Origin of the sequence: Blastomonas sp. CCH9-A1 (assembly GCF_001557175.1) — a bacterium.
Lineage (GTDB): Bacteria > Pseudomonadota > Alphaproteobacteria > Sphingomonadales > Sphingomonadaceae > Blastomonas > Blastomonas delafieldii_A.
The window spans coordinates 1-109,775 of the sequence record NZ_LSHM01000057.1; the positions used below are offsets into that span (position 1 = coordinate 1).

General features: G+C 63.9%; 119 protein-coding genes, 1 tRNA gene and 1 riboswitch (1 of these 121 running past the window's edge). Of the genes, 63 read left to right on the plus strand and 57 right to left on the minus strand.

Annotated elements, in window-relative coordinates; all coding sequences use genetic code 11:
* Positions 1–123: 123 nt before the first annotated feature.
* On the minus strand, positions 124–780 hold the full coding sequence (locus tag AX725_RS14870; protein ID WP_066043808.1) for a response regulator: 657 nt from the start codon (positions 778–780) through the stop codon (positions 124–126).
* A 53-nt stretch (positions 781–833) separates the two neighbouring features.
* Positions 834–2,714 (minus strand): sensor histidine kinase, encoded by a 1,881-nt coding sequence (locus AX725_RS14875; RefSeq protein ID WP_066117059.1) that lies wholly within the window; start codon positions 2,712–2,714, stop codon positions 834–836.
* Positions 2,715–2,882: 168 nt separating this feature from the next.
* Here AX725_RS14875 and AX725_RS14880 point away from each other — a divergent pair, with 168 nt between their 5' ends.
* From AX725_RS14880 to AX725_RS14910, 7 genes are all read left to right on the plus strand, one after another.
* Positions 2,883–3,266, plus strand: coding sequence for a lysozyme inhibitor LprI family protein (locus AX725_RS14880; protein ID WP_156439003.1), 384 nt, complete (start codon positions 2,883–2,885; stop codon positions 3,264–3,266).
* A gap of 10 nt (positions 3,267–3,276) precedes the next feature.
* Positions 3,277–4,299 (plus strand): DUF4424 family protein, encoded by a 1,023-nt coding sequence (locus AX725_RS14885; protein ID WP_066043818.1) that lies wholly within the window; start codon positions 3,277–3,279, stop codon positions 4,297–4,299.
* Positions 4,300–4,405: 106 nt separating this feature from the next.
* Entirely contained in the window at positions 4,406–4,723 is a 318-nt protein-coding gene (locus tag AX725_RS14890; protein ID WP_066043822.1) for a hypothetical protein, read from the plus strand.
* Positions 4,724–4,741: 18 nt separating this feature from the next.
* A complete protein-coding gene (locus AX725_RS14895; protein ID WP_066043827.1) occupies positions 4,742–5,620 on the plus strand; it encodes a hypothetical protein in 879 nt (292 codons plus the stop codon).
* A gap of 122 nt (positions 5,621–5,742) precedes the next feature.
* Entirely contained in the window at positions 5,743–6,144 is a 402-nt protein-coding gene (locus AX725_RS14900) for a copper resistance protein CopC (protein WP_066043830.1), read from the plus strand.
* Positions 6,144–6,584 carry a copper resistance CopC family protein gene (locus tag AX725_RS14905; RefSeq protein WP_066114823.1) on the plus strand — a complete coding sequence of 147 codons (441 nt, stop codon included), beginning with the start codon at positions 6,144–6,146 and terminating at the stop codon, positions 6,582–6,584. Before AX725_RS14900 ends, AX725_RS14905 begins: the two co-directional genes overlap by 1 nt.
* Positions 6,581–6,976: a lysozyme inhibitor LprI family protein gene (locus AX725_RS14910; protein ID WP_066043838.1), complete on the plus strand. Its 396-nt coding sequence runs from the start codon at positions 6,581–6,583 to the stop codon at positions 6,974–6,976. Before AX725_RS14905 ends, AX725_RS14910 begins: the two co-directional genes overlap by 4 nt.
* A 460-nt stretch (positions 6,977–7,436) precedes the next feature.
* On the opposite strand, the gene AX725_RS14915 is transcribed toward AX725_RS14910, so the two are convergent.
* Together AX725_RS14915 and AX725_RS14920 are read right to left on the minus strand one after the other, a co-directional pair.
* Positions 7,437–8,822, minus strand: a complete 1,386-nt coding sequence (locus AX725_RS14915; protein WP_066043843.1) for an MFS transporter — start codon at positions 8,820–8,822, stop codon at positions 7,437–7,439.
* On the minus strand, positions 8,819–9,583 hold the full coding sequence (locus AX725_RS14920) for a hypothetical protein (protein ID WP_066114821.1): 765 nt from the start codon (positions 9,581–9,583) through the stop codon (positions 8,819–8,821). The genes AX725_RS14915 and AX725_RS14920 overlap by 4 nt, the downstream gene beginning before the upstream one ends.
* A gap of 243 nt (positions 9,584–9,826) precedes the next feature.
* On the opposite strand from AX725_RS14920, the gene AX725_RS14925 reads away from it, so the two are divergent.
* The 3 genes from AX725_RS14925 (at position 9,827) to AX725_RS14935 (ending at position 13,155) form a co-directional block, all read left to right on the plus strand.
* Complete coding sequence (locus AX725_RS14925; protein WP_066043852.1) at positions 9,827–10,210, plus strand: hypothetical protein; 384 nt, start codon at positions 9,827–9,829, stop codon at positions 10,208–10,210.
* A 35-nt stretch (positions 10,211–10,245) separates the two neighbouring features.
* The gene (locus AX725_RS14930; RefSeq protein ID WP_066043855.1) at positions 10,246–12,099 is read left to right on the plus strand and encodes a M23 family metallopeptidase; all 1,854 of its coding nucleotides are present in this window, start codon (positions 10,246–10,248) and stop codon (positions 12,097–12,099) included.
* Positions 12,100–12,237: 138 nt separating this feature from the next.
* Positions 12,238–13,155: a hypothetical protein gene (locus AX725_RS14935; RefSeq protein ID WP_066043858.1), complete on the plus strand. Its 918-nt coding sequence runs from the start codon at positions 12,238–12,240 to the stop codon at positions 13,153–13,155.
* 50 nt (positions 13,156–13,205) lie between these two features.
* On the opposite strand, the gene AX725_RS21800 is transcribed toward AX725_RS14935, so the two are convergent.
* The gene (locus AX725_RS21800; RefSeq protein ID WP_502685921.1) at positions 13,206–13,739 is read right to left on the minus strand and encodes an Arm DNA-binding domain-containing protein; all 534 of its coding nucleotides are present in this window, start codon (positions 13,737–13,739) and stop codon (positions 13,206–13,208) included.
* Between the two features lie 122 nt (positions 13,740–13,861).
* Between AX725_RS21800 and AX725_RS14940 the strand changes: the two genes are divergently transcribed.
* The 14 genes from AX725_RS14940 (at position 13,862) to AX725_RS15000 (ending at position 20,390) form a co-directional block, all read left to right on the plus strand.
* Complete coding sequence (locus tag AX725_RS14940) at positions 13,862–15,085, plus strand: tyrosine-type recombinase/integrase (RefSeq protein WP_066043861.1); 1,224 nt, start codon at positions 13,862–13,864, stop codon at positions 15,083–15,085.
* A 74-nt stretch (positions 15,086–15,159) separates the two neighbouring features.
* On the plus strand, positions 15,160–15,438 hold the full coding sequence (locus AX725_RS20995; RefSeq protein ID WP_067513290.1) for a hypothetical protein: 279 nt from the start codon (positions 15,160–15,162) through the stop codon (positions 15,436–15,438).
* Positions 15,431–15,685, plus strand: a complete 255-nt coding sequence (locus AX725_RS14945) for a hypothetical protein (RefSeq protein ID WP_066043862.1) — start codon at positions 15,431–15,433, stop codon at positions 15,683–15,685. Before AX725_RS20995 ends, AX725_RS14945 begins: the two co-directional genes overlap by 8 nt.
* On the plus strand, positions 15,682–15,909 hold the full coding sequence (locus AX725_RS14950; RefSeq protein ID WP_066043865.1) for a hypothetical protein: 228 nt from the start codon (positions 15,682–15,684) through the stop codon (positions 15,907–15,909). The genes AX725_RS14945 and AX725_RS14950 overlap by 4 nt, the downstream gene beginning before the upstream one ends.
* 13 nt (positions 15,910–15,922) lie before the next feature.
* Positions 15,923–16,660, plus strand: coding sequence for a hypothetical protein (locus AX725_RS14955; protein WP_156439005.1), 738 nt, complete (start codon positions 15,923–15,925; stop codon positions 16,658–16,660).
* A gap of 105 nt (positions 16,661–16,765) precedes the next feature.
* Positions 16,766–16,945, plus strand: coding sequence for an excisionase family DNA-binding protein (locus AX725_RS14960; RefSeq protein ID WP_066043870.1), 180 nt, complete (start codon positions 16,766–16,768; stop codon positions 16,943–16,945).
* Positions 16,946–16,947: 2 nt separating this feature from the next.
* Positions 16,948–17,169, plus strand: a complete 222-nt coding sequence (locus AX725_RS14965; RefSeq protein ID WP_066114817.1) for a hypothetical protein — start codon at positions 16,948–16,950, stop codon at positions 17,167–17,169.
* Positions 17,166–17,381, plus strand: coding sequence for a hypothetical protein (locus AX725_RS21000; protein WP_066117413.1), 216 nt, complete (start codon positions 17,166–17,168; stop codon positions 17,379–17,381). Before AX725_RS14965 ends, AX725_RS21000 begins: the two co-directional genes overlap by 4 nt.
* 1 nt (position 17,382) lies before the next feature.
* Positions 17,383–18,252 (plus strand): helix-turn-helix domain-containing protein, encoded by an 870-nt coding sequence (locus AX725_RS21005; protein ID WP_156439064.1) that lies wholly within the window; start codon positions 17,383–17,385, stop codon positions 18,250–18,252.
* Positions 18,253–18,265: 13 nt separating this feature from the next.
* Entirely contained in the window at positions 18,266–18,571 is a 306-nt protein-coding gene (locus tag AX725_RS14980) for a hypothetical protein (RefSeq protein ID WP_060979093.1), read from the plus strand.
* 16 nt (positions 18,572–18,587) lie between these two features.
* Entirely contained in the window at positions 18,588–19,088 is a 501-nt protein-coding gene (locus tag AX725_RS14985; RefSeq protein WP_060979094.1) for a hypothetical protein, read from the plus strand.
* Positions 19,089–19,114: 26 nt separating this feature from the next.
* Positions 19,115–19,783 (plus strand): hypothetical protein, encoded by a 669-nt coding sequence (locus AX725_RS14990; protein ID WP_060979095.1) that lies wholly within the window; start codon positions 19,115–19,117, stop codon positions 19,781–19,783.
* Between the two features lie 143 nt (positions 19,784–19,926).
* Positions 19,927–20,154 carry a hypothetical protein gene (locus tag AX725_RS14995; RefSeq protein WP_060979096.1) on the plus strand — a complete coding sequence of 76 codons (228 nt, stop codon included), beginning with the start codon at positions 19,927–19,929 and terminating at the stop codon, positions 20,152–20,154.
* Positions 20,151–20,390, plus strand: coding sequence for a hypothetical protein (locus tag AX725_RS15000; protein ID WP_060979097.1), 240 nt, complete (start codon positions 20,151–20,153; stop codon positions 20,388–20,390). The genes AX725_RS14995 and AX725_RS15000 overlap by 4 nt, the downstream gene beginning before the upstream one ends.
* Here the strand turns inward: AX725_RS15000 and AX725_RS15005 are convergent.
* The 5 genes from AX725_RS15005 to AX725_RS15025 all read right to left on the minus strand — a co-directional run bounded on the left by AX725_RS15005 (position 20,387) and on the right by AX725_RS15025 (position 25,229).
* Complete coding sequence (locus AX725_RS15005) at positions 20,387–23,545, minus strand: phage tail length tape measure family protein (RefSeq protein WP_060979098.1); 3,159 nt, start codon at positions 23,543–23,545, stop codon at positions 20,387–20,389. The two genes, AX725_RS15000 and AX725_RS15005, sit on opposite strands and share 4 nt — an antisense overlap.
* Complete coding sequence (locus AX725_RS15010) at positions 23,542–23,856, minus strand: hypothetical protein (RefSeq protein ID WP_060979099.1); 315 nt, start codon at positions 23,854–23,856, stop codon at positions 23,542–23,544. Before AX725_RS15010 ends, AX725_RS15005 begins: the two co-directional genes overlap by 4 nt.
* Before the next feature lie 18 nt (positions 23,857–23,874).
* On the minus strand, positions 23,875–24,108 hold the full coding sequence (locus AX725_RS15015; protein ID WP_060979100.1) for a hypothetical protein: 234 nt from the start codon (positions 24,106–24,108) through the stop codon (positions 23,875–23,877).
* A 325-nt stretch (positions 24,109–24,433) separates the two neighbouring features.
* Entirely contained in the window at positions 24,434–24,832 is a 399-nt protein-coding gene (locus AX725_RS15020) for a hypothetical protein (protein ID WP_060979101.1), read from the minus strand.
* A gap of 307 nt (positions 24,833–25,139) precedes the next feature.
* Positions 25,140–25,229: transfer RNA gene (locus AX725_RS15025), tRNA-Ser, on the minus strand.
* 204 nt (positions 25,230–25,433) lie between these two features.
* Here AX725_RS15025 and AX725_RS15030 point away from each other — a divergent pair.
* From AX725_RS15030 to mazG, 10 genes are read left to right on the plus strand one after another with little or no spacing between them, the layout of a single operon-like run.
* Complete coding sequence (locus AX725_RS15030) at positions 25,434–26,531, plus strand: lytic murein transglycosylase (protein ID WP_082730667.1); 1,098 nt, start codon at positions 25,434–25,436, stop codon at positions 26,529–26,531.
* A 25-nt stretch (positions 26,532–26,556) separates the two neighbouring features.
* A complete protein-coding gene (locus tag AX725_RS15035) occupies positions 26,557–27,684 on the plus strand; it encodes a septal ring lytic transglycosylase RlpA family protein (protein WP_067513690.1) in 1,128 nt (375 codons plus the stop codon).
* Positions 27,685–27,741: 57 nt separating this feature from the next.
* Positions 27,742–28,887 carry a D-alanyl-D-alanine carboxypeptidase family protein gene (locus tag AX725_RS15040; protein ID WP_060979102.1) on the plus strand — a complete coding sequence of 382 codons (1,146 nt, stop codon included), beginning with the start codon at positions 27,742–27,744 and terminating at the stop codon, positions 28,885–28,887.
* A 6-nt stretch (positions 28,888–28,893) separates the two neighbouring features.
* Complete coding sequence (gene tmk, locus AX725_RS15045) at positions 28,894–29,520, plus strand: dTMP kinase (protein WP_060979103.1); 627 nt, start codon at positions 28,894–28,896, stop codon at positions 29,518–29,520.
* Between the two features lie 4 nt (positions 29,521–29,524).
* On the plus strand, positions 29,525–30,535 hold the full coding sequence (locus AX725_RS15050) for a DNA polymerase III delta subunit-related protein (RefSeq protein WP_060979104.1): 1,011 nt from the start codon (positions 29,525–29,527) through the stop codon (positions 30,533–30,535).
* Positions 30,536–30,582: 47 nt separating this feature from the next.
* Positions 30,583–32,145, plus strand: coding sequence for a methionine--tRNA ligase (gene metG / locus AX725_RS15055; RefSeq protein ID WP_060979105.1), 1,563 nt, complete (start codon positions 30,583–30,585; stop codon positions 32,143–32,145).
* Positions 32,145–32,924 carry a TatD family hydrolase gene (locus AX725_RS15060; RefSeq protein WP_060979106.1) on the plus strand — a complete coding sequence of 260 codons (780 nt, stop codon included), beginning with the start codon at positions 32,145–32,147 and terminating at the stop codon, positions 32,922–32,924. The genes metG and AX725_RS15060 overlap by 1 nt, the downstream gene beginning before the upstream one ends.
* Positions 32,921–33,700: an MBL fold metallo-hydrolase gene (locus AX725_RS15065; RefSeq protein ID WP_060979107.1), complete on the plus strand. Its 780-nt coding sequence runs from the start codon at positions 32,921–32,923 to the stop codon at positions 33,698–33,700. The genes AX725_RS15060 and AX725_RS15065 overlap by 4 nt, the downstream gene beginning before the upstream one ends.
* Positions 33,697–34,311, plus strand: coding sequence for a retropepsin-like aspartic protease family protein (locus AX725_RS15070; protein WP_060979108.1), 615 nt, complete (start codon positions 33,697–33,699; stop codon positions 34,309–34,311). The genes AX725_RS15065 and AX725_RS15070 overlap by 4 nt, the downstream gene beginning before the upstream one ends.
* A gap of 44 nt (positions 34,312–34,355) precedes the next feature.
* On the plus strand, positions 34,356–35,150 hold the full coding sequence (gene mazG / locus AX725_RS15075; protein WP_060979133.1) for a nucleoside triphosphate pyrophosphohydrolase: 795 nt from the start codon (positions 34,356–34,358) through the stop codon (positions 35,148–35,150).
* On the opposite strand, the gene hflX is transcribed toward mazG, so the two are convergent.
* The 7 genes from hflX to dusB form a co-directional block, all read right to left on the minus strand.
* Complete coding sequence (gene hflX, locus AX725_RS15080) at positions 35,145–36,452, minus strand: GTPase HflX (RefSeq protein ID WP_060979109.1); 1,308 nt, start codon at positions 36,450–36,452, stop codon at positions 35,145–35,147. The two genes, mazG and hflX, sit on opposite strands and share 6 nt — an antisense overlap.
* Positions 36,453–36,491: 39 nt before the next feature.
* Positions 36,492–37,022 carry an RNA chaperone Hfq gene (gene hfq, locus AX725_RS15085; RefSeq protein ID WP_269454097.1) on the minus strand — a complete coding sequence of 177 codons (531 nt, stop codon included), beginning with the start codon at positions 37,020–37,022 and terminating at the stop codon, positions 36,492–36,494.
* Positions 37,023–37,153: 131 nt separating this feature from the next.
* Positions 37,154–38,518: a nitrogen assimilation response regulator NtrX gene (gene ntrX / locus AX725_RS15090; RefSeq protein WP_060979110.1), complete on the minus strand. Its 1,365-nt coding sequence runs from the start codon at positions 38,516–38,518 to the stop codon at positions 37,154–37,156.
* 2 nt (positions 38,519–38,520) lie between these two features.
* Positions 38,521–40,782, minus strand: coding sequence for a sensor histidine kinase (locus AX725_RS15095; RefSeq protein ID WP_230962447.1), 2,262 nt, complete (start codon positions 40,780–40,782; stop codon positions 38,521–38,523).
* Positions 40,783–40,929: 147 nt separating this feature from the next.
* A complete protein-coding gene (locus AX725_RS15100; protein WP_060979112.1) occupies positions 40,930–42,345 on the minus strand; it encodes a sigma-54-dependent transcriptional regulator in 1,416 nt (471 codons plus the stop codon).
* 5 nt (positions 42,346–42,350) lie between these two features.
* Positions 42,351–43,436 (minus strand): two-component system sensor histidine kinase NtrB, encoded by a 1,086-nt coding sequence (locus AX725_RS15105; RefSeq protein ID WP_060979113.1) that lies wholly within the window; start codon positions 43,434–43,436, stop codon positions 42,351–42,353.
* Positions 43,436–44,443 carry a tRNA dihydrouridine synthase DusB gene (dusB, locus tag AX725_RS15110; protein WP_060979114.1) on the minus strand — a complete coding sequence of 336 codons (1,008 nt, stop codon included), beginning with the start codon at positions 44,441–44,443 and terminating at the stop codon, positions 43,436–43,438. Before dusB ends, AX725_RS15105 begins: the two co-directional genes overlap by 1 nt.
* An 87-nt stretch (positions 44,444–44,530) precedes the next feature.
* Here dusB and AX725_RS15115 point away from each other — a divergent pair, with 87 nt between their 5' ends.
* Genes AX725_RS15115 through AX725_RS15125 form a run of 3 tightly spaced genes read left to right on the plus strand, consistent with a single transcriptional unit; the run spans position 44,531 to position 46,796 of the window.
* Positions 44,531–45,745, plus strand: a complete 1,215-nt coding sequence (locus AX725_RS15115; RefSeq protein ID WP_060979115.1) for a bifunctional 2-C-methyl-D-erythritol 4-phosphate cytidylyltransferase/2-C-methyl-D-erythritol 2,4-cyclodiphosphate synthase — start codon at positions 44,531–44,533, stop codon at positions 45,743–45,745.
* Positions 45,742–46,296, plus strand: a complete 555-nt coding sequence (locus tag AX725_RS15120; RefSeq protein ID WP_060979116.1) for a hypothetical protein — start codon at positions 45,742–45,744, stop codon at positions 46,294–46,296. The genes AX725_RS15115 and AX725_RS15120 overlap by 4 nt, the downstream gene beginning before the upstream one ends.
* Entirely contained in the window at positions 46,293–46,796 is a 504-nt protein-coding gene (locus tag AX725_RS15125; protein ID WP_060979117.1) for a CinA family protein, read from the plus strand. Before AX725_RS15120 ends, AX725_RS15125 begins: the two co-directional genes overlap by 4 nt.
* On the opposite strand, the gene AX725_RS15130 is transcribed toward AX725_RS15125, so the two are convergent.
* Positions 46,754–47,218, minus strand: coding sequence for a type II toxin-antitoxin system RatA family toxin (locus AX725_RS15130; RefSeq protein ID WP_060979118.1), 465 nt, complete (start codon positions 47,216–47,218; stop codon positions 46,754–46,756). The two genes, AX725_RS15125 and AX725_RS15130, sit on opposite strands and share 43 nt — an antisense overlap.
* Before the next feature lie 7 nt (positions 47,219–47,225).
* Positions 47,226–48,167 carry a lipoyl synthase gene (gene lipA / locus AX725_RS15135; protein WP_060979119.1) on the minus strand — a complete coding sequence of 314 codons (942 nt, stop codon included), beginning with the start codon at positions 48,165–48,167 and terminating at the stop codon, positions 47,226–47,228.
* Positions 48,168–48,261: 94 nt separating this feature from the next.
* On the opposite strand from lipA, the gene AX725_RS15140 reads away from it, so the two are divergent.
* Positions 48,262–48,882 (plus strand): pyridoxamine 5'-phosphate oxidase family protein, encoded by a 621-nt coding sequence (locus AX725_RS15140; protein ID WP_060979120.1) that lies wholly within the window; start codon positions 48,262–48,264, stop codon positions 48,880–48,882.
* Positions 48,883–48,920: 38 nt separating this feature from the next.
* Positions 48,921–49,679, plus strand: coding sequence for an NYN domain-containing protein (locus tag AX725_RS15145; protein ID WP_060979121.1), 759 nt, complete (start codon positions 48,921–48,923; stop codon positions 49,677–49,679).
* 3 nt (positions 49,680–49,682) lie between these two features.
* On the opposite strand, the gene guaA is transcribed toward AX725_RS15145, so the two are convergent.
* The 3 genes from guaA to AX725_RS15160 all read right to left on the minus strand — a co-directional run bounded on the left by guaA (position 49,683) and on the right by AX725_RS15160 (position 53,474).
* Complete coding sequence (guaA, locus tag AX725_RS15150) at positions 49,683–51,248, minus strand: glutamine-hydrolyzing GMP synthase (RefSeq protein WP_060979122.1); 1,566 nt, start codon at positions 51,246–51,248, stop codon at positions 49,683–49,685.
* A 33-nt stretch (positions 51,249–51,281) separates the two neighbouring features.
* Positions 51,282–52,841, minus strand: a complete 1,560-nt coding sequence (locus AX725_RS15155; RefSeq protein WP_060979123.1) for a class I adenylate-forming enzyme family protein — start codon at positions 52,839–52,841, stop codon at positions 51,282–51,284.
* Between the two features lie 102 nt (positions 52,842–52,943).
* Positions 52,944–53,474 (minus strand): hypothetical protein, encoded by a 531-nt coding sequence (locus AX725_RS15160; protein WP_060979124.1) that lies wholly within the window; start codon positions 53,472–53,474, stop codon positions 52,944–52,946.
* 153 nt (positions 53,475–53,627) lie between these two features.
* Here AX725_RS15160 and gyrB point away from each other — a divergent pair, with 153 nt between their 5' ends.
* Both gyrB and AX725_RS15170 read left to right on the plus strand, forming a co-directional pair.
* A complete protein-coding gene (gyrB, locus tag AX725_RS15165; protein ID WP_060979134.1) occupies positions 53,628–56,141 on the plus strand; it encodes a DNA topoisomerase (ATP-hydrolyzing) subunit B in 2,514 nt (837 codons plus the stop codon).
* 16 nt (positions 56,142–56,157) lie between these two features.
* On the plus strand, positions 56,158–56,625 hold the full coding sequence (locus AX725_RS15170; protein WP_060979125.1) for an NUDIX domain-containing protein: 468 nt from the start codon (positions 56,158–56,160) through the stop codon (positions 56,623–56,625).
* Here the strand turns inward: AX725_RS15170 and dinB are convergent, their stop codons facing one another.
* On the minus strand, positions 56,626–57,726 hold the full coding sequence (gene dinB, locus AX725_RS15175; protein WP_060979126.1) for a DNA polymerase IV: 1,101 nt from the start codon (positions 57,724–57,726) through the stop codon (positions 56,626–56,628).
* Between the two features lie 91 nt (positions 57,727–57,817).
* Here dinB and AX725_RS15180 point away from each other — a divergent pair, with 91 nt between their 5' ends.
* Positions 57,818–59,071, plus strand: coding sequence for a multidrug effflux MFS transporter (locus AX725_RS15180; protein ID WP_066114828.1), 1,254 nt, complete (start codon positions 57,818–57,820; stop codon positions 59,069–59,071).
* A 60-nt stretch (positions 59,072–59,131) separates the two neighbouring features.
* On the opposite strand, the gene AX725_RS15185 is transcribed toward AX725_RS15180, so the two are convergent.
* The 9 genes from AX725_RS15185 to hisB all read right to left on the minus strand — a co-directional run bounded on the left by AX725_RS15185 (position 59,132) and on the right by hisB (position 66,307).
* Positions 59,132–60,679, minus strand: a complete 1,548-nt coding sequence (locus AX725_RS15185) for an amino acid permease (RefSeq protein WP_060979127.1) — start codon at positions 60,677–60,679, stop codon at positions 59,132–59,134.
* Positions 60,680–60,819: 140 nt separating this feature from the next.
* Entirely contained in the window at positions 60,820–62,373 is a 1,554-nt protein-coding gene (locus tag AX725_RS15190; RefSeq protein ID WP_067513445.1) for a pentapeptide repeat-containing protein, read from the minus strand.
* A 67-nt stretch (positions 62,374–62,440) separates the two neighbouring features.
* A complete protein-coding gene (locus AX725_RS15195) occupies positions 62,441–62,821 on the minus strand; it encodes a histidine triad nucleotide-binding protein (protein ID WP_060979136.1) in 381 nt (126 codons plus the stop codon).
* A 5-nt stretch (positions 62,822–62,826) separates the two neighbouring features.
* Positions 62,827–63,150 (minus strand): phosphoribosyl-ATP diphosphatase, encoded by a 324-nt coding sequence (locus AX725_RS15200; protein ID WP_060979129.1) that lies wholly within the window; start codon positions 63,148–63,150, stop codon positions 62,827–62,829.
* Between the two features lie 43 nt (positions 63,151–63,193).
* Positions 63,194–63,454, minus strand: a complete 261-nt coding sequence (locus tag AX725_RS15205; RefSeq protein WP_060979130.1) for a hypothetical protein — start codon at positions 63,452–63,454, stop codon at positions 63,194–63,196.
* A 151-nt stretch (positions 63,455–63,605) separates the two neighbouring features.
* Positions 63,606–64,373 carry an imidazole glycerol phosphate synthase subunit HisF gene (gene hisF, locus AX725_RS15210; protein ID WP_060976969.1) on the minus strand — a complete coding sequence of 256 codons (768 nt, stop codon included), beginning with the start codon at positions 64,371–64,373 and terminating at the stop codon, positions 63,606–63,608.
* Positions 64,370–65,098: a 1-(5-phosphoribosyl)-5-[(5-phosphoribosylamino)methylideneamino]imidazole-4-carboxamide isomerase gene (hisA, locus tag AX725_RS15215; protein WP_060976981.1), complete on the minus strand. Its 729-nt coding sequence runs from the start codon at positions 65,096–65,098 to the stop codon at positions 64,370–64,372. The genes hisF and hisA overlap by 4 nt, the downstream gene beginning before the upstream one ends.
* 2 nt (positions 65,099–65,100) lie before the next feature.
* Entirely contained in the window at positions 65,101–65,721 is a 621-nt protein-coding gene (gene hisH / locus AX725_RS15220; RefSeq protein WP_066114812.1) for an imidazole glycerol phosphate synthase subunit HisH, read from the minus strand.
* Positions 65,714–66,307 carry an imidazoleglycerol-phosphate dehydratase HisB gene (hisB, locus tag AX725_RS15225; RefSeq protein WP_060976967.1) on the minus strand — a complete coding sequence of 198 codons (594 nt, stop codon included), beginning with the start codon at positions 66,305–66,307 and terminating at the stop codon, positions 65,714–65,716. The genes hisH and hisB overlap by 8 nt, the downstream gene beginning before the upstream one ends.
* Positions 66,308–66,426: 119 nt before the next feature.
* Here hisB and AX725_RS15230 point away from each other — a divergent pair, with 119 nt between their 5' ends.
* From AX725_RS15230 to gmk, 4 genes are all read left to right on the plus strand, one after another.
* A complete protein-coding gene (locus AX725_RS15230; protein ID WP_060976966.1) occupies positions 66,427–66,900 on the plus strand; it encodes an SspB family protein in 474 nt (157 codons plus the stop codon).
* A gap of 34 nt (positions 66,901–66,934) precedes the next feature.
* Positions 66,935–68,332, plus strand: a complete 1,398-nt coding sequence (fumC, locus tag AX725_RS15235) for a class II fumarate hydratase (RefSeq protein ID WP_231725737.1) — start codon at positions 66,935–66,937, stop codon at positions 68,330–68,332.
* 69 nt (positions 68,333–68,401) lie between these two features.
* A complete protein-coding gene (locus AX725_RS15240; RefSeq protein WP_060976965.1) occupies positions 68,402–68,785 on the plus strand; it encodes a hypothetical protein in 384 nt (127 codons plus the stop codon).
* 61 nt (positions 68,786–68,846) lie between these two features.
* A complete protein-coding gene (gene gmk / locus AX725_RS15245; RefSeq protein ID WP_060976964.1) occupies positions 68,847–69,503 on the plus strand; it encodes a guanylate kinase in 657 nt (218 codons plus the stop codon).
* A gap of 6 nt (positions 69,504–69,509) precedes the next feature.
* On the opposite strand, the gene AX725_RS15250 is transcribed toward gmk, so the two are convergent.
* The 5 genes from AX725_RS15250 to AX725_RS15270 all read right to left on the minus strand — a co-directional run bounded on the left by AX725_RS15250 (position 69,510) and on the right by AX725_RS15270 (position 74,818).
* Positions 69,510–70,205, minus strand: a complete 696-nt coding sequence (locus AX725_RS15250; protein ID WP_066043501.1) for a DUF4197 domain-containing protein — start codon at positions 70,203–70,205, stop codon at positions 69,510–69,512.
* A 95-nt stretch (positions 70,206–70,300) separates the two neighbouring features.
* Positions 70,301–71,101, minus strand: a complete 801-nt coding sequence (locus AX725_RS15255; RefSeq protein WP_060976962.1) for an SDR family oxidoreductase — start codon at positions 71,099–71,101, stop codon at positions 70,301–70,303.
* A gap of 2 nt (positions 71,102–71,103) precedes the next feature.
* A complete protein-coding gene (locus AX725_RS15260) occupies positions 71,104–72,246 on the minus strand; it encodes an acyl-CoA dehydrogenase family protein (RefSeq protein WP_060976961.1) in 1,143 nt (380 codons plus the stop codon).
* 111 nt (positions 72,247–72,357) lie between these two features.
* Positions 72,358–73,494: an acyl-CoA dehydrogenase family protein gene (locus AX725_RS15265; RefSeq protein WP_060976960.1), complete on the minus strand. Its 1,137-nt coding sequence runs from the start codon at positions 73,492–73,494 to the stop codon at positions 72,358–72,360.
* A gap of 142 nt (positions 73,495–73,636) precedes the next feature.
* On the minus strand, positions 73,637–74,818 hold the full coding sequence (locus AX725_RS15270) for an acyl-CoA dehydrogenase family protein (RefSeq protein WP_060976979.1): 1,182 nt from the start codon (positions 74,816–74,818) through the stop codon (positions 73,637–73,639).
* 313 nt (positions 74,819–75,131) lie between these two features.
* Here AX725_RS15270 and AX725_RS15275 point away from each other — a divergent pair, with 313 nt between their 5' ends.
* The 8 genes from AX725_RS15275 to AX725_RS15310 all read left to right on the plus strand — a co-directional run bounded on the left by AX725_RS15275 (position 75,132) and on the right by AX725_RS15310 (position 85,133).
* Positions 75,132–76,565, plus strand: coding sequence for an MFS transporter (locus tag AX725_RS15275; protein ID WP_066114810.1), 1,434 nt, complete (start codon positions 75,132–75,134; stop codon positions 76,563–76,565).
* Positions 76,566–76,591: 26 nt separating this feature from the next.
* The gene (locus AX725_RS15280) at positions 76,592–77,881 is read left to right on the plus strand and encodes an acyl-CoA dehydrogenase family protein (RefSeq protein WP_060976958.1); all 1,290 of its coding nucleotides are present in this window, start codon (positions 76,592–76,594) and stop codon (positions 77,879–77,881) included.
* Positions 77,882–78,052: 171 nt separating this feature from the next.
* Positions 78,053–79,135 (plus strand): Zn-dependent alcohol dehydrogenase, encoded by a 1,083-nt coding sequence (locus tag AX725_RS15285; RefSeq protein ID WP_060976957.1) that lies wholly within the window; start codon positions 78,053–78,055, stop codon positions 79,133–79,135.
* Between the two features lie 21 nt (positions 79,136–79,156).
* Positions 79,157–80,230 (plus strand): phosphotransferase family protein, encoded by a 1,074-nt coding sequence (locus AX725_RS15290; RefSeq protein ID WP_060976956.1) that lies wholly within the window; start codon positions 79,157–79,159, stop codon positions 80,228–80,230.
* The gene (locus AX725_RS15295) at positions 80,227–81,009 is read left to right on the plus strand and encodes an SDR family NAD(P)-dependent oxidoreductase (protein ID WP_060976955.1); all 783 of its coding nucleotides are present in this window, start codon (positions 80,227–80,229) and stop codon (positions 81,007–81,009) included. The genes AX725_RS15290 and AX725_RS15295 overlap by 4 nt, the downstream gene beginning before the upstream one ends.
* Positions 81,010–81,040: 31 nt before the next feature.
* On the plus strand, positions 81,041–81,832 hold the full coding sequence (locus AX725_RS15300; RefSeq protein WP_060976954.1) for an SDR family NAD(P)-dependent oxidoreductase: 792 nt from the start codon (positions 81,041–81,043) through the stop codon (positions 81,830–81,832).
* Between the two features lie 34 nt (positions 81,833–81,866).
* Entirely contained in the window at positions 81,867–83,087 is a 1,221-nt protein-coding gene (locus AX725_RS15305) for a serine hydrolase domain-containing protein (RefSeq protein WP_060976953.1), read from the plus strand.
* An 18-nt stretch (positions 83,088–83,105) separates the two neighbouring features.
* Positions 83,106–85,133, plus strand: a complete 2,028-nt coding sequence (locus tag AX725_RS15310) for a 3-hydroxyacyl-CoA dehydrogenase NAD-binding domain-containing protein (RefSeq protein WP_060976952.1) — start codon at positions 83,106–83,108, stop codon at positions 85,131–85,133.
* A gap of 81 nt (positions 85,134–85,214) precedes the next feature.
* Here AX725_RS15310 and AX725_RS15315 read toward each other — a convergent pair whose 3' ends face one another.
* The 12 genes from AX725_RS15315 to AX725_RS15370 all read right to left on the minus strand — a co-directional run bounded on the left by AX725_RS15315 (position 85,215) and on the right by AX725_RS15370 (position 94,200).
* On the minus strand, positions 85,215–85,934 hold the full coding sequence (locus tag AX725_RS15315) for a tetratricopeptide repeat protein (RefSeq protein ID WP_067513447.1): 720 nt from the start codon (positions 85,932–85,934) through the stop codon (positions 85,215–85,217).
* Between the two features lie 138 nt (positions 85,935–86,072).
* Positions 86,073–86,768, minus strand: coding sequence for an ATP12 family chaperone protein (locus AX725_RS15320; protein ID WP_060976950.1), 696 nt, complete (start codon positions 86,766–86,768; stop codon positions 86,073–86,075).
* 10 nt (positions 86,769–86,778) lie between these two features.
* Positions 86,779–87,000 carry a hypothetical protein gene (locus tag AX725_RS15325; RefSeq protein ID WP_060976949.1) on the minus strand — a complete coding sequence of 74 codons (222 nt, stop codon included), beginning with the start codon at positions 86,998–87,000 and terminating at the stop codon, positions 86,779–86,781.
* The gene (locus tag AX725_RS15330; protein ID WP_060976948.1) at positions 86,997–87,665 is read right to left on the minus strand and encodes an HAD-IA family hydrolase; all 669 of its coding nucleotides are present in this window, start codon (positions 87,663–87,665) and stop codon (positions 86,997–86,999) included. The genes AX725_RS15325 and AX725_RS15330 overlap by 4 nt, the downstream gene beginning before the upstream one ends.
* The gene (locus AX725_RS15335; RefSeq protein ID WP_081097128.1) at positions 87,662–88,969 is read right to left on the minus strand and encodes an RluA family pseudouridine synthase; all 1,308 of its coding nucleotides are present in this window, start codon (positions 88,967–88,969) and stop codon (positions 87,662–87,664) included. The genes AX725_RS15330 and AX725_RS15335 overlap by 4 nt, the downstream gene beginning before the upstream one ends.
* Positions 88,966–89,358, minus strand: coding sequence for a fluoride efflux transporter CrcB (crcB, locus tag AX725_RS15340; RefSeq protein WP_060976947.1), 393 nt, complete (start codon positions 89,356–89,358; stop codon positions 88,966–88,968). Before crcB ends, AX725_RS15335 begins: the two co-directional genes overlap by 4 nt.
* A 62-nt stretch (positions 89,359–89,420) precedes the next feature.
* Positions 89,421–89,636: a hypothetical protein gene (locus AX725_RS15345; protein ID WP_060976946.1), complete on the minus strand. Its 216-nt coding sequence runs from the start codon at positions 89,634–89,636 to the stop codon at positions 89,421–89,423.
* Between the two features lie 62 nt (positions 89,637–89,698).
* Positions 89,699–91,570, minus strand: coding sequence for a signal peptide peptidase SppA (gene sppA, locus AX725_RS15350; protein WP_060976945.1), 1,872 nt, complete (start codon positions 91,568–91,570; stop codon positions 89,699–89,701).
* A gap of 126 nt (positions 91,571–91,696) precedes the next feature.
* Positions 91,697–92,173 carry a DoxX family protein gene (locus tag AX725_RS15355; RefSeq protein WP_060976944.1) on the minus strand — a complete coding sequence of 159 codons (477 nt, stop codon included), beginning with the start codon at positions 92,171–92,173 and terminating at the stop codon, positions 91,697–91,699.
* A gap of 74 nt (positions 92,174–92,247) precedes the next feature.
* Positions 92,248–92,985, minus strand: a complete 738-nt coding sequence (locus tag AX725_RS15360; RefSeq protein ID WP_060976943.1) for an HvfC/BufC family peptide modification chaperone — start codon at positions 92,983–92,985, stop codon at positions 92,248–92,250.
* A 5-nt stretch (positions 92,986–92,990) separates the two neighbouring features.
* The gene (bufB, locus tag AX725_RS15365; RefSeq protein ID WP_066114808.1) at positions 92,991–93,839 is read right to left on the minus strand and encodes an MNIO family bufferin maturase; all 849 of its coding nucleotides are present in this window, start codon (positions 93,837–93,839) and stop codon (positions 92,991–92,993) included.
* Between the two features lie 73 nt (positions 93,840–93,912).
* Entirely contained in the window at positions 93,913–94,200 is a 288-nt protein-coding gene (locus AX725_RS15370; RefSeq protein WP_060976941.1) for a BufA1 family periplasmic bufferin-type metallophore, read from the minus strand.
* Between the two features lie 288 nt (positions 94,201–94,488).
* Here AX725_RS15370 and groES point away from each other — a divergent pair, with 288 nt between their 5' ends.
* Positions 94,489–94,776: a co-chaperone GroES gene (gene groES / locus AX725_RS15375; RefSeq protein WP_031317559.1), complete on the plus strand. Its 288-nt coding sequence runs from the start codon at positions 94,489–94,491 to the stop codon at positions 94,774–94,776.
* Positions 94,777–94,828: 52 nt separating this feature from the next.
* Complete coding sequence (gene groL, locus AX725_RS15380) at positions 94,829–96,481, plus strand: chaperonin GroEL (protein ID WP_060976940.1); 1,653 nt, start codon at positions 94,829–94,831, stop codon at positions 96,479–96,481.
* A 74-nt stretch (positions 96,482–96,555) separates the two neighbouring features.
* Here groL and AX725_RS15385 read toward each other — a convergent pair whose 3' ends face one another.
* Positions 96,556–97,236 (minus strand): DJ-1/PfpI family protein, encoded by a 681-nt coding sequence (locus AX725_RS15385; protein WP_060976939.1) that lies wholly within the window; start codon positions 97,234–97,236, stop codon positions 96,556–96,558.
* Between the two features lie 20 nt (positions 97,237–97,256).
* A riboswitch (ZMP/ZTP riboswitch) is annotated at positions 97,257–97,339 on the minus strand.
* A gap of 70 nt (positions 97,340–97,409) precedes the next feature.
* On the opposite strand from AX725_RS15385, the gene AX725_RS15390 reads away from it, so the two are divergent.
* The gene (locus tag AX725_RS15390; protein WP_060976938.1) at positions 97,410–97,976 is read left to right on the plus strand and encodes a Uma2 family endonuclease; all 567 of its coding nucleotides are present in this window, start codon (positions 97,410–97,412) and stop codon (positions 97,974–97,976) included.
* Positions 97,977–98,040: 64 nt separating this feature from the next.
* Entirely contained in the window at positions 98,041–99,108 is a 1,068-nt protein-coding gene (locus tag AX725_RS15395) for an MBL fold metallo-hydrolase (protein WP_060976937.1), read from the plus strand.
* Positions 99,109–99,123: 15 nt separating this feature from the next.
* Here AX725_RS15395 and AX725_RS15400 read toward each other — a convergent pair whose 3' ends face one another.
* On the minus strand, positions 99,124–99,408 hold the full coding sequence (locus AX725_RS15400) for a hypothetical protein (protein WP_060976936.1): 285 nt from the start codon (positions 99,406–99,408) through the stop codon (positions 99,124–99,126).
* 120 nt (positions 99,409–99,528) lie between these two features.
* On the opposite strand from AX725_RS15400, the gene polA reads away from it, so the two are divergent.
* Positions 99,529–102,333, plus strand: a complete 2,805-nt coding sequence (gene polA, locus AX725_RS15405; RefSeq protein ID WP_060976977.1) for a DNA polymerase I — start codon at positions 99,529–99,531, stop codon at positions 102,331–102,333.
* Complete coding sequence (locus tag AX725_RS15410) at positions 102,333–103,676, plus strand: cation:proton antiporter (RefSeq protein ID WP_082730704.1); 1,344 nt, start codon at positions 102,333–102,335, stop codon at positions 103,674–103,676. Before polA ends, AX725_RS15410 begins: the two co-directional genes overlap by 1 nt.
* A gap of 6 nt (positions 103,677–103,682) precedes the next feature.
* Here the strand turns inward: AX725_RS15410 and AX725_RS15415 are convergent, their stop codons facing one another.
* On the minus strand, positions 103,683–104,573 hold the full coding sequence (locus AX725_RS15415; protein WP_060976935.1) for a prephenate dehydratase: 891 nt from the start codon (positions 104,571–104,573) through the stop codon (positions 103,683–103,685).
* Between the two features lie 237 nt (positions 104,574–104,810).
* On the opposite strand from AX725_RS15415, the gene AX725_RS15420 reads away from it, so the two are divergent.
* On the plus strand, positions 104,811–105,464 hold the full coding sequence (locus tag AX725_RS15420) for a c-type cytochrome (RefSeq protein WP_060976975.1): 654 nt from the start codon (positions 104,811–104,813) through the stop codon (positions 105,462–105,464).
* 59 nt (positions 105,465–105,523) lie between these two features.
* On the opposite strand, the gene AX725_RS15425 is transcribed toward AX725_RS15420, so the two are convergent.
* Entirely contained in the window at positions 105,524–105,982 is a 459-nt protein-coding gene (locus tag AX725_RS15425) for a DUF2721 domain-containing protein (RefSeq protein WP_060976974.1), read from the minus strand.
* Between the two features lie 260 nt (positions 105,983–106,242).
* Between AX725_RS15425 and AX725_RS15430 the strand changes: the two genes are divergently transcribed.
* On the plus strand, positions 106,243–106,677 hold the full coding sequence (locus AX725_RS15430; RefSeq protein ID WP_060976934.1) for a PaaI family thioesterase: 435 nt from the start codon (positions 106,243–106,245) through the stop codon (positions 106,675–106,677).
* A gap of 3 nt (positions 106,678–106,680) precedes the next feature.
* Positions 106,681–107,109 carry a PaaI family thioesterase gene (locus AX725_RS15435; protein WP_099046457.1) on the plus strand — a complete coding sequence of 143 codons (429 nt, stop codon included), beginning with the start codon at positions 106,681–106,683 and terminating at the stop codon, positions 107,107–107,109.
* On the opposite strand, the gene AX725_RS15440 is transcribed toward AX725_RS15435, so the two are convergent.
* The 4 genes in view from AX725_RS15440 to argH are tightly spaced (at most 16 nt apart) and all read right to left on the minus strand, a layout consistent with a single transcriptional unit that may run on beyond the window.
* On the minus strand, positions 107,072–107,854 hold the full coding sequence (locus AX725_RS15440) for a precorrin-2 dehydrogenase/sirohydrochlorin ferrochelatase family protein (RefSeq protein WP_060976933.1): 783 nt from the start codon (positions 107,852–107,854) through the stop codon (positions 107,072–107,074). The genes AX725_RS15435 and AX725_RS15440 overlap by 38 nt on opposite strands.
* Positions 107,851–109,107 (minus strand): diaminopimelate decarboxylase, encoded by a 1,257-nt coding sequence (gene lysA / locus AX725_RS15445; protein WP_060976932.1) that lies wholly within the window; start codon positions 109,105–109,107, stop codon positions 107,851–107,853. Before lysA ends, AX725_RS15440 begins: the two co-directional genes overlap by 4 nt.
* 16 nt (positions 109,108–109,123) lie before the next feature.
* Positions 109,124–109,378, minus strand: coding sequence for a hypothetical protein (locus AX725_RS15450; protein ID WP_060976972.1), 255 nt, complete (start codon positions 109,376–109,378; stop codon positions 109,124–109,126).
* Positions 109,378–109,775, minus strand: the end of a protein-coding gene (argH, locus tag AX725_RS15455) for an argininosuccinate lyase (protein WP_060976931.1). Its footprint extends 979 nt past the window's final position; only the last 398 of its 1,377 coding nucleotides appear in the window; the start codon falls outside the window, past its right edge; its stop codon occupies positions 109,378–109,380. The genes AX725_RS15450 and argH overlap by 1 nt, the downstream gene beginning before the upstream one ends.

A 109,775-nucleotide genomic window follows, 5' to 3' on the forward strand; every position in this document is an offset into this window, starting at 1 on the left:
CGTCAGGCTCATAACCTGAAGGTCGCAGGTTCAAATCCTGCTCCCGCAACCAATAATCAATGCCTCGCAAAAGCCCGCCCTTCCGGCGGGTTTTTTGCTTTTGAAGGGCCGCTGCTGCCGCGTTCAGACCTGGCCCGATCGAAATGCTTCCCGAATGGCTTCGCTGCGCGAGTTCACCTCGAGCTTGCGATAGATCGACTTTACATGCGTTCCGACCGTATGCGGCGAAATGCCCAGCGTTCTGGCGGCCTGCTTGTAGCTTTCCCCTCTGGCAAAGGCCTGAAGCAATTCGGTTTCGCGTTGCGAGAGCCGACTTTCCGTTGCAACGATGCCGATCGGCTCCGGATCTGCGCGCAGGAAGCCAAGCAGATAGATCGCAGCTGCAGGACTGACGGGGGCCCCGCCTTCGAGCGTCGCTGCAATCCCGTCGAGGATGACCTGCGGACTGCTGTCCTTGAGCAGATAGCCGTCCGCGCCCGCCATAATAGCTTTTACTACTGTTTCGCGATCGCCAAAGGTGCTGATTATCAGCGCCTTGGCCCCCGCGTGCTGCTTGATCTTCGGCACCAGATCATAACCCAGCCCGTCGGGCAGCCCGATGTCGAGCAGGAACAGATCGGGTGACTGGTCGATCAAGGCATCCGCACTGGCGATGTCCGGCGCCATGCCAAGGATCTGAAAGCCTGGCTCCATCGCGATGATGCCCTGGAAATACTGGCGCACCATCGGGTCGTCCTCGACGATGGCGATCCTTGCGGAGGGGCGTTCGGTCTCGGTCATGGGGTCTTATTGCCCGAAATCGAAGCGATGCGAAGATACCATGCTATGGGATGTCATTCCGCCGCCTGGGCCAGGCGAAGCGGGAGCGTGAGGGTGATGCGCGTGCCCGTGCCGTTCGTTCCGGGCTCCACCATGACCTCGCCCTGCACCGATGCGGCACGCAAGCGCATGTTGGTGAGGCCGCGTCCCGCCTGACCCCGGGTGGTGATGCCTTTGCCATCGTCTTCAATCTGCAGCACCAGCCGGCCGTCCGATACGACCGCATTCACTGCGATACGGCTGCATTCGGCATGCTTGAGCGCGTTGGTGACTGCCTCTTGCAGCACGCGGAAAATCTGCAGAACATCGCGCGGTCCGAAATCGGACAGCGTTGCGATGGCGGGGTCTTCCTGCCAGTCGAAAGCGATGCCGGTGGTCTCGATCCGGGGCTGTACCCGCGCCTTGAAGGTTGCGAGGGCCGCGCTCAGCGACTCCCCGACCGAATCCATCGAATCCACCATCAGCCGCATCTCGTCGATCACAGATTGCAGACCTTCGGCGACGACCGCTGGTTCGGCGATGCCGACGCGCGCGGAGAGCATGATCGACATCAGCTGGCTGCCGAGGCCATCATGCAGATCGCGCATGATGCGGCTGCGTTCGCCCTGCACGGCAGCTTCCGCCTCGCGCTGGCGCAACAGCGCTGCGGTTGCCTCCAGCTCGGCTTCCTTGCTGGCGATCCGGGCATCCAGCAGCGCATTGGCATGTTCGAGCCGGCGCGAGAGCATCCGCGCGCGGCGGACGATTCCCAGCAGCAGCAGCACCGCGAGCGCCAGAATGCCCAAGGGCGCGATATTGAGTGACAGCGGGCTGATCTGCAAACTGCCGATCAGGTCCGAGATGCTGATCGCGGGTATGAGCATGACAACGGCGGCATCGGGGATCAACGCTCGTCCTTCGACCCTGACTCCGCGCACCACACAGGACAGGATGGCGATATTGGCAAACAGCACCACCAGCAATTCGTTGAGGTTGCGGATGGCGAGCGGCATGCCATCGGTCGTGATCGCGGCCGCGAGGTTGATGAAGGCGAAGATCGCTGAACAGGTGACGAGCGCCCGGTCATAGCGTGGTCCGCCAGGGAACCAGCGGTCGGCCAGCGCAACCAGGCCGGCGAAAGTTGCCAGCAGCGTCATCTGCCCGGCTGCGCCATATATCGGCTCGCTCGAGGGCGTGAGGATATCGACCTGCCACAGACCACCCAGCGCCATGCCGGCAAAAGCCAGGGCGGCGGCATGGGCTTCCTGGCGATAGGGCGAGCGGGCTGCTGCCATGAGACAGGACGCGGCCCCGAAAAGCCCGACCACCATCAACCCCACCGAAGGGAACAGGCTTTGCAGCCTCCACTGGCGAATCGCGATATCGATCGCGCCGGGAGGTGCGGCAATGATCGACCCCAGAAACGCACGGCAGCATTCGCGGCGAACCTCGACCGCGATGCTGTTGCGGCCCGGCTTGAGAAAACCTGGCGGCACGACCCATTTGCCGCCCAGCCTTCCCGCGCGCCAGGCCGGCGAATCTGCCATCGGAATGGCCTGACCGTTGACCCAGAGACTCGCCCAGCGATTGTAGCGCGGCACGAACACGACGAGGCCCTGTTCGGGCTGGTCGATCAATGGACGCGCAACAAAGCGGGTAACGCGGCCCTGGCCCAGATAGTAATTCGGTCGGCCTTCGACCCTGCTGCGCTTGCCATCGTTCTCGACCATCAGGATATCGGTAAGCCGGTTCTGTTCGAAGACCGGATCGATGACCGGTGGCCGTATCAGCAGCGCCAGGCCCCAGAACAGAATCTGGACGAAGGCGATCGCCGCGATCAGCCGAATGCCATATCCCCGCGCTCTATCGCTTGTCCGCAGCCCGGCAACGCTTATCGACATACCATCCATCTGCATGATTTCGCCCTGCCGCAAAGCCAGGCGGCTGAAAAGAGGGCAAAACCGCCGGACTGACCAGATATGGCACCATGAATGCGCGACTGCTTTTCCTGGTGCGCGGCATTACCCTCATCGCGCAGACGCGAGCGAGTATCGAGGATGATGAACATGCATGGATTTTCAAAAATGCGGATGGCCTTGCTGGCTCTGCCGGCGCTAGCGCTGGTGGGCACCGCCCAGGCGCAGGTCAGGGCCATCCCGCCGCGCAAGGTGGCACCCAGTTTCGATTGCGCCAAGGCCCGAGCAGGGACCATCGATCTGGTGATCTGCCAGGATCGCGAGCTATCGATCCTCGACCGCACGATGGGGCTGGATTACGAGCGCGCCAAGTTGCAGACACCGCCTGTGGAGAAGAGCAAGCTTTTGCGCGAGCAGCGCGAATTCATCGCCAACCGCAATCTGTGCATGAAGCGCAAGGCGGACCGCCAGCCGTGCATCGCCTTTGCCTATGAATCGCGCATTGAGCGGCTTGGCGAATGGATCGACCGTTCTGCCTGGCTGGGCGAATGAGGAGGAAGACATGAAACGCGCAACCCTGTCGGCGATGACGCTGGCGGTGCTGGCTCCGCTGCCCGCGGCGGCCAACGATACCCAGGCCAATGTCACCATGGGCGGGCTGATCTTCGAACCCAATGATCAGGTCAGCATGGACAGCGAGGACCTGTTTCTGTCGCTCGATCGGGTGCGTGTCCGCTACACCTATACAAATCATGGCGACAAGCCCGTCACGCTGCTGGTGGCGTTTCCGCTGCCCGATGTGCCGCTGGAAGGCGCTGATCCCGAATGGGTCGAAGCTGCCTATCCCGATCTTGACCTCATCGACATGAAGACGCTGGTCAATGGCAAGCCAGCTGGCCTGATGCGCATCGATATCGCCAAGGTGAACGGCAAGGATGTCGACAAGCGGCTGAAGGAACTCGGTTGGCCGGCGGTGCACTGGAAGGACCCGGACTTCGCCGCGCGGCTCAATGCGCTGTCTGCTGACGACAAGTCGGCGCTGGTGGCTGAAGGACTGCTCACCACCGAATTCGTGACCGAGGGCGATGTGCGACCGGCCTGGACCGTGTCGACCAGCTTCGTGCGCACCCAGACATTCCCGCCCGGCGTCCCGATCACGGTGGAGCATAGCTATTCGCCGATGCAGGGCGGCACTGTCGGCAGCGCCCTCGGACGCGATTCGCGCGATAGTGGACGGCTTCACCCGGACAGCGAATATGTCTCCAAATATTGCGTCGATGACGCGTTCCTGCGCGGTTTCGATCGCAAGCGCTATCTGCCTTCGGGCAAGGAGAACGAGCTTGTCTTCCCGATCGAGAACTGGATCGGATACGCGCTTGCTCCGGGAGCGAACTGGAAAGGGCCGATCAAGCGGTTCCGTCTGACGGTCGACAAGGGCGAGCCTGATCGCCTGGTCAGCCTGTGCATGGACGGGATCAAAAAGGTGAGTCCGACGCGGTTCGAGGTGATCAAGACCGATTACGAGCCGACTCGCGATCTCGATCTGCTGTTCGTAACCTTTGCGCCAATCGAAGGCGGACAATAGCTCGATCGCATCCCATGATATGGGAGCCATCATCCATGGGATGCCGCGTCGCAGCGGCCGCCTCTATCCCTGTTGCCAGTGAAATGCACGGCAACAGGAGTAGACGATGCCCAAGTCCCAGAACCGCAAGAAACTGCTGGTCAGCGCAGGTCTGTCGCTCGCCAATCTGGCGCTGATCGGCACCATGGCGGTCGCGGCGATCAATATGCCCGCGCAGGCGCAGGGCCAGAATCGCGAGACGGTGGTAAAGCCCACCCGCGCCGTTGCCTGCCCCTCGGGCTGGCGCACGCCTGATGGCGATACTGCGCTGTGCGAACCGATGGGAAGCCTTGCTCCCAAGATCTACGCCAAGAAGGAGAGCGAGACCTGCGCCTCGGGCTATTACGAGGTCTATCGCCTGTGGTGCTCCACCAAGAAGCCTTGATCGCAGGAGCGCACACGCATGTTTCGCAAGACATTCGCTGCGACCAGCGCGGTCGCACTCGCAACCTCGGGCATCTTCAGCCCCGCGCCGCTGATGGCGCAAACGGGGCCGGCGCAGATCGGCACCGCATTCAATGGCAGCTGCCCTGGCGGCTATTCCAGGGGTTCGACGATGGGCAAGAGCGCCGATCTCTGCTATGCTGACAACAGCAAGCCGCCCATGGTGCACAAGAAGGGCAGTGTCAGCGATGCTTGCCCAAGCGGGATGCGTCCCGAGAGCGTCAGCAGCTATTGGTGCACCAATGCGCCCGAGGCTCGCGGCTGGTCGGCTGAAGCGAACCTTTCCAAAGCCTCACGGCTGACCAAGCCTTCGCCCGATGTGCGCTGCCCCACGGGCTGGGCATCGGCCAAGGACCTCAAGACCTGCTACACCACGCTCGACAGCCCGCCTGCGACGCGGCTGAGCAAGGGCAAGCCCTGCGCCGCGAACGAGATGGACGAATGGGGCGTGTGGTGCACCGGCGACATTTCGGGCGTTACCTATGCTCATGCCGACGGCCATGGCACCAAGGATTTCAACGAAGTGTACCTGTATCGCCAGCTCAACGGCGGTGACTGGGAATCGATGAAATGCTGCCTCTCGCCCGCAGCCGAGGCCTATTATGCCGCCAATGGCAAGGGCGCGAAGCCGCAGGCCGCGAGCATGGACGGCCCCGGCGACTACACTTCCGCCGCCGATGACGAGGCGCGCGCCCGAGCGATCATGGGTGGCTCGGCCAGCCCGTGCGGTTCGGCTGCCGGAGCGGCGGCGGGCGGTGCGGTCGCAGGCCAGGGCGGCGCGGTGCTCGGCTCGCTGCTCGGCGGGCTCGGCAAGAAGAAGAAAAAGGCCGGCTGCTGACCAGCAGTTCCGACCCAAGGCCCACGGCCTCCCGCGTTTATGCGACCCGTCGCGGGAGGCTGCACCCCAGGGTGTGCGGGGCGATGCTTCGCACACCCACCCCTTTCAACTGGAGAATTGCCATGATCAAGGCGCGAAGCATTTTCACCGCCGCCATGCTGGCCTGCGCAATGCCTTTTGCCGTTCCGGCGGCTGCGCAGCCCGCACCCGAGCTGGTTTTCGCCTTGCCCATGAAGGACGGGATGGAAACCGAGCCCGTGTCGCAGGTGCAGCTCACCTTCAATACCGACGTGATCGTCAGCCATGTCGATGTCGAGACGCCGGATGGCACCAAGCTGGTGCTGTTCGATGTCGTGGCCAACAATGGCGAAGGTCAGACCGGCATGGTGTTCAGCTATGACCTGCCGGTGCCGATCGTCGTGCCGGGCCAGTATTTCATAAACTACGTCGCCGAAGTGAACCGCTCGGACGGCACGATGGACACCGTATCCGCCTTTTCCTCCTTCACGATCCTGGAACCGTAATGCATGCTGTTCTGACCTGGGCCGTCCTGGCTGCGGCGCTGGCGAGCGCAGCTCCAGCCTATGCTGCCGATAACCGGAATGCCCGCGCGATGCTGGTCGCGTCGACACCGGCCAATGACAGCGTGCTGGACGCCGTCCCGCAGCAGATCGAGATGACATTTGCCGAACCCGCAGAGGTGCTCAGCGTCACGTTGCGTCTTCCCGACGACAGCGAAGTGAGCGCCGAGCCCGACGATACCTCCAGATCCGGCAAGGCCAGGCAGTTCCGCTTCCGTGTTCCCGAGATGCCCAATTTGCCGGGGAACTACAGCATTTCCTATCTGCTGGTGTCGAAGAGTTTCAAATCGCTCAACGGCTTCATCCACTTCCGCATACCGGGACTGCAAGAGCCGAAAAATCCCGCACAACCAGAGCAAAGCACGGAAGAGGCGACAGAATGAAATTCCTTGGAATCCAGAAACTTGCGCCTGCCTTCGTCTTGGGCGCTGCAGCCGTTGTAGCGTCGTCATTCGCCGCGCACGCCGAGGTCCCCGAGAAAATCACGTCGCCGAGCTTCAGCTGCGCCAAGGCCAAGCCCGGCACGATCGACAAGGTGATCTGCGCAAGCGGCGAGCTTTCCACCCTCGATCGCGAAATGGCGCAAAGCTACGAGCGTGCCAAGGCCGCGATCCCGCGAGCGGTATGGACCGAGTTCCTCGCCGAACAGCGCGCCTTCATCGCCAGCCGCAACCAGTGCATGGGCGGCAAGGAAAAGCGGCACGCCTGCATCGCCTTTGCCTATGAGGCGCGCATCCTGCGGCTGGAGGAGTGGATCGACGGATCGGCCTATTGATGGCATTTCCTGCATCGGGTCCATCCCGGCTCAGAGGGCGCAGCGTTTCCCTGATCGAGACAACCTAGTTTCCCGACGATGCGCCCCTCATTCGATCGGTTTGAGCTTTGCGATTGGTAGGATTTGGCAGAAGCGGTCCCCCACTTTCGCCGCTAAGAACGTCTGAAGCTGGGTCGGCAGCTGCCGTTGGCGACGGCTAGATCGGGGAGCCCTTTCTTGCCGGTCCTTACTCGGCATCCGTCATTCGGTGACAGAAATCATTCACATTTTTGGACTCAAACACACTCTAAATCACATGGCTAGCCGATTTTGGGGGACGCAATTGGGGGTAAATTTGGAAGCAACTCTAAAAAAGCTCATTAAATTAATTGCTTAAGGGCCTTTCGAGGTCCAGTAAGCGACTCCAACATCCACACACGACACGGAAACAAACCACAGCTTGCCGCCAGTCCAAGGTGCATCACGATCGCGGTGCGCGCTTGCCGGGCTGGCGTATATGTCCCCTCCGTTTGCGTAGTATCGTCACAAGCCTTGCGTGGTTTTTCGCGTCGAGGGGGTAAGTGCCGATGATGATGTACGCAACCGCGATGAAGGCTGCAGGCACAAGGGTCATGATGGCCTTGAGATATCCTGTCGTCGCGGGGGTCTGCTCCACATTGGGCTGATACCCGATCATATCGAGCAGCAGTCCGGCCATCGCTACAGCGACCCCATAGGCGGTCTTCTGCGCGAAGCTCATGATGCCAAAGGTTGGCGCTTCGATGCGTGTGCGACTTCGGACCTCGCCATATTCCACTGTATCGGGCAAGGCCGACCAGAAGCTCAGATAACCGGCCGCCGCACCTATGGCGGAAACCGTCACGAGCGCGACCACCACCCATACCGTCTCGAATGGATTGATGAAGAGCAGCAGGGAACCCGTGATCGAACACAGTGCACCGGTTCGCCATACAAACCGTTTCGACGTGCGGATGGTCAGCAAGGCCCACAAGGGCGCAGATACCAGGATCGTGAGCGAATTGGCGGCAAAGGCAAGACCCACGGCCGCCTCGTTCCCGAGCGTGTACTTGAAGTAGTAGACGAGCGTCTTGCTGCTGATGACGCCGCCTAGAGTAGCGCACATGGTGGCGGCTAGCACGATCAGGAACGGCCTGTTGCGGCGCAGCACTTTGAAAGTCTCGCGCAACGACACGCGCGCCGTCACTTCGGGTGGCCTTGTCTCTCTCACGAAACAGCCGACTCCCAGCAGGAAAGGCAGCGAAAGCCAGCCGTAAATGGCTGCTGTCAGAAAGAACCCCCTGGCCTCATCGCCCGCGCCCAGTAGCGGCACCAGTTTCAACGTCGAATAACCGACGATGGCGCTGCCGATGGTGGCGAGCGAGATGCGCCAGGCGGACAAGGCGCTGCGCTCGAGCGAGGAGTCCGTGATGCTCGATGCCAGCGCGCTGTAAGGGATGTTGGCGATCGTGTAGGCCGTGCGGAACAGGACCTGCATGGCGAGCGCATAGGCAATCAGCGCGGTGCCTTGCAGACCTGGGGCATGGAAGAGCAGCATCAGCGACAAGCACAAGGGTATCGCGCCGCCAATGATGAAAGGCCGGTAGCTGCCCCACCGCGTGCGGGTTCGCTGGGCAATGAGGCCCATCAGCGGATCGGTGACGGCATCCCACAGCATGGCAGCCAGAAACACGAGGCCTGCGGCACTCGCCGAAATCCCGAGGACATCGGTGTAATAGTACAAGATGTAGAGACTGACCGTGGTCCAATAGAAATTGAAGCCAAGATCGCCGCTGCCATAAAGCGCCGCACGCCAACGCCGCGCGCTGTCCGGTTCACCTGTGGTCATCCGGCGAAAACCAGCTCGACACCGGAATCATCCACAAGATCGAGCTGCGCCGCGAACGGGTGCAGGCTCGCGATCCGGAACTCGGCCGCGCTGGGTCCGAAGAATGTCTTGAATTCGATGGGAAGCCGCGCGGAACTTGGTTTGGCTACCTGCACAGCGCCGTTCTCGTGTACGAGGATTATCTCCGACGACCGCGAGATGATCGAACCGAACGGTCGCCAAAGGCCGTCTGCGTTGGACTTGCGGCGATAGGCGATGTGATAGGCGCGTGGCCAGCGACGATGCTCGTCGTCAAGTCCGCCCAGTCGGAAGGTGACATAGGAATTGATCACCGCTTGCGCATCGTGTTCGAATTCCTGGGCCGACCATCCCTTGCCGTAATGCTGCTGCGCCAGCTGATTGTCGGGCCAGTGCTGCGCCGGACGCATCAGCCGGGTGAGCGAGCGGAAGCCGCCGACGTTTAGGCCGGCCAGCATTATCGCCTGCCGGAAGCGCCCGAAGTGCCGGGCAAAGCTGCTACGCTCGAAGTCGATCAGTGCGATCGGATCGGCATCCAGCGCGCCAAAGAATGCGAAGAAGGCATTCTCGTTCTTGGGCATGCCATCAGCGAGCCATTTGTAGACTGTCTTCACGCTGCGCGATTGCAGACCCGGCTCCCCCCCGTTCTGGCGCGCGGCCCATTCCTCGACGAAATTCTCGATCCCGCCGAACTGCTCCTTGAACAGCAGGCGCACCTGACCCGTATCGACAAAAAATCGCAACTCAGCCCCCTTGCTTGCAGAAACCACTTCTTCACGAGTTAGGTTTGCTCTGCAACATGCCGCTTTCTCGGTTTTTTCGACAAAATTGAGAAAAGCGCCTTCAAGCCCAAGTTATACCTGTTTCGCCGAGTCTTTCCAGACCGGCGTCGGAGGGTGGACTGCCAGTGCTTTGGCTTTTTCATAAAGCGGACTGTGTCGCGCGTTCGCCCTCAACTGCGAAACAATAGTGAAGGGGATCATCGCGTGGACCAGATCAAGAAATATGTCGCCGCCGGGCCGTCTTTTGTCATTCTCTACCTGCTGCTGATGTTCCCGACCTACGTGCTGCCCTATTTCGGTTCGAACTCGGCCGTGGTGAATGCGGGCCTTGCCGCTGCCGATGCGGCTGCGGGCGGCGGTAACGGGTTCAATATCCTGATGTTCGCGCATCTGGCCTGCCTCGGCGGCATGGTGCTGATCACCTGGTTGCGCGGCGCGGTGGTCGGCAAAAGCTGGCTGGTGACGTTTCCGGTTCTGGCAGCCGTGTTCGACATGGTGCCGGGTCTCAACTGGATTCCGCTGATCCCCACCGCCATGCACCTGTCGGCGATCATCGTCGGCGTATCCTCGCAACCCGTTACCGATTGAGGTTGCGGTCCGCTTTCGTGGGGCAGGAGATACCGATGCTGCGCAAGATTTACCCGTTGGCGTTGCTCGGCGGCGGCGTCGTCATCGCTGCTGCTCCGGGTGCGGCCCAGAGCGACCAGTTGCTGCAAGCCACGGACATCGTTCCGAACGGCCGGATCGGGGTCTATGCGCACGGCACCTATCCTTCCGAAGGCGACCGCACCCATGCCGGTGTCGACATCCCCGCCCCATGCAAGACCTCCGGGGTGCTTGCTTGGCGCGAGGGTGTCGTCATCGATCTGATCGACAGCAAGAAAGACCGGAATTTCAAGAGTCTCGGGTTCATGCTGATCATCGATCACGGGATTGTGAACCAGCTCGGCAAGCGGACGTTCTCGTCCTATTTCCACCTCAACGAGGCTCCGCAGCGTTCGGACGGCCGACCGCTGGCGATCAACGACAAGGTGGCCAAGGCCGAGCAGATCGGCCGGGTCGGAGAGACCGGGGCCGCGCAAGGTTGCCACCTGCATTTCGAACTGCGCCACTTTTCCAGCCGCTTCAGCCCTGACTGGCTGAACATCTACGGTCCGGGCGACCGACGGTCGTCGACGGAGTTTCTGCGCGACTGGACCGATCCCTATCTCAAGATCGTTGCGCCCCGTCAGGCGGGCGGCACTGGTCGGGCAGGCCCGCTGGTCAGCGTCCGCGTCACTTCGGCCGCGCGCGAACGCAACAAGCCGACAGCAACCGAATCCACGATTCTGCGGACCCTGCCGGCGGGCACGATCATCGAGGGCGCGTGGGTGCCCGGCACCGATGGCAAGAGCCGCTGGCTGCAGACAGCGACCGGCGGGTTTGTCTGGGACGGCAATCTTGCATCCGAGCTGGCGGCCCCGCCGCCGACGGTTGCCGCAGTGCCGGCAAGAGAGGGCTTTCTGCGCGATCACGATCTGTCGGGAACGCCCGTGAAGGGCAGCCTGCGGTTCGCAGAGCCGCTCAGACTGCTTGCTGATACCACGACGTGCAGCAAGGAGCAGAATGCGGTGGTCAAAAAGCTGTCCCGGCCGCGGGCCCGCTGCCTGGGCGCGGTCATCGCTCCGGGGCATGATGCCATCGTGGCGGAAAACTGGCTGATTTCAGAAGACCGGCCCGGCCTGTACCAATTGATCTGGAAGGGTGTCGCGGTGGGCGACATTGCTGCGGTCAGCGGCGGGGCGATGTCTGCCTTCGAGGATCTGTCCGGCAATCTCGTGATTGTGTCGTCAGAGGCTCGCGACCGAGCCAAGTCGGCCACTCTGCCTTATGTCCTCTACCGGATCGAGGGCGGGCGGCTTGTGGCGAAGACCTCGCAAGGGTTCGCCAAGGGTGATAGCCTGCCCGACCGCAACCGGCGCGACTTCATCGCCGCAGCCGAAACGGCCCGCCTCGCGCGTGTCGCCGAGGAACAGCGCCGCGAAGCCGCGCGCAATGCAGCTGCCGCCAGCGCCGCGCAAGCCCCGCCGCAACAGGCAGCGGGAAGCGTCAAGAGCAACAATCCCAACTGTCAGTTCGCCCGCTGGTCCGGTGTTATCGACAATATCGGCGACATGTTCCTGTGCGACGAGGCCCGCGCGATCGACTTCTTCGCACGCGGCGCACAGGTGCGGTTCAAGCCATCCAGCATCGCCTTCAACAACGGCAAGTACATTGCCACGATGCGCATGACCGCATCGGATGTGCAGCGATCGAATGAACGGATGCAGCGCAACTTCAACTGGGGCGACTGGATGAACGTGACCCAGAACATTGCCTCGCCCACCACGATCATCTGCCGTTTCGCCGGCCCGACAATCCGCAGCGGCGAACAGCGCGTCGTCAGCGCCACGCTGGAAAGCTACAGCAAGGGGCAAGTGGTGCTCAATTGTTCGTGACCCTGCGCCAACCCTTGATCATATCCGAGGCAGTTCATCATGCGCCGATACAGACTTGCTCGTCATGTTGCGCCCACGTCCCTCGGCCTACTGGTCTTAGGCTGCAATGCTCCCGGCCCTCCGGTCGACGATGTGCAGATGGCGGTCGAGGCGTCGGTGCCCGATTATTCGGTGTCGGATATTTCCTGCAAGAACTTCGAGGCCCAAAGCCAGGCTGGGATGGGCCGTACAAGCTGCGCCGGCAATCTGGCGCTGAGAGCTGATCTTTTCGAGGAACTCGACTTCGATCAGATCGCCGCCCAGCTTGCCGGAGCGGGCATTCCGCAGGAGGGCACGGGCTTCTTCTTCAACCGTCATCGCACCAGGGTGATAGGCAAGGTCGCCGAGGCTGGTTCGCCGACCCCCTTCACAGCAGAATGTTCTTTCCGCGAACAGGTCGATGACTGGCGGGTGGAGTGTCGGCCCGAATTCGCTCCTGTTCGCGGTCGCCAGATCGCGTTCTTCGATCAGCCCTACGTGATCGACGGTTCGCCCGAGCATGGCCGGTTCCTCAAGGATGCCAAGGCTGACTTCGATGACTGGAACAATGAATATCTGGCGCTCAGCAGGCAGATCGAGGCCTTTTTCACGAAGGGGAACGTCATCGTTGCCTACAAGACGTGGAAGACCCCCAACCCTGTCTTCCAGGCCCCGCTCACGGAAAGTTTTGCATGGCAGGGCAAGCCCGGCTTTCTCGGTCATGCAGCAAACTTCTCGTTCCAGCTGAAATACAAGGTCCTCCAGCCCGCGTTCATGGAAACAGGGGGCAGACAATCCTTTTGCGGCCATCGCAAAGGCACCCCGCCGGATGATTTGCTGGTCACCGGCGTGATCTACACCCGCCGGGAAAGCGAAGCGGCGACGAAAGGACGTTTCGGGGCCCGGCTGCAGATCGCCGATCGCGGTTCGGGCAACAGCTTTTCAAGCTGCAACAATTTCGAATGGAACGGGGAAATCTGGCAGTATCGCTGGATACTCGGCAAGCTGGATATGGAGCTCAAGTCCGTTAAACCCTGACAGCGTCGACGGGACTGATCCGCTCGTCGGAGGCGCCGCTTGCCAGGCGATTAGCAAGCGCCATTGGGGAGAATGCCGACCGTCCTCGCCAACTGGTGCAGCGCGGGCGGCGAAACCGGCTCGCATTTCGCGCCGGGTGATGTCTTGCGCGAAATGTGGCGACAATGGGCATAAAACTTACCCCGCAGGCAAACTTCGTTCAATGCACGTGTCCGGCCCTCGTCCCTCTCGGAATCACGAGGCGCACGTCCCCTCGCGTGGGACAAATGCCGGTATTTGAGACGCCAACTCTTCCCGCCTTTTGGTGTTACAAACAGATAGAGCCCGCCTGAATCAGACAGCTTGTAGGACCGGTCTCTAGCGGCTGCAGCTAGCGCGGCATTGTCTGTCAGCATCAATACCCTAAACGCTCTGAGTCGACACCAATCTACCCCCGAAAGCTGATGGCAAAGGACGGATGGATAGGGACGGTGCCGGTCGATAATCGACGACAAATCGCTAAAAAAACAATGATTAAAGGAAGGCGGCGGACGATCGCAAAACACGATATGGCGGAAGAGGTGTCCGCAAAACTCTGCCATCATGGGCGATCAGAAGCCCCACCATAACCGGGGATATCGGCGCATCATCTGCTAGTTCCCATCACTTTCCATCTTGTCGCGTCCCTCAAAATCAGACATGATGAGGGACGAATTGAGGGAACGTGATGGCCAGTCTCACCGCATTGCAGGTCAAGAATGCCAAGCCAGGCCGCCACGCGGACGGCAAGGGGCTCTATCTCTTGGTGCGCGATACCGGGTCCCGTTCCTGGCTGCTGCGCGTCATGGTCGATGGCCGCCGCCGCGACTATGGACTTGGCAGCGCTGCGGACCTCTCCCTTGCCGATGCCCGAGACAAGGCCGCCGAATGGCGCGCGATCGCCAAGACCGGCCGCGACCCGTCGATGGTGAAGCGGGCAGAGGAACGAGCCAAGGCTCGAGAGGAAGCGAAGGCCAGCCGGACATTCAAGGATGCCGCCGCCGATTTCATGACTGCGCACGGGCCGTCATGGAAGAACGCCAAGCACAAGGGGCAATGGGAATACACCCTGCGCGAATTTGCCTATCCCAAGATCGGCAATGAGCCGGTGAACGATATCGACGCGCCTATGATCGTTGATGCCCTGATGCCCATCTGGCTTAAGCTGCCAGAGACTGCGCGCCGGGTGCGCCAGCGCATCGGGGCAGTGCTCGACTATGCCCACGCCCGGAACTGGCGCGACCGGGAGGCCCCCATGCGGGCAGTGTTGAAGGCGCTGCCAAAGCAGACCGCGCAAAAGCAGCATTTCGCCGCCGTGCCCTATGCCGACGCCCCCGGCGTTGTCGCCCAGCTGCGCGCGGCTGAGCATACGATTGGCCGCGCTGCGCTTGAATTCGCCATCCTGACCGCTGCCAGATCGGGTGAGGTGCGCGGCGCGACATGGAATGAGGTCGACCTCGAGGCGCTGACCTGGACCATCCCCGCCGAACGCATGAAGGCCCGCAAGGCGCATATCGTGCCGCTGACCCCGCGCGCCGTCGAAGTGCTGCAGTCGGTCAAAGCGATGGCAGGCAAGCCGGATGCCCTGATCTTTCCCGGCCTGCGCAATAAGCCGCTGAGCGACATGACCATGGGCAAGGTGCAGCGCGGCCTTGCACCGGGCACCACGGTTCACGGCTGGCGATCATGCTTCCGAGATTGGGTGGCGGAAACCACCAATTTCAGTGGCGAGCTTGCCGAAATGGCGCTGGCGCATACCGTCGCATCCAAGGTCGAAAAGGCATACCGTCGCGGGAACTTGCTCGAGCGGCGCCGGGAATTGATGAACGCATGGGCGGCCTATCTGGCTGGCCAGTCTGCCGCAGTTGTCAGCATGGATGACGCGCGGCGCGCAAAGGAATCCGCTGCATAGGCGGGTAATTTGGCCCCGCGCGGTTGTCGGACTGCGCGAGGCCGTCACCCAGGCACGAGAAAGGACCTGCCCAGATGACTGCCATCACAATTGCCCCGCGTGACATTGAGTTGCAAGCCGGGAGCCTGGACTCCCTGTATTTCAGGATTGAATGCCTGAGGGCGCTGTTCGATCAGGCCCAGGAATCAGCAGCCGCTATGGTCGATATGGACGAAGGCGATCGGCACAATGCCGCCGAGCGCATCCGCGGGATATGCGAAGCTGGCGATCAGCTGGTCGACCATTACTCGACCTGCCTTGCCGAGATCCGCGACGAACTCAAAGCGGTGGCGGGAGGCAAGGCAAATGGCTGACACGAACCCGCACTATGAAGCCGCTGGCATGGTTCGCCGCCTTGGCGACCTGTTCAATTCGATCGAGCGTCATTGTGACGCCATCCTTGACCAGAGCCAGCCCGACCCGGACGAAACGCGCCAGCTGGTCTATCTGGTCGCCGGCTTGGCCTTCCTTGGCAACATGAACGCTGATTCCGTGGCTGATGGCATTGAGGCGCTTATCCCGTCGAATATCGCCCCTCTGGCTATCGGGGGAGCGAAATGATCGACGTCGCCACCTCCAACGAACTCGACGATGCCCTGCGGCACATCGACCACGTGTTCAACGCGATCAGTCTGCTAGGTGAAGCCGAAACGACACCGCCGCGCACGATATCCGGTCTTGCCGATGTTGGCGGGGCTCTCGCCAAGGCCGCGCTGGAGCGGCTGCGCGCTGTCGAAACCCGGCCGGGCGAAACTGAATATACTTTGCAACGCGTCGCGGGCTGAGGGCTGAGAGGGAGTGTCTAACAGCGGTCATCGAAGGCGCGACGCCTATGTCCCGCTGCCCCAGCTTGGTGAAGGGCTGATGGCAGCGGGCATGCATCCAGATGAAGCGAACGCGCTTGTGCTCGAGGCGCTGCGCAGCGGGCAGCTATTGGCAGAGGGATGCCGGGAACACCGGTTCGATGACCAGCCGGCAGGCGGGCCCCTTGGTGACCGGGAGCAAATTCGTCGGTCTTGGTGGCGTGGCTTCAAAGCGGATGAATTCGGCAGGACAGGGGGATTTTCTGCCGCGAACCATGCTGTCGGCTATCACATAGAGGCACCCTCACCCGAGCTATTGGACGCCATGGTCAAGGCGGGGCTTACCGATCGCGTGAACGACCCGCTTACCGGCGCGCGATACCGGCGAACCTGGACGGCCTATCATGCCATTCGCGTTGAATCTGAGGTCGCATACCAGCTGATCGAGGCACGCAAGCCCGCATCTGCCGCAACACCGCAAAGGCGGCCAGCGGGACGGGAGCCACGCGTATCCGTTCATGGGCTGGTCGAGTACATGCAGGCAGTTGAACGCGAATTGCCCGGCTGTCACGGCCAACTCGCAACGGCCTGCGAGATCGTCGCGCACCGGGCAATCTGCGACGGCTCAGTGACGATCGATGACCGCGCTGCGACTGCTACAGCCGATGATTTGTTGCGGGTGAAAGAGCATCTGCGCAGCAAATACCGCAGGCGACCAAACCCGCAAGCCTAGCTTTTCTGCGCCTGGCCAATTGCCTGCCCGATTGGCCAATTGGCCAGTTTGCCCCCATGTTGCTGCCCCCCGTATCCATAAGCCTCCAAGCCAATCGGAGGTCACATGGAACACCAGCCCCTCACCATTACCATTCGCCGGGCGACCGAATATTCGGGCCTGTCGGTCCCGACCATTGAACGCCGGATTGCTTCGGGCGAACTGGAATCGATCAAGGTCGGCCGCCGCCGCCTGATCAAGATGGCCAGCCTGCGCAAGATGCTTGGCGTCGATCAGGCCGCCTGATCATGACCGCCGCCACCACCACCCCCGAGCCCCCGAAAGGCACCGTCCGCCTATGGCTTGATCGATGGGGCGATTACATCTGCCAGGTCGACCCGCACCCGACTGGCGAGCGCCTGGACCGCGTTTTCTGGCGCTATGAGGATGCCCGGGACTATGGCCGCATGCTCGCGAGCTCGAACGGCTGGCAGCTGGTCGATGAAGTGGCGAAGGCCGCCGCAGCATGACCGACCCGCTCGACCCTGCACCCGATCAACACTTGGCCGTTCGCCGCAGCGGCAAAGGTTGGAACGTCGACCTCATCACACCCGGCGTTGCCCATCGCACGCTGCGTGTCAGCCTGGCGCGATGCGCAACGCGCGTCCGGGCGATCGAGGCCGGGGAGCGCATGGCCGCCATCTTGGACCGGCCGCTACGGGTCAGAAAGGCCAGACTGTGACATGGGCCGCAGCAGATCCAAACCGAAAGCACCGTGCCGGGCTGACACCCGCGGCGGCCAATGGGCAGGATTGCCTTGGGTTGTCATCGATAGCCCAGCCTATCAGGCTCTCTCGCTCTATGCCCGTGCCGTCCTGGTCGAGATCGTCCGCCGCATGGACGGATTCAACAATGGCAAGATCGCAATCAGCCAGCGGGAAATCGCTGCCCGCTTGGGCACGTCGAATTTCCGCGCGATCGGCAAAGCGATTGCCGAACTGATGCAGCACGGCTTTCTCTTGGTCAGCGCAGAGGGCGAATGGGCGCAGCGCAAGGCCCGCGAATACCGGCTGACGTTCGTGTCTACCCAGAAGGGGCACCTCATCATCCCGGCTACCAATGACTATCTGCATTGGGCCCCGACGCAAAAATCTGGCGCTGACGACGTGTCAGCAGAGACGGGCAAATCTGCTGACGACGTGTCAGCAAGGCCACCGTTCGCTGCTGACGACGTGTCAGCAAGAATTGCGAGGCACCAACGGAAAACTGCCATTTCTGCAAAATCGTCTGCTGACGACGTGTCATCACTTATAGGTAAGCCATACCCCCCGTCTGGAAATGGGGGTGAACCGACATGGACCGATATCCGCAATGGCGGTCGGTCACCTGCACCCGGTGATGACCTCATCAACCAGACCGAACGGGCCGAATTGCGGTCGCTGGTCATCGATTATCTGGACCGGACCCAAAGTTACGCCCGCGATATTGCCAGACACCCCGCCTGCCTCTCTGCCGGTGTGACCGACCGACATCTGACATCCATCCGCACCGGCCGGAATGGTGGCGTCAAACGGCGCCATGCTGAGGCCGTCAAAGCCGCAATCTCGAACTGAAAGGCTCACACGAATGACCATTGCCACCCTACGCGAGGCCGTCATCGAAGCCGCCCGGCAAGGCCTGACAAGCGGCCGGAAGCGCAGCCGCCGCAACCGCCGTTACGTCGACGATCCGGCGTTCAAGATGCTGCTTCGCATCGTTGGGCCTTGCCGCGCGATGGTCGAGGAAGTCGAGCGCGGCGAAATCGAACTGGCAACCGCGCTGACTGGCTTTCTCGACGATGGCCATCGCGAACGCGCGTTGCGCGCCGTTGCCGAGGCCCGCGAATTCCTGACCCATTTTCTCGAGGCCGCCCAGGCCCCCGCCCATCCCTAAGAAAGGATCTACCCCGATGACGAAACTGCTTTCCATCCACACCCTTGCCGAGACCGAACGCCCCTATCCCGATCGCGTGACGATGCCGGGCGACCGGCACGGATTGCGCCTCAGCGCGAACATCGAGGCCCGCGAGGAAACCCTGGCCGCGCAGCGTCTCGCATATGATCGTCGACGGGTCGCACAAGCCGTTGTCGATTTCGCCGATGGTCACAAGGCCGCGATGACCGAGTTGATGGCGGAAATGGGCATGAGCCGCTTCTATGCTGCCAGCCCGCCCGAACTGCAGGTCAAGCTTGATCAGGTCGGGCGCCTGCACCGGAAACAGCAGCGCAAGAAGCGCGAGGCCGCGAAACTGGCCAAGCTGAACGCCGAGAATGCCCGAGCCGCTGAGTTGCAGCGCGCAGAGCAGGCCAAGCGGGCCGCCATGGCCGCTGAGGAAGCCGAGGGCACCAAGGCGCTGATCGCCCTCATCAAATACAATTCGGCCAACCTCAACGGCTCGAACGCCGCCTAACCCGTCGCACGAAAGGAACCGTCCCTATGAGCTACCAAAACACCATCGACAAAACCGGCGCCCTGATGGCCCAGGCCAATATCTTGCCGGCGTTGCGCGCTCTGAAAGATGTCCAGACCCGTCTTGCCGCAGAGGAGGCGGCATACGAGCGTATCGAAGCACGGCGCGACGAGCTCTCGAGGGAAATGCAGGCCGCGCGCGGTATCCGCAGCAATGCCGATGAGCTTGCCGAGCAATTCCGAGCCGGTGCGGTCGAGGTCAGGCCCGCGCGCAATGTCGAGGCCATCCAATCGGAAATCAACAACATCCGGGAGGCGAGCCGCAAGATCGTGCATGGGCTCGAGGATCTCCGATCGGAGGAGAAGCGAGCGCGGGCCGATATCGCAGTTGCCCTGTGCCAGCCGCTCGACAAGGTCGAGGCCGCGATAATCGAGCGCATCGATGCAGCTTATCAGGAATTGGCGGCCGCGTTCGTCGACGCCTTCGCGCTTCGAGAGGCGGTAAGGGCACCACGGGTCAGCCAGAAGCTGATCGGATTGCGTGCGGTCATGGAAGCCCTGCAGCGGAACGAGCACGGCTTTTATCGGCGGGTCTACACGCCCTCCAAGGGGATCGTCGACGCCATCGACCAGCATGCCGAGATCCTGAAGGACGCCGGCATGTTCCCGGCGAAACAGGTCACTCTCCACTACTGACAATCGAGACCCGGCGCGTTGGTTTCGACCTTTCGGAGCGCGCCGATAGCCGGGAAGTGATTTCCCCCGGCGAACCGTCCCCCTCCCGGTCCACCACCACACCAGCCGGGAGGGGGGCAACACCAGCAAAGGAAACCTTCGCCATGACCAAGATTGACGAACTCAAATGCAAATTGGAGGCGGCCATCGAGTTTGACCGATACGTCAAAGAGGTGGGCCGTGAGCCTCTTTATCCCCGCCAGATTGCCCCGGCGCAGCGCGCAGCCGATCGCCGGGGGATGCTGCTGGAAACGTATCTCACCTCTAGGCGATTAAAGGAGATCAGGCAGCTGCAGCGCCAGATTTCCCGCTTGGAAAAGGAACCGGCATGAGCATCGTCCACGACCTGCGCCCCATGGACCTCGAGGAGGCCCGCGCCTTCCTCGAGGCCAAGGGCTATCACCACGACATGGCAAACAACCAGCTGACCGAGCTCTTTCACTCCATGCCGCGGCCGGAACAGCTGCTGCTGCGCCGCGCCCTGCTGACAGTGAGCGCCGCCGATCTTCTCAAAGCCCAAGCTGAGATATCAGCGGCGTCGACCGTTTCGCGGATGCTCAGCCTCTAAATCTGGCGCACATTCTGGACGAAGAAACCGGGGATATCGACCCGGCCGCCGCTGACCGGTCCCGCCGCGGTGTTCTCCCTGATCGCAGCCAGCTGACCGCCGACCGCCTGCAACAGGATGCGCCCGAGCTCGTCCGTCTGGCGATCGATCGCATTCACCACATTCGAGCCGTCATAGGCCTGTTGCGCCTGAGCCTGTGCACTCGGGATCGAACTCCCCCCGGTCAGGATAGAGGTCACGTTACCGCCTTCAACTGCCTTTGCGGTCAGCGTCGTAATCCGGTCTTGCAGGGCGAAGAACGCGGTTTGACTGCCGCTGAACTGCCTCTGGATATCGAGGATGGTCCGCGCGGCCTCTGCGAAATCGTCGTAGGCGGTCTTGTCGCCAGCTTCGACGCGCGCCGCCAGGGGATCGAACTTAGCCTGAGCCGCCGCCAGCCTGTCGCGCAATGACCTGCCATTGTCGCCAAAGCGGAGATCGTCCAAAAGCGCCTGCATCGAGCCCAAGACCCGTTCATTCGCTTCCCGGATCGCGTCCGCGCGCTCGAAGGCATAGAGCTTTTCGAGGTCGGCCAATTCTTCGACGCTTGCCGCAGCCTGGCCGAAAATGTCCCTCAACCGCGTGAATTCGCGATCAACGCCAGTTATCGCCGCCGCGACCGGATCAATGCGGGCCTGCAAGCGATCGAACACGCCCTGAAAATCGGTTGCCTTCCTGAGCGCGTCGTCCAGATCCTTCGAGTTCTGCAAGAGCCGTTGCGTCGACGCGCGCAGCCCGACAATCACCCCGTCCCTGATCAGATCCATGGTGGCGAATTTGATGGCCGCCGCGCTATCGGTCCCGAAGTCGATGGCACCGCGTTTCGTCTTGGTGATGCCGCTGCCAGTGGTATCGACCCTGAAATTCTTGTCGCGCACCCCGATGGACACCGCGCCGCGCGATGCGTCGATGGTGCCACCAAGGGCTTCCGCGATGCGCTCCAATGTCGTGATCGCTTCCCCGGCGCTATCGCTCGATTGGGCAATGCGCGATCGGGAGTTGCCACGCGTCGATGCAATGGCGAGCGTTGCCCCGGTCCCGCCGATGGTTGCCGAGCCCCTTTTCGCTGGCGTCAGGGCGCTGCCGAGCGCGCCAAGGGCAATCCCGCCCACGATACCCCCCAGCGGTCCCAGCGCGCTCGAGAACTTACCCAGCGCCGTCCCCAGCGGTCCCTTGGCGAGCGACTTGCCGACCTCTGACCCGAGCACCCCGCCCAGAGCACCAGCCGTGCGACTGCCGCCAGTGATGCCGGCACCGAAACTGCCCATCTGCGCGCCCAGGATAGCGTTGCCGATGACCTCCCCGAGCTTGGACGCATCCTCGCCGAAAACCTCTTTCAGGATATCGTCAAGGCCGCGCTCAAAGACCCGCAGCGACTGCTGATAGGCCTGCGCCAGGCCCATGCGTTCCTGCCCATCTGCCAGCGTCTTGCGCCCATACAGCAGCGACCCGATGAACGTATCGGACCCCGTTGCCATGCGCTGCGGGTCCGGGCTGGTGATCATCGACTTGATGCCCCGGCCTGAGAACAGACCTCGCAGGATATCGACGTTGGCGAGCGATTCCGCGAACGCATTGGCCGCGCCTTCCTGCGCCGCCTTCCATTTCTCATCGATGCGGCGCGAATAGGCCTCTGAGCTCTCCACCAGCCCGTCGAGGTCGACGGGCTTATAGACCTGCAGGAACCGCGCCACGTCTGCCGCCTCTGCCGCCTTCCTGCGCCGGTCATCTTCAAAGATCGCCGCCGTGCTCAATTCCTGCGCGCGGCCGGTCGAGATGATGCCCTTGCCCGCCGCCTGGTTGATCGCCTCCAGCGCATCGGCGAATTCCCGCGCTGCACTGGCAGCAGGATCAAGCCGCGATTCGAGCGACTGGATCTTGCTTTCCAGCTGGTCGATTTCCTTTGCCGCCGCGCGCGCCTCCCGGTCAACGGTCGCACCGCCGCCGCGCCGCGCGCCGCCGGTCGCGGTTGCGTTCATGCCGTCTATCACCGCCTGCGCGCGTTCCTTCTGCGCCGCCGCCTTCAAAGTCGCTTCTGCTGATGCCCGGTCAGCGTTTGCCTCATTGCGCAGTGACTTTGCCCGTGCCTCTGCCGATTCAGCGCGGCGAATAGCTGCCTGGCGATATTCGCGATCGATGCCAACGCCCTTGCGGCTTGCTTCCTCCCTGGCCTGCTGAGCGTCGAGCTCGAGCCGCGCCGCTTGTGCGTCCTTCTTCGCTGCGTTGATGCGCACGTCGCTGCTGTCGGTGAACAGCTTCGACATTTCGGAAGCCGTCTGCCCATAGGCCTGCAGGTTTTCCAATGCCGACCGGATGCGCCCAGCCGATTTCTCTGCCGCTGATGCGGTTTCATCGAGCCGGTCAGAGGTGCGGGAAAGGCTTTCCATGAGAAAGCCCAGCGCTGTTACGCCGGCAAAGACCGCCACGCCCCAGGGACCAGCCAGGAACGTGCCCAAGGCCCCGAGGCGAGCCGCGGTCTTGTTCGTCGAGCCTTCAAGCCCAGAGAGTGCGAAACCGAGCTGGGGCAACTGCTGAGCAAACACCACCGATGCGCGCTGACCGCTGGCAAGCTGCACTGTCACGTCTTGCAGCTGCTGCGATGCGTTGATCATGGCCGCGCGCTGTGCGCCGGTCGCATCGGTATGCAGCCGCGTGACGTTCGCCGAATTGTTGATCGCGACCGCGTGCTGATCAAGCTGCGCCTGCACCTGCGCAACCGCCGTGGCATGATCGCGCGCCGCCTGCGCCGCCTGCCGTTCATCGTTCGCCAGCGCTTCCGCGGCCGCGATGCTGAGCCGTGCCGACTGGCTGTAATCGCCCTCAGCAGCCGCAGCCAGGCGAACAGCGTTTGCCACCTCCCGCGCCGCCGCTGCCCGCTCATCCGCCGCCCTGGCCGCCGCTTGCGCCTCAGCGACGCCCAAATTGAGCGCGCCGCTCGAGGTGCGGGGCAGGGTCAGCGCTTGGCTGAGCTGGCGTTGCGCGTTTTGGCTGAACTGGTCGAACTGGCGTTCTGCTGATCGGGTGGCGTTCTGCACATCCGCCTGGAACCGAGAGAACGCGTCGTTCTCTCGATAGCCAGCACTGATGAAGATGGGGAATTCGCTTACGTTGCTCATGCGACGTCACGCGCGGCGATCTTCTCACCCGCCGCGCTCGCCAGGAAGCGCTTGGTTTCGCCGCTCTTGATCAGATGGCCGGAACCGGATGCCGCGACCGGCGCGGCGCCGAATGCGACCCAGGTGTCAGCGTCGAGGGCGGTGACCTCCCAAGACCAGCCCAGCCGGTTCGTTTCGTCGGCCGGAACCGCGATCGTCGAGGCGACGCTGTCCGAATTGCTGCTGGTCAGCGTCTGCGCCGCATAGGGCTGCGCGTTGGAGATTGCAGCATCCGAGCTGCGACGATCGAGAACGACATGAACGATAGACATAGAGGATTCCTTTCAAGATCAGGCCATCGGGGCCGCGTTGGAGAGATGGAAAATCGCCTCATCGGCAGGGACGCCATTGGCCAGAAGCTGCACCGCCTGGCGTTCATTCCCGACGCTGGCAGGATGGCCGAACACGCGCCGGAAGCGCGCCACGGCTGTCTGATAACCAGCGACATAGTCGGTATCGGCAAGGGATGGATCTTTGCGGCGCGGCAGATGGCGCGGCGCAGTCGGATCGAGGCAAATGGGCATGGCGAGACCCTGAGTTCAGATGGTCACCACACCGCGCACAGCGATAGCACATTGGCGATTCGCGGCCAAGCGCGCGCTGGCGTCGATCGACCCGCGATCAGCCCCCGATTGCCCCCCGATCAGAGTGCATCTTCAAACTATGCGAAAGCCCGCGCATGACACCCGAGCGAGATTTTGCGGTTCCCATGCGCCTACGCAACCGGCGTGCCAGACCTAGGACCCGTGAATTTTTCCTATATATTACAGGGTATTACCGATGCGTTGGGGTGAGGCCGGAACAAAGCGCGTCCGGCTGTCAGGGAACGCAGCAAGGGCGGTCGAATCGTCAGTAATCGCCGGTCGCAATCTGCCGCCGTGCTTCCCGCATCGCGCGTCCGGCAATCATCATTCGGTCATCGACGGGGATACCGGCTTGGAGCATATCGCAGGCCTGCATATCCGGCCCGCCCTGTGGCGGTTCGCAGGGGCAATAGTCCTTATAGCAGAGATCCACCGGCTCAGGGTCAGCAGCGGGCAGCGCAGCGACGCGCGCGGCTTCCTGTGCCTCTTGGGCTTCCATCTCACTGCGCCGCCGCTCTGCCGCTGCAATCTCGGCATTGATGGCGTTCAAGCGCGCCGTTGCTTCCTCGAGCTCTCGCACGGATTGCTGGGGGCTCTTGGTTTGCTCGCCTGGTGCAGAGCAGGCCGTGGCTATGGTGATCAGGGGCAGCAGATACCAGCGCATAGGGTTCTCCCTTGCAGGCACCATAGCATGGCAGTGCACAGGATGCAGCACCCGCTCACAAAAGGGGCTGGCAGCGCACCGCACCCCAGCCCCTTCAGCCGACATTGCAGGGGCTTCCATTGCCCTTGGCCTGCCTGGCGATCGTATCAGGGGCGGTGCGGACGGCCAAAGGGAGATGAAACCGGATGCGGTTCTATCGTGCGGCTATCAGGCTCTAGCCTGCACTGTCTGAGGGACGATTTGAGGGACAGCAAACCCGCCCGGTTTGCAGGAATGGCGGTTTCGTGCGGGTTGCGGGATAGGCCCCTGGCGGAAGAGGTGGGATTCGAACCCACGGAGAGCTTGCACCCTCGCCGGTTTTCAAGACCGGTTCCTTAAACCACTCGGACACTCTTCCACGGGCAGCGCCGGGCGCGCCAGTGCGGGCCCGGTGTGCGGCGCGGTTGTTAGCCGAGGTGGTAAAATCTGGAAAGCGAAACTTGCTGGCGGCATGCGCGCGTGGTTGAGCGCCGGTCAAGCGTGGCCATGGCGGGATGGGTGCATGATCTGTGCCCTTTCCCCCGCACCGGCTTGGTGGCACAACCGCCCCTGGGAGTATCGCATGAAATTCAATATCGTACACACGGCTGCCGTGCGCGCATGCGCCGTCATCAGCACCGCCGCCCTGCTCGCCTGCGGCAGTCCCAGCACGGCGCAGCGCGAGATCGTCCAGCCCTTGCCGGGCGCGGAGGCGCAGGCGGCACAGACCCAGGGTTTCCGGCGCTATCTCGACAGTGTCGCCACCCGCGCGCGGCGCGAGGGCGTGTCGCAGCGGACGATCGATGCTGTGCTGCCGACGCTGAGCTTCGACGAAAGCGTGGCCGCGCTCGATCGCCGTTTCGCGCCGACTCCCCCCGGGCAGAGTTTCCCCTCATTCGGTCCCGAAATGGCCAAGCGCATCAACGCCGCGAAGATTCGCCAGGGCCAGCAGGTCTATGCCGACGAAGCTGCCCGGCTGGTCGCGATCGAACAGAAGACCGGGGTGCCGGCCTCGATCATGGTCGCGATCTTCGGGCATGAGACCAACTACGGCACGCTGCTGGGCAAGACCGACCTGCCGCGCGCGCTGGCGACGCTGGCTTATGAAGGGCGCAGGCGCGACCTGTTCGAGGGCGAGCTGATCGCGGTGCTCAAGATGGTCGATCTCGGCGTGCCACGCGCGGTACTGCGCGGCAGCTATGCCGGTGCTTTCGGCTATCCGCAGTTTCTGCCCTCGGTCTATCTCAAGCTTGCCAAGGACGGGGATGGCGACGGCAAGGCGGAAATCTGGTCGAGCCGTGCGGATGCCTTTGCCTCGATCGCCAATTACATGGTCGCGGCCGGCTGGCAGCGCGGCGAACCCTGGGGCTTTGCCGTCTCGATTCCTTCCACGATCAATCCGGCGGCCATTGCCAATCGTGAGACCGTGACAAAATGTGCACGTGCCATCGAACGGCACAGTGAATGGAAGACGCTGCGTGAATGGAAGGCGCTGGGCGTGGTGCCGCGCGGCGGCGTGTGGCCCGGCGACGACAGGATCAAGGCCTCGCTGCTGATCACGCCGGGGCTCGATGCGCAGGGCTATCTTCTGACGCGCAACTATCGGGCGATTCTCGATTATAATTGCTCCAATTACTATGCGATGTCGGTAGGATTGCTGGCGGACGGCGTGCGCAATTGAGCGGCCGGGCAAAGGGGGAAGCGGGATGAGGAACTGGATGATCGCCGGGGCAGGGCTTAGCCTCGCGTTGACCGGCTGCGGCGGGGGCAGCACCGTCACGCGCAGCCTCGAGACCGCGCCGCCCAAAATCGCAGGCGGTGTCACCGACTATCCGGTGAAGCTGGGCGAGCCGTATCAGCTCGGCGGCATCACTTACACGCCTTCCGACGCCTTCAATTATGACGAAACCGGCTATGCCAGCTGGTACGGGCAGGAGCTGAACGGGCGCAGCACCGCCAATGGCGAAACGTTCAATCCCGAAGCGATCAGCGGCGCGCATCGCACATTGCCGCTGCCCAGCTATGTCGAGGTAACCGCACTCGACACCGGCAAGACCATCCTGGTCCGGCTCAACGATCGCGGACCCGTGGCGCCCGAGCGTCTGCTCGATCTGTCGCAGGGCGCAGCGCGCCAGCTGGGTGTGCTGGGGCAGGGCTCCTTTGCGGTGCGCGTACGACGGGTCAATCCGCCCGAGGCCGAGCGCGCGAGGCTGCGCCAGGGCCAGGAAGTCGCGGCGCGAATGGATACGCCCGAATCGCTGCTGGTGCCGCTGCGCCGCAAGCTCGACGGCAAGCCGAAGCCCGCCAATCTGGCGACGATCCCGGCGGCAGAGGCCGCGCCGGCAGCGGCCGTGGCGGACGCAGACGCCAAGCCCAGCCCTGAGGGCAAGCCTGTTCCTGCCGCCCCTATCCCGGCAGCAGCGGCGAAGCCTGCCGCCAAACCCGCAGCCAAACTCCCGCTGCCGACTCCCCGCACGCAAGGCGGCGACCGCTTCATCGTCGAAGGCGAAAATGGGGGCAGGGGCGGCCGGCCGCAGATGGCCGAGAACAGCACCGGCGATAATCGCGCGACGCTCGCCCCCGCGCCTCCTGCGCCGCCAGCAGCGGCGTCGGCCGGCTCCTACTTCGTCCAGGTCGCATCCTTCTCTTCCAAGGCGCGGGCTGACGAACTGGCGAAGCGGATCGGCGCCAAGACCGTCGCGAGCGCCGATGGCAAGCTGTTTCGTGTCCGCTATGGACCCTATCCTGATGCAAATGCCGCGCAGCAGGGGGTTACACTGGCCAGGCGGAAAGGCTATCAGGGAGTACAGATTCAGCAGGACTCCGGTCGCTGACACAGACGGGCCAGTCAAAGGCCTGCGTCCCTGCAACACGCACACCATGGATAACGCATGAAAACCCCGATTCTCGGTCTTACCCTGTTTTCGCTGCTCGCGACGCCGCTGGCAGCTGCTGCCCCCTCTTATGTCTCCGAAGCCCCCATCGCCTATATGACCGACCTGTCGTCGGGTGCGGTCCTGTTCTCGCGCGATGCCGACAAGCAGATTCCGCCCGCGTCGATGGCCAAGATGATGACGGTCTATGTCGCGTTCGACCTGATCAAGAAGGGTGAGCTGAAGCTCGACCAGACACTGCCGGTCTCCGCCGAAACCTGGAAGAAATGGAACAACCAGGGGTCGAGCATGTTCCTGGCGGTCGGCAGCAAGGTCACGGTGGCCGACCTGCTCGATGGCATCGTCACGCTGTCGGGCAATGATGCCTGTGTCGTGCTCGCCGAAGGCATTGCCGGGTCCGAAGAGGCGTTCGTCGACATGATGAACAAGAAGGCGAAGGAAATCGGCCTTGCCAACAGCCGCTTCGGCAACAGCAACGGCTGGCCCGATGAGGGGGTGACCCAGGTGACCGCGCGCGATCTGGCGACGCTCGCCACCGCGACGATCCGCAATCACCCCAAGCTGTACAAGCGCTTCTATTCGAAGGGCAGCTTCACCTGGAACGGCATCACCCAGCCCAATCGCGATCCACTGCTCGGCAAGGTGGCCGGAGCCGATGGCCTGAAGACCGGGCATACCGACGAGGCGGGCTATGGCTTTACCGGCTCGGCTGAACAGAATGGCCGCCGTCTGGTCATGGTCGTCGCAGGTCTCGATAGTTTCAACGGGCGGGTCGATGAATCGGTCCGCTTCATGAACTGGGGCTTCAAGGCGTGGAAGTCGGTGCCGCTGTTCACCAAGGGCAAGACCGTCGATACCGCACCGGTGCAGCAGGGCAGCATGCGCGAATTGCCACTCGTCGCGCCGCGCGATCTGGCGCTGACGCTGCCGCGCACCGCGGATACCGACAAGGTCTCGCTCAAGGTCGTCTATCAGGGCCCGCTCAAGGCGCCGATCGCCAAGGGCCAGCAGGTCGCGAGCCTGATCGTGTCCGCCCCCGACATGCAGCGCCAGGTGATGCCGCTGGTGGCGGGTGAAGCGGTCGAGGAGGCAGGCTTTTTCGGACGCATCTGGGCCGGTATCCTGTCCTTCTTCGGCGCCTGACCGGCGATGCGGGGGCGCTTCATCTCGATCGAAGGCGGCGAGGCGGTGGGAAAGTCCACCCAGATTCGCCTGCTCGCCGATTGGGTGAGGCGCGAGGGCCGCGAGATCACGCTGACGCGCGAACCCGGCGGCACCGACAGCGCCGAGGCGATCCGCAAGCTGCTGCTAGAGGGCGGGGCGGACCGCTGGAACGCGCGGAGCGAAGCCTTGCTCTTTGCCGCAGCGCGCGCCGACCACGTCGCAAGGCTGATCCGCCCGGCGGTCGAGGCGGGGGGATGGGTGATTTCCGACCGGTTCATCGATAGCAGCCGTGCCTATCAGGGCGTCGCGGGCGGCCTGGGTGACGAGGCGATCCTCTCGCTGCACCGGTTCGGGTCGGAAGGCTATCTGCCCGACTGCACGATCCTGCTCGAACTGCCTGCGGAAGAGGCCGCGCGGCGCGCCATGGCCCGTGACGGCGCGAACAGCGACCGGATCGGTGGGCGCGATGCCGCATATCATGCCAGGGTCGTTGCAGCTTTCCGCAGCTTTGCCGAGGCCGAGCCGCAACGGTTTCGCATCATCGACGCCAGCGGTCCGAGCGAGCAGGTGCATGCGCGCATCGTCGCCGCCCTGCAGCCGCTGATGGCATGACGTCATGAAGGCGTCTACCGCACATTGGAAAGGCCATGCCGAGCCGGAAACGACGCTGCTGCGCGCGTTTCAGGCCCGGCGGCTGCACCATGGCTGGCTGCTCGCCGGGCCCGAGGGGATCGGCAAGCGCAGCTTCGCGCTCGCAGCCGCCGCGCATCTGCTGACGCGCTCGCCCGATCATCGGGTCGACCATTTTGATGGCGATATGGATAGCCCGTCGGGGCGACTGCTGCTGCAGGACAAGCACCCTGACTGCCATTACATCACACTGGGACCCAAGGATGACAAGGAGGCGCGCAAGGCCGAGGACGGCAAGCCGTTCGAGACCGCGCGCAACATCAAGGTCGACCAGATCCGGTCCTTGCAGAAGCGGCTCACCGTCCGCCCCAGTCTGGCCGACCGCCGCGTGATCATCTTCGACTCCGCCGACCTGATGGAGCGCAACGCGGCCAATGCGCTGCTCAAGAGCCTGGAGGAGCCGCCTGCGGACACGGTCTTCCTGCTGATCGCGCACAATCCGGGTCGCTTGCTGCCGACGATCCGTTCACGCTGCCTGGTGCTCGACTTTCCCGCGCTCGACGATGCCGAAATGGCCGATGCGTTGCGCGCCGCGCGGCCCGAATTGCCCGAGAGCGAGATTGCGGCGCTGGTGCGGCTGGGCCAGGGCGCGCCGGGGCAGGCGCTGAGCTTTGCCGGGCTCGACATGGCGAAGATAGACGCGCTGCTCAGCGAGATTGCCGATCATGGCGACGGCACGCATCGGGCGCGGCTGGCACTGGGCGCGCTGGTGGCGAACAAGGCCAATCGCGACCGGTTTCAGGCGCTGCTCGCCTATGCGCCGCGCTTCGCGGCCCGGCGCATTCGCGATCTGCGCGACGAGCGGCTGCCGGGCGCGATCGCGGCCTGGCAGGAGATCGGCGCGCTCGCCTCGCGCGCGGTGGTGCTCAATCTCGATGCCTCGGCGGTGGCGTTCCAAATTGGCAGCTTGCTGGCACGGCTGGCCCCGCCTAGATAGGCGCTCATAACCCGCCAACCTCACAAGAAACGGCAGACAACACCGCCATGGGCGAGCCTTATTATATCACCACCGCGATCAGCTATCCCAACGGTCGCCCGCATATCGGCCATGCCTATGAGGCGATCGCCGCAGACGTTATCGCGCGCTTTCAGCGGCTGATGGGGCGCGACGTGCGCTTCCAGACCGGCACCGACGTGCACGGCCTCAAGATGCTGCAAAAGGCGCGTGAGCTGGACACCACGCCACGTGCTCTGGCGGACGAGATGTCGCAATATTTCAAGCAGATGTGCGACAGACTTGACGTCAGCTATGATCGCTTCATTCAGACGTCTGAGGACGATCATCATCGCGCCAGCCAGGCGATCTGGCAGGCGATGGAGGCCAATGGCGACCTGTATCTCGACCGCTACGAAGGCTGGTATTCGGTCCGCGACGAGGCCTATTATGGCGAGGACGAGCTGGTCGATGACGGGCAGGGGGGCAAGGTCTCTCCGCAGGGCACGCCGGTCGAATGGACGGTCGAGGAAAGCTGGTTCTTCCGGCTCGACCAGTATCAGGACAAGCTGCTCGCGCTTTACGAGGAGCATCCCGAATTCCTCCAGCCCGACAGCCGCCGCAACGAGATCGTCAGCTTCGTCAAATCGGGCCTGCGCCCGCTCTCGGTTTCGCGCACCAGCTTCGACTGGGGCGTCAAGGTGCCGGGCAGCGACGGGCATGTCATGTACGTATGGGTCGATGCGCTGACCAACTATTTGACCGGGCTTGGTTATCCCGATGCGGACAATCCGCTGATGAAATACTGGCCGGCGGACCTGCACCTGATCGGCAAGGATATCGTGCGCTTCCACGCGGTCTATTGGCCCGCCTTCCTGATGAGCGCCGGGATTGCGGTGCCCAAGCAGGTCTTCGGCCATGGCTTCCTGCTCAACAAGGGCGAGAAGATGTCGAAATCTCTCGGCAATGTCGTCGATCCGATCGCGCTGGCCGACGCGTTCGGGGTCGATCAGCTGCGCTATTTCCTGCTGCGCGAAGTCAGCTTCGGTCAGGATGGCAGCTATTCGCCCGAGGCCATCGCGCAGCGCGCCAATGCCGATCTTGCCAACAGCTTCGGCAATCTCGCACAGCGGATCTTGAGCTTCATCGCCAAGAATCTCGATGGCGCCCTTCCGGCGGTGCACGGTCACACGCCTGCTGACGAGGCGCTGTTTGCGACGCTGGAAGAGGCGCTCCAGCGTGATCTGCCCAGGGCGTTCGGCGAGCTGGCACTGTCGCAGGGGCTGGAAGCCTGGATGCGCGCGGTGTTCGCGTGCAACGCCTATGTCGACGAACAGGCCCCCTGGGCGCTGAAGAAGACCGATCCGGAACGCATGCAGACCGTTCTCGCGACGCTCTATATTGCCATCGCACAGCTTGCGATCGCGATTTCGCCGGTGATCCCCGGCAGCGCCAAGGCACTGCTCGATCATATGGGCGTGCCCGATGACGTGCGCAGCATCGCTGGCATGGGGTCGCACTGGTACTCGCCGCTCGCCGAAAGCGATTTCGTGATCGCTACGCCCAAGCCGCTGTTCCCGCGCATCGAACTGCCCGCGGAAGACGCCGCCTGATGCTCGTCGATTCGCACTGCCACCTCAATTACAAGGGCATGGCCGAGCAGCAGGCGGTGCTGCTGGAACGTGCGCGCGCCTCTGGTGTCATGGCCATGCTCAACATCTCGACCCGCGCCAGCGAATGGGATGACGTGACCGCCACCGCGCATCGCGAGGCCGATGTCTGGGCGAGTATCGGCATCCATCCGCACGAGGCTGATGCGCATCCTGACATGGACACGGCCCGTCTGGTGGAACGCGCAGCGAGCGATGAGCGCGTGATCGGGATCGGGGAGACCGGCCTCGATTATTATTACGACAAATCCGATCGCGACGAGCAGCGCCGCTGTTTCCGCGCGCATATCGCCGCATCGCGCCAGACCGGCCTGCCGCTGATCATCCATACCCGCGATGCCGAGGACGATACGGCGGCGATCCTGGCCGAGGAAATGGGGAAGGGGGCCTTCCCGGCCCTGATCCACTGTTTCACCGCCAGCGCCGATTTTGCCGCCAAGGTGCTCGCCATGGGCTTGTCGATCTCGATCTCGGGCATTGTCACGTTCAAGAATGCCAAGGATTTGGCTGCCGTTGCTAAGGACATTCCTTCAGACCGGTTGCTGGTGGAAACCGACGCACCGTTCCTGGCGCCCGTTCCGCACCGCGGCAAGCAGGGCGAACCGGCCTTTGTCGCCGATACCGCCCGCTTTCTCGCGGAGCTGCGCGGCGAGAGCTATGAGCATCTGTGCGAGAACACCTCGCGCAATTTCTACGCGCTGTTCAGCCGGGCGCGTCCGTGAAGGCGATCCTGCTCGGTTGCGGTACCTCGGGCGGGGTGCCGCGCATCGGCAATGACTGGGGTGCCTGCGACCCGTCCAATCCGCGCAATTGCCGGTCGCGTGTCTCGATCATCATCGAGCATGATGGCCAGCGCATCCTGGTCGATACGTCGCCCGATCTTCGTCACCAGCTGCTGCGCGAACATATAGGCGCGCTCGATGCGGTCATCTGGACGCATGATCATGCCGATCATACGCACGGGATCGACGATCTGCGCGCGCTGTTTCACCGCACGCGCCAGCCGATCGCGGGCTTTGCCAAAGACTATACGCTGCAGAGCCTTGTCACCCGTTTCGACTATGTTTTCGAAGGAGGTGACGGTTATCCTGCCACCGTTTCGGCAGCCGCACTCGGCGACGAACAGGCGATCTGCGGGCTGACCGTGCGCACGGTCGATCAGCCGCACGGACCGGTGCTGTCGACCGGGCTGCGCTTCGACCTGCACGATCAGTCGATCGTCTATGCCACCGATTTCAGCCATGTCACCGACGAGATGGTTGCGCTCTATACCGGTTGCGATCTGCTGATCACCGATTGCCTGCGGCACGAAAAGCACCCGACGCATGCCAGCCTGCCGATGGCGCTTGACCTGGCGGAGCGATGCGGCGCGCGGCACACGGTGCTGACGCATATGGACAAGACGCTGGATTATGCCGCGCTCTGCCTGGAGCTGCCCGAAGGCGTCGAGCCAGGTTTTGACGGGCTGGTCGTCGATCTGGCCCGGATCGCGGCATGAGCGAGGGCGATACCGCCAGCCTGGTCTACAGCCTGATGCTGCTGGTCCTGGTCGGCAGCGCGCTGATCTCGCGAGCGCTGCCCATCGGCCAGACGATCAAGATGGCCTTGGCCTGGATCGGCATTTTCGCGCTGATCTTTTTGTTGGTGAGCTTTCGCCCCGAAATGAAGCTGATCTGGCAGCGCATCACCGGCGAGCTGGGGCTCGCCAGCGAACCGGAGATCACGGGCGAGCCAATGACCTTGCGCAAGAGCGAGGACGGCCATTTCTGGGTTAGCGCCGAAGTCAACGGGCGTCCTATGCGGTTCATGGTCGATAGCGGCGCGACGTTCACCGCGATCTCGGCCGAGGCGGCCCAGGCTGCCGGGGTCGCACCGAGCGGTTTGGGCCTCAAGACCGTGATCGATACCGCCAACGGCATGGTCGAGGCGGACCGCGCGACAATCGCGGACCTGCGCGTCGGGTCGCTGGCGATGCGCGGTCATGACGTGCTGATTTCGGACGGGCTCGGCGAGACCAATCTGCTCGGCATGAACTTTCTGTCGGAGCTGGAAAGCTGGCGCGTCGAGGGGAGCAGCATGATATTGGTGCCGCGCCAGCACAGCCACTGAATGTCAGTTAATTTAACATAATATATATTATCGGACTTATGCTCATGACCGACCAGACCGTTCCGTCCAGCGCTTCCCCCCAATCGTCGGTGCCTCTCGACCGGTTGGTGGCGATCATGGCGCGGCTGCGCGACAAGGAGCACGGTTGTCCCTGGGATATCGAGCAGACGTTCGAGACGATTGCGCCGTACACGATCGAGGAAGCCTATGAGGTTTCCGATGCCATCGCGCGCGCCGATATGGCCGCGCTCAAGGACGAGCTTGGCGATCTGCTGCTGCAGGTCGTGTTCCACAGCCGCATGGCCGAGGAAGCCGGGCATTTCTCGGTCGCCGATGTGATCGCCTCGATCAGCGACAAGATGGTGCGGCGGCATCCGCACATCTTCGCAGACCAGTCGGTCGAGAACTGGGACTGGGAAGCGATCAAGGCCGAGGAGCGCAGCAGAGGCGGTGCGGAGAGCGCGATGGATGGCGTCGCGCTGGCGCTGCCCGCATTGATGCGCGCGCAGAAGCTGCAGAAGCGCGCCGCGCGCACCGGGTTCGACTGGCCCGATGTCATGGGTGCGATCGAGAAGATCGGCGAGGAGATCGAGGAACTGCTCGATGCCGAGACCGAGGCCGACAGGACCGAGGAAGCCGGAGACCTGTTGTTCGCTGCGGTCAATGCGGTCCGCCACATGGGCGTCAGCGCCGAGGATGCGCTGCGCGCCGCCAACGCCAAGTTCGAACGCCGCTTCCGCGCGATGGAAGCGATCGCTGGCGACGGCTTTGCCGAGCTTTCGCTCGATGACAAGGAAGCCGTGTGGCAGCGCGCCAAGCAGGGCGAGAACAAGCTATAGCGCCTGGAATCGCCCCCAGTCCTTGTCCGACAGGCGCACTGAAAGCGCCAGATCATCCCCCTGCTCGCGGCTGTCGAGTACCTCGCCATGCTGGTGCAGCCAGGCGATACGTTGGCCGTCATGGCGCGGCAAGGTCACGTCGTGCACACGGTGACCGATGACCAGCGCCTGCGATGCTGCGCGCAGCAGTTCGGAAACGCCTTCACCGGTCAGCGCCGACATCGGGCAGACCGTTCGGTCGCGCGGCGCGGTGGCGATCAGCCGGTCGCGGGTTTCCTCGTCCAGGACATCCCATTTGTTCCATGCCTCGATCAGCGGCACGGCAAGCCCCTCGCCCGCCAGCACCGGATCGAGTTCCATTCCGAGATCGGCGAGGATCGTCTCGACCGACTGCGCCTGCATGTCTGCCTCGGGATGCGACATGTCGCGGACATGGATGATGAGATCGGCCGAGAGCACCTCTTCGAGCGTCGCGCGGAAGGCAGCGACCAGCTCGGTCGGAAGGTCCGAGACGAAGCCCACGGTATCGGACAAGATAACCTTCTCGACCCCGTCGAGCCGGATCGCGCGCATCGTCGGATCGAGCGTCGCGAACAGCAGATCTTCGGCCATCACGCCGGCATTGGTCAGCCGGTTGAACAACGTCGATTTGCCCGCATTGGTATAGCCGACCAGCGCGACGACCGGCCAGGGCGCCTTTTGTCGCCGTTCGCGATGCAGCCCGCGCGTGCGCTTGACCTGTTCGAGTTCGCGGCGCAGCTTGGCCATCCGGTCGCGGATCATCCGGCGGTCAGCCTCGATCTGCGTTTCGCCGGGGCCGCCGAGAAAGCCGAAACCGCCGCGCTGGCGCTCGAGATGGGTCCAGCTGCGCACCAGCCGCCCTGCCTGATAATCCAGATGCGCCAGTTCGACCTGCAAGCGGCCTTCGGCCGTCGCGGCGCGCTCGCCGAAGATTTCGAGGATCAGGCCGGTGCGGTCGATGACCTTGACCTTGAGCCGTTCCTCCAGATTGCGCTGCTGGATCGCGGACAGGCTTCCATCGACGATCAGCAGTTCGGCCTTCTCGTCCTCCAGGCTGTGCGCGATGATCTCGACCTGACCGCCGCCGAACAGCGTGGCGGGCCGGGCGGTGCGGATGCGGAAGGCATGAGCGGCGCACACCTGGATGCCGATGGCGAGCGCCAGCCCCCTCGCCTCGTCCAGACGAGCGTCAGCATCCACGGAGCCGCGGCGGCCAAGATCGGGATAGGCAATCACGGCGCGGGCACCGCGCGCGAATTCAAGGGTCTGCGGGTCGGTCAAATGTCAAATCTATCCTTGTCCGCCCCGCAGTCCACGAGGTCAGTCATCATCGCCTTCGGCATCGCCCCAGTCGCCGGTCAGGTCGATCGGCGCATTGGGCTGCACGGTCGAAACCGCATGCTTGTAGGCCAGCTGCGCCATGCCTTCGCGTTCCAGCAGCATGCAGAACAGGTCATAGGCGGCGACCTTGCCCTGCAGCATCACGCCGTTAATCAGGAACATGGTTACCGGAACGCCTGTTTCCTGCACGGTGCGCAGGAACACTTCCTGAAGGTTGCGGTTTTTCGCGCTCTTGGCACCCATCAGCCCGGCAAACATGCCCAGGTCAATCGGCTGGGCCGGCATCACGGTGGAAATCGCATGCTTGTAGACCAGCTGCGATTGGCCGTCGCGGCGGAGCATCACCGAGAAATTGTCGAACCAGGTGACGATGCCCTGCAGTTTCACGCCCTTGACCAGGAACATGGTCACGGGAATTTTCGATTTTCTCAGGGAGTTGAGGAAAACATCCTGAATGTTCTGAGCCTTTTCGGTCATTTTTGACCCCCGGTCTTGGTGGCGACGTTGCACCACAGTTTATGAAAAGCCGGTGCGACACATCCCGACCCGGCTGCGCTTGGAGGACGCCCGATATACATAGTGCGTATGCTGCAATGCGCCAATGGCCTGTTTGCGGCTATTTGCGGTTTCTCGCGCGGATTCTAGCGGTCGTGCAGCCCCAGGAGCTTGAGCTTGCGGTGCAACGCCGATCGCTCCATGCCAATGAACTCGGCCGTCTTCGAGATGTTGCCCGAGAACCGCCGGATCTGGATCTTGAGATATTCGCGCTCGAAGCTCTCGCGCGCCTCGCGCAGCGGCACCCCCATCAGGCTGGAAATCCCGGCAGCGCGGCCGCCGTCGCCCTGCACCAGCTCGGGCGGCAGCATGTCGACATCGATCCGCGCCAGCCGTCCGCGCGGCGCCAGAATGATCGTCCGCTCGATGACGTTGCGCAGCTGGCGCACATTGCCCGGCCAGTTATAGCTCTGCAGCGCCGCCATCGCCTCGCTGCTCGTCTCGGGCGGGGTGATCCCGTGCTCGCTGGCAAAGCGGGCGACATAATGTTCGACCAGCGCGGGAATGTCGTCGCGGCGGTCGGTCAGCGCCGGGATTTCCACCGGCACCACATTGAGCCGATAGAACAGGTCTTCGCGGAAGCGCCCCTCGGCAATCTCGTTCTCCAGATTGCGCGAGGTGGCAGACACGAAGCGCACATCGACCTTGATCGGCCGCGTCGAACCGACGCGCGAAAAGCTCTGATCGGTCAGCACGCGCAGGATCTTGGCCTGGGTGGACTCGGGCATGTCCGCGACCTCGTCGAGAAACAGCGTGCCGCCATGCGCGCGCTCGAGCAGACCGGGCGTGGCGAGCTTGCCCTGGTCCTCCTCGCCGAACAGCTCCTGCTCGAACCGGTCGGGGGTCATCCGCGCCGAGTTGACCGTGATGAACGGGCCCGACGAACGCGCGCTCCAGCTGTGCAGCAGCCGCGCGGCTACCTCCTTGCCGACGCCCGCCGGGCCAGTAATCAAAAGGCGACTGCCGCTATTGGCAACGCGCTTGAGTGTGGCGCGCACGGTGTTGATCGCGCTCGAATTGCCGGTCAGCTCGTCCGAGATGCCCAGCTTCTCGCGCAGCTGCGCATTCTCGCGGCGCAGCCTTGCGGTCTCGGTGCCGCGCGAGACCATGTGGATGAGCCGCTCGGCCTCGAACGGCTTTTCGATAAAGTCCATCGCCCCGCGGGAAATGGCGGACACCGCCGTGTCGATATTGCCATGGCCGGAAAAGATGATCACCGGAAGGTCGGCATCGCGTGCCTTTATCTCGTCGAGCAGTTCGAGCCCGTCGAGCTTGCTGCCCTTGAGCCAGACATCGAGCAGCACCAGCGAAGGGCGGCGCTCATCGATCGCGGCCAGCGCCTCGTCACTGCCGCCAGCGGTACGGCAGAGATAGCCTTCGTCCTCCAGCACGCCAGAGACCAGCTCGCGGATGTCGCGCTCGTCATCGACGATGAGAATTTCCAGGGGCATGTTCAATTGCTTTCCTTGTCCTGCGCGGTCGGGCTCAGCTCGGCCCGGGCCCGGGCCGGTCGCGAAGTCATGGTGGTCATCTTTTCGGTGCCGGAACGCTGATCGTCCGAAGCAGGATCCTGCAGCGCGCCGGCCTGGAGCAGTACCGTATCCATGCGGATCGTCACCCGCGTGCCGCCCTGATCATTGGGTTCGAACGACAGTTCGCCATAATGCTCCTCGACGATCTTCTTGACGATAGCGAGGCCCAGGCCCGTGCCCTTTTCGCGCGTCGTCATATAGGGTTCGACAATACGGTCGCGGTCTGCGGGCAGGCCGATGCCGTTATCGTCGAGCGTGAGCACGAGATACGGTTCCTGACGGAACACGGTTGCGGTGACGGCGCCGGAATAGTCCTGCTCGATCTGCTGCCGCGCCTCGATCGCCTCGACCGCGTTCTTCAGGATGTTGGTGACGGCCTGGCCGATCTGGCGACGGTCGCAGCACAGATCGCTGCCCTCATGCGCGCCGTCTGCGGCAAAGCGGATCGCCGGGTGCGCGACCTCCTGCAGGAAGATCGCCTGGCGAACGAGGTCGAAGAAATTCTCTTCGCGGAACACCGGCTTGGGCATGCGGGCGAAAGACGAGAACTCGTCGACCATGTTGCGCAGGTCGCCGACCTGGCGGACGATCGTGTCGGTCAGCTGGCCGAAGGTCGCATCGTCCTCGCTCACCTTGCTGGCATAGCGGCGCTTGAGGCGTTCGGCGGCGAGCTGGATCGGGGTCAGCGGGTTCTTGATCTCGTGTGCGATCCGCCGCGCAACGTCCGACCAGGCCGCCTGGCGCTGGTCGACCAGTTGCTGGGTGATGTCCTCGAAGGTGATGACGATGCCATAAGGCTCGCGTACCACGCGGACCGCCAGGGTGAGCAGATCGTTCTCCCGCGAATACTGGATCACCGCTTTCTCGGTCCCCTCGCCCACCAGCCGGGCAAAGGGCGGCGCGATGTCGGAAAGCGTGCAGCCCAGGCAGTGCGCGACCTCGGTTTGCAGCAGCCGCTGCGCGGTGCTGTTCATCAGCCGCACTACGCCCATCGGATCGACCGAGATGACGCCGGCGCTGACCGATTCCAGCACCGCCTCGGTAAAGGCGCGGCGATCGTCGAGCTGGCTGTTCGCGCGGATCAGTGCCGAGGTCTGCTCGGCAAGGCGGCTCGCCATTCGGTTGAAGGCGCGGCCCAGCACGCCGACCTCGTCGGTACGGTTGGCGGTATCGACGCGGATGGCGAAATTGCCGGTGCTGATGTCGCGTGCGGCCCCGGCCATGTCGGTGAGCGGGCGCACCATGCGGTCGGCGAACTTGAGCGCCGCCCAGAGCGCCACCGCAACGAGCAGCAGCGAGACAAAGAACAGCGCGATGTTGAACTGGACCTGCAGGTTCTGCGAGCGCGAGAACAGCGCCTTGTAATCGGTCAGCACCGTCTGCGCGCGTTCCCACTGGCTGAGCGCCAGCTGGTTCGAGGCGCGCGCGACATAGAGGTAGATCTTGGCCTGGCGATCGATCGGCGTCACCACCTCGATCCGGTCGGCCTCGGCCGAGACGACGGCGGTCTCGCCCTTGTCGAGCTGGCGGATTATCGCCGGGCTGACGCGGTCGGACGAGGTGCGATTGTCGGGATCGACGATCGCGGCGGTGCGCAGAACGCCATCTGCGCCTACCTCGACGATCGCCGACTCGTTCATCTTGCGCCCGGCGACCTGGAAGACATAGGCCTCGGCGAATTCGGGGCTGTCGATCCGCGTCTGCTGCAGATATTGGCGCAGGTCGCTCGCCATCGCGACGGTCTCGGCAGAGACGTCGCGACGCCCTTCCTCGTAATAGCCGCGCGCCAGATCGTTGGCATTTTCCAGCATCGTGCGCGCGCGTTCGGAAAACCAGAACTCGACGCCATATTGGAACAGCAGCGAGGTGATCACGACGACCAGCAGCATCGGGATCGACGAGATCAGTGAGAACAGCGCGACGAAGCGGACGTGGAGCTGGCCGGTGCCCTGCTCTCCGCTGGCATTGGCGCGGCTGATCGCGACACGCCGTCCGATCAGCGCGAGCAGCGCCATCGCAGGCACCAGATTGGCGACGAGCAACGTTGCGGTGACCGGTGCGGGCACCATCGCCTCGCGGCCCTGATAGCTGCTCACCAGCCACCAGGACAGGCCGAGCATCCCGATCAGCAACAGCACGCAGCCGATCTCGAGCGCAGGAAACAGGCTGCCTCGGCGCATCATCACCGCAAACCGGCGGGTCAGACGACTCTTTCTGTTGGGAAGCTGTGCGGCAGACGCGGGCATAGTGTTCAGTTTACAACAGTTGCGTTGCCGGAATACAAGAGCTTTCAGCACATGCGGGGGATATCACCGCATTTGGCAACCGTTTCAGCGCAGCTCGCCGTTTGCCATGCCATGCTCTACCAGTTTCTTGCGCAGCGTATTGCGGTTGATGCCCAGCACCGCCGCAGCCTTGACCTGATTGCCATCGCAGCGGCGCATGATCGCCTGGAGTAGCGGAATCTCGAAGGCCGCCAGCGCCTTGTCGTAGACGGCGCCGTTTTCCGGCCGCTCGGTCAGCAGGAAGCGGCTCACCGCCTGTTCGAAATCGCTTTCCTCGCGGCGCATCTCACCGGTGCCGAGCGCGGGTTCGTCGAAGATGCTGCCCAGCGCATCGGCAGTGATCAGGTCGTCGCGACTCATGATGACCGCGCGGAAGACGAGGTTGCGCAGCTCGCGGACGTTGCCGCGCCAGTTGCGCCGCTGCATCGCCGCGATGGCGCTGTCGTCGAAGCTGCGCCGGGGCAGCCCCTCCTGCACTGCCAGCGCCAAGAAATGGTCGACCAGTGCGGGAATGTCGCTCAACCGGTCGCGCAGCGGCGGCAGGTCGATCGGCACGACATTGATGCGGTAATAAAGGTCCTCGCGGAACAGCCCTGCCTCGATCAGCGGGCCGAAGGGCTTGTTGGTCGCCGCCACGAAGCGCACATCGAGTTCGATCTCGCGATGACCGCCGACCCGGGTGATGCGGCCCGTCTGGAGTGTACGCAGCAGCCGCGTCTGCGCCTGCATCGGCATGTCGCCGATCTCGTCGAGGAATAATGTGCCGCCATGGGCTTGCTCGAACTTGCCGATCGACTGGGCGACGGCACCGGTGAACGCGCCCTTTTCATGCCCGAACAGCTCGGATTCGATGAGTTCGGCCGGGATCGCGGCCATGTTCACCGCGACGAACGGCCCCTGCTTGCGATGGCCGAGCTGGTGGATCGCCTCGGCCACCAGTTCCTTGCCGGTGCCGGATTCGCCCAGGATCAGTACCGACAGGTCGTTGCGCAACACGCGCGTGATCATGCGGTACACGTTCTGCATCGGCGCGCTGCGCCCGACCAGCGGCAGCCCGCTATCGGCGGGGTCGGCATCAGCGTTGCCCGATATGTCACCGGAGCGCGCGATCGCCTGGAGGACGGCGCGGATCAGCTCGTCGAGATCGAAAGGCTTGGGGAAATATTCGTACGCCCCAGCTTCGCTCGCCCGCACTGCGGTGTCGAGCGTGTTCTGCGCCGAAAGCACGATGACCGGCGTGTCGGGTTGGCGTTCGAGCACATTGCCCAGAGTCGCGATGCCGTCGCCATCCTCGAGCATCACATCGGTCAGGATCGCGGCATAGCGCTTGTTTGCGACCAGCGCGTTGCGGCGCGCGATCGAGGTGCAATGGTCGACGCTGCAGCCTTCGGCCTCGAGCGCGGCCATGATCACCTGGCTGATCGCGCGGTCGTCTTCGACCAGCAGAATCGATTTGGCCATATGCGTCAGCCCTCTTGCGGTGCCAATGGCAGGAACAGGCGGAAATGCGTGAGCCCTGCCGCCGAATCCCGATCGTGCACGATCCGCCCGTTCATGTCGCGTACCAGCTTCTGCACCAGTGCGAGGCCCAGCCCCTGTCCGGTCTTCTTGGTGGTGACGAAGGGGGAGAAGATATCCTCGGCGATATCGGTATCGATGCCGGGCCCATTGTCGGTCACGCGGATCTCGACGGGCAGCCGGATATAGCGATCGTCGCGCGACAGGCGCAGCCGAACCCCGCTGACGAACTTGGTGGTGAGGGTAATGCAGGCATCGTTCTGCCCCTCCATCGCCTCGCGCGCGTTGGTGATAAGATTGAGCAGGATCTGAACCAGATTGTCGGAATCGGCGAGCACGGGCGGGATCGAGGGATCGAACCGCTCGACAATGCGCACGGTGTCGGGATGCGCGGTCTCGACGATCTCGCGCACGCGCCCCAGCGGTTCGTAGATATTGCACGGCTTCATCGGCGCGGCGGTGCGGCGGGTGAGCGATTGCATCTGGTCGATCAGCAGCGCGATGCGATCCACCTCTGCGGTGATCAGGCCGGAGAGCCTGCGCCCTGCCCCGTCGAGCTGGCGCTCGATCAGCTGCGCTGCGCCCTTGATCGCCGCGAGCGGGTTCTTGATCTCGTGCGCCAGGATGTCGGGACCGCGCACGGCAAAGCCTTCGGTACCCACTTCGCTGTCGAACAGCGGCGATCCCGCACCCGATTCATTCAATACCAGCAGCTGCCAGCCTTCGCCCTGCCCCACCGGGCTCAGCGAGATATCCACCTTGCGCACGCTGGTGCGGCCGATGTGTACGCGCATGCCGTGCGCCGCCAAATTGGTATCTGGCTGATTGAGCGCAGCGCCGATCCGGGCATCGTCGAACTGCAGGAACTCGGACAGCGGACGCCCGACCAGACGGCGCGCGCTCTGTTCGAGCATGTTTTCCGCCGCCGCATTGGCCGCTGCAATCGTCCGGTCTGCGTGCAGCATCAGCACGGCCATCGGCAGGCTCTGCAGCTGCGCGGCGGCGTCCGGCGCCAGACCGGAAAGCGGCTCCATCAGGCGGCGGCGCGGCGCAGCCAGGGGCGGTAGAAGTCGCCAAGCATGGCGAGGACCTGGTCGGGATTGTCGAGCGTGTTCATCTTGTTTCGCAGGTCTGCCGAGCCGGGCAGGCCCTTGGTATACCAGCCGAGATGCTTGCGCGCCATCTTGACGCCGGTTTCCGCACCGTAATGCTCGAGCATCGCGTGATAATGCTCGACGATTACCCCGTATTGCTCGTCCAGATCGGGATCGGGCAGCGTCTCGCCGGTGCGCAGCGCGTGCATCACCTGGCCGAGCAGCCAGGGCTTGCCATAGGCACCGCGCCCGATCATCACGCCGTCTGCGCCGCTGAGTTCCAGTGCCTTGCGGGCATCGTCGATGCTGCAGATATCGCCGTTGACGATCACGGGCAGCTTGACCGCCGCCTTCACCTTCGCAACGAACGCCCAGTCGGCGCTGCCCTTGTACATCTGGTTGCGGGTGCGGCCGTGCACCGTGATCATCTTCGCGCCCAGATCTTCTGCGATGCGCGCGAGCTCGGGCGCGTTGAGGCTGTCATGGCACCAGCCCATGCGCATCTTGACCGTGACCGGCACCTTGACCGCATTGACCGTGGCCTCGATCAGCTTCGCCGCGAGCGGCAGGTCGCGCATCAGTGCCGATCCGGCATCGCCATTGACCACCTTCTTGACCGGGCAGCCCATGTTGATGTCGATGATCGCAGCCCCACGATCCTCATTGAGCTTGGCCGCTTCTGCCATTTCCTTGGGGCCGCATCCGGCGAGCTGCATCGACACCGGCTCTTCGACCGGATGCCAGGCCGCCTTTTGCAGCGACTGGCGCGTCTCGCGGATCATCGCCTGGCTCGCGATCATCTCGGTGACGTTGAGGCCCGAGCCATAGCGGCGCACCAGCGTGCGGAAGGGCATGTCGGTCACGCCGGTCATCGGCGCGAGCAGCACCGGCTCGTCGATCTGGAGCGGGCCGATCTGGATCGGCTTGAGTAGAGGTTCTTGGGTCATGGGGATATGATGCCTAATATTTAGGCAGCGCACATAATCGCAAAGCCGCTGGCGAGCAAGCGGCACTTGGTCTATGCGCCCTGCCCGATGAACGATGCACCGTCCCTTGCGGGCCAGCCAGGCCTTCGCCGCACCGCGCTGATCGTCGCGGCAGGCAAGGGGCTGCGCGCCGGGGGCGATATTCCCAAGCAATATGCGCTGCACCAGGGCAAGCCGCTGCTGCGGCACAGCGTCGAGGCTTTTGCACGTTGGTCGCGCGAATGCGCCATCCTGGTGGTAATCGGCGAAGGGCAGCAGGCGCTGGCCGAGGCGGCGCTGGCAGGGCTTGATGATGTCAGCTTTGTCACCGGCGGTGCGGAGCGCAGCGATTCCGTCCGCGCCGGACTGATGGTGATCGCTGCGCAGGGCGGCAGCGACCGGGTGTTCATCCATGATGCCGCGCGCCCGCACCTGTCCGCTGCGGTGCTCGATCGGCTGGACGGGGCGCTGGACATGCAACCCGGCGCGGTGCCCGTGCTGCCCGTGGTCGACAGCCTTGCGCGCGGCGACTGCGGGTTGATGCAAGCTGCGGTCGATCGCGCGGGTCTGTGGCGCATTCAGACCCCGCAGGCCTTTCATTTCGATGCGCTTCTTGCGGCGCATCTCGCCTGGCCCCAAGGTGCGCTGGCGACTGATGATAGCCAGATCGCGCGCGCCGCCGGGCTAGACGTGGCGCTGGTCGAGGGCGATGAAGCGCTGAAGAAGATCACCTTTGCCGAGGATTTCGCAATGGATATTCCGCGCACCGCCACCATGCCCCGTACAGGCTTGGGCTATGACGTGCACCGCTTGGCGGCGGGCGAGGAGCTCTGGCTCGGCGGAATCCGGATCGAGCATGATCGCGGGCTGGTCGGGCACAGCGATGCCGATGTCGCGCTGCACGCCATTACCGATGCCCTGCTTGGCGCGATGGCACTGGGCGATATTGGCGAGCATTTTCCGCCGAGCGATCCGCAATGGCGCGGCGTGGACTCGGCGCGCTTCCTTGCGCATGCCGCCTCGCTGGTGCGCGGCAAGGGCGCCGAGATCGCCAATATCGACCTCACGATCATCTGCGAAGCGCCCAAGATCGGGCCGCACAAGCTGGCAATCCAAAGCCGCATCGCCGACATCCTGAAGCTCCACCCCGATCAGGTCGGGGTCAAGGCGACCACCACCGAGCGGCTCGGCTTTACCGGGCGCGGCGAGGGTATCGCCGCCCAGGCGGTCGCCACTGTCCTCGCCCCCTTCCCTTCTCCTTCAGCACAGGATGCCAGTGCATGACCCGCTTGCTTCGCCGCATGATGCCCAGCCTGACCGCGCTTGCGGTCACTGCCACGTTTGCCTGCCAGACTGCGCATGCCGCGCAGGTGGCCAAGTGCCTCACCCCGGCGGAAGCGGAGTCGGTGGCCGTCAGTGCGCTGCCCGACGCGCTCGGCAGTGCGCAGAAAGCCTGCGCTCCGCATCTCCCCGCGCGCTCGGCGCTGCGCAACGCAACCACCCGTATATCGCAGGTTTATCGTCCCGCAGCGGACAAGGCCTGGCCCGATGCCGGCCGCGCCTTCCTGTCGGCGGTCGAACTTCCACTCCCCGAGGGCACCAGCCCGGACGTGGTGCGGCCACTGTTGCTCGCGACGATCAGCGCGCTGGTCGAGCAGGAGATCAAGCCCGAGGATTGCGGTACGATCGACGAATTCTACTCGGCGCTCGAACCGCTCCCGCCGGAAAATGTCGGCAAGCTGCTGGTCGCATTTCTGAAACTTGGCGAGAGCGGAAAGAAGGCGGGACAGGCCAGGCCCACCCCATTCACGATCTGCGAAGGTGAAAAGCAGTGACCAGCCTGTTCCCGCCTGCGCTGACCGATCTTGCTGCGCGCGTCGTCGCGGAAAATGCCGCTGCCGGCCGCAAGGTCGTGCTGGCCGAAAGCTGCACGGGAGGCCTCGTCTGCGCAGCGATCACCGAGATCCCCGGCAGCTCCGGCGTGCTCGAGCGTGGCTTCGTCACCTATTCGAACGAGGCCAAGATCGAGTCGCTCGGCGTCAGCGCGGAACTGATCGACACGTTCGGTGCGGTGTCGGTGGCGGTCGCTTGGGGCATGGCGCGCGGCGCGCTCAAGCATTCGGATGCCGATGTCGCGGTCGCGATCACCGGCATTGCCGGGCCGGGTGGCGGATCGGAAAGCAAGCCGGTGGGGACGGTGGTCTTCGCCTGCGCGCTGCGCGGTCAGAACGAGAATGACATCAGCGCCGAGCAGAAGAATTTCGATCCCTCGCTCAGCCGCTCCGAAATCCGTCAGGAAGCGGCGATGGTGGCGCTCGAACTGCTGCTGCCGTAAAGCTCGGCCGCGCGGGTCTCGAACGCGCTCACCATCTTGCGGAAGGCGCGGTCGAAATACTGTCCGGCGAGCGATTCGAACAACCGGTTCTTGAAGTTGAACGAGACATAGAAATCGACCGTGCAGCCGCCCTGCCCGTCGCTGGCGAACTGCCACACATTCTCGAGATTCTTGAGCGGCCCGTCGAGATATTCGACCTCGATCTTTTCACCCGGCACCTTGCGCACGCGCGAGGTGAACTTCTCGCGCAGCTGCTTGAAGCCGACGACCATGTCGGCGACCATCTCGTGCGGACTATCCGACTTGACACGCGTGGCGATCACCCAGGGCAGAAATTCTGCATAGCGCGCGACATCGGCGACCAGATCGTACATCTGGTCGGGCCGGAAGGGCAGATGCCGGGTTTCGCGGTGCGAGGGCATGATCGCCTCAGCGCGCCGCCTGCTTGGCCAGCTTCGCCTCTCGCGCCGCGCGCATCTCGGCGAAATCTTCGCCGGCATGATAGCTGGAGCGCGTGAGCGGGCTTGATGCGACCTGCAGGAAGCCCTTGGCGCGCGCGATCGCGGCATAGGCATCGAACGCCTTGGGGGTGACGAAATCGATCACCTTGGCGTGGCGCGGCGTCGGCTGCAGATACTGGCCCATGGTGAGGAAATCGACATCGGCCGAGCGCATGTCGTCCATCACCTGGTGCACCTCGAGCCGTTCTTCGCCCAGGCCCAACATGATGCCCGACTTGGTGAAGATCGACGGGTCGAGCCTTTTCACCATCTCGAGCAGGCGCAGCGAGGCGTAATAGCGCGCGCCGGGACGGATGGTCGGGTAGAGCCGGGGCACAGTTTCCAGATTGTGATTGTACACATCGGGCCGCGCCGCGACGATCGCTTCGACCGCCGCCTCGTGCTTGTTGCGGAAATCGGGCGTGAGGATCTCGATCGTGGTGCTCGGCGTGGTGCGGCGCAGCGCCTCGATCACCTTGACGAACTGGCTTGCACCACCGTCAGCCAGGTCGTCGCGGTCGACCGAGGTGATGACGATATGCTCGAGGCCCATCTGCGCGGCGGCATCGGCGACATGCTGCGGTTCGTTCACATCGACCTTGCGCGGCATGCCGGTCTTGACGTTGCAAAACGCGCAGGCGCGGGTGCAGACGTCGCCCAGGATCATCACCGTGGCGTGCTTCTTGGTCCAGCACTCGCCGATATTCGGGCAGGCCGCCTCTTCGCACACGGTATTGAGGTTGAGATCGCGCATCAGCTTGCGCGTCTCGTTGAACCCCTTGCTGGTTGGGGCCTTCACCCGGATCCAGTCGGGCTTGCGGACACGGGCCGGTCGGCCTTCGGGCGTCTCGATGGGCGTGATCTCGTTCATGCTGCGCGCTTTAGCGCAGGGGCAAGCGCACTTCCACTGGTAAAAGCTTGGGGTGAGACTAGATCGGCTTCTCGCAAGAAGAAGGGGTGCCGCGATGAATCCGCTGGATGAGGTTATCGACGATCTGGACGAGGTGCGCGCTGACATCTTCCGCCGTCTCGGGCGCGCCAGCAAGGACCGCCGCAGCGCGATGCACACGCCGGTGATCGGCACCGTCCGCGTCGATGGCACGCCCAGCCAGCGCGTCATGGTGCTCCGCGCGTTGGATCCGGCGACAGCAACGTTGCGCTTCCACACCGACTCCAGAGCTGCAAAGGTCGACGAGCTTGGCGATGGAGCGCCGATCTCGGTGCTCGCCTATGATCCGGGAGCGAAGCGCCAGTTCCGTCTGTCGGGCACCGGACGGATCGAGACGGACGGCGAAACGGCAGATAAGGCCTGGAACGACGCGACGCTGTTCGCGCGCCGGTGCTACCTCGCCGATCCCGCACCGGGCACGCTATCGGACATGCCGATATCGGGCCTGCCTGCCGATATCGAGGGCCGCAAGCCGGAGGACGATGCCGAAGTCGCCCCCGGCCGCGCAAATTTCGCGGTGCTGCTGGCCCAGATCGATACGATCGAATTCCTCCACCTCGCGCACACCGGCCATCGCCGCGCGATCTTCCGCTTGCAGCCGGATGGCAGCTGGCACGGCCAGTGGCTGGTGCCATGACCCGTTGCATTTGAGCGCGGCAGCGGCCACCGTCTGCCATGGCAAAAGAAACACCCCCCAATATCGCCCTGCTGATCGATGCCGACAATGCCAGCCCGGCAGGCATCGACCCGGTGCTGACCGTGCTGGCCGAGCTGGGCACCGTGAATATCCGCCGGGCCTATGCGAATTGGCGCAAGCCCGCACTCAAAGGCTGGGCGGATATCGTCCACAAGTTCGGCATCGAGCCCCAGCAGCAGTTCGATCTGACCAAGGGCAAGAATGCGACCGACATGAAGATGACGATCGATGCGATGGACCTGCTGTTCCGGGGTCGGGTCGACGGGTTCGGGATCATGAGCTCGGACAGCGATTTCATGCCTCTTGCGCAGCGCATCCGGCAGGATGGTCTGCCGGTCTATGGCTTTGGGGGTGAAAAGACCCCCGAGGCGTTCAAGCAGGCCTGCACCCGCTTCATCGATGTCAACGCTCTGATCAAAGTGCAGAGCGCCGAAAAGAAAGCGGAAATCGCTGCGTCATCCAGGGCGCCGTCCAAGCCCGACCCGAAGCCTAGCGCGGGTGGCAGCCCCATCGACGATGATGTCATCAAGCTTCTGATCGACGCTTATCAGGCAAGCAAGCGCGACGAACGCGGCTTCGCCTCGCTGAGCGAGGTGGGCAAGCTGGCCGGCAATCGGTCCAGCTTCGACGTCCGAAACCACGGCTTTGCGCGACTGCTCGACATGTTCGAGGCTTCGCCGCAGTTCGTCACCGAGCGGCGCGACAATGGCGGGCTTTTCGTCAAGCGGCTGCGATAAGGTTCATTCCCACTCGATCGTGCCGGGCGGCTTCGAGGTGTAATCGTACACCACGCGGTTGATGCCCTTGACCTCGTTGATGATCCGCGTCGCGGTGCGCTGCAGGAAGCTGGCATCGAACGGATAGATGTCCGCGGTCATGCCGTCGGTGCTGGTGACAGCGCGCAGCGCGCAGACGCTGTCATAGGTGCGCCCGTCGCCCATCACGCCGACCGTTTTCACAGGAAGCAACACGGCAAAGGCCTGCCATATCGCGTCGTACAGGCCGGCATTGCGGATCTCGTCGAGATAGATCGCATCGGCCTTGCGCAGGATGTCGCAACGCTCGCGCGTCACCTCGCCGGGGATGCGGATGGCGAGGCCGGGGCCGGGGAACGGGTGGCGGCCGACGAACACGTCGGGCAGGCCAAGCTCACGGCCCAGCGCGCGCACCTCGTCCTTGAACAGCTCGCGCAGGGGCTCGACCAGCTTCATGTTCATGCGCTCAGGGAGCCCGCCGACATTGTGGTGGCTCTTGATTGTCACCGAAGGTCCGCCGGTGAACGAGACGCTCTCGATCACATCGGGATAGAGCGTGCCCTGCGCCAGGAACTCGGCCCCGCCGATCTTGCGCGCCTCGCTCTCGAACACGTCGATGAATGTCTTGCCGATGAACTTGCGCTTCTGTTCGGGGTCGGTGACCCCCGCCAGACCGCCCAGGAACAGCGCCTCGGCCTGCACATGCACCAGCGGGATATTGTAATGGCCCTTGAACAGGCTGACGACCTGATCGGCCTCGCCCATGCGCATCAGGCCGTGATCGACGAACACGCAGGTCAGCTGGTCACCGATCGCCTCGTGGATCAGCACCGCCGCAACCGCGCTGTCGACCCCGCCCGAAAGGCCGCAGATCACGCGCGAGCTGCCCACCTGCGCGCGGATTTCGGCGATCTTGGCGGCCTTGAACTCGGCCATCGACCAGTCGCCGCGACAGCCGCAGACGTGCCGCACGAAATTGGCGATCAGCTTGCCGCCATCGGGCGTGTGCACGACTTCGGGGTGGAACTGCATCGCGTAGAAGCAGCGCTCGTCATCGGCGATCACCGCATAGGGCGCACCGGGCGAGGAGGCGACGGAGCGGAAGCCCGGGGCGAGCGCGGTGACCTTGTCGCCATGGCTCATCCAGACCTGATGCGCCTCGCCTTCCTTCCACAGGCCGTCGAACAGCCGGCAGCGGTCGGTAATCTCGATGAACGCGCGGCCGAACTCGCCGCCCTTCTCGCCGCCGCCCTCGACCGTGCCGCCGAGCTGCTGCGTCATCACCTGCTGGCCATAGCAGATGCCCAGGATCGGCAGCCCCGAGTTGAGGATCGCCTCCGGTGCGCGCGGGCTGCCATCCTCGGTCACCGATGCAGGCCCGCCCGACAGGATGATGCCCTTGGGCTTCATCCGGTGAAACGCGGCCTCGGCGCTGCTGAACGGGGCAATCTCGCTATACACCCCCGCCTCGCGCACCCGGCGGGCGATAAGCTGCGTCACCTGGCTGCCGAAATCGACAATCAGCACGGATTCGTCATGGGCGATGGTCATGGATGAGCCGATAGTTTGGCTACCCGTTCGAGTCTAGCCTGCAGTCTCAGCCAGCATCGCGCGCAGGTCGGTTTTGAGTATCTTGCCGATATGGCTGCGCGGGAGTTCCTCGATCGGGTACAGCGCGGACAGGCGCTGGGTCTTGCCGAGCTCGGCATTGACCTGCGCCAGCACGATGCCGAGGTCGAGCGTATGTCCCGGCGCGGCGACGACGAAGCCGACCGGTGTCTCGCCCCAGCGTTCGGACGGCATGCCGACCACGGCCGCGTCGGCGACGCCGGGCTGCTGCATCAGCACCTCTTCCAGGTCCTTGGGATAGATGTTGAAACCGCCCGAGATGATCATGTCCTTGGCGCGGCCGACGATCTGGACGAAGCCGTCCTCATCCATGATGCCGATATCGCCCATCCTGAACCATAGCTGGCCATCGGCGTCGCGCCATTCCATTTCGCGCGTCTTGTCGGGCTGGTTCTTGTAACCGCTCATCATCGTCGGTGATCGGCCCACCATCTCGCCCTTGGAGCCGGGGGGCAGCTCGTTGCCATTCTCGTCGATCACCTTGAGCTCGTGCCCCTTGACCGGCTGGCCGACGGTATGGAGCTTGTCGGGGAAATTGTGCGCCTGGAGCATGCAGACGACGCCGCCTTCGGTCATGCCGTAGATTTCGACCAGCCCGCCGGGGAAGCGGCGCAGCGCCTCGGCCTTGAGTTCGGCGCTGAACGGCGCGCTGGTGCAGAACTTGATCTGCATCGAGCTGAGGTCATGCGCGTCGAAGGCCGGGTCGGAGAGCAGCCGCTGATATTGCACCGGCACCAGCATCGTGTGCGTTGCGCGCATCGCTTCGGCGGCCCTTAGCCATTGGCCGACATCGAACTTGCCCATCAATCGCGCGAGCCCACCATGCACCACGGTCGGCAGGAATACTGCCAGCGTGGTGTTCGAATAGAGCGGGGTCGAGAGGATCGAGCGCGCGTTCTCGCTGTAGATCGACTGGAAGCCCGCGACCGACTGCCGCCAGCGCATGGCGTGCGAATGGACGATGCCCTTGGGCGTGCCGGTGGTTCCGCTCGAATAGATGATGTTGAACGGATCGCCCGGTTCTGGCGGGGCGATGTCGAGGGCGGTGCCCTCCGCAGCCATCCAGCTGTTCATCGCTGGCGCATCGCCGTCAGCCGCATCGAGCATGATGTGGCGCGCACTGCCCAGATCGACACCGCTGGCGATCAGCTCTGCGCGTTTCTCACGGTCGATGAACAGATGGATCGCGCCCGAATCCGCCAGCATGTTGGCGAGCTGGCGCGGCGTCGCGCTGGTGGTGAGCGGCGCGGCACAGCCCCCGGCCCGGATCGCACCGAGATAGGCGAGCGCATAGGCGACCGACGTCGTGCCCAAAATCGCAACCGCCTGGCCACGCTGCAAGCCATCGGCGAGCAATTGTGCAGCGATACGATCAACGCGCGACGAGAGCTCGGCCCACGCGATCTGGCTCGTCCCGTCATCAAGCGCAGGAGCGTCAGGGCGCTGCTGACCCCAGGCCGCGATGATGCCGGGCCAGTTGCCGAATTCCTGCTCAAGCTCTGCGCGAATATCCATGACATGCCTCTCCCACTGGCAGTTGCCCTGCCGCTGCGAAGACTATGCCGAGCGGCAGCGCGCGAGGAAAGAGGTTATCGTGAACGTCAAGTGCTGAGCGGGTCAGCGCGCGACCATCGCGACAAAGGTGCTCTCGACCCAGCCGCTCTGGCAAGGGCCGGCATAGGCGCGCTTGCCGCGCACGGGAGCGGTGACGCCGCAATCGACGCCCGGCGCGGATGGCGTTGCTTCAGCTTGGGTCGCTGGTGCAGTGGTGGGAGCCGCAGGCACCGGCTTGGTCCCGTCCTCGCTCGCCACCACGACCCCCAGCCATTGCTGGTCGAGGCTGCGGGTGCAGATGAAGACGTGCGCGTTCTCCGTCAGTTCGCCGATCTGCTTGGCATCGTCGAACGGTGCATCGCGTACCGCCAACTTGCCGCCGCGCAGATTGCCCACGCGTCCGCGGCCCTGACAGGCGGCAAAGCGCGTTCCGCCCTCGCCGATATTGACCGCGCGCGCGGTCGGGCTGGGCTCGGCTGCATCAAGCCGCTCGCCCGCCTGCACGCCGCCGGGAGCGCGCTTCTGCGCAGGCTCGGGATCGGCGCAACCGGCGAGCGTCAGGGCGATGGCGAGGGGCAGCAGGGCAGCTTTCATGGTCTCTTGCTAAAGCCTTCGCAGTCGGCATTCAAGCAAGCTGCGTCGAGCCCATGGATGCGGGAAAGATGCCTGCCTGGGCGTGTTCGAAAATATGTGCAAAACCGACCGGTAATGCTTGGGTTTCGGCGGGCGCGCGGCTATGGCAAATTCATGACAGATACCAGCAATACCTCCTCCGAAAACAACCAGAACCCCGCCAACACCAACAGCTATGGCGCAGACTCGATCAAGGTTCTCAAGGGCCTCGACGCCGTGCGCAAGCGCCCCGGCATGTATATTGGCGATACCGATGACGGTTCGGGCCTGCACCACATGGTGTTCGAGGTGTCGGACAATGCGATCGACGAGGCACTGGCCGGGCATTGCGACCGCGTGCTGATCACGCTCAACCCCGACAATTCGGTGACGGTCGAGGATAACGGCCGCGGCATCCCCACCGGCATCCATCCCGAAGAGGGTATTTCGGCCGCCGAGGTCATCATGACCCAGCTGCACGCGGGCGGAAAATTCGAGAACACCAGCGACGACAATGCCTATAAGGTATCCGGCGGTCTGCATGGCGTCGGCGTCAGCGTCGTCAACGCGCTGTCCGAATGGCTCGAGCTGCGCATCTGGCGCGACGGGCAGGAGCACTGGATGCGCTTCCGCCATGGCGATGCCGAAGCGCCGCTGGCGGTGATGGGCCCTGCCCCCGACGGCAAGAAGGGCACGCAGGTCACCTTCCTGTTCTCTGGCGAGACGTTCAAGAACGTGCAGGAATATGATTTCGAGAAGCTCGAGCATCGTTATCGCGAACTCGCCTTCCTCAATTCGGGCGTGCGCATCGTGCTGCGCGACGAACGCCATGCCGAGGCCAAGGAGCACGACCTCTATTACGAAGGCGGCATTGCTGCGTTCGTCAAATGGCTCGACCGCAACAAGCAGCCGCTGATGCCCGATCCCATCGCGATCTCGGGTTCGCGCGACGATGTCACCATCGACGTCGCGCTCGAATGGAATGACAGCTATTACGAAAACGTCCTGTGCTTCACCAACAACATCCCGCAGCGCGACGGCGGCACGCACCTTGCGGCTTTCCGCGCGGCGCTGACGCGCACGCTCAACGGCTATGCGGAGAAGTCGGGGCTGCTCAAGAAGGAGAAAGTCTCGCTCACCGGCGATGACATGCGCGAGGGACTGACCGCGATCGTTTCGGTCAAGCTGCCAGATCCCAAGTTCAGCTCGCAGACCAAGGACAAGCTGGTCAGCTCCGAAGTGCGCCAGCCGCTCGAGAGCCTGATGGCCGACAAGATGGCCGAGTGGCTGGAAGAAAACCCCGCGCACGCCAAGGCGATCGTCGCCAAGATCATCGATGCCGCAGCCGCGCGCGAAGCCGCCCGCAAGGCGCGCGAGCTCACCCGGCGCAAGGGCGCGATGGACATTGCCTCGCTGCCGGGCAAGCTTGCCGACTGCCAGGAGCGCGACCCTGCCAAGTCCGAGCTGTTCCTGGTCGAGGGTGACTCGGCAGGCGGATCGGCCAAGCAGGGCCGCGACCGGCATTATCAGGCGATCCTTCCGCTGCGCGGCAAGATCCTCAACGTCGAGCGCGCGCGCTTTGACCGGATCATCTCGTCCAAGGAGGTCGGCACGCTGATCCAGGCGATGGGCACCGGCATCCGCGACGATTTCAACCTTGAAAAGCTGCGCTATCACAAGATCGTCATCATGACCGACGCAGACGTCGACGGCGCGCATATCCGCACGCTGCTGCTGACCTTCTTCCACCGGCAGATCCCGGAGATCATCCGCGCCGGGCATTTGTACATCGCGCAGCCGCCGCTCTACAAGGTGAGCAAGGGCAAGAGCGAGGTGTACCTCAAGGACAATGACGCGCTCGACCAGTATCTGGTCGATGCCGGGCTGCAGGGCCGCGTGCTCGAAACAATTGGCGGGGCCCGCGGCGGCGAGGATCTGCGCGAACTGATCGAGCATGCCCGCCGGATGAAGAGCCTGATGACCTATATCCCGCGGCGCTACGATCCGCTGATCGTCGAAGGGCTCGCGCTGGCCGGCGCGCTGACGCCCGACATGCCGCAGGGCGATCGCCAGGCAGCGGTCGAGAAGGCCGCGCAGTGGATGGGCGGAGCCGATCCCGAAGCACGCTGGCAGGGCGAGATTTCGGCCGAGGGCGGCTATCACCTGCAGCGCTTCTGGCGCGGAGTGACCGACCATCATGTCGTCGATCTCGCGTTCCTCAACAGCGCCGAGGCGCGCAAGCTCCACCGCGTCGCGGGCGAGTTTGCGGATGTCTATCTGAACCCAAGCCGCTTGGTAAAGGCCAGCTCGGCCGCAGCTTCGAACGCCGAGACGGGCGAGGACGATGCCGAAGAAGCGGTGGTCGCCACCGGTCTCGTCATCAACCGCCCTTCTGCGCTGCTCGATGCGATCCTCGCGGCCGGGCGCAAGGGGCTGGCGGTGCAGCGCTACAAGGGCCTGGGCGAGATGAACGCCGAGCAGCTATGGGAAACCACGCTCGATCCCAACCACCGTTCGCTGCTGCAGGTGAAGGTCGAGGATGCCGATGTGACGGACGAGGTGTTCACCCAGCTGATGGGCGATGTCGTCGAGCCGCGGCGCGACTTCATTCAGGAAAATGCGCTGAACGTCGCCAATCTGGACGTCTGAGGTTCGGAGCGGCGGCATGACCCCGCTCCGCCTTGGCTATATCGTTGCGCACCGGGTGCGCCTGTTCTTCCGGCGTGCGTTCCAGATCAGGACGTGCGGTGTGAAGGCCGTCGTGCTGCGGGGCCGCGAGGTGCTGCTGATCCGGCACAGCTATTTCGCCACCGACCGGTACATGCTGCCGGGCGGCGGCGTCGGGCGGAAGGAAACGGCGCTGGAAGCGGGTATCCGCGAGGCGCTGGAGGAAACCGGATGCCGTCTCGACAAGGTGCGCGTGCACGGCGAGTTCCTTTCGAACGGCGAAGGCTTCCCCGATCATATCACCGTCATCGTCGGTGAAACCCGCGATGACCCCAGGCCCGATGCGGGGGAACTCCTGGAGGCGCGGTTCTTCCCGCTCGATGCACTGCCAGATGCTCTCACCGCTGCTTCGCGGCGCAGGGTCATCGAGATACGCGATGGGCTGCCCCCTCCGGGCGAATGGTAATCAGACGAAGGGCAGTTCGGGCTGGCGCTCATCCTGCGGGTCCTCGTCTCCCGCGCGCGAAAGGCCCGAGAGCGTCAGCCCGAGAAGGCGCACGCCATTGTGCAGGGGCAGGATCTGATCGACCAGCGATTGGCCGATCTGCCCGAACATCGCCCTGCCCTCGACCGGCTGGGGCAACGTGCGCGCGCGGGTGATGGTGTGGAAATCGGCGAACCGTGCCTTCAGGGTCACCGTCCGCCCCTGGCCTTCGGCGCGTTCGACCCGCTCCCAGACGATATCGGCGACATTCTCGAGCGCGGCGCGCAGCCCGTCTTCGGTCCAGATGTCCTCGCCATAGGTGCGCTCGCCGCCGATCGACTTGCGGATGCGGTCGGGACGGACCGGGCGATTGTCGATACCGCGCGCCGCGCCAAATAGATAGCTGCCCCAGCTGCCGAAATGCTGGAGCAGCCATTGTTCGGACTTGGCCGCGAGATCGGCCCCGGTGACGATGCCCAGCGCAGACATCTTTTCCGCTGTGCGCGGCCCGACCCCGTGGAAGCGCTTGACCGGCAATGCGGCGACGAAGCCCGGCCCCTGTTCGGGGCGGATGACGCACAGACCGTCGGGCTTGTTCTGGTCGCTCGCCAGCTTGGCGATGAACTTGTTGTACGACACGCCCGCGCTGGCCGTCAGCCCGGTCTCGCGGGCAATATCGGCGCGGATCATCTCGGCAATATGGGTGGCCGAAGCGATCGCCTGCTTGTTGGCGGTGACGTCGAGATAGGCCTCGTCGAGCGAGAGCGGTTCGATCTGATCGGTATGCTTGGCGAAGATATCGCGGATTTGGCGCGAGACCGATTGGTACACATCGAAGCGCGGCTTGACGAAGACCAGATTGGGGCATCGTCGCTGTGCGGTCACCGAAGGCATGGCCGATCGCACGCCGAATGCCCTTGCCTCATAGCTGGCCGCTGCCACCACCCCGCGCCGCGACGAACCACCCACCGCCACGGGAAGCCCGCGCAGCGCCGGATTGTCGCGCTGCTCCACGCTCGCGAAAAAGGCATCCATGTCGATATGGATGATCTTGCGCGAAAGGGGATCGGCGGGGCCTTCCATGGGTTGAGGCAAAATAGAAATCGCGCGTGCGGTTGGCAATCACCGTCCCGAAGCCCATTATGATGCGATGCACAATGAAAAGACCTTGAAGATGGCGACGTCTGCAATTCCGAGCGAAACCGGCACTTTCCCGATGGGAACGCGCGAACTGGTGGCGATGATGGCCGCGCTGATGGCGCTGAATGCGCTGGCGATCGATTCGATCCTGCCGGCCTTTCCCGCGCTGGGCGCCGCCTTTGATGTCGCGAGCGCCAACGACCGTCAGTTCGTGATCAGCAGCTATCTGATGGGCATGGGGATAGGTTCGCTGTTCTACGGTCCCATCGGCGACCAGGTCGGACGCAAGCCGGTGCTGCTCGGCTCCCTGGTCTTCTACGTCATCTTCGGCGGGGCCTGTGCCTTTGCGCCTGATTTCCAGACATTGCTCCTGCTGCGCTTTGCCCAGGGCTTTGCGGCTGCGGCCATGGGCGTGCTGGTGGTATCGGTCATCCGCGACATCTTCTCTGGCGACCGGATGGCCAGCTTCATGTCGATCATCTTCATCGTGTTCATGGCGGTGCCGGTGCTCGCGCCGACCGTAGGGCAGCTGATCCTCTATTTCGCGCAGTGGCAGTTCATCTTCATCCTGCTGTCGGTGATGGGCAGCGCGGTCGCCATCTGGGTCTGGCTGCGCCTGCCCGAGACGCTGCGGCCCGAAAATGTCATCCCCATCCGGCTCGACACGATCGGCAGCACCTGGTTCCAGGTGATCTTCAACCGCCAGGGCTTTGGCTATGTTGCCGGTGCAGGTCTCCTCGTTGGGGCCATGTTCGGCTTTCTCAACAGCTCGCAACAGGTCTTTGCCGACGTGTTCGATGCCGAAGCCATCTTCCCCTATGCCTTTGCCGCCGTGGCAGGCGCGATGGCGGTGTCGAACTTCTTCAACAGCAGGATCGTCGAGCGCTTCGGTGCGCGACGGGTGTCGCATTCGGCGCTGATGGCGTTTCTGGTGCTTTCGCTGCTGCAGATCGCCGCTGCCAATGTGCCGGGCGAGCCGATGGCGCTCTTTCTGGTGATCGTCGCGCTCAACATGGCGATGGTCGGATTTATCGGCGCGAATTTCAGCTCGATTGCCATGGAGCCGTTTGGCGCAATGGCGGGCGCTGCTTCGTCGTTCCAGATGGCGTTTCGCACGGTGCTAGGCGCAGGCATCGGCGCGATTGTCGGTCAGGCGTTTGACGGCACGACGCTGCCCATGGCCGTCGGCTTTTTCAGCTGCGGCGTCGCCGCTCTGGTTGTGATCCTCTGGGCGGAAAAAGGCAGGCTGTTCCGTCGTCCCGGCACTTGCCCCAAATCGCCGATGTAAGGCTCACAGCCCGAGCCCAAAGAAAAACCCCGGCGGATCGCGCCGGGGTTTTCTTTTGCATCAATGCGAGACGACGCCCGGATCATCCTCGGGCACCTCGACGATGCCCTTGCCCAGATGGCTCGCTTTGTAGCCATAGAGGTAATAGATCACCAGGCCGATTGCGCCCCAGGCGGGCAGCACGATCATCGCCTCGAACGGCAGGTTGAGGAACAGGAAGATGCAGCCCGCAATCGTCGCCGGGCCGACCAGCCACAGCATCGGCGTGCGGAACAGGCGTTCGCGGTTCGGATCGGTCTTGCGCAGCATCATCACCGCGATCGCCACCATCATGAACGCATAGAGCGTCCCGGCATTGGCGATATCGGCGAGCTGACCCACCGGCAGAAAGGCCGCGGCAAAGGCGACGATGCCGCCGGTGATCGCGGTCACCACATAGGGCGTCTTCCACTTGGGGTGGATCTTCGACAGGCCTTCGGGCAGCAGGCCGTCACGCGCCATCACGAAGAAGATGCGGGTCTGGCCGAACAGCAGGATCAGGATCACCGAAGGCAGCGCCACGAATGCCGCGATGCCCAGCATGTTGCCCACTGCGCTGAAACCGATTTCGCGCAGCACATGCGCCAGCGCCTCGTTCGAGCAGACCAGCATCTCGGCATATTGCGGCAGCGCGCACTGGCGTGCGAGCTCTTCCGACCCTGCGGGGAACGGAATGCCGTTGGGGCCGAGGATCGGCTGACCACCGATGGTGCCGACGGCACCGGCGGCAACGAGAATGTAGAAAATGGTGCAGAAACCGAGGCTGCCGATCAGGCCGATCGGCACGTTGCGCTGCGGGTTCTTGGTCTCCTCGGCCGCAGTCGAGACCGCGTCGAAGCCGACATAGGCGAAGAAGATGGTGGCTGCAGCACCCACCGCGCCGATGCCCGATCCGAAACCGCCGAAAATACCGGCGGGCAGGAACGGGTTGAAGTTCGCCATCTCGGTCTTGGGGACCGTCAGCACGATGAATGCCGTGAGCGCGGTCACCTTGATGGCGACGAGCACCGCGTTGACCTTGGCCGATTCACTGGTGCCGATCATCAACAGCCAGGTGACCAGCAGCGCGATGACGATCGCGGGCAGATTGACGAAACCGCCAGGAGCACCGCCCAGCCAGAGCGGTCCTGCGGTGAGATAGGTCGGCAGCGTTATGCCGAAAAACTCGTTCAATATCGTCCCGGTGAAATAGCCGGACCACCCGACCGACACCGCGCTCGCCGCGACCGCATATTCGAGGACAAGGGCCCATCCGACCGTCCAGGCGAGCAGCTCGCCCATGACGGAATAGGTATAGGTGTAGGCAGAGCCCGCGACGGGGATCATCGCGGCGATTTCGGCATAGCAGAGCGCCGCGACGATGCAGATCAGGCCGGCAATCGCGAAGGCCAGCATCAGGCCGGGGCCGGCCTTCTGGGCGCCGGCCGAGGTCAGCACGAAAATACCGGTACCGATCACGCAGCCGATGCCGAACAGGGTCAGCTGAAACCAACCCAGGGTCGGATGCAGCGACTTCTTCTTGGCTGTCGCCAGAATGGCGTCCAGCGGTTTGACACGCGCAAATTTCATGATGTTCTTGATTTCCCACCCTTGGCGGGCCTGTAGCCAGCCGGTTGCGTCCCGGGGTTATCCCCCTGTGGCGCACAGGATTAGCGGCTTTTCACGCGGTGGCAACCGGGTTGTAACCCATCTGTCGCATCGCGGGCCGGTCATTGCCCGTTCGCGGCACGATCGGCATAGGTTTTGAGGATCGCCGCAGGCAGCGCGATCCGCCGCATCGGTCCGAACGCCGCGCGCGCGCCGCAGCTGGCATAATCCGCCGAGCCCTCGGCCTCTTCTCCATAGGGATGGCCGTCGGCGAAGATGCGCAGCCAGTCGCCGTCGATCTGCATCACCCTGATGCGCCGATTGCTCTCGCTGTCTCGCACGCTGTACCAGCCGGTCAGCGGATCAAGGCTCAACCCGCTCGCGCCCAGGGTGCATGTGTGCGCATTCGCGCCGACGGATTCGCCACTCGCATCGTAGCCACCGTCGGGCCGACGTTCGACATAGGCATAGCCCATCGATGCCTGTGCCAGCAGCGGAGCCAGCCGCGCGAACAAAGCTGTCCGCCGCATCGCCTCGCTCACCGGGAGTTCGTCATCGATGAACAGGGCCGCCTCGCCCGGCTTTAGCCAATTGCTCTCGCCCAAAGCTCCCAGCAATTGCCCCTGTCGCCTGGCATAGGCATTGCGCAGGCAGTCGGAAGGAAACTTTTCGCTCATGCAGCCGTCGCGCTGCTTGAGCCATTGCCGTTGATCTGCGACCAAGCCCGGGTTCGCTTTGCGCGCCTGAGCAAAGGTGCGCGCGAGCAGCCGGTCGGCATCGGCCAGATCGCGATTGTCGGGCAGGCAGATGGTCCTTTCGGCAACACTTGTTGCCTTGCTGCAATCAAAGGATGGGTCGCGCACGGCCGGATCGGCAATGGCGACGTCATCCGTCAGGGATTGGGCCTCTGCAGCAGTCAGCTCCAGCCGGTTGTCACCGCCTACGAGCACGAGGGGGTGACTGATCACCAGGCCCTTCAGGCTTGCGAGCTGCGCCGGCGACATTTCGGTCCGATCGAGTATGGCATCCTCCAGCGCGATATCTCTCAGCCCGTAGCGATGAAAGCTGCTGAGCTTCGCCCGCGTGAGATTGGCGCCGCGCGCCGACATCGTCTTGTCGCTGCCATAAAGCGGGCAACCATCAGACAGGGTAATGCCGCACGAAAAATCGAAGCGAGAGAGGTTCGCGCCGTCAAGGTTCAGGCCATCGATGCTCCCTTCGAACCAGCCTCCTTCCAGCTTCCCGCCGCTGAGATCGGCCTTCATCGCCTGCACGTCGGTGAGATTAGCGTCGCGAAGCAGGATGCCGGGAGCCTTGATGCCGACGAGCGAGGCACCTGTCAGGTTGGACTTGATGAAGCCAATGCCAGGCGCGCGCGCGTCATCCCATTGGCTACGTTGCAGGTCAGCCTCGACAAAGCACGCGTTGGTGAGTGAGAGCCGACGAAAATCCCAACCGGCGAACTTGCCGCCCTGAACGATCGCGCCCTTGCCGACTGCCTTTTCCAGATCCGCCGGGCTGTGCAGTGTGGTGCCGTCCACGGTGGCAGTACCGGCTTGCGGCTCCGTCTCGCCCCACAGGTCGCCGAGCATCGTCTCGCACGGCACACTGGCTTGAGCCAGGGCGGGCGCGGTCATGCACCCGGCGGCGCACAGCACGGCCAGAGATCGCAGCATCTTGATCCTCCCTCACGCCCGCTTGAGCCAGATTAGACCCATGGCGCAGGCTTGAGAAGAGGCGATGTCAGCCGCGCATCAGCATCGGGCCGAGCGGCTTTCCGGCGAACAGGTGCACATGAAGGTGCGGCACCTCCTGATGTGCATCCAGCCCGATATTGGCGAGCAGCCGGTAACCCGGCTCGACCAATCCGAGCATCCGCGCCACCTCGCCGACGCCGCGGACGAACGCCGCGATCTGCTCGTCGGTGCCGCGCGCGGAAAAATCGTCCCAGCTCACGAAAGGTGCCTTGGGGATCACCAGCACATGCGTCGGCGCCTGCGGGTTGATGTCCTTGAAGGCGAGGATGTGATCATCCTCGTGCACCTTGGTGCAGGGAATTTCGCCGCGCAGGATCTTCGCGAAGATGTTCTGGTCGTCATAAGGCAGCGTGGGATCGATCGGCATGCTCTTCACTCCTTGGGACGGGACAGCTTTTCGGTAATGCCGGACGTGCCTTCGCGCGCATCGAGCTCGGCAAGCACATCGGCCCAGGTCAGGCCCATATCGGCGAGCAAGACCAGCAGGTGAAAGATCAGGTCGGCGCTTTCGCTGACCACACCCCTGGCGTCGCCCTGGATCGCGGCGATCACCGCCTCGACCGCTTCCTCGCCGATCTTCTGGGCGATCCGCGGGCGGCCGCGCGCGGTCAGCTTGGCCACATAGCTGCTGTCGGGCGATGCCTTGCGGCGCTCTGCGATGACGGCTTCGAGCCTTGCGATGATCGGGTCTGCCATATCTCGACGCTCTGCGACGGAGGCGGGCGTGCGTCAAGCGCGCTCAGCGCTTTGGCGGGCCCTTGCGGTTGCGACCGGCCGCCCAGCGTCCGACCAGCAAGCCGATAATGCCCATGCATAGCAATCCGACGCTGCCCGGTTCGGTAATCTCGATCCAGCTGCGGATGCCTTCGGCGCGGGTCAGCCCGTCGAGCGTGATCCGGCTCAGCGGACTGGCCTCCAGCGGCGTGGCCAGGGAAATGCCAGGCAGGATGACGGCGATGCGGCGCACGACCTTCAACCTTTCGCTTATGCCGGGTTTCATTCCGAGACACTTCATGCCTGATGGTTAAGCAAGCGCTTTGCCAGATGTCGCAAGCGCCCGGAAACAGGCGCGTCCACTGGTTAACGCCCCACCCGCAACGGGCGCAACTGTCAAGCGTGCCGACAACCGGCTGGCTGCAAAAGCTGTAAAATCAGTGCGATCGCGCAGGCAATCCGGCTTCGGCCAGCGCGCGATGGGCATCGGCGATGCTGGCTTCGCCGAAATGGAAGATCGATGCTGCAAGCACCGCGCTGGCATGGCCCTGGGTCACGCCTTCGACCAGATGGCCGATATGCCCCACCCCGCCACTGGCGACGACGGGGATATCGACCTGGTTGGCTATCGTGCGGATGAGCTCGAGATCATAGCCGTCGCGCGTGCCGTCGCGGTCCATCGAGGTGACGAGCAGCTCGCCTGCCCCAAGCCGGGTCAGCTTCAACGCGTGCTCGATCGCATCGATGCCGGTTTCCTTGCGCCCGCCATGGGTGAAGATTTCCCAGCCCTGGCCGTCGGCGCGGCGGCGCGCGTCGATCGACGCGACGATGCACTGGCTGCCGAAGCGCTCGGCGATATCGGCGACGACCTCGGGGCGCGACACCGCCGCGCTGTTCACCGCGACCTTGTCGGCCCCGGCGAGCAGCAGCGCGCGGGCATCCTCGGCGCTGCGCACCCCTCCGCCAACGGTGACCGGCATGAAGCAGACTTCGGCAGTTCGGCGAACGACATCGATGATGGTCCCGCGCGCCTCATGGCTTGCCGAAATGTCGAGAAAGCATAGCTCGTCGGCCCCGGCGGCGTCATAGGCGCGCGCCTGTTCGACCGGATCGCCCGCATCGCGCAGATCAACGAAGTTCACGCCCTTGACCACGCGGCCATTGGCGACGTCGAGACAGGGGATGACGCGGACGCGAACGCTCATCCGCGCGACGCCATGGCGATCGCGGTGGCGAGATCGAGGCGGCCATCGTAGAGCGCGCGGCCCGTAATGACGCCTTCGATGCCGTCTTCGGCGTGGAGACTGAGCAGATGAATGTCGTCGAGCCCCTTCACCCCACCGCTGGCGATCACCGGAATGTCGGTGGTGCGGGCGAGTGCGACGGTCGCATCGATGTTGCACCCCTTGAGCAGCCCATCGCGCCCGACATCGGTGAAGAGGAGGCTGGCGACACCGGCGTCCTCGAAACGGCGCGCCATGTCGGCGACGGGAACGTCGGAGACATCGGCCCAACCATGCGTCGCGACCATGCCGTCGCGCGCATCGACCGCAACGACGATGCCACCCTCATAGGCCTTGGCCATGTCGCGCACGAATTCGGGATCGGTCAACGCCGCCGTGCCGATAACGACGCGAGCTACGCCGAGGTCGAACCAGCCTCCGACAGCGGTGCGGGTGCGAATACCGCCGCCGAGCTGGAGATAGCCGGGAAAGCTCTTGATGATCGATTCCACCGCGCTGCGGTTGACCGCTTCACCGGCAAAGGCTCCGTCCAGATCGACGACGTGCAAATGCTGGGCACCCGCTTCCGCAAAGAGCTGCGCCTGGGCTGCGGGATCGTCGCCATAGACCGTCGCGCGGTCCATATCGCCTTCGGCAAGACGAACCACCTGGCCGCCTTTCAGGTCGATCGCGGGAAAGACGATGATGCTCATGACACGGTCCAGTCGAGAAAGCGGCGGAGCAGATCGAGGCCATAAGCCTGGCTCTTTTCCGGATGGAATTGCACGCCCAGGATGTTGCCGCGCGCGACGGCGGCGGTCACCGGGCCGCCATGATCGGTGACGGCGGCGACATCATCAGCGTCGGCAGCGGCAAAATGGTAGCTGTGCAGGAAATAGGCCTCGCCCGGCACAATCAGGGGCGCGCCATCCGAGGGCGTGACATCGTTCCATCCCATATGCGGGACCTTGATCGATGGCGTCGCGTCCATCGCGCGCACTTCGCCCGCAATCCAGCCGAGCCCCGCATGCGTGCCATGCTCGAGCCCGCGCGTCGCGAGCAGCTGCATGCCGACACAGATGCCGAGGAACGGCACTCTGTCGCCGCGCACCCGGTCTTCGAGCGCATCGATCATGCCGGGGATGGCGGACAGCCCGTTCATGCACGCGGCAAAGGCACCGACGCCGGGCAGGACGATGCGGTCGGCCGCGCGCACCAGCGCGGGATCATCGGTCACCGCGACATCGGCGGCGCCGACGGCCCTCAGCGCATTGTGCACACTGTGCAGATTGCCCGCGCCATAATCGATCAGCGCGACCCGATCAGCCACCCAATATTCCCTTTGTCGAGGGCACTGCGCCCTGCTTGCGCGGGTCGATCTCGACCGCGGCGCGCATCGCACGGGCGAAGCCCTTGTAGATGCTCTCGCAGATATGGTGGTTGTTCGCTCCGTAGAGCAGCTCGATATGCAGCGTCAGCCCTGCGGTCTGTGCGATCGAGTGGAACCAGTGCTCGAACAGCTCGGTATCCATCTCGCCCAGGCGCGGCTGCGTGAAACCCGCCTTCCAGACGAAATAGGGTCGGCCCGAGATGTCGACCGCGACACGGCTCAGCGTCTCGTCCATCGGCGAATAGGCATGGCCATAGCGGACGATGCCGCCCTTGTCGCCCAGCGCCTGGGTGAGCGCCTGGCCGATGGCGAGCGCGCAATCCTCGGTCGTGTGGTGCTGATCGACATGCAGATCGCCCTTGATCCGGCAGGTCAGGTCGATCAGCGAATGGCGCGAGAACTGCTCTACCATGTGGTCGAGAAAACCGATGCCGGTCGACACGTCGAACTGGCCTGTCCCATCGAGGTTCAACTCGACGAAAATGTCGGTTTCGTGGGTCTTGCGTTCTATCCGGGCGGTGCGCATGCTGCGCCCTATAATCAGCTTGCGGAGACGCGCAACATTTTTGCCACTTGTTGCAGCGTGCTGTCGTGCGGCCCATTAGCGCCTTGACCCTGAACGAATGTCGGTCCAACAAATTGGGCATGAGTGACGATGCGCCCGACAGCCTGATTCCCTACGACGAGATCGTCCAGGAAGCCCTGCGCGCAGTCGTCGGCCGCGTGCTGGGCGAAGTCGAATCGAATGGTCTCCCCGGCAGCCATCATTTCTACATCACGTTCAAGACGCGCTCGCCCGGCGTGGACATTCCGCGCCATCTCGTCGAGCGCTTCCCGGACGAGATGACGATCGTCCTCCAGCAGAAATTCTGGGACCTGAAGGTCGAGAAGACAGGCTTTTCGGTGGGGCTGAGCTTCAACCGCGTGCCCGCGCACCTGTTCATCCCGTTCAGTGCGATCACCGCATTTGTCGACCCGGCGGTCGATTTCGGCCTGCAGTTCCAGGTTTCGGGCGATACGCCTCCGCCCGAGCCGCACGAAGCGGCGGAAAATGATCATCCCGGCGGCGATGGCGACGGATCCAACGTCGTCAGCGTGGATTTCGGCAAGCGCAAATAGCGGCTTTGAGGGCCGCCTTTCACGGACAGGGCCTTTGACAGACATCGATACCCGCATCGAAAGCGACTCGCTGGGCGAGATCGCGGTCCCGGCGAGCTGCTATTGGGGCGCTCAGACGCAGCGCAGCCTCGAGAATTTCCCCTTCGCGCCGCACGAGCGCATGCCGATCGGCATCGTGCATGGCCTCGCGGTGGTCAAGCAGGCGGCGGCGCGCGTGAACCGCGACCATGGCCTGCCCGCAGAGCTCGCCGATGCGATCGAGAACGCGGCGGCCGAAGTCGCCTCCGGTGCACTCGACGATCAGTTCCCGCTCACCATCTGGCAGACCGGCAGCGGCACGCAGAGCAACATGAACGTCAACGAGGTGATCGCGGGCCGCGCCAACGAGCTGCTGACCGGCCAGCGTGGCGGCAAGGCGCCGGTGCACCCCAACGATCATGTCAACAAGAGCCAGTCGTCGAACGACGCCTTTCCGACCGCGATCCATATCGCGGCCAGCCTTGCGGTGCAGACGCGGTTGCGCCCTGCCCTCGACCGGCTGACCGCTGCGCTGGCGGCAAAAGTGCAGGCATGGGATCACATCGTCAAGATCGGGCGCACCCATTTGCAGGATGCGACTCCGCTGACCTTGGGCCAGGAATTTTCCGGCTATGCCAACCAGCTCTATCGCTGCGGACGACGGATCGAACCGGCGATAGTGGCGGGCACCTATCGGCTCGCGATCGGCGGCACCGCAGTCGGCACCGGCCTCAATGCCCCCAGGGGCTTTGCGCAGGCCATGTGCGAAGCGATCGCCGAGATCACCGGCCATCCCTTTCACCCGGCGGAGAACAGCTTCGAGGCGCTGGCGAGCAACGACCCGCTGGTGCACTTGTCGGGCACGCTCAACACGCTGGCGGTGGCGCTGACCAAGATCGCCAACGATATCCGCCTGCTCGGCTCGGGCCCGCGCTCGGGCCTTGGCGAACTCGAGCTTCCCGCCAACGAGCCGGGCAGCTCGATCATGCCTGGCAAGGTCAATCCGACCCAGTGCGAGATGCTGACCATGGTGGCAGCCCAGGTGATGGGCAACCATCAGGCGATCACCATCGGCGGGCTGCAGGGGCATATGGAGCTCAACGTGTTCAAGCCGCTGATCGGCGCGAACGTGCTGCGGTCGATCGATCTGCTGGCGACGGGGATGGAGGGCTTTGCCGAGCGCTGCGTCGAGGGGATGAAGGCCAACGAGTCGCGGATCGCCGAGTTGGTGGATCGCTCGCTGATGCTCGTCACCGCGCTTGCCCCGGTTATCGGCTATGACCATGCCGCGAAGATCGCCAAGCACGCGCACGAGCACGGGCTGACGCTCAAGCAGGCGGGGCTGGCACTGGGGCTGGTCGACGAGGCGACGTTCGATGCGCGTGTCCGCCCGCAGGACATGATCGGTCGCTGACTGGTTGCGGGAACGCTCCTGCGGCGGCAGGCGTTTGAGGACGGAGCCCAAATCAGCTATGGATGTGCCATGACCAACCCCGTGAACAACAGCCCGTCCACCCCCGAAACGCCTGCAAGCACCGCGCCGGTGGTGAACGCACCGGCACCGGTCGACGGGACCGGCGTCACCGCTGCGCCACCCGCCGCCCGCCCGCATTGGACGGTCGGTGCCTGGAATGGCGCGAGCCGCCTGATCACCACAGCGGCCAATGACGAGCTGGTGCGCAACATGATCGGTGCCAAGGCGCGCAGCCAGATTGCCGCAACGGTGTTCGGCGGCACGGTCATGGGCGCCATTGCCGCGCGCATTGCCACCCGCTCGGTTCCCGGTGCGCTGCTCGTCGGCGGAGCGCTGCTTGCCAAGGCGGTCTATGACCAGCGCAAGCAGAAGGCCAAGCCGCCCAAGCCTTGACGCGCCAATTGTAACACACAAACTGGTTGACCTTTGGCGGCGGCTTTGGCCATGAGCCGCCATGGTCAACACCGTTATCCAAGCCCCCCTTGCCCGCCGCGGCCTGCTTTTCATCCTGTCTTCGCCATCTGGCGCGGGCAAATCGACCATCGCGCGGATGCTTCTCGAGCAGGACGGACATATCGCACTGTCGGTGTCGGTAACCACGCGCCCGCCGCGCCCCGGCGAGGTCGATGGCAAGGATTATCATTTCATCGACGAGGCCGAATTCCATCGCCTGGTCGAGGAAAACGCATTGCTCGAATGGGCCAAGGTGTTCGGGCATTACTACGGAACGCCCAAGGCCCAGGTGAAACAGGGTCTTCGCGACGGGCAGGACTTCCTCTTCGACATCGACTGGCAGGGTACGCAACAGCTGTATCAGCGCGCCGAGGGCGATGTCGTGCGCGTGTTCATCCTGCCGCCGTCGCTCGAGGAATTGCACCGCCGCCTCCGCAGCCGCAACACCGACAGCGAAGAGGTGATCGCCGGACGGATGGCGCGCGCGCAGGACGAGATCAGCCATTGGGACGGCTATGATTTCGTCGTCATCAACGACAATGTCGAAAGCTGTTTCGACAAGGTCCGCCAGATTTTGAACTCGGAACGGATGCGCCGCGCGCGCCAGACCGGGCTGATCGATTATGTCCGCGACCTGATGAACGCGCCCGCCCCCTGAGGCAGCTTACATCACCCGGTCGAGCAACTTCTTGCCGGACTTGAGCGGGTTCTTCCGGAATTTGGCTTCCTCGCGTCCGATATAGGTGAAGATGCCCGACATTGCCTGGTCGGTGACGCTATCGATCAGGCCGTCGCGGCTGAGATCGACGCCTGCCAGCGCTCCCAGAACCCCGCCGGTACCGCTGCTGCCAAGACTGTCGAGCTGCTTGAAAGCGCCGGTCCGGCCCAGCGCATTGCTCACCAGCGGCCGCATTTTCTGCCGCAGCACCTCGCCCGAGGTGCGCCGGAGATATTGCGTGCCTGCGGTATCGCCGCCCGCGACGATGCCGACGCCATCGGCCAGCGTCATCGAATCGATCGCCGAGCGGAACACCGGCTTGGCCTCCTGCGCCGCAAGCCCGGCGGCATCGTTGAGCGATTTGACCAGATTGTTGGTGATGCCCGCCCGGTCGGTGAGCCGCATCAGCTTGGTCGCCTTTTGCAGCGTGCCGGGGAGGAGGATGCGCACAGCCTGGTCCGCATAGAAGGCACCGGGCTGTCCGAGCTGATCGAGCGCGCTGTCCGATGCATTGCCAAGCAGGCTCTTCATCGATCCGCCGAGTGAGGGAGAGGATTTGCGGGATTGCGCCTCGGCGATCGGACCGGTCGCAACAACTGCCATGCTTAGGCCGATTGCCATCGCCACGTTGCGCATTCCCATCACACAGCTCCCCATGAATATTTCCAGGCACTGTGCATGAAAACGGCACGCGCAACCAGTGCGCGCGCCGTGATTTTACGTCCTGTCGGGACCGATCAATGGCCTTCGGGATCGTAACCACCCTGCGGGACCGAAGCATTGACGATGCCGCCATCGACCGGGATGGTCGTGCCGATGACGTAATCGCCCGCGCGGCTGGCGAGGAAGATCACCGCGCCCGAAATGTCCTGCCAGTCGCCGACGCGCTTGTTGGGGATGCCGCTGGCCACCTTGTCGCCATAATCGCGCGCGGCCTTGTTCATGTCCGACGGAAACGCGCCGGGGCCGATGCCGGTGACATAGATATGGTCGCGCAGCAGGCGGACCGCCATGCGCTTGGTAAGCTGGATCAGAGCCGCCTTGCTCGCCTGATAGCTATAGGTTTCCCACGGATTGACCCGCATGCCATCGACCGAGGAGATGTTGATCACCTTGGCCGGGGTTTCGGCGCTGGCACCGGCCTTGAGCAGGCCATGCAGCGCCTGGGTCAGGAAGAAGGGCGACTTGACGTTGAGGTCCATCACCTTGTCCCAGCCGATTTCGGGAAAATCCTCGAACTCTGCACCCCAGGCAGCGCCGGCATTGTTGACCAGAATGTCGAGGCGGCTCTCGTGCTCGGCGAGATTCGCGGCGAGCTGGCGTGCGCCCTCGACGCTGGAGACGTCGCAGGGCAGCGAGATGCAGTTGGGGCCCAGCTCCTCGGCGGTCGCATCGCAGGCGGCGGCCTTGCGCGCCGAGATATAGACCTTGGCGCCAGCGGCGATCAGGCCCTGTGCGATCATCTTGCCGATGCCGCGCGAGCCACCGGTGACGAGCGCCACCTTGCCCTTGACCGAAAACAGATTTTCAATGCTCATGTTCATCCCTCCGAACGCAAGGCTTCCCTTGCAATGATGGTCCGCTGAATCTCGCTGGTTCCCTCGTAGATGCGGAACAGGCGGACATCGCGGTAGAAGCGTTCGATGCCATAGTCGGCGATATAGCCCGCGCCACCGAAGATCTGGACCGCGCGGTCGGCGACGCGGCCGACCATCTCGGAAGCGATCAGCTTGGCGCAGGCGCAGTCCTCGGTGATGCGCTCGCCGCGGTCCTTGGCCCTGGCGGTCTGCAGCACCAGCGCCTTGGCCGCCTTGCACTCGGCCACCGAGTCGGCGATCATCGCCTGGATCAGCTGGAATTCGGCGATCGGCTTGCCGAACTGCTGGCGCTCCCTGGCATAGGCGATGCTGTCCGCGATCAGCCGCTCGGCCGCCCCGACGCACACCGCCGAAATGTGCAGCCGCCCGCGATCGAGCACCCGCATCGCGACCTTGAAGCCGTCACCTTCCGCGCCCAGGCGATTTTCCACGGGCACGCGCACATTGTCGAAATTGACGTCGCAGACATGCGCGCCCTGCTGGCCCATCTTGCGCTCGGGCTTGCCGACCGAAAGGCCGGGCAGATTGCGCGGCACCAGGAACGCGGTGACCCCCTTGGGTCCGGGCCCGCCGGTGCGCGCCATCACCGTGAACAGGTCAGCCTTGTCGGCATTGGTGATGTAACGCTTCGAGCCGTTGAGCACATAGGCGTCGCCATCGAGCTCGGCGCGGGTCTTGACCGAGCCGCTGTCCGATCCGACATCGGGCTCGGTCAGCGCGAACGAGGTGATGATCTCGCCGCTGGCGATCAGCGGCAGGTACTTCGCCTTCTGCGCCTCGTTGCCGTCCATCACCAGCCCCTGGCTGCCGATGCCGACATTGGTGCCGAAAGTGGAGCGCATCGCGGGCGACGTACGCCCGAGTTCGAAGGCGATGCGGACCTCCTCCTCCATGTTGAGGCCGAGACCGCCATAATCCTCGCTGATCGACAGGCCGAACAGGCCAAGCTCGCGCATGTCCTGCACCAGATCGTCGGGGATTTCGTCGGTTTCGGAAACCTGGGCTTCGAGCGGACGCAGGCGTTCGGCAACGAAGCGGCGGACGCCCTCTAGCAGCGCGTCGAAAATTTCGGGATCGAGTGCCATGCAAATACTCCCCTCTCCTTTTGGGGGCGGGGCTGGGAGTGGGGCATAGCTGCGCCACCCTTGAATTCCCCACCGCAACCCCTCCCCTCAAGGGGAGGGGCTAGAGGTTGATCAATATCCGAAGATTTCTGCCACGCGGCCTGCGTGGAAGTTCGCATCGCCCATGAACTCGTTGAGCGCCCGGTCGCGTTTCATGTAGAAGCCGATATCATACTCGTCGGTCATGCCGATGCCGCCGTGCATCTGCACACCTTCGCGGACCGCCAGATTGGCGCTGCGTCCGGCCTTGGCCTTGGCGACCGACACGAAGATGTCGGCGCTGTCCTGGCCCTCGTCGAGCAGCTGCTGCGCCTTGAGCACGGCGGCGCGGGCAATTTCCATCTCGCTGTAGAGGTGCGCCGCACGGTGCTGCAGCGCCTGGAACTCGCCGATCAGACGGCCGAACTGCTTGCGCTGCTTGAGATAATCGACGGTCATGTCCATCGCGCCCGATCCGACGCCGACCAGCTCGGCGGCAGAACCTGCGCGCCCCGCCTTGAGCAGCGCGGTAAGCACCTGCCAGCCCTGATCGACCTCGCCGATCACCGCATCACCATCGACCTCGACACCGTCGAGCGTGACATGCGCGGCCATCGAGCTGTCGACCAGCCGGGTGTTGTCGACGCCCAAGTTGGCAGCGTCCTTGTCGACGACGAACAGCGTGATCCCGTCGGTCTCGCCCGGAGCTCCGGCGGTGCGGGCAGCGACGATCAGCGCGTCGGCGCTCGCGCCCTGTACGACGAACTGCTTCTTGCCAGAGAGCTTGAAGCCGTTGCCCGATTTCTCCGCCTTGGTCGCGATCTGCGCCGGGCGATGCTTGGCATGCTCGTCGATCGCCAGCGCCAGCACGGTCTCGCCCGCGAGGATGCCGGGGAAGAACTTGTCCTTGAGGTGCTGGCCACCATGGTTGAGCGCGGACACGCCCGCGACCGCCGTGGTCAGGAACGGCGAAGGCGACAGATTGCGACCGATTTCTTCGAGCACCACGCCGGCCTCGACATGGCCCAGGCCAAGCCCGCCATCGTCTTCGCCGATCAGGATGCCGGTAAAGCCCATCTCGCCGAACTGCTTCCACAGCGCGTGGCGGAAACCGTCCTTGCAGCCTTCGTCGCGCAGCTTGCGCATATGGCCGACCGGGGCTTCGGATTTGAGAAATTCGCGCGCGCTGTCGCGCAGCATGGCTTGGTCTTCGTTGAGGAACATGGGCATTTTAAGTCTCCCTCTCCCCTTCAGGGGAGACGGCCGGGGAGAGGGGAACGAAGCCCTGCCCGGCCCTTTGAATGATGTGAAAAACGAGAGGGTTGCCCCTTCTCCCAACCCTCTCCCCTCAAGGGGAGAGGGCCAAAATGGTTCACGCGCCCGGCAAATCCAGGATGCGCTTGGAGATGACGTTGAGCATCACCTCGCTGGTGCCGCCCTCGATGCTGTTCGCCTTGGTGCGCAGCCAGTTGCGCGCCTTGGCACCGCCCTTCGAGGCTTCGCTTTCCCATTCGAGCGCGTCCGAACCATTGCCTGCCATCACCAGCTCGTGGCGGCGCTTGTTGAGTTCGGTTCCGGCGTATTTCATCATGTTGGGCTGGGCGGGATGGCCCTTGCCCGCCTTCATCTCGTCGCCGAAGCGCTCGGCCATCGCCTTGAACGCCAGCGCATCGACATCGAACTGCGCAAGTTCGGCACGCAGGATGCCGTCGTCGAGCTGACCGAGGCCATTGGTGCCGATCGAGTTCTTGAGCTGCGCGCCGAGCGAAGGCGCGCCATCGCCGAGACCCCCGCCCGAGATCATCTCGCGCTCATGGCCGAGCAGATATTTGGCAACATCCCAGCCGCGGTTGAGTTCGCCGACGATCTGGTGCTTGGGCACCACGACATTGTCGAAGAAGGTCTCGCAAAAGGGAGAATTGCCGCTGATCAGCTTGATCGGCTTGGTGGTGACGCCGGGCGTCTCCATGTCGAACAGCAGGAACGAGATCCCCTGATACTTGTTCGTCTTGTCGGTGCGCACCAGGCAGAAGATCCAGTCGCACTTGTCGGCATAGCTGGTCCAGATTTTCTGGCCGTTGACCACCCAGTGATCGCCCTTGTCCTCGCCATAGGTCTGCAAGCTGACGAGGTCCGATCCCGAACCCGGCTCCGAATAACCCTGGCACCAGCGGATTTCGCCGCGCGCGATCTGGTTCAGATAATGCACCTTCTGCTCTTCGGTACCGAAATGCAGAAGCGCGGGGCCAAGCATCCAGATGCCGAAGCTCGAAAGCGGCGGACGCGCGTTGATGCGCGCCATTTCCTGGCGCAGGATCTTGGTTTCAGGCCCGGTCAGGCCGGCACCGCCATAGGGCTTGGGCCAATCGGGCACGGTATAGCCCTTGGCGACGCAGCGCTCGAGCCACAGCTTCTGCGCCTCGTTCTTGAACTGCCAGTTGCGTCCGCCCCAGCACACATCGTCATCGCCGCGCACCGGCTCGCGCATTTCGGCGGGGCAATTTTCCTCCAGCCATGCGCGCACTTCTGTCCTGAACTGATCGAGATCGCTCATCGTCATCCTCTCTGCGCCTGTATTCCCAATAGGGTCCCAAAGGGCGGGGCCGGGAAGCTTTTCCTGCGGCCAAAACCGTCCGTCGCGGGCCAGTCTATGGTGGACGCAAGGCGGCTGCAAGCCTGTTGAATCCTAGGCCGGATGCCGTAACGTCACCCTCACGGCAGTTGACGTTTACGGTAGCTGCCATATGGTATTGGCCCAAGGACACGAACGGGAGAGAATCAATGCAGCGGGCCATACCGGCCATCGCAACGCAGGTGCATCGGCACCGGGCGGACGGGCTGCTCGGCGGCGGGCAAAGCTCCATCGCATGACCGTTGCCGGAGTCCCTCCCCTGCCTGCGGCCGCGCAAAAGGTGTCGATGGGCACCAAGCTCGCCTTCGGATTCGGTTCGGTCGCCTATGGCATCAAGGACAACGGCTTTGCCGTCTTCCTGCTGATCTATTTCAACCAGGTCATCGGCATGCCCGCCGAGCAGGTTGGCCTCGCCGTCGCGCTGGCGCTGGTGGCCGATGCGTTCTTCGATCCCTTTGTCGGCCACCGGTCGGATGCGACGCGCAGCCGCTGGGGTCGCCGCCATCCCTGGTTGTACGGCGCAGCGCTGCCGATCGCGCTGTCATGGCTGCTGCTGTGGAATCCGCCCGAATGGAGCAATGGCGCGCTGTTCTTCTACCTGATCGCGGTGGCGATGGCGGTGCGTTTCTCGTTCTCGGCCTATGAGGTCCCGGCGCTCGCCATGCTGCCCGAGATGACCCGCGATTATCACGAGCGCACCGAAGTGCTGCGCTACCGCTTCCTGTTCGGCTGGATGGGCGGGCTGGTGATGCTCTACGCGGCCTACGCGCTGCTGCTGGTGCCCGAGCCGGGTTTTGACAATGGCGTGCTCAACCCCAATGGCTATCACCGCTATGCGTTGGTCGGATCGGTGGTGATGATCGTTTCGGTAGTGGTCTCGGCGCTGGGCACGCACCGGCTGCTCGCGCACCCCAATACCGATGCCCCCGCCGCGCATTCACACGGTTTCAGGGACTTCATTGCCGCGCTGCGCTTCAAGCCGTTCCAGCTGCTGCTCGCCGCCGGAATGTGCGCCTTTGCCAATCAGGGACTGTTTTTCGCGCTACAGAACTATCTGATGCTGTACGTCTGGGAATTCGAACAGAGCGTGTTCAACATCTACCCGTTCGTGCTGTTCCTGGGGGTCGCGGTCGCCTTTTTCATTGTTGGCCCCGCCTCGCGCCGGCTCGAAAAGCCGCGGACCGCCGCGATCGCCTCGCTGCTGTCGCTGATGTTTGCCACCGCGCCCTATTGGCTGCGGCTGGCGGGCCTGTTTCCGGCAACCGGCGGCGGCACGATAACGATCGTGATCCTGTCGCTGATCGCGCTTTCGATCACCTTCGGCATCTGTGCGATGATGATGATCAGTTCGATGATCGCCGATGTCACCGACGCGAGCGAGGCCGAGACCGGCAAGCGCACCGAAGGCATCTTCTTTGCCGGTTTCTTCTTCATGCAGAAATGCATCGGCGGGCTCGGTATCCTCGCCTCGGCGCTGATCCTCGCCATTGCCGGTTTCCCCGACAATGCCCAGCCGGGCCAGGTCGCGCCGGACGTGATCGACCGGCTCGCACTGACCTTTGCCATCGCCACGACGCTGATCGGTCTCGTCTGCGCGTGGCTGTTCACCCGCTTTCCCCTGGGCCGCGCCGATCATGAGGCGCGCCTGGCCCAGATCGCCCAACCCTGAAGAGTTTCACGAAAGGAAGATGAGCCATGGATTTTGATCTTACCGAACGCCAGGCCTATTGGCGCGACCGCGTCCGCAGCCATATCGAGGCGCATGTCCGCCCGCGCGTGAAGGACTATTACGCGCAGCAGGCCGAGGGTGGCCGCTGGAAGGTGCTGCAGGTCATCGAGGACGAAAAGGCCAAGGCCAAGGCCGCCGGCATCTGGAACCTGTTCATGCCGCCGTCGAACCCCAACCTGCCGCATGTCGACGACAGCTTCGAATTCGACGGTCCCGGTCTCACCAACCTCGAATATGCGCTGTGCGCCGAGGAGATGGGCCGGGTGGAGATGGCGAGCGAGATCTTCAACTGCTCCGCGCCCGACACCGGCAACATGGAAGTGCTGCACCGCTATGGCACCGCTGCACACAAGGAGCAGTGGCTGAAGCCGCTGATGAACGGCGAGATTCGCTCGGCCTTCCTGATGACCGAGCCGCAGGTCGCCTCGTCCGATGCGACCAATATCGAAACCTCGATCCGCCGCGAGGGCGACGAATATGTCATCAACGGCCGCAAATGGTGGTCGTCGGGTGCGGGCGATCCGCGCTGCAAGATCGCGATCGTCATGGGCAAGACCGATTTCGAGGCCAAGCGCCACGCGCAGCAGTCGATGGTGCTGATGCCGCTCGACGCGCCCGGCGTGAACATCGTGCGTCATCTTCCGGTGTTCGGCTATGACGATGCGCCGCACGGCCATATGGAAATCGAACTCAAGGACGTGCGCATCCCGGCGAGCAACATGCTGCTCGGGGAAGGCCGCGGCTTCGAGATCGCGCAGGGCCGCCTTGGACCGGGCCGCATCCACCACTGCATGCGCACCATCGGTGTCGCCGAAGAGGCGCTCGCCAAGATGGTCCGCCGCCTCCAGTCGCGCGTCGCCTTCGGCAAGCGGATTTCGGAGCATTCGATCTGGGAACAGCGGATCGCCGAAGCGCGCATCGATATCGAGATGACGCGCCTGCTCTGCCTCAAGGCGGCGGACATGATGGACAAGGTCGGCAACAAATACGCCAAGGCCGAGATCGCGATGATCAAGGTCGCCGCTCCCCGCATCGCACTCAAGGTCATCGACGATGCCATCCAGGCGCATGGTGGCGCGGGTGTCAGCGAGGACTTCGGCCTCGCCAAGGCCTATGCGCACATGCGCACGCTGCGTCTCGCCGACGGTCCGGACGAGGTGCACAACCGCACCATCGCACGGCTCGAAATGGGCAAGCATGGCGCCAACGATGCCGAGGGTGGCTTCACCTCGGGCGATCTGGGCGTAGCGCGCTGACGATCAGGCCCTCTCCCCTTCAGGGGAGAGGGAAAGCTTTGCTTTAGCGAAGCAGGGAGAGGGGCAAGCGTGCGTTAGGCCGCATCCCCTCTCCAACTGCGCCTAGGCAGCAAGCTGCCAAGGCTTCGTTTCCTCTCCCCTGAAGGGGCGAGGAGCAATGGAGAGAGACTCATGAAAGCTGCCATCTGTTTCGAACCGGGCAAGCCGCTCGAGATCCGCGACGTCACCATCGACAAGCCCGGCCCGCGCGAGGTGCTGATCCGCACCGCGGCGACCGGGGTGTGCCGATCCGACCTGCATTTCGTCGATGGCAGCTATCCCGCCCCCCTGCCCTTCATCCCCGGCCATGAAGCTGCCGGCATTGTCGAGGCGGTCGGCGATGGCGTGACCACGGTGAAACCCGGCGATGCCGTGGTCACCTGCCTCAGCGCCTATTGCGGCCATTGCGAATTCTGCGTCACCGGGCGCATGGCCTTGTGCATCGGCCAGGATACCAAGCGCGCTCCCCACCAGCACCCGCGGCTCAGCCTCGATGGCGCGCCAGTCAACCAGCTGCTCAACCTGTCGGCCTATGCCGAACAGATGTTGGTGCATGAACATGCCTGTGTCGCGATCAACCCCGATATGCCGCTCGATCGCGCCTGCGTGATCGGCTGCGCGGTAACGACGGGCGCGGGCGCGGTGTTCAACGCAGCGGACGTGACGCCGGGCGAGACGGTCGCGATCGTCGGCTGCGGCGGCGTCGGCCTGGCGGCAGTGAACGCAGCCAAGATCGCGGGCGCGGGCCGCATCATCGCGATCGATCCGGTGGCCGACAAGCGCGCGCTCGCCGAGAAGCTGGGCGCGACCGATTGCATCGATTCGAGCGCCGATGGCGCGGCCGAACAGGTGATCGAACTGACCAAGGGTGGCGTGCACCATGCCATCGAAGCGGTGGGTCGTCCGGCGTCGGCCAATCTGGCGGTCAGGGTGCTCCGGCGCGGCGGCACCGCGACAATCCTGGGCATGATGCCGCTCGCCGAGAAGGTCGGCCTGTCGGCAATGGAACTGCTGCAGGGCAAAAAGCTGCAGGGCTCGCTGATGGGCGACAATCGTTTTCCGGTTGAAATCCCGCGCCTGGTCGAGTTCTACATGCGCGGAATGCTTGACCTCGACACGATCATTGCCGAACGCTTGCCGCTGGGACGCATCAACGAGGCTTTCGACGCGCTCAGGGTCGGTGATTCTGCGCGGTCAGTCATCGTCTATAATTGAATTGGGTGAGGACAGAATCTGATGGAACAGATCGACGCGCAGGCGACGATGACCGGCACGATGGACGTGCCCGAACAGGACCGGCTCGACGAAGCGAGCCTCACCCGCTGGTTCGAGGGCAATGTCGAAGGCTTCGAAGGCCCGCTCACCCTTTCCAAGTTCAAGGGCGGCCAGTCGAACCCGACCTACAAGGTGACCACGCCGAAAGCGGCCTATGTGCTGCGGCGCAAGCCCTTCGGCCCGCTGCTGCCCTCGGCGCATGCTGTGGACCGCGAATATCGCGTCCAGGCCGCGCTCTACGATCAGGGCTTCCCTGTCTCGCGCCAGTTCGGGCTGTGCGAGGATGACTCGGTCATCGGATCGATGTTCTACGTGATGGCGTTCACCGATGGCGCGAGCTATTGGGACGGCACGCTGCCCGGCAAGACCCCCGAACAGCGCACCGCGATCTACAACGCGATGATCGATACGCTGGCGCATCTGCACAGCTTCGATCCCGCCGCGATCGGCCTGGAAGACTACGGCAAGCCCGGCAATTACTGCGCGCGCCAGATCTCGCGCTGGACCAAGCAGTATCGCCTTTCCGAGACCGAGACGATTCCGGAAATGGACCAGCTGATCGAGTGGCTGGAAAAGACCGTGCCCGAACAGCGCGGCGTCGGCATCGCGCACGGCGATTTCCGCATCGACAACATGATCTTCGCGCATGACGAGCCCAGGGTCATCGCGCTGCTCGACTGGGAGCTCTCGACGCTGGGCGATCCGATCGCGGACCTCAGCTATTTCCTGATGAGCTGGGTGCAGCCCGCCGAGGGCCGCAACGGCCTGCTCGGTGTCGACACCAAGGCGCTGGGCATCCCGACGCTCGAGGAGGCGCTGGCGCGCTATGTCGAGAAGGCCGGGCTGGACGAGGTCCCGGACATGGACTGGTATCTCGCCTATAACCAGTTCCGCATCGCCGCGATCCTGCAGGGCATCAAGAAACGCGTGATCGACGGCACCGCATCGAGCGCGCAGGCCGCGCAGATGGCGCAGCGCGTCATCCCGCTCGCCCAGGCGGCGTGGGAATATGCCAAGAAAGCCGGCGCACAGTGAGCGATCGCAGCTTCGATCTGACCGGGCGCGTCGCGATCGTCACTGGCTCCTCGCGCGGGATCGGCGCGGCGATCGCGCGCAAATATGCCGCTCACGGGGCGAAGGTCGCGATCTCGAGCCGCAATCAGGACGCCTGCGATGCAGTCGCTGCCGAACTCAATAGCGAGTTTGGCGAAGGCACCGCGATTGCTGTTGCCGCCAGCATCTCGCGCAAGGAAGACCTGCAGAACCTCGTCGATCGCACCCGGGCCGAGCTGGGGCCGGTCGACATCCTCGTCTGCAATGCCGCCAGCAACCCCTATTACGGGCCGATGGGCGGGATCAGCGACGACCAGTTCCGCAAGATCATGGACAACAATATCCTGTCCAACCACTGGCTGGTGCAGATGGTGCTGCCCGACATGAAGGCTGCGGGCAAGGGATCGGTGATCATCATCTCGTCGATCGGCGGGATGCAGGGATCGGGCAGTATCGGCGTCTACAATATCAGCAAGGCGGCGGACTTTCAGCTGGCGCGCAACCTCGCCTATGAGCTGGGACCCGACGCGATCCGCGTGAATTGCATCGCGCCGGGGCTGATCCAGACCGACATGGCCCGGGCGCTGTGGGAGGACGAGAAGGTGATGGGCTATGTCCGCCGGATCACTCCGCTGCGCCGCATCGGCCAGCCCGACGAGATTGCAGGCGCAGCTGTGTTTCTGGCATCAGATGCGTCGACCTATATCACCGGCCAGTCGATCGTGATCGACGGCGGCACATCCATAGCAGCGGCGCTTTAAGTCGCGCGAAACGAAAGCGAGAGGAAATTCCATGGATTTGCAGGGCAAGGTTGCAATCGTTACCGGGGCGGGCAGCGGCATTGGCCGGGCAAGTTCGCTGCTGTTCGCCGCGCATGGCGCAAAGGTCATCGCCACCGACATTACCGGCAAGCAGGATGACACCGCCGCGCAGAACCCCGATGCCATCACCGCCGTTCAGGCCGATGCCAGCAGCGAAGCCGATGTCCAGATGCTGGTTGCCAAGGCGCTCGAGCTGCATGGTCGGCTCGATGTCTTTTTCGCCAATGCGGGCGTCTCGGGTGGGTTCGAGGGCATTTTCGACCAGACCGTGGAGGAATGGGAGCGCATCCTGAAGATCAACCTGATCGGCCCGTTCCTTGCGATCAAGCATGCAGGCAAGGCCATGGCGGATGCCGGAAACGGCGGCTCGATCATCTGCACCGCCTCGGTCGCGGGGCTCCGTTCGGGCGCGGGTGGCCCCGCCTATACCGCGAGCAAGGCGGGCGTGATCAACCTGGTGCGCATCGGCGCGCAGCAGCTCACCGGCAGCAACGTGCGCTGTAATGCGATCTGCCCCGGCCTGATCGAGACCGGCATGACCGAGTTCATCTATAGCAAGGCGCGCGAAAAGGGCTTCGAAGACAAGATCGGCCAGCTCAACCCGATGCAGCGCGGCGGGGTGCCGAACGAGATTGCCGAGGCGGCGCTGTTCCTGGCGTCCGATCGTTCCAGCTATGTCAACGGCCATGCGCTGGTCGTCGACGGTGGCCTCACCAGCTCGCACCCCTATGCGCGCCAGCGTTTCGGCCAGACAGCCACCTGATCCCTGTCCTCCCTGGAGAAATGAAAGTTATCTGATGTCTCTCTCTGTGTCCGATCCGGCCGATCTTGGCTTCAACCAGAGCCTGCTGGAGCGCATTCCTGCCCATATTCGGGCCAAATATCTCGATACCGGTCGCCTGCCGCACGCAGCCTTGCTGATCGGGCGCGGCCACGAACTGGCGCACCTGTCGCTGCAGGGCAATGCGCGCGAAGGTCAGCCGCTGCAGCAGGATGCGATCTTTCGCATCGCCAGCATGACCAAGCCGATCACCTCGGTCGCCTTCATGCAGCTGGTCGAGGAAGGCCGTATCGCGCTGTCAGACCCTGTCCACCGCATCATCCCCGAATGGAAGGACCTGGGCGTGTTCGTTTCGGGCGGCGGCGCGCAGCCGTTCGTCACGCGCCCCACGACGCAGCCGATGCGGATGATCGATCTGTTGCGGCATACTTCGGGCCTGACCTATGGGTTCCAGGAACGCACGCCGATCGACGCCGCCTATCGCGCGCGCAAGCTTGAGGCGTTTGCCGGGCCGGACCTCGAGGAATTCATCAAGATCCTCGCGCAGATCCCGCTGCAGTTCGATCCCGGCACGGCGTGGAATTATTCGATCTCGACCGACATCCTCGGCGCGATCTTGCAGCGGATGGACGACAAGCCGCTCGACCAGGTCATCGCCGATCGCATCACGAAGCCGCTCGGCATGGTCGACACCCATTTCCAGATCCCTGAAGACAAGCTCGGCCGCGTGCCCGATTGCTATGTCTTCCACCCGACCGAGAAGATGAAGCTCTACGATCCGGGCGCGACCACCGCCTGGGGCCGCAAGCCCAGCCAGCTTTCGGGCGGCGGCGGAATGGCCTCGACGCTTGCCGACTATCACCGATTCTGCCGTATGCTCTTGAACGGTGGGCGGCTCGAAGGGGCACGCATCCTGGGTCGCAAGACGCTCGACCTGATGGTCGCGAACCATCTGCCCGGCGGCGGCGACCTGACCCAGCACAGCAAGGCGCTGTTCAGCGAGGCGGAAAATGCCGGCGCTGGCTTCGGTCTCGGCTTTGCCACCACCATCGACAGTGCAGCGACCGGTGTCGCGGGGTCGAATGGCGATTTCTACTGGGGCGGCATGTTTTCGACCGCCTTTTTCGTCGACCCGGCAGAGGATGTGATCATGATCTTCATGACGCAGCTGATGCCGTCCAGCACCTACCCGATCCGGCGCGAGATCAAGTCGATGCTCTACGCCGCAGTCGAATAAGCTCAAGGAACCAGAACCATGACCGATTCCCCGATTTCCACCGCCAAACATGGCGATATTCTCGTCGTCACCTCGGACAGCCCGCCGGTCAACGCGCTGGGCGCGGCCGTGCGCATCGGCCTCGACAAGGCGTTCGACGAAGCCGCCAGCGACGACAGCATCAAGGCAGTTGTCCTCATCTGCGCCGGGCAGACCTTCTTTGCCGGAGCCGACATCACCGAATTCGGCAAGCCCCCGGTCGAACCGATGCTGCCTGCGGTCATCGCCAAGATGGAAGCGCTCGACAAGCCGGTGGTCGCCGCGATCCATGGCACCGCATTGGGCGGCGGCCTGGAAACGGCCCTTTGCGCGCATTATCGCGTCGCCGTTCCCTCGGCCAAGCTGGGCGTGCCCGAGGTGAAGCTGGGCCTGCTGCCCGGCGCGGGCGGCACGCAGCGCCTGCCGCGCGTCGTCGGCGTCAAGGCCGCGCTTGAAATGACCGCCAAGGGCGATCCGATCCCGGCCAAACTCGCCAACCAATGGGGCCTGGTCGATGAGGTGGTCGAGGAAGGCAAGCTGCTCGAAGGCGCGCTCGCCTTTGCCGAGAAGGTCAAGGCCGTGCGCCCTGTCCCGCGGATCAGTGAGCGCGAGGCAAAGGCCGATCCCGAGGCCATCGAAGCGTTCAAGAAGGAAAATGCCCGCAAGTTCCGCGGCTTCGATGCACCGGCTGCGAACATCGCCTGCGTCGAGGCGGCAACCCGCCTGCCCTTTGCCGAGGGCCTGGAGTTCGAGCGCGGCGAGTTCATGAAGCTGATGTTCGGGTCGCAGTCCGCAGCACAGCGGCACATCTTCTTCGCCGAACGCAAGGCGAGCAAGATCGACGGCATCGCCAGCGACATCGCGCTGCGTCCGATCGCCAAGGTCGGCGTGATCGGCGCTGGCACGATGGGCGGCGGCATCACCATGAACTTCCTGTCGGCAGGCATTCCGGTGACGATCGTCGAACAGGCCGAGGAAGCGCTCAATCGCGGCGTCGGTGTCGTGCGCAAGAATTACGAGGCGAGTGCGTCCAAGGGACGTCTGACGACCGAGCAGGTGGAAAAGGCGATGGGCCTGCTCACGCCGTCGCTGTCGCTCGACGATCTTGCCGATTGCGACCTCATCATCGAGGCGATCTTCGAGAATATGGACGTGAAGAAGGAGGTGTTTGGCAAGCTCGACGTGATCGCCAAGCCCGGCGCGATCCTGGCCAGCAACACCAGCTACCTCAATGTCGACGAAATCGCGGCATCGACCAGCCGCCCAGCTGACGTGCTCGGCATGCACTTCTTCTCGCCCGCCAATGTCATGAAGCTGCTCGAGGTCGTTCGCGGCGCGAAGACCGCCGATGACGTGCTGGCGACGGTCATGAACCTGTCGAAGAAGATCAAGAAGGTCGCAGTGGTTGCCGGCGTCTGCCACGGCTTTATCGGCAACCGCATGCTGATGCCGCGCCAGGTCGAGGCGAACAAGCTGCTCATGGAAGGCGCAACGCCCGAGCAGATCGACCGCGTCCATGTCGAGTTCGGCATGCCGATGGGTCCGTTCCAGATGAGCGACCTTGCCGGTGTCGATATCGGCTGGCACCGCGATCCGAGCCGGATCGAAAGCATCCGCGACGCCTTGTGCGCCGAAGACCGCTGGGGCCAGAAGAAAGGCGCGGGCTTCTATGATTATGACGAGAAGCGAAACCCCACGCCCAGCGCACGCGTCGCCGAGATCATCGAGGATTTCCGCTCGCGCTCGAACATGCCCAAGCGCGAGATCAGCGACCAGGAGATCATTGAGCGCACGCTCTACACCATGGTCAACGAAGGCGCGATGATCCTCGAAGAAGGCATGGCGCAGCGCGCATCGGATATCGATGTGGTGTGGATCTATGGCTATGGCTGGCCGGTCTATCGCGGCGGCCCGATGTTTTGGGCAGGCCTTGAAGGCACGCCCAAGATCGTCGAGGGGCTGAAGAAGCACGGCTTCGCAGTGTCGCCACTGCTCGCGGAAAAGGCGGAGAAGAACGAAGGGTTCTGAGCGCCCCTTTCCTTCGACCGGATACGAAAAGCCCCGCCGGAGCGATCCGGCGGGGCCTTCTTTTGGCGTGTGCCGTCCTTTTTATGCTGCGCCGAGAATGGCATCGACGGCAGGCTTGTTCGCCGCGCTGACAATGCCCTTCTCGCGAAGCTCGGTGCCGACCGGCTTCGCAGCCTCGAGATAGCTCGCGTCACCCGTTGCCTGGTTAAGACCGATCAGGCTGGAAAATTCGGCATTGGCGAGATCGGCATTGGCCGGATCAGACGCGCGCCCTTCCTTGGCAATGGCCAGAGCCTGCTCGAAATGCGGCTTGGCACCCGCCTTGTCCTGCTGGGTCAGGCCGAAATTGCCGAGGTTTACCAGAATGGCCACAAGCGTGTTGCGCACGCCCGCATTGGCCTTGTCCGCTTCGTAAACCTTCATCCACTGGGGCGCGGCTTCCTTGTAGAGCGGCGGGATCGCATCAATCTTGCCCAGCGCGCCCTGCGAATTCGCGGTGATCGTCAGAGCACTTGCCAGGAATCCCGCATTCTGGACATTGCCCGGATCACGAGCGACGATCTCGCGGATGGTTGGCAGCGCGGGTTCGAGCTTGGCAATCACTTCCGCATGGTTGCCCGCCGCCTGGGCCTGCTGAGCGGCAGTGAAATCGGCGATCGCCTTGTTCTGCGCTTCAGCCTGTTCGGGGGTCAGCGCCGCTGCTGCCGCCTGACCGGCGGGTGCAGCGGCATCCTGTGCCATGGCGGGCGCGGCCAGCATAGCGGTTGAAAGAGACAGGGCGGTGATCGCAGATTTCAACATTTCGGAACATCTCCTGATGGGGTTTGCGCGCCTGTCCGGTCGGACGCTCGTGCGTCTGGCTGAAACGGAAAGGCTGGTCTGCAACGAAAAACGATAGCAACGTTTCAAAAACGCCCGGTCCCGGGGATCGTTCCGCGCTCAGCCTTGGGCAATACAGCAAAACCGCCAGGCAGCGTCAAATGCCGCACGGCGATGCTCACGTGCCTGCACCGCCTCGCCATCGGCGCCCCACAGTTCTTCCTGCCACAATTCCTCGAGGCAGATCGCCTGCCAGATTCGTTCGGAATCAAAGGCTTTTTCGAGAAGTGCCAGCGCACAGACGAGCGAACCACCCAGGCTGGTCAGCGTTGAAAATCCGGTCAGGGTGAATGGATCCATTGCCATGACGGGTGCTTTAAGCCGGGACAGGCTGTGCGTCGATTGCGGCTGATGGATGATCCCGGCGACGCGGATCATGCTGATATCATAGCGATTTTCCGCCCATTTCAGAATCGGCTCCCAATCGCGATCCTGGCGTTCGGCCAGCGGATCGCCGGGATCGGCGCGATAGCACAGCGTGTCCGTCTCGCCATAAGCGGCGATGTCATCGACAAAGCGCTGCCGCTGCGGTGCCACCTGATCGATCGCGGCATTGGCAAAGCCGGTCAGCGGCATCGATGCGATGACGATCTCTTCGCCTTGCGCATCCCATTCGCCAGCCACCGCATCGGCCATGGCAGCGGTGGGCAGCACTAGCGGTGCGCGCAGCGGGGTTTTTACCGGGCGGTTGTCGAGCAGGAGCGCACGGCCATTTTCGACAGGCTGGGTGGTGACAGTCTTGTAGAAGCGTTTCATGCAATCACGTTCATTCGGTCGGAGGGCTCTTCCAGCGCTTGACCAGCATCTGCGGCAGGACGAGGAATTCGATCACACCCAGAGCGAGCAGTGCATAGCCCAGCTCTCCGGGGAACCCCTCGATCCGGCCATAGCTGATGGCGACTGCCAGCGCGATGGTCAGCGCGCCTGCCAGTCGCACTGCGCCGATGATGAAGAACCGCGCGCGCGCGCGCTGGTCTTCCGCGTTCATGGCGTGCCGCCGACGATATGGTCGAAGAGCTGGTCCATGGTGAAGGCAATCGACGCCGCGCCTGCCGCCTCTAGCTCATGCGCATCATGATAGCCCCAGTCGACGCCAATCGGGCGGACATTCGCCGCCACGCCCATGGCCATGTCATAGCTGGTATCGCCGATCATGACCGCGGCCTGGGGTTCGGCCCCGGCATCGCTCAACGCCTCGAAAATCATCGAGGGGTGCGGCTTGGAGGGGTGCCGGTCGGCGGTCTGCAGCGAGACGAAGCGCTGCTTGATGCCGTGGTGCGTCAGGCACAGGTCGAGCCCACGATCGGACTTGCCCGTCGCCACTGCAAGCAGCCAGCCCGCCGCATCGAGCCGATCGAGCAGATCGGGAAGCCCGTCATAAAGCGGCTCGTGCTGCAGCGTGCCGTTGCCGCGCAGTTCGTGAAACGCGTTCTTGTAATGATCGGCCAGCACGACATGAAAGGCCGGGTCCGCTTCCGGCAGCATCACCCGCATCGCCTCGACGAGCGAAAGCCCGACGATCCGTCGTACCAGATGGTGATCGGGATGGCCGAGCCCCTCGGCGGCATAGGCCATTTCCATCGCCTTGCAGATATTCGCCTGGCTATCGACCAGCGTGCCGTCGCAGTCGAAGATCGCGAGTCTGGTCGTCATGGCTTGCGCGGGCCAGTCTTCGGGGCTGTCCGTGGCTTGACCGGCCGAGGCTTTCCAGCGGTTCCGGCAGATTTCGCCTTGGGCCTGCCGCTTGGTTTGGTCGGAGCGGATCGGCTGCGCCGTTCGCCCCGTCGTTCCTTGCGCAGTGTCTTGGCATGCGCCTTGGCCTGCTGCTTCTTCACCTCGCGCGTCGCGGGCGGCGGGCCGTCATCGGCAAAGGCAGCGTCGCCCAGCGACAGGTCGAAGCCCAGCTGCTCCATCGAATCTGCGAAATGCTCGGGCAGATCAGCGATCACGTCGAGGGCGGGACCATCGGGATGCGCGATCTTCAGGCGGCGCGCGTGCAGATGCATCTTGCGGCTGATCGTTCCGGTCAGGAACGCATCGGGCCCGCCATATTTGCCGTCACCGACAATCGGATGACCGATCGCGGCGAGATGGACGCGCAGCTGGTGCGTACGCCCCGTGAACGGCTGAAGCGCGATCCAGGCGGCGCGCGAACCGGCGCGCTCAATCACCTGATAGGCGGTGCGCGATGGCTGGCCGTTTTCCTTGTCGACATGCATCTTCTCGCCGCCGGTCCCCGGCTGCTTGGCGATGGGCAGTTCGATGAGCCCCGAATAGATATCGGGCACGCCGACGACGAGCGCCCAGTAGATCTTCTTCGCGCTGCGTCCGGCAAAGCGCTTGGAGAAATAGGCGGCACTGCCCGGCGTGCGCGCGAGCAGCAGGGCGCCCGACGTATCCTTGTCGAGACGGTGGACCAGCTTGGGGCGAACCGGGCTCTCGTACATGAGCGCCTCGGTCAGGCCATCGACATGCGCATGGGTGCGCGTGCCACCCTGGGTGGCGAGGCCCGGCGGCTTGTTGATGACGAGCGCGGCGCGATCCTTGTGGATCACCAGCGATTGCGCGAACGCGACTTGGTCCTCGCTCAGCGTTCGCGGCGCCGGCTTGGCGGCGGGCCGGTCGATATCTCCATCGGCGGGCGGGATGCGGATCGTCTGTCCGGCCACGATGCGGTCGCCGGGGCCGACGCGCTTGCCGTCGAGCCGCACCTGTCCCGTGCGCGCCCAGCGCGAGACGAGGTTGAAGTTCACATCGGGCAGATGCCGGTGGAACCAGCGATCGAGCCGGATGCCGTCATCGTCCGCATCGACCGTGAACTGCCGGGCTTCGGCAGATTCCTTCGAAATCGATGCGCCCACACCTGCGGTGCGTGCGCGGGCAGTTGCCGGACGACGCGGGCCAGAAGGCTTCCGGGCGGCGGGCTTGCGCGCGGGGGTTCGAGCCGGCGGCTTCATGCGATCGACCTCGTGACGACAAAGCCTGCGGCCACGGCCGCCAGCGAAAGCAGGACCGAGGCCAGCGCATAGCCCAGTGCGGTCAGCGCCGCGCCGCGCTCCAGCATCTGGAACAGCTCAAGCGAGAAAGCGGAAAAGGTAGTAAAACCGCCAAGCACCCCGACGCCGAGAAACAGCCGGAGCGGTTCTGCGACCTGGCCCTTCAGCACGAGCGCCGCCAGCACGCCCATCGCCAGCCCGCCGAGCACGTTCACCGAGAGCGTGGCTGCAGGATAGCCGGTGTGCCCCAGCCGAACAGCGAGCAGCGTCGCCTGAAACCGAAGCGCCGCGCCGATTGCGCCGCCCGCCATCACCAGACCGGTGGCCTTGAAAGTCAAATGCGCGTCCATTCCGCTGCCTTAGCGGGATTGGACGCGCATTGGGAAGGGTTATTCGGTGTTTCGGGTCCCTGTCAGGCGGCGTGACCGTCGCGCGCAGCAGCCTCGGCCTGTTCGAGTTCGGCGGCTTCGGGGCCATCAAGCGCATCGGCGGCCTCGCGAGCCTTTTCCTCGACCTGCTGCTTGTCGGCAGCAAAGTCTTCCTGGGCTTCGCGATAATTCTGCGCGGCCTTGTAATTGCCTTCGCCAAATTCCTTGCCCGCGTTCGGGTTCTCGGCCTTGTCGGTCATGTGCATGCTCCTGATCGAGTGGGTTCTCGTCTCGATACGCGGACCGCAAAAGCCGGTTCCCTTCAGCGCCTGAACAGTGTCGCCAACCAGCCCGCATCGGCCTTGGCGATGTGGCGCGGCGGCAATGCGCCCGAACATTCGAGGCACCACGCCTGCACGCCTTGCGCCCCGCCCAGCACGTTGAGGTCGCCCAGCACCTGGCCCAAGGCCGCGCGCTGCTGCCAGGCAAGCCGGGCGACGAGGCCGGTCGCCTGCTTTTCCTCCTCGGCGGGCGCGAACATGCCGGAGACGAACTGCTCGAACGGATCGGGCTCAGTCTCGAGATATTTGACGCTGTAGCTGTCCTTGCCAAGCTTGGCGCGCTTCGCCGCCTCGGCAATCGCATCGTCGATCGACCCGAAACGGTCGACCAGCTTGATCTGGCGCGCAGTGCCGCCGTCCCAGACGCGGCCCTGGGCAATATTGTCGACCTGATCGACGCTCATCCCGCGGGCCTTGCCGACCAGCGCCAGGAAGCGGCGATAGTCATGCTCGATCGTGCCCTGGATAAAGGTGTCGACCGTGCTGTTGAAACCGCCGAACACATCGGGCTGGCCCGAGAGCGGCGTGGTCGCAACCCCATCGGCCTTGACGCCATATTCGGCGAGCGCGCGCTCGAAGCTCGGCAGCACCGCGAAGATGCCGATCGATCCGGTGATCGTCGAAGGCTCGGCAAAGATCGCATCTCCCGCAGTCGAGACCCAATAGCCGCCGCTGGCCGCGACATTGCCCATCGACACGATGACCGGAATCTTGCGCGCGCGATATTCCTCGATCGCGCGGCGGATCTGTTCGGACGCAAAGGCCGATCCGCCGGGCGAATCGACGCGGACCACCAGCGCCTTCACCTTGTCGCGCTTGAGCCCGTCGTGGAGCAGCTTCTCGATGCGATCGCCGCCGGCGGTGCCGGGGCCGGCCTCGCCATCGACAATGGTGCCCGCAATGGTCACGACCTGCACCTCGTCGCCGCCGGTCTTGGCCGGGTTGGCCGCGACCCAGTCCTTGAGGCTGGTATGCTTGAATGCGCCGGGCCCCTCGTCCTCGTCGGCGCCTGCCAGCTTGGCGACGCGCTTGCCGAATGTGGTGCGGTCACCGACCTTGTCGACGATCTTGCGCTCGGTCGCGATCTTGACCAGATCGCCATTGGCCGCTGTCACCGCGCCTGCGGGATCGGCGATCAGCCCGGCAATATCGGCCTGGGGCCGCGCCTTCTTGACCACTGCCTGCCAGTTTTCCCAGATCGGACGGTAGACCGCGAGCAGCGCTTGCTCGGCCTCGGGCGACTGGTCGGAGCGCAGATAGGGTTCGACCGCGCTCTTGAACGTGCCGACGCGATAGACATGCGCGGTTACCTTGAAGCGGTCGAGCGCGTCCTTGTAATAGAGCCGCGTGCCTCCGGGGCCGGTAAAGGCCGAGCCGCCCATCGGATCGACCCAGATCTCGCTGCCGTGCGCGGCGAGCATATAGGCTGCGTCGCTGTAGAAGGTGGCGAAGCTGAGCACCGGTTTGCCCTTGGCCTTGGCGCGGCCGATCGCCTCGCCCACCTGTTCGAGCGACACCTGGCCTCCACCCATGAAGCTGGCGAGATCGAGCACGATGACCTTGATCCGGTCGTCGGTCGCTGCGGTATCGATTGCGCGGATCAGGTCGCGCTCGCGATATTGCTTGAGCGGCGCCTGACCGCCAAGGATGGTGGCGAACGGGTCGATATTCTCGGGCTCCTCGACGATGACGCCGTCGAGCTTGACCAGCAATGCGCCGTCGGTCACCGCCGCCGGATTGGGCCGCCATGACAGCGCCGCAAGGATCAGGCCGAAGAACAACAGCATCGCGATCAGGACCAGACCGTCCTTGATCGCCACCAGCACCTTCCAGGCGCCCTTCACAAAACCCATTATCTGCTCCGCATCGGGCGGACATGCCCCAGAGGCCCTATCTAGGCGAGCCCGGGTTAATTTGCCACTGCCTCGCGCGACAGACGGGTGATGCAGTTCGACCGCCGACTTCGCGAAAGCCTTGGGTCAGTGCGCGAAGCCCGATGTGCGCGGCGGCGCTGCGAGCGAGAGGCGGCGATCGAACAGCCGGTCGAGCGCGAACAAGCCGCCCCCACGCGCAATCAGGATCGCCGAAAGCCCAAACCACATGACATGCGGGTTCCAGAAGGCTTCGGGATAGACGAACAGCTGGATCACCGTGGTCATCACGAACAACCCCGCCGCCCCGAAGCGCGTCGCCAGGCCCAGCATCACCAGAATCGGCAGCGCATGTTCGGCATAGGTCGCGATCGTGCCGGTGATCTCGGGCGCGGGCATGTGGTATTCGTCGCGGAACAGGTCATAGGTGATCGGGTTGATCGTGAGGAAGCTCCCCTCCTCCACCTTGGTGCGCGCCGATCGCCAGAATTGCGCGGCGAGCGCAAGCCGCACGACCAGCAGGGCAAGGCCATTGAAGGCAGGGCTATCGAGCAGCGCGAGGCCGCGTTGGATCAGGGTTTTCATCACGGGCTATCCGGCAAGTGGGGACTGGTGCGAGATCGAGACGCCCCGGATCACACCGGGCACCCTGCCCGGCCTTACCCTAAGGATCGAACCAGCGCCCCTGCGCCGACCAGCGCAAAGACTGCCGGCAGTGCCTCTGCCTCTCCAGCGCTTTCGATGGCTTGCGCCAAAAGGTTACCCATGGTCGCGGGAAATTGCGTCTGCATTACCAGATTGGCGGATAGCGGGGCGAGCGGATGCAGCAGCACCTCATGCGCTGGCCGCGTGATCAGCAGGTAACGCATTTCGGGCGCGGCACGTTCGGAAAGCTCAGGCATCAGCGCCCTCAGCGCAGCGTGGGTTTCGACAATCCGCATGGAAGGATGGAGCGCAAGACCAAGGTCGAGCAGCCCCTGCTCGTCCAGGCCGGCCAGGTCGGCCAGCTCGAGTGCCTGCGCCTCTGGCGAATGATAGCTCTGCAGCCACGCCCATTCAATCCGCGCAAGATCGACGGCTGCCGCATCATGGGTTTGGTCTGCGAGATATTCGGCAAGTCCCTCGCCAAGCCCCATCAGCTTGCGGCGGCGGACATCGGGCCGTTCGATGAAGGTCCGGGACAGTGCGTTGAATTCGGGCTCGCCAAGATGTTCACGGGTGCGCGGATAGGTCTCTTCCAGCGCAACTAGCCTGGCATGGCTGATGGTGTTGGCGTGCGCCCTGAGGCCCAGCAGCGCGCGGTCGGGGGCGCCGGCAAACAGGCCTTCGGGAAATGCCGATGGCCCCTTTTGCAGCACCGCGATGAAACGGGCCTGATCGTCCAGCAGATCGCCCATGTCGGTCAGGCTACCAAAGGCGCGTTGGCGCGTGCCATCACCGATGCCGCACGCTCGACCTCGCCCATGATTGAGGCGTAATCGGGGACGTTGGTGTCCCATTCGATCAGCACCGGCCTAGGGCCTGCGCGGCGGACGAACCGCTCGAACAGCGCCCAGGTGAGATCGGTGACTGCACTGCCGTGATCGTCAATCAGCAGCGGCCTTCCGTCGTGCCATTCGGTGGCGTGGCCTGCGAGATGGATTTCCCCGACCAGTGCCGGGTCGATCGCATCGACATAGGCTTGCGCGTCGGTGCCCAGATTGGTGCAGCTGACCTCGACATTGTTGATGTCGAACAACAGGCCGCAACCCGAGCGGCGGCACAGGGCATGGATGAATTCGACCTCGTCCATCTCGTCCTGCGCGAAGGCGAGATAGCGTGAGGGATTTTCGATCAGAATGGTTCGGCCGAGCCTCTCCTGCACGCGTTCGACCTGCGCGGCAGCATGGGCGAGCGATCCGCTAGTGTAGGGAATCGGAAGAAGATCGGGATAGCGATCGTCGGCATTGCCCGACCAGCTGAGGTGATCGGAAACGCTGGCGGGACTGTAGCGGGCGCATAAAGCGGCGAGCTGATCAAGCTCGTCCTCGTCCAGCCCCTGCGCCGTGCCGATCGAAAGGCCGACGCTGTGAAAGCTTAGCGGATAGCGTTCTGCCACTGCCGAGAGCCAGCGATGAGGTGGCCCACCATCGACGAAATAGTTCTGCGGGTGAACCTCCAGCCATCCGGGCAGCGGAACACCGGTTTGGGGGTTCAGAACGTCGCGATAATGGGCCGGTTTCAGCCCTATGCCGACAAGGGGGAGAAGCATGAGCTGAAGGACTACCTCATCTGCAGGTCCGGCGCTGGCGGCTCAGGGTGCCGCCAGCGCCGGTGCCGTTGCATCAGCCGCGCGGGGTCGGCTTCTTGGCGCCCTTGAGCGCGGTCAGCGAGCCGCCCAGCTTGGCGCACTCGCCCTTGGCGACATATTTCCAGGCATTGCCCTGATAATCGACGGTCGAAGTGCCGGCGCACGAGGTGCCCGGGCCGGCGGCGCAGTCGTTCTTGCCCTTTAGCGAGACGCCGTAGCACTTTTCCTTTTCGCCGGCTGCGGCAGCAGGGGTTGCTGCGATGGTGGCAGCGGCCAGAACGGCAGCAGCTGCTGCGCCCAGAGTGATGATCGAGTTCGACATGGCAAGTTCCTTCAAGAGAATAAGGGTTGGCAAGTTGGACAGCGCGGCTGTCTAGCCTGCCTGTCAGTGCGATCTTTCGTGCGAGCCTGGGCGCAGGTTACCGCGATCGCGCTCTTCCCGCAAAAAATTTCCTGCGTGAATCGCTTGACCCTTCGAACACGAGCGCTATCTAGCGCCTCGTTAGCACTCACCCCAGCCGAGTGCTAATCGCGAGAGCGGGCGCAACACCCTGTGCCAGCCGCGAAGGGGGTTTCACTAATTTCAGTGACGCAAGGAAAGGCTTAACGCATGACATTTCGTCCGTTGCACGACCGGGTTCTGGTGCGCCGCATCGAAGCCGAAGAAAAGACCGCTGGCGGGATCATCATCCCCGACGCCGCCAAGGAAAAGCCGTCGGAAGGCGAAGTGATCGCCGTCGGCGAAGGCACCCGTGACGAAGCCGGCAACCGCATCGCGCTCGACGTCAAGGTCGGCGACAAGATCCTGTTCGGCAAGTGGTCGGGCACCGAAGTGAAGATCAACGGCGAAGACCGGATCATCATGAAGGAAAGCGACATTCTGGGCATTCTGGGCTGATTTTTTTCGCCCCTGACCCACCGATCCAATTCGACAAGAAGGAACATTTCTCATGGCAGCTAAAGACGTAAAGTTTGGCCGCGACGCACGCGAACGCATCCTGCGCGGCGTGGATATCTTGGCAGATGCCGTCAAGGTGACCCTGGGCCCCAAGGGCCGCAACGTCGTCATCGACAAGAGCTTCGGCGCTCCCCGCATCACAAAGGACGGCGTCAGCGTCGCCAAGGAAATCGAACTGAAGGACAAGTTCGAGAACATGGGCGCGCAGATGGTCAAGGAAGTCGCTTCCAAGACCAACGACATTGCCGGTGACGGCACCACCACCGCGACCGTTCTGGCCCAGGCGATCGTGCGCGAAGGCATGAAGTCGGTTGCCGCTGGCATGAACCCGATGGACCTGAAGCGGGGCATCGACCTCGCTGTCACCAAGGTCGTCGAGAACCTGAAGAGCCGCTCGAAGGACGTCGCCGGTTCGAACGAGATCGCCCAAGTCGGCATCATCTCGGCCAATGGCGACCGTGAAGTCGGCGAGAAGATCGCCGAAGCCATGGAGCGCGTCGGCAAGGAAGGCGTGATCACCGTCGAGGAAGCCAAGGGCCTCGAGTTCGAACTCGATGTCGTCGAAGGCATGCAGTTCGATCGCGGCTATCTGTCGCCGTACTTCATCACCAACCCCGACAAGATGACCGTGGAACTGGATAACCCCTATATCCTGATCCACGAGAAGAAGCTGTCGAACCTGCAGGCGATGCTTCCGATCCTGGAAGCCGTCGTCCAGACCGGCCGTCCGCTGCTGATCATCGCCGAAGACATCGAAGGCGAAGCGCTGGCCACCCTGGTGGTGAACAAGCTCCGCGGTGGCCTGAAGGTCGCGGCCGTAAAGGCTCCGGGCTTCGGTGATCGTCGCAAGGCGATGCTGGAAGACATCGCGATCCTGTCGAAGGGCGAGATGATCAGCGAAGACCTGGGCATCAAGCTCGAGAACGTCACGCTCGGCATGCTCGGCCAGGCCAAGCGCGTCTCGATCGACAAGGACAACACCACCATCGTCGATGGCGCCGGTGAAGCCGATGCGATCAAGGCTCGCGTCGAAGCGATCCGCACCCAGATCGACAACACCACCAGCGATTACGACCGCGAGAAGCTCCAGGAGCGTCTGGCCAAGCTCGCTGGCGGCGTCGCCGTGATCAAGGTTGGCGGTGCTTCGGAAGTTGAAGTGAAGGAAAAGAAGGACCGCGTCGACGATGCGCTGCACGCAACCCGCGCAGCCGTCGAAGAAGGCATCGTCCCCGGCGGTGGTACGGCGCTTCTGTACGCCACCTCGGCGCTCGAAGGCCTGACCGGCGAGAACGACGACCAGACCCGCGGTATCGACATCATCCGCAAGGCGCTGTTCGCCCCCGTCCGTCAGATCGCGCAGAACGCCGGTCACGACGGTGCTGTGGTCTCGGGCAAGCTGCTCGACGGCAACGATCCGACGCTGGGCTTCAACGCCGCGACCGACACCTATGAAAACCTCGTCGCCGCTGGCGTTATCGACCCGACCAAGGTCGTGCGCGCTGCGCTGCAGGATGCTGCCTCGGTCGCTGGTCTGCTGATCACCACCGAAGCCGCGATCTGCGACGCTCCGGAAGACAAGGCAGCTGGCGGCGGCATGGGCGGTATGCCCGGCGGCATGGGCGGCATGGGCGGCATGGATTTCTGATCCACACCGCCTGGCCACAAGCCAGAGCAAGAAACGGGGCCGGAGGGGAAACCTTCCGGCCCTTTTTCTTTGGATCAGGCCGTGGCGTTCAGGGCTGCTTGCATCTCGGCAGCGCGGACATCGTAAAAGCGCTGGCGCATCATCGCGACGATCGGTTCGGGACTGGTCGCAGGCGTACCGCCGACAAAGGGCGGCGCGGGGTCATATTCGAAATTGAGCTGCAGCGAGCGGGCGACATCTTCGCCGTGCAGTTCTGCAATGATCGTCAGCGCGAAATCGATGCCTGAGGTCACGCCGCCTGCGGTCACGACATTGCCGTCGAACACCGTCCGCGCGTCCTTATACACGGCACCGACCATCGGAAGCAGGGCGGTATAGCCCCAATGCGTCGTCGCCCGCCTGCCCTGGAGCAGCCCGGCGCGGCCGAGGATGAAGGCGCCGGTGCATACGCTGGTCACCCATTGCGCCTCTGCTGCCTGGTTGCGGACGAAATCGATCAGCCGCGCATCGCTGAGCGCTGGGGCGACGCCCAGCCCGCCGGGGACACAGAGCAAGTCGGCCTGCGGGCAATCCGCAAATGTCGTGGTGGGAACGATCGCAAAGCCGACATCGGTCATGACCGGATCGAGCGTCGCAGCGGCCACATGAACCTGCGCCCCGGGCATACGGCAGAGAAACTGCGCTGGCCCGGTGAAATCGAGCTGGGTGATCTGGTCAAAGATCGCGAACACGACGTGGAACGGGGTTTGGGTCACAGGACATTCCTTTCATCTTGGAAGAATGCCCAGGCGCGCGACAACACACAATCGCCCGCTCCCCGATGGTGACCCATCTGATGCGCCAGTTGCGGGCGAGCGCAGGATAACCGCTGTTCACTGCGCCGCCAAGCGGCCTTTCGTATCAGCGCTCGAATGGATATACTGGTCCAATGGCAACCAGTCCCAGACCAGGCCTCATTACGGCAGCCCAGTTTCTCGAGATCGACTTCGGTCCCGACATCAAGGCTGAACTCGACAATGGCGTGATCCGGGTCGTGCGGAACATGGCAGGCGGGTCCTACCGAAACTCGCGTATCCAGATGAATATCGGTGGGATCTTGTGGACTGCGCTCAAGGGTTCGAAATGCCATGTACACGGGTCGGACATGGCCATCCTCATCGACGATTATTCCGTCCGATATCCCGACCTCAGCGTGTTTTGCGGCAAGCAGGATGAAGCCTTCGACGAAATCAAGGCGGCGAATGACCCTGTCATGATTGTCGAAATCCTCTCGCCGTCTACCGCATTGCTCGATCAGGGCCTGAAGCTGGATGAATATCGCACCATCCCGAGCGTCAAGGCCGTGCTTCTTGTTGATCCAAAAGCGGAATGCGTGCGCGTGTTGTCGCGGACTGGCCCCAATGCTTGGACCGACGAAATGCATGGAGACGACGAGGCTATCTCGATTGCGGGTCTGAACATTGAAATTCCTTTGACCGACATCTTCGCCCGCTGAAAAACCACTGGCGGCTCGGTCTATATTATGTCACTATATGTGACATAATATGCGGGAGGGGTATATGCGCCGCGTCGTCCTCGAACTGTTGGTCATCATGATGATAATCGCCGGCCTCGCCTGGCTTTCGCGTGACAGGCTGGGCGAGATCGTGTTCGAGCGCGCGGTCAAGGCGAGCTATGGCGCAGACGCTACGCGCGGACTGCCCGATGGGCTCCATGTGATCCTGTGCGGCACCGGCTCCCCCCTGCCCGACCCGCAACGTTCCGGACCTTGCACGCTGGTGCTGGCGGGCAAGCAGCTGTTCCTGGTCGATGCCGGTGCAGGCGCGGGGCGACGGATAGGGCAGATTGGGATACCGCCCGGCAAGATCGATGCGACGCTGCTCACGCATTTCCATTCCGATCATATCGACGGGCTGGGCGAGGTGCTGATGCTGCGTTGGGCTGGCAGCGGACGGATGGCGCAGATGCCGATCTATGGCCCGAAAGGCGTCGACAAGGTAGTCGGCGGTTTCGACACCGCCTATACCGCTGATTACGGCTATCGCATCGCGCATCACGGCGCCGACATCATGCCGCGCAGCGGTGCGGGCGGGCAAGCGGTGACAGTTCCCGCGTCGGTCAGGCCGGTGCCGATCTACAATCGCGGCGGCGTGAAGATCAGCGCGTTTCAGGTAAAGCACGATCCGGTAGAGCCCGCGCTGGGCTATCGCTTCGATTACAAGGGACGCTCGGTCGTGATCAGCGGCGATACCGCGCCCACGGCGACTGTTTCAAGCGCGTGCAGCGGCTGCGACGTTCTGGTGCACGAAGTGCTCAACCCGGCAATGGTCGGCAAGATTGCGCAAGCCGCAGCCGATCATGGCGACAGACGCATTGCCAAGATCATGTCCGACATTCCCGGCTATCACAGCTCGCCGGTTGCAGTGGCCACGATCGCTCGCAAGGGCAAAGCGCAGATGCTGGTCTTCACCCATATCGTGCCGCGCATGCCATCGAGACTGCTCCACCCCTATTTCCTGCGCGGTGTTGCCCAGGCCTTTTCTGGCCCCGTGGTGATGGGCGAGGATGGAAATCGGATCAGCCTGCCCGCCGGTAGCGACCGGATCGAACAGGCTGATCTGTTGTAAGCTGAAAGGGTCGGATTACTGAGCTTCCTGCTCGGCTTCGGCCTTGGCTTCGTCCCATTCCTTCTCGATCTTGTCGCCTGCCTTGTCGGCTTCGGCATCCAGATCCTTTGCGGCCTTGTCGACACCGGCTTCGACATCGTCGGCAGCATTCTCGATGACTTCACCTGCCGCGTTGGCATTGGCTTCGATGTCATCGCCAGCAGCTTCGGCGGCAGCATCGGCCTTCTGTTCGGTTTCGGCCGAGCAGGCTGCAAGTCCGAGCGCGAGGGCGCTGACGCTGGCAATGGCTAGATTTCGCATGGGATAGCTCCTTCAATAGGGTGCCCGATACGGCACCTTCCCCGACCCGCTTACGCGCCACGACATGGGCGGTTCCAAAATCGCATGACCCTGCGCACCGCCGCTGCTATCGCTGCCGCCATGGCACAGCAGAACCATCTCTATCTCGTCGACGGCTCCTCGTACATCTTCCGCGCCTATCACCGGCTCCCGCCGCTGACCAATCCGGAAGGCACGCCCGTGGGCGCGGTTTATGGCTACACGACCATGCTGTGGAAGCTGGCCGAAGATCTGCACAAGGCCGATGGGCCGACGCATATGGCGGTGATTCTCGACAAGAGCTCGCAGAGTTTCCGCAACGAACTCTACGACCAGTACAAGGCGCACCGGCCCGAGCCGCCAGAGGATCTGCGCCCGCAATTCCCGCTGATCCGCGATGCGACCCGCGCCTTTTCCATGCCCTGCATCGAGGAGGACAATGTCGAGGCCGACGACATCATCGCGAGCTATGCCAAGGACGCGCTCGCCAAGGGCTGGAAGGTCACCATCGTCAGCTCCGACAAGGACCTGATGCAGCTGATCCAGCCGGGGCTCGACATGCTCGACACGATGAAGAACGCGCGGCTGGGCCCCGAGGCGGTGATGGAGAAATTCGGTGTCACCCCCGAGCAGCTAGGCGACGTGCTCGCGTTGATGGGCGATGCGGTGGACAACGTGCCGGGCATTCGCGGCATCGGCCCCAAGACGGCCTCGAAACTGATCGTCGAGCATGGCGATCTGGAAAGCGTGCTCGCCGCCGCGCCATCGATGAAGCCCTCCAAGATGCGCGACAGCCTGATCGAGCAGGCCGATATGGCGCGGCTGAGCAAGGTGCTGGTGACGCTGAAGGATGATTGCCCGCTGCCCAACGAACTCGATGATTTCCTGCTCAAGGACATTCCGCCCGAGCCGCTCGCCGCATTCCTCACCAAGCACGGCTTTACCAGCCTGCTGCGCAAGCTTGGCGCCAGCGGCCCGGCGGATGCGGCCCCTGTCCCCTCCGACGCTGCGAACGATGCTCCGCGCAGCGACAATGCCATCCCGCCGCAGCCGCTTGCGATGCCCGCGATCAACCTGGACGATTATGTCTGCGTGCAGGACCTCGACACGCTCGATGCCTGGATCGCCAGAGCGCGCGCTGTCGGCATGGTCGCGGTCGACACCGAAACGGATTCGCTCGATTCGATGCAGGCAGCTTTGGTCGGCGTGAGCCTGGCGGTCGCTCCGGGCGAGGCCTGCTACATCCCGCTCGGCCATGGCAGCAACGACATGTTTGCCGAAAAGCCGCAGCAGATCGCGCTCGACGAGGCGATCGCCCGGCTCAAGCCGCTGCTCGAGGACGATGCGATCCTCAAGATCGGCCAAAACCTGAAATACGATCTCAATGTGCTCGCGCGCCATGGCGTCCATGTCTCGCCCATCGACGACACGATGGTGATGAGCTTCAACCTCGATGCAGGGCACGAATTCGGCAGCGGCGGCCACGGCATGGATGCGCTCGCCGAACGGCATCTGGGGCACACGTGCATCAGCTTCAAGTCGCTGACCGGCACGGGCAAGAAGCAGATCGGCTTCAACGAGGTGCCGCTCGCCGATGCGACCCGCTATGCCGCCGAAGATGCCGATGTCACGCTGCGGCTGTGGCATGTGCTGCGCCCGCGTTTGCCGGTCGAAGGCGCAACGCGCATCTACCAGAATGTCGACCGCCCGCTGATCCCCGTCGTCGCCGGGATGGAGCGCCACGGCATCAAGGTCGATCGCGAACAGCTCGCGGCGCTGAGCCAGGATTTCGCCACGCGCATGACCGCGCTGGAAAGCGAGATCCACGAGCTTGCGGGCCAGAGTTTCGCCATCGGCAGCCCCAAGCAGCTCGGGGAAATCCTGTTCGACAAGCTTGGCCTCAAGGGCGGCAAGAAGGGCAAGACCGGCGCCTATTCGACCGACGTCACCGTGCTTGAAAAGCTCGCGGGCGAAGGATCGGAAATCTCGCGCAAGGTGCTCGACTGGCGCCAGTTGTCGAAGCTCAAGTCGACCTATACCGATGCGCTGCAGGAACAGATCAACCCGAACACGGGCCGGGTGCACACCAGCTACAGCCTGGTCGGCGCGCAGACCGGGCGCTTGTCCTCGACCGAACCGAACCTGCAGAACATCCCGATCCGCACTGAGATCGGCCGCCAGATCCGTCATGCCTTTGTCGCCGAGCCCGGCAATGTCATCCTTGCGGCCGACTATAGCCAGATCGAACTTCGGCTCGCCGCGCACATGGCCGATGTCGAGACGCTGCGCGATGCCTTTGCCAAGGGTGAGGACATCCACAACCGCACCGCGCAGGAGCTGTTCGGTGAGGTCAACCGCGACACGCGCGGCCGCGCCAAGACGATCAACTTCGCGATCCTCTATGGCATCTCGCGCTGGGGCCTGGCCGGGCGGCTAGAGGTCAGCGCGGACGAGGCACAGGCGATGATCGATACCTATTTCCAGCGCTTTCCTGGCATCAACCGCTATATTGCCGAGACGCTGGAAAGCACGCGCGAATGCGGCTTCACCGAAACGTTGTTCGGCCGCAAGACGCACTTCCCGCGCATCACCTCGAAGAACCAGGCAGAGCGCCAGGGCAGCGAGCGCGCGGCGATCAACGCACCAATCCAGGGCACCAGCGCCGACATCATCAAGCGCGCGATGGTGCGCATGGGCCCCGCGCTCGAAGCCGCTGGCCTTGGTCACGTCCGCATGCTGCTGCAGGTGCATGACGAGCTGGTGTTTGAACTGCCCGAAGGCGATGTGGAGGCAGCCTCCGCCGTGATCCGATCGGTCATGGAAAATGCGGCGGAACCGGCCGTCACGCTCAGCGTACCCTTGGGCGTAGAGATCGGCACCGGGCCGAGTTGGGGGACCGCGCACTGATGATCGATACTGTGCGGCAGACCATCGTTCCGCAGACCCCGGACCTCGACGTCACCGCCTTTGCCGATCCGATGTTCACCTCGGTGATTGGACAGTTCCTGCTCGACAATTACAAGCTTTGGTTGCTCGGGATCGGGCTCGTGGTGTTGCTGGTCGCGTGGCTGCCGCTGCTGCTCAAGAAATTGCCGCTATCCTTGCCGATCATCTTTGTCGGTATGGGCATGGCGATCTTCGCCTGGACGCCGCTCGCGCAATTCTCGCCGCATCCGGTCGAATCGCCGGTGCTGATCGAAAAGGCGAGCGAGTTCATCGTCATCATTTCGCTGATGGGGGCGGGGTTGAAAATCGGCAGGCCGCTGAGCTGGCGCGGGTGGAACCTGACCATCCGGCTGCTCGCCATCGTCATGCCGCTGACCATCCTGTTCATCGCCCTGTCTGGGCTGTGGATTCTCGGGCTGCCCCTGGCCTCTACGCTGCTGCTGGGTGCCTGTCTGGCGCCCACCGATCCGGTACTGGCCTCCGACGTTCAGATCGAGCGGCCCGATAGTGAAGACAGCGACGAGGCCCGTTTTGCGCTCACCTCGGAAGCCGGGCTGAACGATGCGCTCGCCTTTCCCTTCGTACACCTTGCGCTTGCCGCGAGTGCCGCTTCGCTGACTGGAGGCGTGCTCGCCGAATGGCTGTGGCACGATGTCGCCTGGCGTCTGGGCGTCGGCGCGCTGGTGGGCACGTTCGGCGGCTGGCTGCTTGGCCAGATCATCTATCGCCTGCCCCAGGACACCCGCCTGTCGCGGACCGGCGACGGCTTTATCGCATTGGGCGCCACGCTCGCCATCTATGCGCTCACCGAGTTCGCGCATGGTTACGGGTTTCTGGCCGTGTTCATCGCCGGTCTGATCCTGCGGCGTTCGGCCGAGGGAGACGAGTTCAACAGCGAGCTTCACGATTTTGCCGACGAAACCGAGCGGTTGGTGATGATGGTGCTGCTGGTGTTGTTCGGCGGGATGCTGACCGGCGGCGAATTGCTGAGCGATATCGGCTGGACCAATGTGCTCGTGGCAGCCCTGGTGCTCCTGGTGATCCGTCCTGTGATCGGCTATCTCGGGCTGATTGGAGTTGACCGGCCTCCGCTGGAAAAGTTCGTCATCGCCTTTTTCGGCATACGGGGGCTGGGTTCGGTCTATTATCTCGCCTTCGGCCTCAACCATGGCGATTTTCCGATGCAGCACACCCTATGGGAAACCCTGGGGCTGATCGTGCTCGGATCGATCCTGCTGCACGGCCTGACGGTGACGCCGATCATGCGCCATCTGACCAAGCGCATCTACGGCAAGGACGACTGAAACCGCCTATTCGCGCGACATGGCCTGCGGATAGCTGCCCAGGATGCGCACCCATTTGCTGTGATAGCCGAGCACTTCGAGCGCGCGATCGACTGCGGGGTGGCCGGGCATTCCCTCGATATCGGCATAAAATTCCGCTGCGGCGAAGCTGCCGTCGCGGATATAGCTTTCCAGCTTGGTCATGTTGATGCCGTTGGTGGCGAAGCCCGAGAGCGCCATGAACAACGCGGCGGGAATGTTCTTCACCTCGAAGATGAAGGTCGTCATCACCTTGGCGACATCGGGCATCGGATCGTCGCGATGCGCAGCCAGCACGACGAAGCGCGTCATGTTGTGCGCGGCGTCCTCGATGCCTTCGTCGACCACCTTGAGGCCGAACACGTCTCCCGCCAGCCGCGAGGCGACCGCGCACAGTCCCGGTTCGCTCGATTCGGCGACAAACGCCGCCGCGCCTGCGGTATCGGGATAATTGACCGGCTCGATCCCGCGTGCCCGCAGATAGTGCCGGGTCTGGCCGAGTGCCTGCGGGTGGCTGACGGCCGAATGATAGGGGCCGTCGTCCTTGGCGAGCAGGCAGTGACGCACCGGCAGGAAATATTCGGCAACGATGGTGAGGCCGCTTTCGGGCAGCAGGAAATGAATGTCCGCGACCCGCCCGTGCTGCGAGTTCTCGATCGGGATGATCGCGCGCGCGGCGCGGCCGTCCTTCACCGCATCCATTGCGTCCTGGAACGAGAAGCACGGCAGCGGGTGCCAGTCGGGAGCAAAGGCCCGCGCGGCAATGTGTGAATAGGCGCCCGGCGCGCCCTGATAGGCAATCGACCGCTCCGGTTCGGCAGAGGCGATTCGGGCCATGTCCTCGACCATCTGGCGGGCGATCTCAGGGTAGCTTTGCATGGGCACGGCGCATAGGCAGGCCCAGCAGTAACGACAAGGCGAAATCGCGCGTGTCGGGGCTTGCAGTGCGAACGGACCATGATTAGAGGGGGCGGCTGACCGGCCCTGTTGCGACGCGGCAACGGGGTCTTTCAACAGGGCGAAAAGGCCGGTGATCGATCGCTGGTCTTATCGGATGACGACCTTTCAGGGCGCCGTGGCCGCATGGCGTCGCTATCAAAGATGAGGCAACAGGGCATGCAGGACAGCAAAAACACGATTGCAGGTTGGGTTCTTGCGGGGGGCATTTGTGCCCTTGGCCTGTCGATCGTCAGCGGCAAGGTGTTCCATGCCGACAAGCCGGAGCGTCCCGAAAAGCTGGGCTATGTCATCGAAGGCGTCGTTTCTTCCGAAGGCGAAGGCGGTGCGGCTGAAGTTCCGATCGAAACCCTGCTCGCCAGCGCCGACCCTGCCAAGGGCGAGAAGGTCTTCGCCAAGTGCTCGTCGTGCCATTCGATCAACAGCGGTGGTGCCAACGGCATCGGTCCCAATCTTTACGGCGTTCTCGGCAAGCCGCACGCTTCGGTGGCGGGCTTTGCCTATTCGGACGCGCTGAAGAGCAAGTCGGGCCCCTGGACCTTCCAGGAAATGAACAAGTGGCTCACCTCGCCCAAAGCCTATGCCGACGGCACCAAGATGAGCTTTGCGGGCCTCGGCAAGGCTGAAGACCGCGCCAACCTGATGGCGTGGATGAACACCCAGTCGGGCAGCCCGCTGCCGCTGCCGGCAGCCCCCGCTGCCGAAGCTGCTCCGGCAGCTGAAGGCGCAGCATCGACCGAAGATCCGGCTGCAGAAGCCGCTGCCGACGATGCCGCCGCAGCCGGTGCGGTCGCTGCCCCGACCGGCGGCTGATAACTCCGCAGTTCATTGCAAATCCTGAAGGGGCCCTGCCAGCGATGGCGGGGCCTTTTTCATTCCCCGTCGAGCTTGAGCAGCCGCTCCTCGATCCGGATGGTGTGCATCGCCATGCGAATCTCGAGCACGAACAGCACTAGCCCCGAGATCAGGAACGCCATCGCCAGGATGAAACCGCCAGCGACGATCTGCCCGAAGCGATAGCCGGTGAGCGACAGCACGAAGATCGACGCGATCACCACGCCGACCGTGATCGCGCTCAATGTCCCCATCAGGATCGCCTTGTTGACGATATCCGCGCGCCGATCGAGGATCCGCAGCTCGTTGACCACGCGGACATGCGCCTCGCCCTGGGTGCGATGAAATTCCGCCATCTGGACCCGTTCGCGGTCGACAACGCGGGCAAGGCGATTGGCGAACATCTGCAGGATATTGCCCGTCGCCAGCAGCAGGAAGGCCGGGGCCATGGCGATCTGGATCAGCTTGCCGATCTGCCCGATATCAAAATCCGCCATGAACATGCTGGCCCGCCCTCCCTTCGCGAAGCGCGACTATAGCCGGGTGACGCCGCCCATCAATCGCTTATCCCGGCGGCTGAGGCTGGACAGGAGATGCGGCGGCGTCATGCTGGCGGTGCTGCAGCGTCGCGGGGTGCATGTGTAACCCATTGACCTCGGCGCTGCAGCGTGCACAGTCCGCAGCGCATGTTACAGCTTTCCTCCGCACTCCCTGCCGCATCCCGAATCGGCCGCCGCATATGACCAGGACAGAGACGATGTCAGGCGGGTTCGATCCCAGTGCTTTCGAAGGCATATTGGGCAAGCTCGGGCATGGTGGGCATCTCGGCATGCGCTATCGCGCGCATGGCACTGGCTGGGTAGAGATGGAGCTGCCCTATTCCGAAAGGCTGATCGGCGATGTGCAAAGCGGAGTGATCGCGTCGGGCCCGATCATCAGCCTGATGGACAATGCCACCAGCCTGTCGGTCTGGACCGCGATCGGCGAATTCCGCCCGCAGGTGACGCTCGATCTGCGCGTCGACTATATGCGCCCCGCCACGCCGGGCAAGTCCGTGATCGGACGCGGCGAATGCTACAAGGTCACGCGGTCGATGGCGTTCGTGCGGGGCATCGCGCATGATGGCGATCCCGATGATCCGGTCGCGCATGTTGCGGGCACGTTCATCCGCGTCGAAAATTTTCTGGGCTGAGCGATGAGCACCGATCCCGATATGAACGCGATCCTCGGCTTCATGCCGCCTTTTGCAGAGACGATGGGCATTACCGTCGATCACCTCCACAAGGGCCTGCCGGTGATGGCGTTCGATTATGGTCCCCAGGTCATGGGACGGCCCGGTTTTCTGCACGGCGGCGCAATGAGCGGGCTGATGGAGATCGCCGCGATCGCCGCGCTGCGCGTCACGGTGGCGGCGGAAGAACCCGCAGTGCGGATCAAGCCGGTCAACATCACGATCAATTTCATGCGCGGCGGGCGCGAGGCGCGGACATATGCGCTGGGCGAAGTGACGCGCATCGGGCGGCGTGTCGCCAATGTCGAGGCCAAGGCCTGGCAGGACGATCCCGCCAAGCCGATCGCCACGATCTTCATGAATTTCCGGCTGTCGTCGCCCAAACCAGCCTGACGACCACGCCGGGCTCTTCAGAGTCGCCATCATCGACGCGCATCGCCGCATCGGCGCGGGCGCGCGACAGGATGGCCCTGGGCATATCGGCAGGGTGCAGCACCAGATCCGCGCTTCCGAGCAGGCGTACCTGGCGCAGCGTCAGATCGTCGGGATCGGGCGAGGCAATGCCGAGGGTATAGACGCCGGAGGCGACGCCTTGGCCGCCATGTTCGATCCACTGCTCTACGGCATCGTCGCTCTGATCGGTCAGCGGATCGAGCGCGCCGCCCGGTGCCAGCGCCGCATCGATCGCGCGTCTGCGGTCCGGTCCTCCGGGCCAGCGCTGGCGGATGGCGTCACGGGCGGCATCGAGCGCCTTGGCAAGTTCGCCCAGCCTCGCAGGCAGCATTGCTTCCAGACGCTGACGCAGCGCCTTGGCGAGCCCCGCCGACGCGCCGCCGGTGCCGATCCCAATCAGCACGGGATCACGGTCGATGATCGCGGGCGTGGTGAAATCGCACAATGCAGGTCGATCGACGGCGTTGACGAGCAGCCCGCGCGCCTTCAGCCGAGCGACGGCCTCAACCGCTTCGGCCTCATCCTCCAGGGCGACGATGGCGATGCGGGCATCACGATCATCCTCGCCAACGCACAGCCCCCCTGCCCGCTCGATCAGCCGCCTTTTGGCATCCGCCATCTCGCCACCGCCCAGCAGGATGACCGGCATCCCGCGCAGGTTCACGAAGATGGGGAGCTGGTTCACAGCCAGTCAGGCACGGTCTCTGCCGCCATGATCTCGGCAGGGCTGATCCGGTTGGCGACGACGGCAAAGCGGTCGCCATCGACCAGCACCTCGGCGACAATGCCGCGGCTGTTATAGCTGCTAGCCATGGTCGCGCCATAGGCTCCGGCGGTGCGGAAGATTGCCAGATCGCCGTCGCTGACGGTGTCGATGTCGCGACCCATCGCGAAGGTATCGCCGCTCTCGCACACCGGCCCCACGATATTCGCCATCATCCGGGTGCCATCGGGGCGCACGGCCTCGAAATCGTGCCACGCGTCGTAGAGCGCGGGCCGGGCGAGGTCGTTCATCGCAGCATCGACGACCACGAACGGATCGCGAATGCCGGGCTTGATACGGATCACGCGGGTGAGCAGCACGCCGGCATTTCCAGCAATCACCCGGCCCGGTTCGAACTGGATAACCGCATCCCAGTCGCGCGTCACACGGGCAACGAGCGCGCCATAATCGGCGGGCGATGGCGGTTCGGTCGCGGCTTGATAAGGCACGCCCAGGCCCCCGCCCAGATCGACATGGGTGATCGTATGCCCCTGGCTCCGCAGTTGCGCGACCAGCTCGCCGATCTTGCCGAACGCGGCTTCGAGCGGATCGAGGCTGAGCAGCTGGCTGCCGATATGCACCGCCACGCCGCGCAGCGCGATGCCGGGGAGCTGCGACAGCCGCTGGTAGATACCGGGCCCGACATGCAGGCCGACGCCGAACTTGTTATCTGCCTTGCCGGTCGAGATCTTGGCATGCGTGCCGGCATCGACATCGGGATTGATGCGCAGCGTCGCTTGCGCGGTCAGCCCCATCGAAGCGGCCACCTCGGCAAGCATCCGGCCTTCCTCTTCGGATTCGATGTTGAACTGGCCGATCTGCCTGGCCAGCGCATGGCGCATCTCGGTCTCGGTCTTGCCGACGCCCGAGAACACGATGTCATGCGCAGCGATGCCAGCGGCCAATGCGCGGTCGAGCTCGCCTGCAGAAACGACATCGGCGCCATAACCGCGTCCGGCGAGCACCTTGAGCACCGCGAGGTTGGGATTGGATTTTACCGCGAACGCCAGATGCTTGCGCGGCACGCCTGCCAGGCCTTCACGAAACACGTCGGCATGGCGCTCGAGCGTTGCGCGCGAATAGACATAGACCGGGGTGCCGACTTCCTCGGCAATGCGCGCCAGCGGAACGCGTTCGGCAAACAGCTCGCCGTCTACCAGTGCGAAATGATCCATGGGGGGAACGGTCCTGTTATTCGGGAGGAAGATCGAACGGATCGTCGACCCGCGCTTCGGACTTGCGGCGCAGTTCGACGTTGCGCTCTGGCCGCGCCTGGGTGCTCGGCTCGAGCAGCTCGTTGGGTCCGGCGGCACCGACAGCGCCATAGGCGGGAGGCACCGGTTTCGTGCCCTCGACCGTGGTCAGCTTTTGCCGACTGCCGCAGCCGGGGAGCGCAACCAAGGCGGCAATGGCGGCACCGGCAATCAGAATCGAGCTACGCGGCATCATGCTTCTCCCGCCAGCGCGGCACGGGCGCGGGCCACCTGATGCCTTACCTGATCGGGCGCAGTGCCGCCATAGCTGTTGCGGCTGGCGACCGAGGCATCGACCGAAAGCGCGGGATACACCGCTTGCGAGATGCGTGGATCGATCGCCTGGAGTTCGTCCAGCGCGAGCGCATCGAGCGCGACACCCTTGCCCTCTGCCAGCTTGACCACCGCACCCGTAATGTGATGCGCCTCGCGGAAGGGGATGCCGGCCTGACGCACCAGCCAGTCGGCAAGGTCGGTCGCGGTGGCAAAGCCGCGCTCGGTCGCCTTGCGCATTGCGGCGGTATCGAAGCCGGTCTCGGCAACCATGCCGGTCATCGCGGCAAGGCTCAGCATCAGCAGGCCCTCGCATT

Excerpts from the sequence above, each read along its gene's own strand:
- AX725_RS15410 (WP_082730704.1), top strand. The coding sequence starts at position 102,333 with ATGATCGATACTGTGCGGCAGACCATCGTTCCGCAGACCCCGGACCTC.
- AX725_RS15230 (WP_060976966.1), top strand. The coding sequence starts at position 66,427 with ATGAGTGACGATGCGCCCGACAGCCTGATTCCCTACGACGAGATCGTC.
- AX725_RS14990 (WP_060979095.1), top strand. The coding sequence starts at position 19,115 with ATGAGCTACCAAAACACCATCGACAAAACCGGCGCCCTGATGGCCCAG.
- AX725_RS20995 (WP_067513290.1), top strand. The coding sequence starts at position 15,160 with ATGACTGCCATCACAATTGCCCCGCGTGACATTGAGTTGCAAGCCGGG.
- AX725_RS15390 (WP_060976938.1), top strand. The coding sequence starts at position 97,410 with ATGGCAACCAGTCCCAGACCAGGCCTCATTACGGCAGCCCAGTTTCTC.
- lipA (WP_060979119.1), bottom strand. The coding sequence starts at position 48,167 with ATGAACGAGATCACGCCCATCGAGACGCCCGAAGGCCGACCGGCCCGT.
- AX725_RS15265 (WP_060976960.1), bottom strand. The coding sequence starts at position 73,494 with ATGCCCATGTTCCTCAACGAAGACCAAGCCATGCTGCGCGACAGCGCG.
- AX725_RS14875 (WP_066117059.1), bottom strand. The coding sequence starts at position 2,714 with ATGCAGATGGATGGTATGTCGATAAGCGTTGCCGGGCTGCGGACAAGC.
- AX725_RS15305 (WP_060976953.1), top strand. The coding sequence starts at position 81,867 with ATGTCTCTCTCTGTGTCCGATCCGGCCGATCTTGGCTTCAACCAGAGC.
- AX725_RS15315 (WP_067513447.1), bottom strand. The coding sequence starts at position 85,934 with ATGTTGAAATCTGCGATCACCGCCCTGTCTCTTTCAACCGCTATGCTG.
- AX725_RS14900 (WP_066043830.1), top strand. The coding sequence starts at position 5,743 with ATGATCAAGGCGCGAAGCATTTTCACCGCCGCCATGCTGGCCTGCGCA.
- crcB (WP_060976947.1), bottom strand. The coding sequence starts at position 89,358 with ATGGACGCGCATTTGACTTTCAAGGCCACCGGTCTGGTGATGGCGGGC.
- AX725_RS15260 (WP_060976961.1), bottom strand. The coding sequence starts at position 72,246 with ATGGCACTCGATCCCGAAATTTTCGACGCGCTGCTAGAGGGCGTCCGC.
- AX725_RS15060 (WP_060979106.1), top strand. The coding sequence starts at position 32,145 with ATGCTCGTCGATTCGCACTGCCACCTCAATTACAAGGGCATGGCCGAG.
- AX725_RS15425 (WP_060976974.1), bottom strand. The coding sequence starts at position 105,982 with ATGGCGGATTTTGATATCGGGCAGATCGGCAAGCTGATCCAGATCGCC.
- AX725_RS15185 (WP_060979127.1), bottom strand. The coding sequence starts at position 60,679 with ATGAAATTTGCGCGTGTCAAACCGCTGGACGCCATTCTGGCGACAGCC.
- AX725_RS15050 (WP_060979104.1), top strand. The coding sequence starts at position 29,525 with ATGAAGGCGTCTACCGCACATTGGAAAGGCCATGCCGAGCCGGAAACG.
- AX725_RS21000 (WP_066117413.1), top strand. The coding sequence starts at position 17,166 with ATGACCGACCCGCTCGACCCTGCACCCGATCAACACTTGGCCGTTCGC.
- AX725_RS15005 (WP_060979098.1), bottom strand. The coding sequence starts at position 23,545 with ATGAGCAACGTAAGCGAATTCCCCATCTTCATCAGTGCTGGCTATCGA.
- AX725_RS14950 (WP_066043865.1), top strand. The coding sequence starts at position 15,682 with ATGATCGACGTCGCCACCTCCAACGAACTCGACGATGCCCTGCGGCAC.
- AX725_RS14895 (WP_066043827.1), top strand. The coding sequence starts at position 4,742 with ATGTTTCGCAAGACATTCGCTGCGACCAGCGCGGTCGCACTCGCAACC.
- AX725_RS14960 (WP_066043870.1), top strand. The coding sequence starts at position 16,766 with ATGGAACACCAGCCCCTCACCATTACCATTCGCCGGGCGACCGAATAT.
- AX725_RS15330 (WP_060976948.1), bottom strand. The coding sequence starts at position 87,665 with ATGACGACCAGACTCGCGATCTTCGACTGCGACGGCACGCTGGTCGAT.
- AX725_RS21005 (WP_156439064.1), top strand. The coding sequence starts at position 17,383 with ATGGGCCGCAGCAGATCCAAACCGAAAGCACCGTGCCGGGCTGACACC.
- hisB (WP_060976967.1), bottom strand. The coding sequence starts at position 66,307 with ATGCGCACCGCCCGGATAGAACGCAAGACCCACGAAACCGACATTTTC.
- AX725_RS14985 (WP_060979094.1), top strand. The coding sequence starts at position 18,588 with ATGACGAAACTGCTTTCCATCCACACCCTTGCCGAGACCGAACGCCCC.
- AX725_RS15130 (WP_060979118.1), bottom strand. The coding sequence starts at position 47,218 with ATGCCCTCGCACCGCGAAACCCGGCATCTGCCCTTCCGGCCCGACCAG.
- AX725_RS14890 (WP_066043822.1), top strand. The coding sequence starts at position 4,406 with ATGCCCAAGTCCCAGAACCGCAAGAAACTGCTGGTCAGCGCAGGTCTG.
- AX725_RS15270 (WP_060976979.1), bottom strand. The coding sequence starts at position 74,818 with ATGAGCGATCTCGATCAGTTCAGGACAGAAGTGCGCGCATGGCTGGAG.
- AX725_RS15115 (WP_060979115.1), top strand. The coding sequence starts at position 44,531 with ATGAACGATGCACCGTCCCTTGCGGGCCAGCCAGGCCTTCGCCGCACC.
- AX725_RS15200 (WP_060979129.1), bottom strand. The coding sequence starts at position 63,150 with ATGGCAGACCCGATCATCGCAAGGCTCGAAGCCGTCATCGCAGAGCGC.
- AX725_RS15370 (WP_060976941.1), bottom strand. The coding sequence starts at position 94,200 with ATGTCGAACTCGATCATCACTCTGGGCGCAGCAGCTGCTGCCGTTCTG.
- guaA (WP_060979122.1), bottom strand. The coding sequence starts at position 51,248 with ATGACCATCGCCCATGACGAATCCGTGCTGATTGTCGATTTCGGCAGC.
- AX725_RS15420 (WP_060976975.1), top strand. The coding sequence starts at position 104,811 with ATGCAGGACAGCAAAAACACGATTGCAGGTTGGGTTCTTGCGGGGGGC.
- AX725_RS14980 (WP_060979093.1), top strand. The coding sequence starts at position 18,266 with ATGACCATTGCCACCCTACGCGAGGCCGTCATCGAAGCCGCCCGGCAA.
- AX725_RS15310 (WP_060976952.1), top strand. The coding sequence starts at position 83,106 with ATGACCGATTCCCCGATTTCCACCGCCAAACATGGCGATATTCTCGTC.
- AX725_RS15170 (WP_060979125.1), top strand. The coding sequence starts at position 56,158 with ATGACCCCGCTCCGCCTTGGCTATATCGTTGCGCACCGGGTGCGCCTG.
- AX725_RS15300 (WP_060976954.1), top strand. The coding sequence starts at position 81,041 with ATGGATTTGCAGGGCAAGGTTGCAATCGTTACCGGGGCGGGCAGCGGC.
- sppA (WP_060976945.1), bottom strand. The coding sequence starts at position 91,570 with ATGGGTTTTGTGAAGGGCGCCTGGAAGGTGCTGGTGGCGATCAAGGAC.
- groES (WP_031317559.1), top strand. The coding sequence starts at position 94,489 with ATGACATTTCGTCCGTTGCACGACCGGGTTCTGGTGCGCCGCATCGAA.
- AX725_RS15280 (WP_060976958.1), top strand. The coding sequence starts at position 76,592 with ATGGATTTTGATCTTACCGAACGCCAGGCCTATTGGCGCGACCGCGTC.
- dusB (WP_060979114.1), bottom strand. The coding sequence starts at position 44,443 with ATGACCCAAGAACCTCTACTCAAGCCGATCCAGATCGGCCCGCTCCAG.
- AX725_RS15430 (WP_060976934.1), top strand. The coding sequence starts at position 106,243 with ATGTCAGGCGGGTTCGATCCCAGTGCTTTCGAAGGCATATTGGGCAAG.
- bufB (WP_066114808.1), bottom strand. The coding sequence starts at position 93,839 with ATGCTTCTCCCCCTTGTCGGCATAGGGCTGAAACCGGCCCATTATCGC.
- AX725_RS21800 (WP_502685921.1), bottom strand. The coding sequence starts at position 13,739 with ATGATGGCAGAGTTTTGCGGACACCTCTTCCGCCATATCGTGTTTTGC.
- AX725_RS15140 (WP_060979120.1), top strand. The coding sequence starts at position 48,262 with ATGAATCCGCTGGATGAGGTTATCGACGATCTGGACGAGGTGCGCGCT.
- AX725_RS15255 (WP_060976962.1), bottom strand. The coding sequence starts at position 71,101 with ATGAGCATTGAAAATCTGTTTTCGGTCAAGGGCAAGGTGGCGCTCGTC.
- AX725_RS15335 (WP_081097128.1), bottom strand. The coding sequence starts at position 88,969 with ATGAAGCCGCCGGCTCGAACCCCCGCGCGCAAGCCCGCCGCCCGGAAG.
- AX725_RS15325 (WP_060976949.1), bottom strand. The coding sequence starts at position 87,000 with ATGAACGCGGAAGACCAGCGCGCGCGCGCGCGGTTCTTCATCATCGGC.
- AX725_RS14945 (WP_066043862.1), top strand. The coding sequence starts at position 15,431 with ATGGCTGACACGAACCCGCACTATGAAGCCGCTGGCATGGTTCGCCGC.
- AX725_RS14885 (WP_066043818.1), top strand. The coding sequence starts at position 3,277 with ATGAAACGCGCAACCCTGTCGGCGATGACGCTGGCGGTGCTGGCTCCG.
- AX725_RS15095 (WP_230962447.1), bottom strand. The coding sequence starts at position 40,782 with ATGATGCGCCGAGGCAGCCTGTTTCCTGCGCTCGAGATCGGCTGCGTG.
- tmk (WP_060979103.1), top strand. The coding sequence starts at position 28,894 with ATGCGGGGGCGCTTCATCTCGATCGAAGGCGGCGAGGCGGTGGGAAAG.
- mazG (WP_060979133.1), top strand. The coding sequence starts at position 34,356 with ATGACCGACCAGACCGTTCCGTCCAGCGCTTCCCCCCAATCGTCGGTG.
- AX725_RS14930 (WP_066043855.1), top strand. The coding sequence starts at position 10,246 with ATGCTGCGCAAGATTTACCCGTTGGCGTTGCTCGGCGGCGGCGTCGTC.
- polA (WP_060976977.1), top strand. The coding sequence starts at position 99,529 with ATGGCACAGCAGAACCATCTCTATCTCGTCGACGGCTCCTCGTACATC.
- AX725_RS15250 (WP_066043501.1), bottom strand. The coding sequence starts at position 70,205 with ATGGGAATGCGCAACGTGGCGATGGCAATCGGCCTAAGCATGGCAGTT.
- AX725_RS15030 (WP_082730667.1), top strand. The coding sequence starts at position 25,434 with ATGAAATTCAATATCGTACACACGGCTGCCGTGCGCGCATGCGCCGTC.
- ntrX (WP_060979110.1), bottom strand. The coding sequence starts at position 38,518 with ATGCCCCTGGAAATTCTCATCGTCGATGACGAGCGCGACATCCGCGAG.
- AX725_RS14940 (WP_066043861.1), top strand. The coding sequence starts at position 13,862 with ATGGCCAGTCTCACCGCATTGCAGGTCAAGAATGCCAAGCCAGGCCGC.
- AX725_RS14870 (WP_066043808.1), bottom strand. The coding sequence starts at position 780 with ATGACCGAGACCGAACGCCCCTCCGCAAGGATCGCCATCGTCGAGGAC.
- AX725_RS15020 (WP_060979101.1), bottom strand. The coding sequence starts at position 24,832 with ATGCGCTGGTATCTGCTGCCCCTGATCACCATAGCCACGGCCTGCTCT.
- AX725_RS15290 (WP_060976956.1), top strand. The coding sequence starts at position 79,157 with ATGGAACAGATCGACGCGCAGGCGACGATGACCGGCACGATGGACGTG.
- AX725_RS15105 (WP_060979113.1), bottom strand. The coding sequence starts at position 43,436 with ATGGAGCCGCTTTCCGGTCTGGCGCCGGACGCCGCCGCGCAGCTGCAG.
- AX725_RS15040 (WP_060979102.1), top strand. The coding sequence starts at position 27,742 with ATGAAAACCCCGATTCTCGGTCTTACCCTGTTTTCGCTGCTCGCGACG.
- AX725_RS15240 (WP_060976965.1), top strand. The coding sequence starts at position 68,402 with ATGACCAACCCCGTGAACAACAGCCCGTCCACCCCCGAAACGCCTGCA.
- AX725_RS15160 (WP_060979124.1), bottom strand. The coding sequence starts at position 53,474 with ATGAAAGCTGCCCTGCTGCCCCTCGCCATCGCCCTGACGCTCGCCGGT.
- AX725_RS14905 (WP_066114823.1), top strand. The coding sequence starts at position 6,144 with ATGCATGCTGTTCTGACCTGGGCCGTCCTGGCTGCGGCGCTGGCGAGC.
- AX725_RS14915 (WP_066043843.1), bottom strand. The coding sequence starts at position 8,822 with ATGACCACAGGTGAACCGGACAGCGCGCGGCGTTGGCGTGCGGCGCTT.
- AX725_RS15275 (WP_066114810.1), top strand. The coding sequence starts at position 75,132 with ATGACCGTTGCCGGAGTCCCTCCCCTGCCTGCGGCCGCGCAAAAGGTG.
- hisF (WP_060976969.1), bottom strand. The coding sequence starts at position 64,373 with ATGAGCGTTCGCGTCCGCGTCATCCCCTGTCTCGACGTCGCCAATGGC.
- AX725_RS15345 (WP_060976946.1), bottom strand. The coding sequence starts at position 89,636 with ATGACCGACAAGGCCGAGAACCCGAACGCGGGCAAGGAATTTGGCGAA.
- AX725_RS15355 (WP_060976944.1), bottom strand. The coding sequence starts at position 92,173 with ATGAAAACCCTGATCCAACGCGGCCTCGCGCTGCTCGATAGCCCTGCC.
- AX725_RS14935 (WP_066043858.1), top strand. The coding sequence starts at position 12,238 with ATGGCGGTCGAGGCGTCGGTGCCCGATTATTCGGTGTCGGATATTTCC.
- AX725_RS15180 (WP_066114828.1), top strand. The coding sequence starts at position 57,818 with ATGGCGACGTCTGCAATTCCGAGCGAAACCGGCACTTTCCCGATGGGA.
- lysA (WP_060976932.1), bottom strand. The coding sequence starts at position 109,107 with ATGGATCATTTCGCACTGGTAGACGGCGAGCTGTTTGCCGAACGCGTT.
- AX725_RS15010 (WP_060979099.1), bottom strand. The coding sequence starts at position 23,856 with ATGTCTATCGTTCATGTCGTTCTCGATCGTCGCAGCTCGGATGCTGCA.
- AX725_RS14910 (WP_066043838.1), top strand. The coding sequence starts at position 6,581 with ATGAAATTCCTTGGAATCCAGAAACTTGCGCCTGCCTTCGTCTTGGGC.
- AX725_RS15360 (WP_060976943.1), bottom strand. The coding sequence starts at position 92,985 with ATGGGCGATCTGCTGGACGATCAGGCCCGTTTCATCGCGGTGCTGCAA.
- AX725_RS15195 (WP_060979136.1), bottom strand. The coding sequence starts at position 62,821 with ATGCCGATCGATCCCACGCTGCCTTATGACGACCAGAACATCTTCGCG.
- AX725_RS15070 (WP_060979108.1), top strand. The coding sequence starts at position 33,697 with ATGAGCGAGGGCGATACCGCCAGCCTGGTCTACAGCCTGATGCTGCTG.
- AX725_RS15100 (WP_060979112.1), bottom strand. The coding sequence starts at position 42,345 with ATGGCCAAATCGATTCTGCTGGTCGAAGACGACCGCGCGATCAGCCAG.
- AX725_RS15435 (WP_099046457.1), top strand. The coding sequence starts at position 106,681 with ATGAGCACCGATCCCGATATGAACGCGATCCTCGGCTTCATGCCGCCT.
- AX725_RS15035 (WP_067513690.1), top strand. The coding sequence starts at position 26,557 with ATGAGGAACTGGATGATCGCCGGGGCAGGGCTTAGCCTCGCGTTGACC.
- AX725_RS15400 (WP_060976936.1), bottom strand. The coding sequence starts at position 99,408 with ATGCGAAATCTAGCCATTGCCAGCGTCAGCGCCCTCGCGCTCGGACTT.
- AX725_RS15395 (WP_060976937.1), top strand. The coding sequence starts at position 98,041 with ATGCGCCGCGTCGTCCTCGAACTGTTGGTCATCATGATGATAATCGCC.
- metG (WP_060979105.1), top strand. The coding sequence starts at position 30,583 with ATGGGCGAGCCTTATTATATCACCACCGCGATCAGCTATCCCAACGGT.
- AX725_RS15190 (WP_067513445.1), bottom strand. The coding sequence starts at position 62,373 with ATGCTGCGATCTCTGGCCGTGCTGTGCGCCGCCGGGTGCATGACCGCG.
- gmk (WP_060976964.1), top strand. The coding sequence starts at position 68,847 with ATGGTCAACACCGTTATCCAAGCCCCCCTTGCCCGCCGCGGCCTGCTT.
- AX725_RS15000 (WP_060979097.1), top strand. The coding sequence starts at position 20,151 with ATGAGCATCGTCCACGACCTGCGCCCCATGGACCTCGAGGAGGCCCGC.
- AX725_RS14965 (WP_066114817.1), top strand. The coding sequence starts at position 16,948 with ATGACCGCCGCCACCACCACCCCCGAGCCCCCGAAAGGCACCGTCCGC.
- AX725_RS15015 (WP_060979100.1), bottom strand. The coding sequence starts at position 24,108 with ATGCCCATTTGCCTCGATCCGACTGCGCCGCGCCATCTGCCGCGCCGC.
- AX725_RS14880 (WP_156439003.1), top strand. The coding sequence starts at position 2,883 with ATGCGGATGGCCTTGCTGGCTCTGCCGGCGCTAGCGCTGGTGGGCACC.
- groL (WP_060976940.1), top strand. The coding sequence starts at position 94,829 with ATGGCAGCTAAAGACGTAAAGTTTGGCCGCGACGCACGCGAACGCATC.
- AX725_RS15120 (WP_060979116.1), top strand. The coding sequence starts at position 45,742 with ATGACCCGCTTGCTTCGCCGCATGATGCCCAGCCTGACCGCGCTTGCG.
- AX725_RS14995 (WP_060979096.1), top strand. The coding sequence starts at position 19,927 with ATGACCAAGATTGACGAACTCAAATGCAAATTGGAGGCGGCCATCGAG.
- AX725_RS15145 (WP_060979121.1), top strand. The coding sequence starts at position 48,921 with ATGGCAAAAGAAACACCCCCCAATATCGCCCTGCTGATCGATGCCGAC.
- AX725_RS15415 (WP_060976935.1), bottom strand. The coding sequence starts at position 104,573 with ATGCAAAGCTACCCTGAGATCGCCCGCCAGATGGTCGAGGACATGGCC.
- AX725_RS15285 (WP_060976957.1), top strand. The coding sequence starts at position 78,053 with ATGAAAGCTGCCATCTGTTTCGAACCGGGCAAGCCGCTCGAGATCCGC.
- AX725_RS15155 (WP_060979123.1), bottom strand. The coding sequence starts at position 52,841 with ATGGATATTCGCGCAGAGCTTGAGCAGGAATTCGGCAACTGGCCCGGC.
- AX725_RS15450 (WP_060976972.1), bottom strand. The coding sequence starts at position 109,378 with ATGCCGCGTAGCTCGATTCTGATTGCCGGTGCCGCCATTGCCGCCTTG.
- gyrB (WP_060979134.1), top strand. The coding sequence starts at position 53,628 with ATGACAGATACCAGCAATACCTCCTCCGAAAACAACCAGAACCCCGCC.
- AX725_RS15320 (WP_060976950.1), bottom strand. The coding sequence starts at position 86,768 with ATGAAACGCTTCTACAAGACTGTCACCACCCAGCCTGTCGAAAATGGC.
- dinB (WP_060979126.1), bottom strand. The coding sequence starts at position 57,726 with ATGGAAGGCCCCGCCGATCCCCTTTCGCGCAAGATCATCCATATCGAC.
- AX725_RS15205 (WP_060979130.1), bottom strand. The coding sequence starts at position 63,454 with ATGAAACCCGGCATAAGCGAAAGGTTGAAGGTCGTGCGCCGCATCGCC.